Annotated in this window: 109 protein-coding genes (1 of these 109 running past the window's edge); 60 read left to right on the forward strand and 49 right to left on the reverse strand. The window is 60.9% G+C overall.

Going from position 1 to position 113,987, the window contains the following annotated elements; all coding sequences use genetic code 11:
* Window positions 1-231 precede the first annotated feature (231 nt).
* Both TU79_RS00005 and TU79_RS00010 read right to left on the reverse strand, forming a co-directional pair.
* Window positions 232-1,452 carry a CaiB/BaiF CoA transferase family protein gene (locus TU79_RS00005; RefSeq protein WP_057006155.1) on the reverse strand — a complete coding sequence of 407 codons (1,221 nt, stop codon included), beginning with the start codon at window positions 1,450-1,452 and terminating at the stop codon, window positions 232-234.
* Window positions 1,453-1,465: 13 nt separating this feature from the next.
* The gene (locus tag TU79_RS00010; protein WP_057006156.1) at window positions 1,466-2,647 is read right to left on the reverse strand and encodes an acyl-CoA dehydrogenase; all 1,182 of its coding nucleotides are present in this window, start codon (window positions 2,645-2,647) and stop codon (window positions 1,466-1,468) included.
* A 157-nt stretch (window positions 2,648-2,804) separates the two neighbouring features.
* On the opposite strand from TU79_RS00010, the gene TU79_RS00015 reads away from it, so the two are divergent.
* From TU79_RS00015 to TU79_RS00100, 19 genes are all read left to right on the forward strand, one after another.
* The gene (locus tag TU79_RS00015; RefSeq protein WP_057006157.1) at window positions 2,805-3,704 is read left to right on the forward strand and encodes a LysR family transcriptional regulator; all 900 of its coding nucleotides are present in this window, start codon (window positions 2,805-2,807) and stop codon (window positions 3,702-3,704) included.
* 451 nt (window positions 3,705-4,155) lie between these two features.
* On the forward strand, window positions 4,156-5,277 hold the full coding sequence (locus tag TU79_RS00020) for a Re/Si-specific NAD(P)(+) transhydrogenase subunit alpha (RefSeq protein ID WP_057006158.1): 1,122 nt from the start codon (window positions 4,156-4,158) through the stop codon (window positions 5,275-5,277).
* 15 nt (window positions 5,278-5,292) lie between these two features.
* Entirely contained in the window at window positions 5,293-5,613 is a 321-nt protein-coding gene (locus TU79_RS00025) for an NAD(P) transhydrogenase subunit alpha part 2 (RefSeq protein WP_025854291.1), read from the forward strand.
* The gene (locus tag TU79_RS00030) at window positions 5,613-7,049 is read left to right on the forward strand and encodes an NAD(P)(+) transhydrogenase (Re/Si-specific) subunit beta (RefSeq protein ID WP_057006159.1); all 1,437 of its coding nucleotides are present in this window, start codon (window positions 5,613-5,615) and stop codon (window positions 7,047-7,049) included. Before TU79_RS00025 ends, TU79_RS00030 begins: the two co-directional genes overlap by 1 nt.
* Before the next feature lie 178 nt (window positions 7,050-7,227).
* Window positions 7,228-8,721, forward strand: a complete 1,494-nt coding sequence (gene scpC / locus TU79_RS00035) for a succinyl-CoA:acetate CoA-transferase ScpC (protein WP_057006160.1) — start codon at window positions 7,228-7,230, stop codon at window positions 8,719-8,721.
* A 318-nt stretch (window positions 8,722-9,039) separates the two neighbouring features.
* Window positions 9,040-9,255 (forward strand): DUF1127 domain-containing protein, encoded by a 216-nt coding sequence (locus TU79_RS00040; RefSeq protein ID WP_003233780.1) that lies wholly within the window; start codon window positions 9,040-9,042, stop codon window positions 9,253-9,255.
* Between the two features lie 337 nt (window positions 9,256-9,592).
* Window positions 9,593-9,913 (forward strand): DUF2388 domain-containing protein, encoded by a 321-nt coding sequence (locus tag TU79_RS00045; protein WP_057006161.1) that lies wholly within the window; start codon window positions 9,593-9,595, stop codon window positions 9,911-9,913.
* Window positions 9,914-10,022: 109 nt separating this feature from the next.
* Window positions 10,023-10,373 carry a DUF2388 domain-containing protein gene (locus tag TU79_RS24875; RefSeq protein WP_069665335.1) on the forward strand — a complete coding sequence of 117 codons (351 nt, stop codon included), beginning with the start codon at window positions 10,023-10,025 and terminating at the stop codon, window positions 10,371-10,373.
* Complete coding sequence (locus TU79_RS00050; RefSeq protein WP_057006162.1) at window positions 10,358-10,678, forward strand: DUF2388 domain-containing protein; 321 nt, start codon at window positions 10,358-10,360, stop codon at window positions 10,676-10,678. The genes TU79_RS24875 and TU79_RS00050 overlap by 16 nt, the downstream gene beginning before the upstream one ends.
* Window positions 10,675-12,636: a DUF7844 domain-containing protein gene (locus TU79_RS00055; protein WP_057006163.1), complete on the forward strand. Its 1,962-nt coding sequence runs from the start codon at window positions 10,675-10,677 to the stop codon at window positions 12,634-12,636. The genes TU79_RS00050 and TU79_RS00055 overlap by 4 nt, the downstream gene beginning before the upstream one ends.
* 265 nt (window positions 12,637-12,901) lie before the next feature.
* Window positions 12,902-14,209 (forward strand): CitMHS family transporter, encoded by a 1,308-nt coding sequence (locus tag TU79_RS00060; protein WP_003233770.1) that lies wholly within the window; start codon window positions 12,902-12,904, stop codon window positions 14,207-14,209.
* A 64-nt stretch (window positions 14,210-14,273) separates the two neighbouring features.
* Window positions 14,274-15,041, forward strand: coding sequence for a TerC family protein (locus tag TU79_RS00065; RefSeq protein ID WP_057006164.1), 768 nt, complete (start codon window positions 14,274-14,276; stop codon window positions 15,039-15,041).
* Window positions 15,042-15,237: 196 nt separating this feature from the next.
* The gene (locus tag TU79_RS00070; protein WP_057006165.1) at window positions 15,238-16,896 is read left to right on the forward strand and encodes a Na/Pi cotransporter family protein; all 1,659 of its coding nucleotides are present in this window, start codon (window positions 15,238-15,240) and stop codon (window positions 16,894-16,896) included.
* A gap of 57 nt (window positions 16,897-16,953) precedes the next feature.
* A complete protein-coding gene (locus TU79_RS00075; protein WP_057006166.1) occupies window positions 16,954-18,339 on the forward strand; it encodes a M16 family metallopeptidase in 1,386 nt (461 codons plus the stop codon).
* A gap of 70 nt (window positions 18,340-18,409) precedes the next feature.
* Window positions 18,410-19,441, forward strand: coding sequence for a DUF5924 family protein (locus TU79_RS00080; protein WP_057006167.1), 1,032 nt, complete (start codon window positions 18,410-18,412; stop codon window positions 19,439-19,441).
* Window positions 19,442-19,493: 52 nt separating this feature from the next.
* On the forward strand, window positions 19,494-20,642 hold the full coding sequence (locus TU79_RS00085) for an ABC transporter permease (protein ID WP_057006168.1): 1,149 nt from the start codon (window positions 19,494-19,496) through the stop codon (window positions 20,640-20,642).
* Entirely contained in the window at window positions 20,639-21,442 is an 804-nt protein-coding gene (locus tag TU79_RS00090) for an ABC transporter ATP-binding protein (RefSeq protein ID WP_057006169.1), read from the forward strand. The genes TU79_RS00085 and TU79_RS00090 overlap by 4 nt, the downstream gene beginning before the upstream one ends.
* 1 nt (window position 21,443) lies before the next feature.
* On the forward strand, window positions 21,444-22,382 hold the full coding sequence (locus tag TU79_RS00095; protein WP_057006170.1) for an MlaD family protein: 939 nt from the start codon (window positions 21,444-21,446) through the stop codon (window positions 22,380-22,382).
* Window positions 22,379-22,990 carry an ABC-type transport auxiliary lipoprotein family protein gene (locus TU79_RS00100; protein WP_057006171.1) on the forward strand — a complete coding sequence of 204 codons (612 nt, stop codon included), beginning with the start codon at window positions 22,379-22,381 and terminating at the stop codon, window positions 22,988-22,990. Before TU79_RS00095 ends, TU79_RS00100 begins: the two co-directional genes overlap by 4 nt.
* A gap of 93 nt (window positions 22,991-23,083) precedes the next feature.
* Here TU79_RS00100 and TU79_RS00105 read toward each other — a convergent pair whose 3' ends face one another.
* The 5 genes from TU79_RS00105 to TU79_RS00120 form a co-directional block, all read right to left on the reverse strand.
* Window positions 23,084-24,313 carry a nucleoside recognition domain-containing protein gene (locus TU79_RS00105; protein WP_057006172.1) on the reverse strand — a complete coding sequence of 410 codons (1,230 nt, stop codon included), beginning with the start codon at window positions 24,311-24,313 and terminating at the stop codon, window positions 23,084-23,086.
* A gap of 98 nt (window positions 24,314-24,411) precedes the next feature.
* Window positions 24,412-25,743, reverse strand: a complete 1,332-nt coding sequence (gltP, locus tag TU79_RS00110) for a glutamate/aspartate:proton symporter GltP (protein WP_057006173.1) — start codon at window positions 25,741-25,743, stop codon at window positions 24,412-24,414.
* A gap of 729 nt (window positions 25,744-26,472) precedes the next feature.
* Window positions 26,473-26,943 (reverse strand): inhibitor of vertebrate lysozyme family protein, encoded by a 471-nt coding sequence (locus TU79_RS00115; protein WP_057006174.1) that lies wholly within the window; start codon window positions 26,941-26,943, stop codon window positions 26,473-26,475.
* A 2-nt stretch (window positions 26,944-26,945) separates the two neighbouring features.
* On the reverse strand, window positions 26,946-27,110 hold the full coding sequence (locus TU79_RS24880; RefSeq protein ID WP_003187386.1) for a DUF1328 domain-containing protein: 165 nt from the start codon (window positions 27,108-27,110) through the stop codon (window positions 26,946-26,948).
* A 79-nt stretch (window positions 27,111-27,189) separates the two neighbouring features.
* Window positions 27,190-27,474: a hypothetical protein gene (locus TU79_RS00120; protein WP_057006175.1), complete on the reverse strand. Its 285-nt coding sequence runs from the start codon at window positions 27,472-27,474 to the stop codon at window positions 27,190-27,192.
* 393 nt (window positions 27,475-27,867) lie between these two features.
* Here TU79_RS00120 and algB point away from each other — a divergent pair, with 393 nt between their 5' ends.
* Window positions 27,868-29,214, forward strand: a complete 1,347-nt coding sequence (gene algB / locus TU79_RS00125; protein ID WP_003233753.1) for a sigma-54-dependent response regulator transcription factor AlgB — start codon at window positions 27,868-27,870, stop codon at window positions 29,212-29,214.
* A 10-nt stretch (window positions 29,215-29,224) separates the two neighbouring features.
* Window positions 29,225-31,012, forward strand: coding sequence for a KinB sensor domain-containing domain (locus TU79_RS00130; RefSeq protein ID WP_057006176.1), 1,788 nt, complete (start codon window positions 29,225-29,227; stop codon window positions 31,010-31,012).
* A gap of 95 nt (window positions 31,013-31,107) precedes the next feature.
* On the opposite strand, the gene TU79_RS00135 is transcribed toward TU79_RS00130, so the two are convergent.
* The 5 genes from TU79_RS00135 to TU79_RS00155 form a co-directional block, all read right to left on the reverse strand.
* Window positions 31,108-31,884, reverse strand: coding sequence for an N-acetylmuramoyl-L-alanine amidase (locus TU79_RS00135; protein WP_057006177.1), 777 nt, complete (start codon window positions 31,882-31,884; stop codon window positions 31,108-31,110).
* 87 nt (window positions 31,885-31,971) lie between these two features.
* Window positions 31,972-33,975: a GGDEF domain-containing protein gene (locus TU79_RS00140; RefSeq protein ID WP_057006178.1), complete on the reverse strand. Its 2,004-nt coding sequence runs from the start codon at window positions 33,973-33,975 to the stop codon at window positions 31,972-31,974.
* Complete coding sequence (locus TU79_RS00145; protein ID WP_057006179.1) at window positions 33,972-34,850, reverse strand: endonuclease/exonuclease/phosphatase family protein; 879 nt, start codon at window positions 34,848-34,850, stop codon at window positions 33,972-33,974. The genes TU79_RS00140 and TU79_RS00145 overlap by 4 nt, the downstream gene beginning before the upstream one ends.
* A gap of 10 nt (window positions 34,851-34,860) precedes the next feature.
* A complete protein-coding gene (dsbA, locus tag TU79_RS00150) occupies window positions 34,861-35,496 on the reverse strand; it encodes a thiol:disulfide interchange protein DsbA (protein ID WP_057006180.1) in 636 nt (211 codons plus the stop codon).
* A gap of 168 nt (window positions 35,497-35,664) precedes the next feature.
* On the reverse strand, window positions 35,665-36,276 hold the full coding sequence (locus tag TU79_RS00155) for a c-type cytochrome (protein ID WP_057006181.1): 612 nt from the start codon (window positions 36,274-36,276) through the stop codon (window positions 35,665-35,667).
* A 297-nt stretch (window positions 36,277-36,573) separates the two neighbouring features.
* Here TU79_RS00155 and yihA point away from each other — a divergent pair, with 297 nt between their 5' ends.
* Window positions 36,574-37,215 (forward strand): ribosome biogenesis GTP-binding protein YihA/YsxC, encoded by a 642-nt coding sequence (yihA, locus tag TU79_RS00160; protein ID WP_015373414.1) that lies wholly within the window; start codon window positions 36,574-36,576, stop codon window positions 37,213-37,215.
* A 268-nt stretch (window positions 37,216-37,483) separates the two neighbouring features.
* On the opposite strand, the gene polA is transcribed toward yihA, so the two are convergent.
* Window positions 37,484-40,267, reverse strand: a complete 2,784-nt coding sequence (gene polA / locus TU79_RS00165; RefSeq protein WP_057006182.1) for a DNA polymerase I — start codon at window positions 40,265-40,267, stop codon at window positions 37,484-37,486.
* A 74-nt stretch (window positions 40,268-40,341) separates the two neighbouring features.
* Between polA and TU79_RS00170 the strand changes: the two genes are divergently transcribed.
* Window positions 40,342-40,632, forward strand: coding sequence for a DUF2782 domain-containing protein (locus tag TU79_RS00170; protein ID WP_003187366.1), 291 nt, complete (start codon window positions 40,342-40,344; stop codon window positions 40,630-40,632).
* A 55-nt stretch (window positions 40,633-40,687) separates the two neighbouring features.
* Window positions 40,688-41,641, forward strand: coding sequence for a homoserine kinase (locus TU79_RS00175; RefSeq protein WP_057006183.1), 954 nt, complete (start codon window positions 40,688-40,690; stop codon window positions 41,639-41,641).
* Window positions 41,642-41,768: 127 nt separating this feature from the next.
* On the opposite strand, the gene TU79_RS00180 is transcribed toward TU79_RS00175, so the two are convergent.
* Window positions 41,769-42,698 carry a zinc ABC transporter substrate-binding protein gene (locus tag TU79_RS00180; RefSeq protein WP_057006184.1) on the reverse strand — a complete coding sequence of 310 codons (930 nt, stop codon included), beginning with the start codon at window positions 42,696-42,698 and terminating at the stop codon, window positions 41,769-41,771.
* 58 nt (window positions 42,699-42,756) lie between these two features.
* On the opposite strand from TU79_RS00180, the gene zur reads away from it, so the two are divergent.
* Genes zur through TU79_RS00200 form a run of 4 tightly spaced genes read left to right on the forward strand, consistent with a single transcriptional unit; the run spans window position 42,757 to window position 45,562 of the window.
* Entirely contained in the window at window positions 42,757-43,239 is a 483-nt protein-coding gene (zur, locus tag TU79_RS00185) for a zinc uptake transcriptional repressor Zur (protein ID WP_003233728.1), read from the forward strand.
* A complete protein-coding gene (gene znuC / locus TU79_RS00190) occupies window positions 43,239-44,024 on the forward strand; it encodes a zinc ABC transporter ATP-binding protein ZnuC (protein ID WP_003233726.1) in 786 nt (261 codons plus the stop codon). Before zur ends, znuC begins: the two co-directional genes overlap by 1 nt.
* Window positions 44,017-44,805, forward strand: a complete 789-nt coding sequence (gene znuB / locus TU79_RS00195; protein ID WP_057006185.1) for a zinc ABC transporter permease subunit ZnuB — start codon at window positions 44,017-44,019, stop codon at window positions 44,803-44,805. Before znuC ends, znuB begins: the two co-directional genes overlap by 8 nt.
* Window positions 44,806-44,842: 37 nt before the next feature.
* The gene (locus TU79_RS00200; protein WP_057006186.1) at window positions 44,843-45,562 is read left to right on the forward strand and encodes a PA5502 family lipoprotein; all 720 of its coding nucleotides are present in this window, start codon (window positions 44,843-44,845) and stop codon (window positions 45,560-45,562) included.
* A 95-nt stretch (window positions 45,563-45,657) separates the two neighbouring features.
* Here TU79_RS00200 and katE read toward each other — a convergent pair whose 3' ends face one another.
* On the reverse strand, window positions 45,658-47,799 hold the full coding sequence (gene katE, locus TU79_RS00205) for a catalase HPII (RefSeq protein WP_057006187.1): 2,142 nt from the start codon (window positions 47,797-47,799) through the stop codon (window positions 45,658-45,660).
* A gap of 265 nt (window positions 47,800-48,064) precedes the next feature.
* Between katE and TU79_RS00210 the strand changes: the two genes are divergently transcribed.
* The 3 genes from TU79_RS00210 to TU79_RS00220 are packed head-to-tail and all read left to right on the forward strand — an operon-like array spanning window position 48,065 to window position 50,568.
* Window positions 48,065-49,072, forward strand: coding sequence for a methionine ABC transporter ATP-binding protein (locus tag TU79_RS00210; protein WP_057006188.1), 1,008 nt, complete (start codon window positions 48,065-48,067; stop codon window positions 49,070-49,072).
* Window positions 49,072-49,746 (forward strand): methionine ABC transporter permease, encoded by a 675-nt coding sequence (locus TU79_RS00215; RefSeq protein WP_057006189.1) that lies wholly within the window; start codon window positions 49,072-49,074, stop codon window positions 49,744-49,746. Before TU79_RS00210 ends, TU79_RS00215 begins: the two co-directional genes overlap by 1 nt.
* Window positions 49,747-49,797: 51 nt before the next feature.
* Window positions 49,798-50,568 (forward strand): MetQ/NlpA family ABC transporter substrate-binding protein, encoded by a 771-nt coding sequence (locus TU79_RS00220; protein ID WP_057006190.1) that lies wholly within the window; start codon window positions 49,798-49,800, stop codon window positions 50,566-50,568.
* A gap of 148 nt (window positions 50,569-50,716) precedes the next feature.
* Here the strand turns inward: TU79_RS00220 and TU79_RS00225 are convergent, their stop codons facing one another.
* Together TU79_RS00225 and TU79_RS00230 are read right to left on the reverse strand one after the other, a co-directional pair.
* Complete coding sequence (locus TU79_RS00225) at window positions 50,717-51,352, reverse strand: SCO family protein (RefSeq protein WP_057006191.1); 636 nt, start codon at window positions 51,350-51,352, stop codon at window positions 50,717-50,719.
* 164 nt (window positions 51,353-51,516) lie between these two features.
* A complete protein-coding gene (locus TU79_RS00230) occupies window positions 51,517-52,068 on the reverse strand; it encodes a cytochrome c oxidase assembly protein (RefSeq protein WP_057006192.1) in 552 nt (183 codons plus the stop codon).
* 272 nt (window positions 52,069-52,340) lie between these two features.
* Here TU79_RS00230 and TU79_RS00235 point away from each other — a divergent pair, with 272 nt between their 5' ends.
* Window positions 52,341-52,988, forward strand: coding sequence for a hypothetical protein (locus TU79_RS00235; protein ID WP_057006193.1), 648 nt, complete (start codon window positions 52,341-52,343; stop codon window positions 52,986-52,988).
* Window positions 52,989-53,182: 194 nt separating this feature from the next.
* Here TU79_RS00235 and TU79_RS00240 read toward each other — a convergent pair whose 3' ends face one another.
* The 8 genes from TU79_RS00240 to prlC form a co-directional block, all read right to left on the reverse strand.
* Complete coding sequence (locus TU79_RS00240; protein WP_057006194.1) at window positions 53,183-54,724, reverse strand: SulP family inorganic anion transporter; 1,542 nt, start codon at window positions 54,722-54,724, stop codon at window positions 53,183-53,185.
* Window positions 54,725-54,809: 85 nt separating this feature from the next.
* A complete protein-coding gene (locus tag TU79_RS00245; protein WP_003233703.1) occupies window positions 54,810-55,541 on the reverse strand; it encodes a carbonic anhydrase in 732 nt (243 codons plus the stop codon).
* 216 nt (window positions 55,542-55,757) lie between these two features.
* Window positions 55,758-56,816 (reverse strand): PA0069 family radical SAM protein, encoded by a 1,059-nt coding sequence (locus tag TU79_RS00250; RefSeq protein ID WP_057006195.1) that lies wholly within the window; start codon window positions 56,814-56,816, stop codon window positions 55,758-55,760.
* 70 nt (window positions 56,817-56,886) lie between these two features.
* Entirely contained in the window at window positions 56,887-58,185 is a 1,299-nt protein-coding gene (locus TU79_RS00255; protein WP_057006196.1) for a c-type cytochrome, read from the reverse strand.
* Window positions 58,186-58,197: 12 nt separating this feature from the next.
* Window positions 58,198-59,982, reverse strand: coding sequence for a GMC family oxidoreductase (locus tag TU79_RS00260; protein ID WP_057006197.1), 1,785 nt, complete (start codon window positions 59,980-59,982; stop codon window positions 58,198-58,200).
* Window positions 59,983-59,984: 2 nt separating this feature from the next.
* Window positions 59,985-60,737: a gluconate 2-dehydrogenase subunit 3 family protein gene (locus TU79_RS00265; protein WP_057006198.1), complete on the reverse strand. Its 753-nt coding sequence runs from the start codon at window positions 60,735-60,737 to the stop codon at window positions 59,985-59,987.
* A gap of 238 nt (window positions 60,738-60,975) precedes the next feature.
* A complete protein-coding gene (locus TU79_RS00270) occupies window positions 60,976-61,242 on the reverse strand; it encodes a YheV family putative zinc ribbon protein (RefSeq protein ID WP_057006199.1) in 267 nt (88 codons plus the stop codon).
* Complete coding sequence (prlC, locus tag TU79_RS00275; RefSeq protein WP_057006200.1) at window positions 61,239-63,290, reverse strand: oligopeptidase A; 2,052 nt, start codon at window positions 63,288-63,290, stop codon at window positions 61,239-61,241. The genes TU79_RS00270 and prlC overlap by 4 nt, the downstream gene beginning before the upstream one ends.
* A gap of 102 nt (window positions 63,291-63,392) precedes the next feature.
* On the opposite strand from prlC, the gene TU79_RS00280 reads away from it, so the two are divergent.
* Entirely contained in the window at window positions 63,393-63,935 is a 543-nt protein-coding gene (locus TU79_RS00280; protein WP_057006201.1) for a gamma carbonic anhydrase family protein, read from the forward strand.
* The gene (locus tag TU79_RS00285; protein WP_057006202.1) at window positions 63,932-64,591 is read left to right on the forward strand and encodes an HAD family hydrolase; all 660 of its coding nucleotides are present in this window, start codon (window positions 63,932-63,934) and stop codon (window positions 64,589-64,591) included. Before TU79_RS00280 ends, TU79_RS00285 begins: the two co-directional genes overlap by 4 nt.
* A 5-nt stretch (window positions 64,592-64,596) precedes the next feature.
* Here the strand turns inward: TU79_RS00285 and TU79_RS00290 are convergent, their stop codons facing one another.
* Complete coding sequence (locus tag TU79_RS00290) at window positions 64,597-65,721, reverse strand: aminopeptidase (RefSeq protein ID WP_057006203.1); 1,125 nt, start codon at window positions 65,719-65,721, stop codon at window positions 64,597-64,599.
* A gap of 109 nt (window positions 65,722-65,830) precedes the next feature.
* Here TU79_RS00290 and TU79_RS00295 point away from each other — a divergent pair, with 109 nt between their 5' ends.
* On the forward strand, window positions 65,831-66,253 hold the full coding sequence (locus tag TU79_RS00295) for a PA0061/PA0062 family lipoprotein (protein ID WP_057006204.1): 423 nt from the start codon (window positions 65,831-65,833) through the stop codon (window positions 66,251-66,253).
* Here the strand turns inward: TU79_RS00295 and TU79_RS00300 are convergent, their stop codons facing one another.
* Window positions 66,254-66,493 (reverse strand): DUF1161 domain-containing protein, encoded by a 240-nt coding sequence (locus TU79_RS00300; RefSeq protein WP_057006205.1) that lies wholly within the window; start codon window positions 66,491-66,493, stop codon window positions 66,254-66,256.
* Between the two features lie 158 nt (window positions 66,494-66,651).
* Window positions 66,652-67,083 carry an OsmC family protein gene (locus TU79_RS00305; RefSeq protein ID WP_057006206.1) on the reverse strand — a complete coding sequence of 144 codons (432 nt, stop codon included), beginning with the start codon at window positions 67,081-67,083 and terminating at the stop codon, window positions 66,652-66,654.
* Between the two features lie 217 nt (window positions 67,084-67,300).
* Here TU79_RS00305 and TU79_RS00310 point away from each other — a divergent pair, with 217 nt between their 5' ends.
* Window positions 67,301-68,302, forward strand: coding sequence for an LLM class flavin-dependent oxidoreductase (locus TU79_RS00310; RefSeq protein WP_057006207.1), 1,002 nt, complete (start codon window positions 67,301-67,303; stop codon window positions 68,300-68,302).
* A 59-nt stretch (window positions 68,303-68,361) separates the two neighbouring features.
* On the opposite strand, the gene TU79_RS00315 is transcribed toward TU79_RS00310, so the two are convergent.
* Both TU79_RS00315 and TU79_RS00320 read right to left on the reverse strand, forming a co-directional pair.
* Window positions 68,362-68,586 (reverse strand): DUF1161 domain-containing protein, encoded by a 225-nt coding sequence (locus tag TU79_RS00315; protein ID WP_057006208.1) that lies wholly within the window; start codon window positions 68,584-68,586, stop codon window positions 68,362-68,364.
* A gap of 115 nt (window positions 68,587-68,701) precedes the next feature.
* Window positions 68,702-68,914 (reverse strand): dodecin, encoded by a 213-nt coding sequence (locus tag TU79_RS00320; protein ID WP_003233668.1) that lies wholly within the window; start codon window positions 68,912-68,914, stop codon window positions 68,702-68,704.
* A gap of 157 nt (window positions 68,915-69,071) precedes the next feature.
* Here TU79_RS00320 and TU79_RS00325 point away from each other — a divergent pair, with 157 nt between their 5' ends.
* Window positions 69,072-69,398, forward strand: coding sequence for an ElaB/YgaM/YqjD family protein (locus TU79_RS00325; RefSeq protein WP_034101663.1), 327 nt, complete (start codon window positions 69,072-69,074; stop codon window positions 69,396-69,398).
* Here the strand turns inward: TU79_RS00325 and TU79_RS00330 are convergent.
* Window positions 69,395-70,294 (reverse strand): LysR family transcriptional regulator, encoded by a 900-nt coding sequence (locus TU79_RS00330; RefSeq protein WP_057006209.1) that lies wholly within the window; start codon window positions 70,292-70,294, stop codon window positions 69,395-69,397. The two genes, TU79_RS00325 and TU79_RS00330, sit on opposite strands and share 4 nt — an antisense overlap.
* 110 nt (window positions 70,295-70,404) lie before the next feature.
* Between TU79_RS00330 and trpB the strand changes: the two genes are divergently transcribed.
* The 3 genes from trpB (at window position 70,405) to TU79_RS00345 (ending at window position 73,006) form a co-directional block, all read left to right on the forward strand.
* Entirely contained in the window at window positions 70,405-71,631 is a 1,227-nt protein-coding gene (trpB, locus tag TU79_RS00335; protein WP_057006210.1) for a tryptophan synthase subunit beta, read from the forward strand.
* Window positions 71,631-72,440, forward strand: a complete 810-nt coding sequence (gene trpA / locus TU79_RS00340; protein WP_057006211.1) for a tryptophan synthase subunit alpha — start codon at window positions 71,631-71,633, stop codon at window positions 72,438-72,440. The genes trpB and trpA overlap by 1 nt, the downstream gene beginning before the upstream one ends.
* 134 nt (window positions 72,441-72,574) lie before the next feature.
* Entirely contained in the window at window positions 72,575-73,006 is a 432-nt protein-coding gene (locus TU79_RS00345) for an anti-virulence regulator CigR family protein (RefSeq protein WP_057006212.1), read from the forward strand.
* 252 nt (window positions 73,007-73,258) lie between these two features.
* Here the strand turns inward: TU79_RS00345 and TU79_RS00350 are convergent, their stop codons facing one another.
* The 6 genes from TU79_RS00350 to TU79_RS00375 all read right to left on the reverse strand — a co-directional run bounded on the left by TU79_RS00350 (window position 73,259) and on the right by TU79_RS00375 (window position 78,857).
* Window positions 73,259-74,563 (reverse strand): MFS transporter, encoded by a 1,305-nt coding sequence (locus TU79_RS00350; protein ID WP_057006213.1) that lies wholly within the window; start codon window positions 74,561-74,563, stop codon window positions 73,259-73,261.
* 94 nt (window positions 74,564-74,657) lie between these two features.
* Entirely contained in the window at window positions 74,658-75,806 is a 1,149-nt protein-coding gene (gene dgoD, locus TU79_RS00355) for a galactonate dehydratase (protein WP_003233648.1), read from the reverse strand.
* 48 nt (window positions 75,807-75,854) lie between these two features.
* Window positions 75,855-76,475, reverse strand: a complete 621-nt coding sequence (locus TU79_RS00360; RefSeq protein ID WP_057006214.1) for a 2-dehydro-3-deoxy-6-phosphogalactonate aldolase — start codon at window positions 76,473-76,475, stop codon at window positions 75,855-75,857.
* A 1-nt stretch (window position 76,476) separates the two neighbouring features.
* Complete coding sequence (locus TU79_RS00365; protein ID WP_057006215.1) at window positions 76,477-77,442, reverse strand: 2-dehydro-3-deoxygalactonokinase; 966 nt, start codon at window positions 77,440-77,442, stop codon at window positions 76,477-76,479.
* Between the two features lie 103 nt (window positions 77,443-77,545).
* Entirely contained in the window at window positions 77,546-77,875 is a 330-nt protein-coding gene (locus TU79_RS00370) for a DOPA 4,5-dioxygenase family protein (RefSeq protein ID WP_057006216.1), read from the reverse strand.
* A gap of 31 nt (window positions 77,876-77,906) precedes the next feature.
* Complete coding sequence (locus tag TU79_RS00375) at window positions 77,907-78,857, reverse strand: choline sulfate utilization transcriptional regulator (RefSeq protein ID WP_057006217.1); 951 nt, start codon at window positions 78,855-78,857, stop codon at window positions 77,907-77,909.
* Window positions 78,858-78,960: 103 nt separating this feature from the next.
* Here TU79_RS00375 and betC point away from each other — a divergent pair, with 103 nt between their 5' ends.
* The 3 genes from betC to TU79_RS00390 all read left to right on the forward strand — a co-directional run bounded on the left by betC (window position 78,961) and on the right by TU79_RS00390 (window position 83,057).
* A complete protein-coding gene (gene betC / locus TU79_RS00380; protein ID WP_057006218.1) occupies window positions 78,961-80,475 on the forward strand; it encodes a choline-sulfatase in 1,515 nt (504 codons plus the stop codon).
* Between the two features lie 18 nt (window positions 80,476-80,493).
* Window positions 80,494-81,408, forward strand: coding sequence for a choline ABC transporter substrate-binding protein (gene choX, locus TU79_RS00385; RefSeq protein WP_057006219.1), 915 nt, complete (start codon window positions 80,494-80,496; stop codon window positions 81,406-81,408).
* 80 nt (window positions 81,409-81,488) lie between these two features.
* Complete coding sequence (locus TU79_RS00390) at window positions 81,489-83,057, forward strand: SulP family inorganic anion transporter (protein ID WP_057006220.1); 1,569 nt, start codon at window positions 81,489-81,491, stop codon at window positions 83,055-83,057.
* Window positions 83,058-83,081: 24 nt separating this feature from the next.
* On the opposite strand, the gene aroE is transcribed toward TU79_RS00390, so the two are convergent.
* Both aroE and hemF read right to left on the reverse strand, forming a co-directional pair.
* Window positions 83,082-83,900: a shikimate dehydrogenase gene (gene aroE / locus TU79_RS00395; RefSeq protein ID WP_057006221.1), complete on the reverse strand. Its 819-nt coding sequence runs from the start codon at window positions 83,898-83,900 to the stop codon at window positions 83,082-83,084.
* Window positions 83,900-84,832 carry an oxygen-dependent coproporphyrinogen oxidase gene (gene hemF, locus TU79_RS00400; RefSeq protein WP_057006222.1) on the reverse strand — a complete coding sequence of 311 codons (933 nt, stop codon included), beginning with the start codon at window positions 84,830-84,832 and terminating at the stop codon, window positions 83,900-83,902. Before hemF ends, aroE begins: the two co-directional genes overlap by 1 nt.
* 161 nt (window positions 84,833-84,993) lie before the next feature.
* Here hemF and TU79_RS00405 point away from each other — a divergent pair, with 161 nt between their 5' ends.
* Window positions 84,994-85,971, forward strand: coding sequence for an NADPH:quinone reductase (locus TU79_RS00405; protein ID WP_057006223.1), 978 nt, complete (start codon window positions 84,994-84,996; stop codon window positions 85,969-85,971).
* Between the two features lie 42 nt (window positions 85,972-86,013).
* Here TU79_RS00405 and tsaC read toward each other — a convergent pair whose 3' ends face one another.
* Genes tsaC through TU79_RS00420 form a run of 3 tightly spaced genes read right to left on the reverse strand, consistent with a single transcriptional unit; the run spans window position 86,014 to window position 88,573 of the window.
* The gene (tsaC, locus tag TU79_RS00410; RefSeq protein ID WP_057006224.1) at window positions 86,014-86,571 is read right to left on the reverse strand and encodes an L-threonylcarbamoyladenylate synthase type 1 TsaC; all 558 of its coding nucleotides are present in this window, start codon (window positions 86,569-86,571) and stop codon (window positions 86,014-86,016) included.
* Window positions 86,572-86,630: 59 nt separating this feature from the next.
* The gene (dprA, locus tag TU79_RS00415; RefSeq protein WP_057006225.1) at window positions 86,631-87,734 is read right to left on the reverse strand and encodes a DNA-processing protein DprA; all 1,104 of its coding nucleotides are present in this window, start codon (window positions 87,732-87,734) and stop codon (window positions 86,631-86,633) included.
* A 59-nt stretch (window positions 87,735-87,793) separates the two neighbouring features.
* Window positions 87,794-88,573, reverse strand: a complete 780-nt coding sequence (locus TU79_RS00420; RefSeq protein ID WP_057006226.1) for a hypothetical protein — start codon at window positions 88,571-88,573, stop codon at window positions 87,794-87,796.
* Window positions 88,574-88,708: 135 nt separating this feature from the next.
* Here TU79_RS00420 and def point away from each other — a divergent pair, with 135 nt between their 5' ends.
* The 5 genes from def (at window position 88,709) to TU79_RS00445 (ending at window position 93,270) form a co-directional block, all read left to right on the forward strand.
* A complete protein-coding gene (gene def, locus TU79_RS00425; RefSeq protein ID WP_003233625.1) occupies window positions 88,709-89,215 on the forward strand; it encodes a peptide deformylase in 507 nt (168 codons plus the stop codon).
* Between the two features lie 68 nt (window positions 89,216-89,283).
* Complete coding sequence (gene fmt / locus TU79_RS00430) at window positions 89,284-90,237, forward strand: methionyl-tRNA formyltransferase (RefSeq protein ID WP_057006227.1); 954 nt, start codon at window positions 89,284-89,286, stop codon at window positions 90,235-90,237.
* Complete coding sequence (rsmB, locus tag TU79_RS00435) at window positions 90,234-91,544, forward strand: 16S rRNA (cytosine(967)-C(5))-methyltransferase RsmB (RefSeq protein WP_057006228.1); 1,311 nt, start codon at window positions 90,234-90,236, stop codon at window positions 91,542-91,544. The genes fmt and rsmB overlap by 4 nt, the downstream gene beginning before the upstream one ends.
* Window positions 91,545-91,566: 22 nt before the next feature.
* Window positions 91,567-92,940 carry a Trk system potassium transporter TrkA gene (gene trkA, locus TU79_RS00440; RefSeq protein WP_057006229.1) on the forward strand — a complete coding sequence of 458 codons (1,374 nt, stop codon included), beginning with the start codon at window positions 91,567-91,569 and terminating at the stop codon, window positions 92,938-92,940.
* Window positions 92,941-92,958: 18 nt separating this feature from the next.
* Window positions 92,959-93,270, forward strand: coding sequence for a hypothetical protein (locus TU79_RS00445; protein ID WP_057006230.1), 312 nt, complete (start codon window positions 92,959-92,961; stop codon window positions 93,268-93,270).
* A 61-nt stretch (window positions 93,271-93,331) separates the two neighbouring features.
* On the opposite strand, the gene TU79_RS00450 is transcribed toward TU79_RS00445, so the two are convergent.
* Window positions 93,332-94,219 carry a lysophospholipid acyltransferase gene (locus TU79_RS00450; RefSeq protein WP_057006231.1) on the reverse strand — a complete coding sequence of 296 codons (888 nt, stop codon included), beginning with the start codon at window positions 94,217-94,219 and terminating at the stop codon, window positions 93,332-93,334.
* A gap of 40 nt (window positions 94,220-94,259) precedes the next feature.
* Entirely contained in the window at window positions 94,260-94,817 is a 558-nt protein-coding gene (locus TU79_RS00455; RefSeq protein WP_057006232.1) for a DNA-3-methyladenine glycosylase I, read from the reverse strand.
* Window positions 94,818-94,898: 81 nt separating this feature from the next.
* On the opposite strand from TU79_RS00455, the gene glyQ reads away from it, so the two are divergent.
* From glyQ to TU79_RS00475, 4 genes are all read left to right on the forward strand, one after another.
* The gene (gene glyQ, locus TU79_RS00460; RefSeq protein WP_003187265.1) at window positions 94,899-95,852 is read left to right on the forward strand and encodes a glycine--tRNA ligase subunit alpha; all 954 of its coding nucleotides are present in this window, start codon (window positions 94,899-94,901) and stop codon (window positions 95,850-95,852) included.
* Window positions 95,849-97,903 carry a glycine--tRNA ligase subunit beta gene (glyS, locus tag TU79_RS00465; protein WP_057006233.1) on the forward strand — a complete coding sequence of 685 codons (2,055 nt, stop codon included), beginning with the start codon at window positions 95,849-95,851 and terminating at the stop codon, window positions 97,901-97,903. The genes glyQ and glyS overlap by 4 nt, the downstream gene beginning before the upstream one ends.
* Window positions 97,903-98,442, forward strand: a complete 540-nt coding sequence (gene gmhB / locus TU79_RS00470) for a D-glycero-beta-D-manno-heptose 1,7-bisphosphate 7-phosphatase (RefSeq protein ID WP_173670281.1) — start codon at window positions 97,903-97,905, stop codon at window positions 98,440-98,442. Before glyS ends, gmhB begins: the two co-directional genes overlap by 1 nt.
* Before the next feature lie 85 nt (window positions 98,443-98,527).
* Entirely contained in the window at window positions 98,528-99,298 is a 771-nt protein-coding gene (locus TU79_RS00475; protein WP_057006234.1) for a lysophospholipid acyltransferase family protein, read from the forward strand.
* A gap of 178 nt (window positions 99,299-99,476) precedes the next feature.
* On the opposite strand, the gene TU79_RS00480 is transcribed toward TU79_RS00475, so the two are convergent.
* Complete coding sequence (locus tag TU79_RS00480) at window positions 99,477-101,102, reverse strand: sensor histidine kinase (protein WP_057006702.1); 1,626 nt, start codon at window positions 101,100-101,102, stop codon at window positions 99,477-99,479.
* Between the two features lie 398 nt (window positions 101,103-101,500).
* Here TU79_RS00480 and TU79_RS00485 point away from each other — a divergent pair, with 398 nt between their 5' ends.
* Window positions 101,501-102,223, forward strand: coding sequence for a response regulator transcription factor (locus tag TU79_RS00485; protein WP_057006703.1), 723 nt, complete (start codon window positions 101,501-101,503; stop codon window positions 102,221-102,223).
* Between the two features lie 97 nt (window positions 102,224-102,320).
* On the opposite strand, the gene gyrB is transcribed toward TU79_RS00485, so the two are convergent.
* From gyrB to dnaA, 4 genes are read right to left on the reverse strand one after another with little or no spacing between them, the layout of a single operon-like run.
* Window positions 102,321-104,738 (reverse strand): DNA topoisomerase (ATP-hydrolyzing) subunit B, encoded by a 2,418-nt coding sequence (gyrB, locus tag TU79_RS00490; protein ID WP_057006235.1) that lies wholly within the window; start codon window positions 104,736-104,738, stop codon window positions 102,321-102,323.
* 4 nt (window positions 104,739-104,742) lie between these two features.
* Window positions 104,743-105,846, reverse strand: coding sequence for a DNA replication/repair protein RecF (gene recF, locus TU79_RS00495; RefSeq protein ID WP_057006236.1), 1,104 nt, complete (start codon window positions 105,844-105,846; stop codon window positions 104,743-104,745).
* A gap of 20 nt (window positions 105,847-105,866) precedes the next feature.
* Window positions 105,867-106,970: a DNA polymerase III subunit beta gene (gene dnaN, locus TU79_RS00500; RefSeq protein ID WP_057006237.1), complete on the reverse strand. Its 1,104-nt coding sequence runs from the start codon at window positions 106,968-106,970 to the stop codon at window positions 105,867-105,869.
* 38 nt (window positions 106,971-107,008) lie between these two features.
* Entirely contained in the window at window positions 107,009-108,529 is a 1,521-nt protein-coding gene (gene dnaA / locus TU79_RS00505; RefSeq protein ID WP_057006238.1) for a chromosomal replication initiator protein DnaA, read from the reverse strand.
* A 585-nt stretch (window positions 108,530-109,114) separates the two neighbouring features.
* On the opposite strand from dnaA, the gene rpmH reads away from it, so the two are divergent.
* The 6 genes from rpmH to mnmG all read left to right on the forward strand — a co-directional run.
* Entirely contained in the window at window positions 109,115-109,249 is a 135-nt protein-coding gene (gene rpmH / locus TU79_RS24885; protein ID WP_003213577.1) for a 50S ribosomal protein L34, read from the forward strand.
* Between the two features lie 16 nt (window positions 109,250-109,265).
* Complete coding sequence (gene rnpA / locus TU79_RS24890; protein ID WP_197675632.1) at window positions 109,266-109,667, forward strand: ribonuclease P protein component; 402 nt, start codon at window positions 109,266-109,268, stop codon at window positions 109,665-109,667.
* A complete protein-coding gene (yidD, locus tag TU79_RS24895) occupies window positions 109,660-109,905 on the forward strand; it encodes a membrane protein insertion efficiency factor YidD (RefSeq protein ID WP_003233592.1) in 246 nt (81 codons plus the stop codon). Before rnpA ends, yidD begins: the two co-directional genes overlap by 8 nt.
* 2 nt (window positions 109,906-109,907) lie before the next feature.
* Window positions 109,908-111,590, forward strand: coding sequence for a membrane protein insertase YidC (yidC, locus tag TU79_RS00515; RefSeq protein ID WP_057006240.1), 1,683 nt, complete (start codon window positions 109,908-109,910; stop codon window positions 111,588-111,590).
* A gap of 79 nt (window positions 111,591-111,669) precedes the next feature.
* On the forward strand, window positions 111,670-113,040 hold the full coding sequence (mnmE, locus tag TU79_RS00520) for a tRNA uridine-5-carboxymethylaminomethyl(34) synthesis GTPase MnmE (protein ID WP_057006241.1): 1,371 nt from the start codon (window positions 111,670-111,672) through the stop codon (window positions 113,038-113,040).
* A gap of 549 nt (window positions 113,041-113,589) precedes the next feature.
* A protein-coding gene (mnmG, locus tag TU79_RS00525; RefSeq protein WP_057006704.1) for a tRNA uridine-5-carboxymethylaminomethyl(34) synthesis enzyme MnmG crosses the window boundary here: on the forward strand, window positions 113,590-113,987 show its beginning. 1,495 nt of this gene lie beyond the right edge of the window; only the first 398 of its 1,893 coding nucleotides appear in the window; the start codon lies at window positions 113,590-113,592; the stop codon falls past the right edge of the window.

Raw genomic sequence — 113,987 nt, forward strand, 5'->3', positions numbered from 1 at the left:
CACCGCACTATCAACTTCTTCCAGGCTTCGATGAACTGAAGCAACTCGCTGTCGAATCTTGCATAACTACTTGTTTACCAAGGAGTTTTCCGTTTCGACTGCGCCGGAAGTGGGGCGAATTATAGACGTCCAGGATTTGCCGTCAACCCCTAAGTTTGTATTCCCTATGAATTAGTTAGGATTGCTTAAAAAACCATCAACAACCTGCTCCTTCTATATAGAAGAGCTGAATCAAATAACTCCAACCGCCCTCAGAGTCGCGATTTTCTCAGGCGTCAGCCCCAATAACGTCTGCAGCACCTGGGCCGTATGCTCACCTAATAGAGGAGGCGCGCTACGATATTCAACAGGCGTCTTGGACAGCCGCATCGGGCTCGCTACCTGCGGCACCCTCCCCGCCAATACGTGAGGCAGCTCCATCGCCAGGCCACGCGCTTTCACCTGCGGATCGGCAAACACCTGCGCAAGATCATTGATCGGCCCACACGGCACACCGACCCGCTCCAGCAATGACACCCACTCGGCTGTCGTTTTGAAAACAGTGACCTGGCGAATCAGCGGGATCAACAGCGCTCGATTAGCTACCCGCATCTGGTTAGTGGCGAAACGCGCATCATCGGCCCACTCATTCTGCCCTGCTGCTTCAGCAAACTTGCGAAACTGCCCGTCATTACCGACAGTCAGGATGAAATCGCCGTCGGCAGTGGGGAAATCCTGATACGGCACGATGTTCGGATGAGCATTACCCAGGCGTTTAGGCGAAACACCTGTGGTCAGGTAATTCATCGCCTGGTTGGCCAGGCAAGCCACCTGCACATCCAGTAACGCCATATCGATATGTTGCCCCCCACCGTCGTGGTCGCGGTGCGCCAGCGCTGCCAGGATCGCCACGCTTGAGTAAAGGCCCGTCAGAATGTCCGTCAACGCCACCCCAACCTTCACCGGCCCCGCCCCCTCATCATCCTCCGGCCGGCCGGTCAGGCTCATGAGCCCACCCAACCCCTGGATCATGAAGTCATAGCCCGCGCGCGACGCATACGGCCCCGTCTGACCAAACCCCGTAATCGAGCAATAAATCAGCTCCGGGTTGATCGCCTTGAGCGACTCATAGTCCAGCCCATACGCGGCGAGGCCACCCACCTTGAAATTCTCGATCAGAATGTCGGACTTGGCCGCCAGCTCACGCACCAGCTTCTGCCCCTCCGGCCGGGTGAAGTCGATGGTCACCGACTCCTTATTGCGGTTAGCCGACAGGTAATACGCCGCCTCACTCGTATTCTCGCCGTAGGCGTCCTTAAGGAACGGAGGCCCCCATGCGCGAGTGTCGTCACCTTTGCCCGGTCGCTCGACCTTGATCACCTCAGCCCCAAGGTCCGCAAGAATCTGCCCGGCCCAAGGGCCTGCGAGCACCCGCGATAAATCCAGTACCCGTAAATGCGAAAGCGCACCCATGCCCACGCTCCTGTTAATAGAAAGCCTGGAGACCGGTTTGCGCACGCCCCAGAATCAAGGCATGCACATCGTGGGTGCCTTCATAGGTGTTGACCACCTCAAGATTGACAAGGTGACGCGCCACCCCGAACTCATCGGAGATCCCGTTGCCGCCCAACATATCCCGTGCCATGCGCGCGATATCCAGAGACTTGCCGCACGAGTTGCGCTTCATGATCGAAGTAATCTCGACAGCAGCCGTCCCCTCATCTTTCATACGCCCCAGACGCAAGCAGCCTTGCAAGGCCAGAGTGATTTCGGTCTGCATGTCGGCCAGCTTCTTCTGGATCAACTGAGTGGCGGCCAATGGTCGCCCGAACTGCTGACGATCAAGGGTGTATTGGCGAGCGGTGTGCCAGCAGAATTCTGCAGCACCCAGCGCGCCCCAGGAGATTCCGTAGCGCGCCGAATTGAGGCATGTGAAAGGCCCTTTCAAACCGCGCACGTCGGGGAAAATATTCTCTTCCGGTACAAATACGTTTTCCATCACGATCTCACCGGTGATGGACGCACGAAGGCCGACCTTGCCATGAATCGCCGGAGCACTCAGGCCCTTCCAGCCTTTCTCCAATACAAATCCACGGATGTCACCGGCATCGTCCTTGCCCCACACCACGAATACATCCGCGATCGGGCTATTGGTGATCCACATCTTGGCGCCGGTCAGGCTGTAGCCGCCTTCCACTTTGCGTGCACGGGTAATCATCGCGCCTGGGTCGGAACCATGGTCAGGTTCCGTCAGGCCAAAACAGCCGATCCACTCGCCGGACGCCAGCTTCGGCAGGTACTTCTGTTTCTGCGCCTCTGTGCCGAACTCATTGATCGGCACCATGACCAGTGACGATTGCACACTCATCATCGAGCGATAACCCGAATCGACACGCTCCACTTCGCGAGCAATCAACCCGTAGCTGACGTAATTCAAACCACTGCCACCGTACTGTTCGGGAATCATTGCACCGAGCAGTCCGGTTTCGCCCATTTCACGGAAGATGGCAGGGTCGGTCTTTTCATGACGGAAAGCTTCAAGAACCCGCGGCGCCAGCTTGTCCTGCGCGAATTGCTCGGCCGTGTCGCGCACCATGCGCTCCTCTTCGGTGAGCTGTTGATCCAGCAGCAGCGGATCGATCCAGTTGAAGCTTGCCTTGCCAGCCATGAATAAGTCCTCGGTGAGAGATTCAGAAGTCGTGCATGCAGCGTAGGTCGGGCAAGAGGAGACGGCAAACGAGGTTTCCGCATAGCCTTGTGATAATTTGTCACTTCGTAATACTCAAGATCGCCGCAGACGCGCCTTTGACGTGAGAGGACGGTACATGCGCAGAAAAATTCCCAGCACCACCGCCCTCGTGAGTTTCGAAGCCGCGGCCCGTCACGAGAGCTTTACCAAGGCGGCCCACGAGCTTTCCATTACCCAGGGCGCCATTTGTCGACAGATTGCGAGCCTTGAGGAGTTTTTGAGTGTCGAGCTGTTTCGTCGCTCGCGACGTGGCGTCAAACTCACCGAAGCGGGGTTGTCCTACAGCCGCAGAGTGGCCACGCAACTGGATGCCGTGGAACGCGACACTTTGTCGGTGATGGGCCAGCAGGGCACCAATGTCATCGAGCTGGCCGTGGTGCCGACTTTTGGTACGCAATGGCTGATCCCCCGCCTCAAGGACTTTCAGCACCGGCACCCGGAAGTCACCGTCAATCTGACCAACCGCACGCGCCCCTTCCTGTTTGCCGACACTGAATTCGACGCGGCCATCTACTTTGGCGACGCCGACTGGCCCGGTACCGAATCCCACAGGTTGATGGGAGAAAACCCCGTGCCGGTCTGCAGTCCAGGACTGCTCGGCACACGCAGGCATTTCAGCCCGCAGGAGATAGCGGAACTGCCGCTGCTGCAACAGACCACGCGCCCTTATGCCTGGCGCCAGTGGTTCAACGCTCAACAGTTGAACGTACCTCGCGACATGACAGGCCCCCGTTACGAGCTGTTCTCGATGCTGTCCCAGGCAGCCATGCATGACATGGGCATCGCCCTGATTCCACCTTTCCTTATCCAGCGAGAGCTTGAAGAACAGCGATTGGTGATCGCCAACCCTGAAGCGCTGAGCAGCACCAAAGCCTATTTCCTGATGATTCCGGAGAGAAAGGTCGGATCCGCCTCATTACACGCTTTCAGAAACTGGTTGATTGAGCAGTCAAGGCGCTACAGCCCAGGCAATTAAAGAACAGCCATAAATTACTGACCTTGTAGTCAGATAAATTAAAGCCCTACAGATATATTTATATGTCGCAATTAAACCGACTGTAGCTACCTGTCCAAAAAAGCCTGAACGCCATTGTTTCCATGAGTTTCAGCGACTCCCACTGTTCAATGCACGACGTTTCGTGGCAGCGATGAAAAAATACGCTATAAACACTGTTATCACTCTAACTAACTGAAGTTAAACAGGTTAATTCACATAGTTGCGACAATCAGTCACACGGTGACTTGTAGTTAATTATTCGTCACCCGTCATAATCCCTTGAAGGCCGTAAAGTTCGCCTGCAAAATGCCGCGCCCCGCTGTCATTTCTGCGGGATCGTGCTGATCGGCCGCCCCAGTTGCGCCACTCGCGGTGCACTGGCCTTTTTACAAAAAGATCAAAAGCAAAAAGATCATGCAGGAGATTTGACGTGCACATTGGTGTTCCTCTCGAAACCCAGACCGGTGAAACGCGGGTGGCTGCCACCCCGGAAACCATCAAGAAGCTGATCGGCCAGGGCCACAAGGTCACGGTACAAAGCGGAGCAGGCGCCAAGGCCAGCATCGTCGACAGCGCCTATGAAGTGGCGGGCGCAACCATTGGCACTGCCAACGATGCCTTTGGCGCCGAGCTGATTCTCAAGGTGGTGGCGCCCAGCGACAGCGAACTGGCGCTGATCAAAAGCGGCACCGTCCTGGTGGGCATGCTCAACCCGTTCAGCAACGAAACCATCGCCAGGCTCGCCGGGCACGGCATCACTGCCTTCGCTCTCGAAGCGGCGCCGCGTACATCACGCGCCCAAAGCCTCGACGTGCTGTCCTCCCAGGCCAACATCGCCGGTTACAAGGCCGTGTTGCTGGCCGCGCACCACTACCCGCGCTTCATGCCGATGCTGATGACTGCCGCAGGCACCGTGAAAGCGGCGCGCGTGTTGATCCTTGGTGCCGGCGTCGCGGGCCTGCAGGCCATCGCCACGGCGAAACGTCTGGGTGCAGTGATCGAAGCTTCCGACGTGCGCCCGGCAGTAAAGGAACAAATCGAGTCCCTCGGCGCCAAGTTCGTTGACGTGCCCTACGAAACCGATGAAGAACGCGAGTGCGCCGTCGGCGTCGGCGGTTACGCCCGCCCGATGCCCGCCAGCTGGATGCAGCGTCAGGCCCTGGCCGTGCATGAACGCGCCAAACAGGCCGATATCGTCATCACCACCGCTCTGATCCCCGGCCGCAAGGCGCCGACGTTGCTCAGCGCCGAGACCGTCGCGCAGATGAAGCCAGGTTCGGTGGTGATCGACCTTGCCGCCGCTCAGGGCGGCAATTGCCCACTGACCGTCGCCGATCAGGTCGTCGTGGAAAACGGCGTGATCATCTGCGGCCCGACCAACCTCGCCGGCGCCGTGGCCGCCGACGCCTCGGCCCTGTACGCGCGCAACCTGCTGGACTTCCTGAAGCTGGTCTTCACCAAGGAAGGGCAGTTTGAAATCAACCTCGAAGACGACATCGTCGCCGCGTGCCTGATGTGCCGCGACGGCCAAGTCATCCGCAAAAACGCCTAAGCAGGGATTCGGACAATGGAAGAGCTTATCTCCCCGGGTATCTACAACCTGATCATCTTTGTGCTGGCGATTTACGTCGGTTATCACGTGGTCTGGAACGTTACCCCCGCGCTGCACACGCCGTTGATGGCCGTGACCAATGCGATCTCGGCAATCGTGATCGTCGGCGCCATGCTCGCAGCCGCCCTCACGGTTACCCCGCTGGGCAAGACCATGGGCACCCTGGCCGTTGCCCTCGCGGCGGTAAATGTGTTCGGCGGTTTCCTGGTCACCCGCAGGATGCTTGAGATGTTCAAGAAGAAAGCGCCCAAGGTTAAAGAAGAGGTGCAGAAATAATGAGCATGAATCTGGTGACGACGCTCTACCTGATCGCGTCGATCTGTTTCATCCAGGCCCTCAAGGGCCTGTCACACCCCACCACGTCGCGACGTGGCAACCTGTTCGGCATGCTCGGCATGGCGCTGGCGGTGCTGACCACCGTGGGCCTCATTTATAAGCTCGGCGCAGAACTGGCAACGGCCGGCATCGGCTATGTGATCGTCGGCCTGCTGATCGGCGGCACCGCCGGCTCGATCATGGCCAAGCGCGTGGAAATGACCAAGATGCCGGAGCTGGTGGCGTTCATGCACAGCATGATTGGCCTGGCGGCGGTATTTATTGCGATTGCCGCCGTGGTCGAGCCGCAATCGCTGGGTATCGTCAAACAGCTGGGTGACGCGATTCCTGCCGGCAACCGCCTGGAGCTGTTCCTCGGCGCAGCCATCGGCGCCATCACCTTCTCCGGTTCGGTGATCGCCTTCGGCAAGCTGTCGGGCAAGTACAGGTTCCGCCTGTTCCAGGGCGCGCCGGTACAGTTCGCCGGTCAGCATAAGCTGAACCTGGTGCTCGGTCTGACAACACTGGGTCTGGGCCTGCTGTTCATGCTCACCGGCAACCTCACAGCCTTCGCGCTCATGCTGGCCCTGGCGTTTGTACTGGGCGTGCTGATCATTATCCCCATCGGCGGCGCTGACATGCCGGTGGTGGTGTCGATGCTCAACAGCTATTCCGGCTGGGCGGCGGCAGGTATCGGCTTTTCGCTGAACAACTCAATGCTGATCATCGCCGGCTCGCTGGTGGGCTCCAGCGGCGCGATCCTGTCGTACATCATGTGCAAGGCCATGAATCGCTCCTTCTTTAATGTACTGCTCGGCGGTTTCGGCAATGCGCCGGATGCCGGTGCGGCGGCAGGGTCGAAAGAAGCGCGCCCGGTGAAGTCCGGCTCGGCCGACGACGCGACCTTCCTGCTGACCAATGCCGACACCGTGATCATCGTCCCAGGCTACGGCCTGGCCGTGGCACGCGCGCAGCATGCGCTCAAGGAACTGACTGAGAAGCTCACCCACCGCGGCGTCACCGTGAAATACGCGATCCACCCCGTGGCCGGCCGTATGCCAGGGCACATGAACGTACTGCTGGCCGAGGCGGAAGTGCCTTACGACCAGGTGTTCGAGATGGAGGACATCAACTCCGAGTTCGGCCAGGCCGACGTGGTGCTGGTGTTGGGCGCAAACGACGTGGTCAACCCGGCCGCCAAGAACGACCCAAACTCGCCGATTGCCGGCATGCCAATCCTCGAGGCGTTCAAGGCCAAGACCATCATCGTCAACAAGCGCTCGATGGCCAGCGGCTATGCCGGCCTGGACAACGAACTGTTCTACCTCGACAAGACCATGATGGTCTTTGGTGATGCCAAAAAAGTCATTGAAGATATGGTGAAGGCCGTCGAATAACCTGCTCCAGCGCAACACACCAAACCCCGGCCTGTCGTAGGCTGGGGTTTTTTAATGCGCGGGTAAAACCGACCAAAGGCTCTAAATCAAGGCTTGGCATGCGACCATGGTAGCGCGCCGAAACTTTTTGAAATGACTAAACTGCGCACCTTGCCTCCGTAGCCCGAGATAACTATCCATGTACCGTGATCGTATCCGCTTGCCGTCATTGATGAACAAGGTCATGAGCGCGGCCGACGCCGCCGCACTGATCGAGGACGGCATGACCGTCGGCATGAGCGGCTTCACCCGCGCCGGCGAAGCCAAGGCCGTGCCCCACGCCCTGGCCGAACGCGCCAGAATTTCACCGCTGAAAATCACCCTGATGACCGGCGCCAGCCTGGGCAACGACCTGGACAAGCAATTGACCGAAGCCGGTGTGCTGTCCCGCCGAATGCCGTTCCAGGTCGACAGCACCCTGCGCAAGGCGATCAACGCCGGCCAAGTGATGTTCATCGATCAGCACCTGTCGGAAACCGTCGAGCAACTGCGCAACAACCAGCTCAAGTTGCCGGACATTGCCGTGATCGAAGCCATCGCCATCACCGAGCAGGGGCATATCGTGCCCACCACGTCGGTGGGCAACTCGGCCAGCTTTGCGATTTTCGCCAAGCAGGTGATCGTCGAGATCAACCTGGCGCACAACCCGAATCTGGAAGGGTTGCACGACATCTACATCCCGACTTACCGACCGACCCGCACACCAATCCCGCTGGTGAATGTCGACGATCGCATTGGCAGTACCGCGATTCCGATTCCACCGGAAAAGATAGTCGCCATCGTCATCACCAACCAGGCGGATTCGGCTTCGACCGTGACACCACCGGACAGCGACACCCAAGGCATCGCCGATCACCTGATCAACTTCCTCAAGCAGGAAGTCGACGCCGGACGCATGACCAACCGGCTCGGCCCGCTGCAGGCCGGCATCGGCAACATCGCCAACGCGGTGATGTGCGGCCTGATCGAATCGCCGTTCGAAGAACTGACCATGTATTCGGAAGTGTTGCAGGATTCGACATTCGACCTGATCGACGCCGGCAAGCTGAGCTTCGCCTCCGGCAGCTCCATCACCTTGTCGGAACGTCGCAATGCAGACGTATTCGGCAATCTGGAACACTACAAGGACAAGCTGGTACTGCGACCACAGGAGATTTCCAACCACCCTGAAGTGGTGCGGCGCCTGGGCATTATCGGTATCAACACGGCGCTGGAGTTCGACATCTACGGCAACGTCAACTCCACCCACGTTTGCGGCACGCGCATGATGAACGGCATCGGCGGCTCCGGCGACTTCGCGCGCAATGCGCATCTGGCGATCTTCGTCACCAAGTCGATTGCCAAGGATGGCGCGATTTCCAGTGTGGTGCCGATGGTCAGCCATGTGGACCACACCGAGCATGACGTCGATATCCTCGTGACCGAAGTCGGCCTGGCCGACCTGCGCGGCCTGGCGCCACGGGAACGGGCGCGGGTGATCATCGACAACTGCGTGCACCCGGCGTACCGCGATGCCCTCGACCATTACTTTGAAGCTGCCTGCGCTATCGGCGGGCATACGCCGCACATCCTGCGCGAGGCACTGAGCTGGCACATTAACCTGGAAGAAACCGGGCATATGCTCAAGGCGTGATGGATACAGATTCGAGCTGATGCAAACACAGTTTGCTCAGCTCGCGGCCAACGCCCGTACTTATGTAAAAAACTGTACTGCTGTACCGGTCTTTTCCTACCGAAACATCCTACGGCCTACCTCGAAATTACTTATTTCGCACTGTTTCAGTGCGGACAGGTACAGTTGCCCCATTTCCGTACAGTACAGCGCCTTTAAACAGTTAACTGGGCCCTCACAATACAGGTGAACTGTATCTGGAGAGTCTTGCGCCCGAGGAGGATCATTGGCACCAGTTAAACCACTACCTAATCCCGCCATAAGCGGAAGGATGCAATCATGGAACGTACACTCAGTTCCGAACTGTTCTTCGAAGAAAAAGCTGTAAACAACCAGGCTTCCATGCCTTTGCGCGTTCTCGCCAACCTGATGTTGTGGCAGCGCCGCATCTCCAGCCGCCATCAACTGGCTCGCCTGGATTCGCGTCTGCTGGCTGACGCCGGTATCAGCGAAGCTCAACGCTACGAAGAGCTGAGCAAGCCGTTCTGGCGCTGATTGGCGCTCGCTGGCCCTGACCTTCCGGGTCCAACGCCAGCAATCTGATTTGTCAAAACAAAGCCCGCCCCGGGAGACCGGAGGCGGGCTTTGTTGTATTCGGCGTTTGGATTTGAAAGTGATTGACCTCGAAATCAGTACAGTTTTAATAAACCTGTAAAGCACCAGTACAATTCAAGCAGCGATATAAAATTACCCGCACACTCAAGCCGCAGCCTAATATTCCGCTACTACGTGGCGAACCGTGCAGAGCTGACGTCAGATTGTTCAATGGCAACATCGCCCACAGCGCAGATGTCCTGCGCCACCTTGATTGTTCATCCACAGGAGTTACACCATGTCCCGTCTTCGCCTGTTGAGCGCTGCCACGCTTCTCGTTGTGGCCGCCAATGCTCACGCCAGCAGCTTTATCGTCACCACTGACTCCATCGTCGGCGCACTGAAAGCCACGTCCGACGCAACCTCCGATGCCACGTCCTCCCTGCGCGACAACAAGGTCGTACGCGCCGCCCGTGACGACGCCGCCAGTTTTGTGGCCAGTGAAGGCGCCATCCGTGGCGTGAAGCTGGAGAGCGCCCTGGCGCAGATCCGCCAACAGGCGCCGCAGCTCAATACCGCAACCGATGCACAGTTGGCCCAGGCGATCCTGGCCATCTGATAACTGCGGTGTAGGAAAAGGGAGCGCCAGCCGCTCCCAAACGCCGCTGCGCTGGCTCTCGCCGAGGCATTGCGCTAGCCTTGGCGCTCGTTTTCATGCGTCGAGTCCCATGGCTTTTTCTTACCGCCTGTTCACTGTTGCCGCGTTGATGTGCGCTGGCTGGTCACCGTTGGCTTCGGCCTTTGACGTGACCGTGCAGAGCACCGTCGTCAGCGTGTACGCCACCAGCAAGGTGACGTCAGCCCCCTTCGACAGAAAAACAGTACTGGCCGCACGGGATGATGCTGCCGCCTTTATTGCCACTGACGGCCAATGGCGGGGCGCACGCCTGGAGTCTGCGCTGGATTACCTGCGCCGCACCCGGCCAAAACTTCATGCAAGCGACCTTGAACTGGCGCAGGCAATTCTCGTCCAATCATCATCTTTATATTCTGGAGCCATTCCATGCGTAGCCCGCTGATCATCGCCGCCCTCGGCCTGCTGTTCCTGGCGGATGTCGCCCAGGCGCAAACCCTCAAGGCCACCAGTAACATCGTCGTCCGTGCCTCAGCGCGCACCATCGATTTCACCTCGGACACCACCACCTCCATCCGCGACTCCAAAGTCGTGCGTGAAGCCCACGATGATGCCGCCAGTTTCGTCGCCACCAATGGCGAGATCCGCGGCGCACAACTCGAAGCCGCCTTCGACACCCTGCGCACCCGCGTGCCCGAAGCTCGCGACGCCACTGACCAGACCCTCGCCGAAGCTATTCTCGCTCTGTGAGGCGCCTGCTCGCCTGGCTCCTGGCCGGGACGGTGCTGCTGTGTAGCGGCGCTGCCCAGGCCAGCCTGCAACTGCGGCTCAAGACCGAAGGCCTGAGCCCCGCTGAACAGCAGGCCAGCCAGGCGCTGCTTGATGAAGCAATGCGTGCCTTGCCGCCCCGATTTATCGAGCAACTGGACCGCCGCATTGATGTCGGCTGGACCGACGAGATGCCCGAAAACGCTTACGGCCAGGCCTCGCTGGTGTCCGAGCTCGACCTCAACCGCAACCTGCTCGCCAGCCTCACCGACGGCAGCGCCGCCACCCAGAAGACCCATCGCCCCCACGGCACCGTACGCCGGGAAATGCTCGCCACCGTGCTGCATGAACTGACCCACATCTATGACCGTGCGCGCCTGTGGTCCAAAGACGACCGCGCACTGATCAACCGCTGCAGCCGCCAGAACAGCATCACCGGCCTGATCGGCCTGCCCGACCAATGCCGGGGTCAGAACAACCGCCGCTTCACCCTCAGCGATGATCCACGCCTGCTGGACATCGCTGGCTGGCCGCAATATGTGGGCCGTCGCGGCGAACGCGAACAGCACAACCGCCAGATCGCGCGCAGCCCGGACCTCTACGAAACCACCAGCCCGCTGGAGTTCGTGGCGGTCAACATGGAGTACTTCCTCCTCGACCCGAGCTACGCCTGCCGTCGCCCTTCGCTGTTCCGCTATTACAAGGAACACTTCGGCTGGGCGCCCCCCCAGCAGGACGCTTGCGAAAAAACCTACGCCTTCCTCAATGCCGGCAATGACTTTGCCAAAACGCCACTGGGCCATGTCGATCCCGAACGCGTCTACGAAATCGACTACCTGCTCGCCGAAGCCAACCAGAACCTGGTCAGCCGCTGGGGCCACAGCATGTTGCGCCTGGTGATTTGCGCCCCCGGACGCCCTCGCGGCCCGGATTGCCGGCTGGACCTGGACCAGCATCTGGTGTTGTCTTACCGCGCATTCGTCGGTGACGTACAACTGTCGAGCTGGGACGGTCTGGTGGGCAAGTACCCGTCACGCCTGTTCGTGCTGCCGCTGGCCCAGGTGATTGACGAGTACACCAAGACCGAGCTGCGCGGCCTGGCCTCCGTGCCACTGAAGCTGTCGCGCCAGGAGATCAACGACACCGTCGAACACGCCGCCGAGATGCACTGGAGCTACGACGGCAACTATTTCTTCATCTCCAACAACTGCGCCGTCGAAAGCCTCAAGCTGTTGCGCAGCGGCAGTGCCAACCCGCAACTGACCGGGCTGGACAACATCACCCCCAACGGCCTGCTCGAAGTGCTGCAAGCCCGGGGTCTGGCGGACACCAGCGTACTGGACGACAAACGCAAGGCATTGCGCCTGGGTTACCACTTCGACTCGTTCCGTGAGCGCTACCAGGCGATGTTCGATGTGCTGCGCAAATACCTGCCGATCAAGCAGACCGAGGTCGAAGACTGGCTGTCGCTGAGTGCCCAGGAGCGCCGTCAATGGTTCGACCAGGCCGACCTGCGCACCAGCGCCGCGTTGCTGCTGCTGGAGCAGGCCAGCTTTCGCAGGCAGTTGATGCTGGCTCAGGACGAAGTCAAACAACGCTACCTCGGTGCCCGCGAGCTGAAGAACGGCGGCATGGAGAAGGCCAACGCAACGCTGCAACAGATCCTCGCCAACAGCGGCTTTCTCAGCCGACCGGCGGAGCTGCTTGGCAGCAGTGGTTACGGTCTGCCGCAGCCGTCGGAAGCCAAGCGTCTGGAATCGGAGAGCGCCGAACGCCAGAAACAACTGCAATCGCTGACTGGCGAGCTGGATAAAGAGGTGAGGGCGCTGCTGGAGCCGTCCCGCGCCGCCGAGATCGCCGCGTGCGAGGCGAATCTCAAGCAAGTCGGCGAGCATCTGCGCAGTCTCCATAAAGCCGCTGGCGGCCTCGAACTGCCGTAAGGCCACGCTACATAATTCAAGCAGCCTGAAATTTTTACCGTGTGTCCCCTGTTTCCCCGGCGAAAGCTGGCTGAAAGCTTACGCGTCTAGGATCGCCCTCACTGTCGGCAACAGACCGACTGTTAACAACAACAATGGTGATCCTGATGTCCGCTAGTAAACGCCTGCTTGCCCTCACTCCCCCCGTACGCCTCGTGCCTTTCGTTCTGCGCTGAGCCCAAACCGGTTCGCCATTCCCTAGCCGCGCTACGCCTGGAGTATTCCTATGCTGACTTTCCTTGGCTTTGCCATGGTCATCACGTTCATGTTCCTGATCATGACCAAGCGCCTGTCCGCGCTGATCGCCTTGATCATCGTACCGATCCTGTTCGCGCTGTTCGGCGGTTTCGCACCGAAGATCGGCCCGATGATGCTCGAAGGCATCACCAAGCTTGCGCCGACCGGCGTGATGCTGATGTTCGCCATCCTCTACTTTGCCCTGATGATCGACTCCGGCCTGTTCGACCCGGCCGTGCGCAAGATCCTCAAGATGGTCAAGGGCGACCCGCTGAAAGTGTCCGTCGGCACCGCCGTGCTGGCGTTGGTGGTGTCACTCGACGGTGACGGCGCCACCACCTACATGATCTGCGTGGCGGCCATGCTGCCGCTGTACAAGCGCATCGGCATGAGCCCTCGGATCATGGCCGGCCTGATCATCCTCGCCGGGGGCGTGATGAACATGACCCCATGGGGTGGCCCGACCGCCCGTGCCGCCAGTGCGCTGCATGTGGACCCGTCCGACATCTTCGTACCGATGATTCCGGCCATGGCCGCCGGTGTCGTGGCAATCCTGGTGATCGCCTATATGTACGGCAAGCGCGAACGCGCACGCCTGGGTGAGCTGCACCTGCAGGGTGACGACATCGACCACAGCGACATCAGCGTGTCTCAATTCCCCGACGCCCGCCGTCCCAAACTGATCTGGTTCAACGGTGCGTTGACCCTGGGCCTGATGTGCACGCTGATTGCCGGCCTGTTGCCGCTGCCGGTGCTGTTCATGGTGGCGTTCAGTATCGCCATGATCGTCAACTACCCGTGCCTGCAACAACAGAAAGACCGCGTCGCCGCCCATGCCGGCAGCGTATTGGCGGTGGTCGGGCTGATCTTCGCCGCCGGTATCTTCACCGGCATCCTGTCGGGCACCGGCATGGTCGACGCCATGTCCAAGAGCCTGCTGGCGGTCATCCCGGAGGCCTTGGGCCCGTACCTGGCGGTGATCACCGCGCTGGTGAGCATGCCGTTCACGTTCTTCATGTCCAACGACGCGTTCTACTACGGCGTACTGCCCGTACTGGCCGAAGCGGCCAGCCATTACGGCATCACCGCCGTGGAAATGGCCCGCGCCTCGATCGTTGGCCAACCAGTGCACTTGCTCAGCCCGCTGGTGCCGTCGACGTACCTGCTGGTGGCCCTGGCCGGTATCGAATTCGGCGATCACCAGCGCTTTACCCTGAAGTGGGCAGTGCTGGTGTGCCTGTGCATAATGGTTGCCGCATTGCTGATGGGGATTTTTCCGCTGTTCAGCACTCTATAATCTTACAACCCAACTGCGCCGGCCCTACGCTGGCGTGGTCTAACACACGCTCAAAGGAATACACATGGAATGGCTGACCAATCCGGAAATCTGGATTGCCTTCTTCACCCTGACGGCCCTCGAGATCGTCCTGGGCATCGATAACATCATCATGATTTCGATCCTGGTCAGTCGCATGCCCAAGCACATGCAGGCGCGCACCCGGATCTTCGGCCTGGCCCTGGCCATGGTCACGCGCATCCTGTTGCTGCTGTCGATCACCTGGGTCATGCAACTCACGGCCGACCTGTTCGTGGTGTTCGGCCAGGGTATTTCCGGTCGCGACCTGATCCTGTTCTTCGGTGGCCTGTTCCTGTTGTGGAAAAGCTCCCAGGAGATGTACCACGCCCTCGAAGGTGAAGACGAATCCCAGGACGAACCCGGTGGCAAGGGTGGCAAGTTCATCTACACCATCATCCAGATCGCGATCATCGACATCGTGTTCTCCCTGGACTCGGTGATCACCGCCGTCGGCATGGTGTCCCATGTGCCGGTGATGGTCGCGGCGATTGTGGTCGCGGTGCTGGTGATGATGCTGGCAGCCGGCACCATCAGCGCGTTCATCGACAAGCACCCGTCGCTGAAGATGCTGGCGCTGTCGTTCCTGCTGGTGGTGGGTACCGTGCTGATCGCCGAATCCTTCGACGTGCACGTGCCAAAAGGCTACGTCTACTTCGCCATGGCGTTCTCGCTGGCGGTGGAAGCGGTCAACATCAAGATGCGCACCGCCATCGCGAAAAAGAAGAAACAGCAGGACCCGGTGAAACTGCGCAAGGATGTTCCGGGTCAATAATCCCTGAGCCGCCGCTAACGCTCCCACACTGCACGTGGGAGCGTCTTTCATGACAGTTTTGTTTCAATCCTCAATATAGCTATGCGATGCTGGCGCGAAGCCCATTCGCCAACTACAGCTTGAATACAAGACGTAGAACCGCACGCGGCACCTTTCCTTTGCTTCTCATGAAGCATACCCACACGGGGGGCCGAGCATGCTGACCTTGCTCAATCTGCTTTCCGCCGTGACCCTGCTTATCTGGGGCACGCACATCGTCCGTACCGGCATTCTGCGGGTCTACGGTGCCAATTTGCGCCAAGTCATCGGGCAGAACATGTCCAGGCGCTGGCTGGCCTTCGTCGCCGGTATCCTGGTGACGGCCATGGTGCAAAGCAGCAACGCCACCGCGATGCTGGTAACGTCCTTTGTCGGTCAAGGCCTCATGGGGCTGGTGCCCGCACTGGCGACCATGCTCGGCGCCGACGTCGGTACGGCGCTGATGGCGCGGGTGCTGACCTTCGACCTGTCCTGGCTGTCACCGCTGCTGATTTTCCTCGGCGTTATCTTCTTCCTCTCACGCAAACAGACACGCGCCGGCCAGATGGGCCGCGTGAGCATCGGCCTCGGCCTGATCATCCTCGCCCTGCAATTGATCGTCGAAGCCGCCGGCCCGATCACCCATGCCCAGGGCGTCAAGGTGATCTTCGCCTCGCTCACCGGCGACATCCTGCTCGACGCCCTGATCGGCGCGCTGTTCGCGATGATTTCCTACTCCAGCCTGGCCGCCGTGCTGCTCACCGCCACCTTGGCCGGCGCCGGCGTGATCGGCCTGCACGTGGCCATCGGCCTGGTGATCGGCGCGAATATCGGCAGCGGCATACTGGCCTTCCTCAGCACCAGCATGCAGAACGCCGCCGGGCGCCAGGTGGCGCTGGGCAGCCTGCTCTACAAACTGATCGGCCTGCTGCTGATCATCCCGGTGCTCGACCCGCTGGTGCTGTGGATGGACAGCCTGGACTACAGCGCCCAAGGCATGGTCATCACCTTCCACCTGCTCTACAACGTCAGCCGTTGCCTGATCCTGCTGCCCACCATCGGCCCCATGGCGCGGCTGTGCGAGTGGTTGCTGCCGGAGCGCGAAGAGGTCAACGGCAAGGCCAAGCCGCGCCACCTGGACCCTGCCGCCCTCGCCACACCGAGCCTGGCCCTGGCCAACGCCGCGCGGGAGACCCTGCGCCTGGGTGACCTGATCGACAACATGCTCATGGCCATGCAGGAAGTGCTGCGCGGCAAACAAACCGCCATCACTCAGGAAATGCGCAGCCTCAGCGACGATGTCGAGGCGCTGTACAGCGCGATCAAGCTTTACCTGGCGCAGATGCCACGCGAAGACCTGGGTGAACACGACAGCCGCCGCTGGGCCGAAATCATCGAGCTGTCGATCAACCTGAAGCTGGCCGGCGACCTGATCGAGCGCATGCTGCGCAAGGTGCAGCAGCAGAAGACCTCGCAGCGCCGCCAGTTTTCCGAGGTCGGCCTGGAGGAGCTTTCGGGCCTGCACAGCCAGTTGATCGCCAACCTGCGCCTGGGGCTGTCGGTATTCCTGAGTGCCGACCCGGAAAGCGCCCGTCAGTTGCTGCGCGAAAAACGCCGCTTCCGCGCCCAGGAGCGCCGTCTGGCCCACGCCCACGTCAGCCGGCTGCAACACAAAGTTGTACAGAGCCTGGAGACCAGTTCCCTGCACCTGGAGCTGATTGCTGACATGAAGCGCCTCAACTCGCTGTTTTGCAGCAGCGCCTATGTCGTGCTGGAAACGTCTGACACCGGCGCACTCTCCGCCGACGATATTGCCGACATCACGCATTCACCCTGAACGGATGGTGGCCCGTGAAGTCAGTTAAAGCTGACCTCACTCGCCAGGAAGCTTGTTATGCGTCGCCTGTTGTTCGCCTGTCTGCTCATGGGTTCTGCCCATGCCTTTGCTTTTGACCGTTTGCAAGTCGAGGGCTATACCTTGCCCAACGGCCTGCAAGTGCTGCTCAAGCCAGGCACCGAACGCGGGCATGTGGCGATTCGCCTGGTGGTTGGCGTGGGCCTGGATGATTTCAGTTGCGAGCAAAAAGAGCTGCCGCACCTGCTCGAACACCTGCTGTTCAGCGGCATCGACGGCAGCGGCGAAGGTGATCTCGAAGACCGCATGCAAGCCCTGGGCGGCGAGTGGAACGCCTACACCAGCAATGCCGACACCACCTTCGTAATCGAGGCCCCGGCGCAAAACCAGCGCAAGGTGCTGGACCTGCTGCTGGCCATCCTTACCCGCACCGAACTGACCGACGCCAATATCAATGCCGCCAAACGCGTCGTCGAGCGCGAGGACGGCGGGCATTACTCGCACCTGCAGCGCCTGCTCGACCGCCAGGACCTGGGCCACACCGCCAGCAATCAACTGGCGGTCGAGCTGGGCCTCAAGTGCGCCGAACGCGCCGAGGTCGGTCAACTCACGCGCGATCAATTGGAGGCGCTGCGCAAAAACTGGTACGCCCCCAACAACATGACCCTGATCATCGTCGGCGACCTCGACAAACTGCTGCCGGCCTACCTTGAGCGCACCTACGGCGAACTCGACCCGGTCGAGCCGACCGACCACCTGGCCCTGCCCGACATCCAGCACGCCGCCGCTCATCGTCGCGACCTGATGCGCGGCTGGGTCGGCGACGGCGCCAAGCTGCACTGGCTGTTTCCCGAGCCAATGCTGGACGATCAGCATGACGAAACCTACGACCTGCTCAAGGATTACCTCGACTGGGCGCTGTACCGCGAACTGCGCCTCAGGCACGGTTTATCCTACGGCCCCTGGAGTGAGCGCGAAGTACTCGGCGGTGTCGGCTTCCTCAGCCTGAATGCCGATCTTGAACGCGAAGACCTCCCCGAGGCCGAACAGGTGCTGCACGACCTCACAGCCAGGCTGCTCAAGGACGGCCTCGACCCGGCCGCCTTCGCCCGCCTGCAACAGGCCGCCGTCGCCCGCCAGGCCTGGGCCGTGCAGGGCAACAGCGCCCTGGCCGACTATTATTGGAGCGCGTCCGGCGAGTACGCCAACGGGCGCTTCAGCGACCCGGTCAAGCGCATCAAGGCGGTCAGCCTGGAACAGACCAACCAGGCCATGCGCCAGGTGCTCAAGCAACCGGGCTACTGGCGCATCGAAAAACCGCTGCTCAGCTACGAGGCCCTGAACTGGATCGGCGCCGGCGTGCTCGGGCTGATCGCGATTGTGTTGATCGGCGTGCGCGGTTATCGCAAACGGATCGCGCAGTGAGCCACCGCACACGCGTACCGAGACGCTATTCTGTCCGGGATCTTTTCCTACACCTACTGCGAATCGCCGAATGCCAAACCTGAGTCACGTAATCCAGCGCATCCTCGAACTGATGAAGCGCTACCCAGGGGTGATCGCACTCGGCGGCTTCATCTCGGGCGTGGGCAGCTTCATTCTGGTGGACCGCCAGCAGGGCATGGCCAGCTGGATCGCGGTGATCATGCTGGTGAGCTGGCTGTGGCTGATGCTGGAAAACAGTTTTACCCAACTGTTCGCCAAGCTGTTCAAGCGGGAAATCCCCGAACCGCTGTTGCGCTATGCCACCCAGATGATTCACCAGGAAAGCCTGTTTTTCGTGCTGCCGTTTTTCTTCGTCACCACCGCCTGGAACAGCGGCCAATCGGTGTTCACCGGCCTGCTGGGCGCGGCGGCGCTGGTGTCGATCATCGACCCGCTGTACTACAAATGGCTGGCGCCCAAGCGCTCGCTGTTTCTGGCCCTGCACACCCTGACACTGTTTGCCGCGCTGCTCACCGCGCTGCCGATCATCCTGCACCTGACCACCGCCGAGAGTTACAAGCTGGCGCTCGGCGTGGCCATGGCGCTGTCGATCCCAAGCCTGGCGTTGAGCCTGCCGCTGCGCAGCCTCAGGGGCTGGGCGATGCTGCTGGGGGTTACGGCTGCCATCGGCTGCGCCGGCTGGTTCCTGCGCAGCTGGGTGCCGCCCGCCACGCTGTGGATGACCGAAGTGGCCATCAGCACGCAAATGCAGGATCGCACGCCCGGCGACGACCTCAAGGAAGTCAACGCCGCCCAGTTGCGCAGCGGCGGGCTTTACGCCTACACCGCCATCAATGCGCCGCGCGGGCTGGATGAGCGGATCTACCATGTGTGGAAATACAACGGGAAAGAAGTCGACCGCATCGCCCTCGATATCCACGGCGGGCGCAAGGAAGGCTACCGCGCCTGGACCCACAAACAGAACTTCCCCGGCGACGCCGCAGGGCGCTGGCAGGTACAGGTGCTCACCGAAGACGGGCAGGTGATCGGCGTGCTGCGCTTCAAAGTGACGGACACCGCACAAACGGACAACCCAACGTAGACGGTAGTGTGCTATTACGTAGCCATTGCGAAATAGCACAAGCTCGGAGCTTATGACCAGCAGTCCCACGCCCGGCGCAGCCCACCTCGATACGTCCATCTCGCCGCCACAGTTGCGGATTACGGGGGACTGGACGCTGGCCCACTACGCAAGCCTGCGCAAACTGTCAGCCAGGCTCGACGGCCAGTACGACGCCGCCGCGCGCATCGACCTCAACGGCCTCGGCGCGCTGGACACTGCCGGCGCGTCGCTGCTCGTGGAGTTGCTCGGCCCCACCCGCATCGAGCAATCGGCCGAACAGACCGATTGCAGTTTGTCCGCCGCCGACCGCGCGCTGCTCAAGACCGTCTACCGTTCCCTCAACGATTTCTGCGTGCCCGATAAAGGCCCGGAAGAGGCCACCGGCATCCAGTTGCTGGCGCGCATCGGCCGGGCGGTGGACACCGTGTGGCAGGACAGCAAACAGCTGCTGGGCTTTATCGGCCTGATCCTTGAAACCTTCGCCCGCGGCATCCTGCGCCCCAAACGCTGGCGCCTCACGCCGATGGTCGCGCACCTGGAGCAGGTCGGCCTCGACGCGGCGCCCATTGTCGCCCTGCTGACCTTCCTGGTGGGCGCAGTGGTGGCGTTTCTGGGTGCCACGGTGCTCAAGAGCTTCGGCGCGACGATTTTCACCGTGGACCTGGTGGCGTTCTCTTTTCTGCGTGAATTCGGCGTATTGCTCACCGCCATCCTGATCGCCGGCCGCACGGCCAGCGCCTTTACTGCGCAGATCGGCTCGATGAAGGCCAACGAAGAGATCGACGCCATCCGCACCCTGGGCCTGGATCCGATGGAGCTGCTGGTGTTGCCGCGCGTCATGGCGCTGCTGGTGGCGCTGCCGATGCTGACGTTTCTGGCGATGCTGTCGGGCATTGTCGGCGGTGGCGTGGTGTGTGCCGTGGCCCTGGATATTTCGCCGGCGATGTTTCTGTCGCTGCTGCAATCGGACATCGGCGTGCAACATTTTCTGGTGGGCCTGGTGAAGGCGCCGGTGTTCGCGTTTCTGATCGCGGCCATTGGCTGCCTGGAAGGTTTCAAGGTCAGCGGCAGTGCCGAGTCGGTGGGTGCCCACACCACCTCCAGCGTGGTGCAGTCGATTTTCGTGGTGATCGTGCTGGATGCGGTCGCAGCGCTGTTCTTTATGGAGATGGGTTGGTGAGTCGTCCACTGCGTGCACCCGCCGAGGCGGTGATTGAAGTGCGTGGCCTGTGCAATCGTTTTGGCAGCCAACGCGTGCACGAGAACCTCGACCTGGATGTATACAAAGGCGAAATTCTCGCCGTGGTCGGCGGCTCCGGCAGCGGCAAGTCGGTGCTGCTGCGCAGCATCGTCGGCCTGCGCCGGCCCAGCGCCGGCCAGGTGCGTGTGTTCGGCCAGAACCTGCCGAACCTGCCCGAGCACGAACGCTCCCTGGTGGAACGCCGCTTTGGCGTGCTGTTTCAGAAGGGCGCGCTGTTCTCGTCACTCACCGTCACCGAGAACGTCGCCCTGCCGCTGATCGAACACGCCGGCCTCAGCCGCGCCGACGCCGAGCACCTGGCGGCGGTCAAGCTGGCCCTGGCTGGCTTGCCGCTGTCGGCCGCCGACAAATACCCGGCATCGCTGTCCGGCGGCATGATCAAGCGCGCGGCCCTGGCCCGTGCCCTGGCACTGGACCCGGATATCCTGTTTCTCGACGAACCCACCGCCGGCCTTGACCCGATTGGCGCTGCGCAATTCGACCAACTGATCCTGACCCTGCGCGACGCGCTGGGCCTGAGCGTGTTTCTGGTCACACACGACCTGGACACGCTGTACACCATCACCGACCGCGTGGCGGTGCTGGCGCAGAAGAAAGTGCTGGTGGCCGACGCCATCGATGTCGTCTCGGAAACCGACGACCCCTGGATTCACGAGTATTTCCACGGCCCACGGGGCCGCGCGGCATTGGATGCCGCTCAACCGCTCAACGAGGTATGACATGGAAACCCGCGCCCATCATGTGATGATTGGTCTGTTCAGCGTGATCGTGGTGGTCGGCGCAATGCTGTTTGGCCTGTGGCTGGCCAAATCCAGCGTCGACAGCGCCTTCCAGGATTACGAAGTGATCTTCAACGAAGCGGTCAGCGGCCTGTCCCAGGGCAGTTCGGTGCAGTACAGCGGGATCAAGGTGGGCGACGTCACCAGCCTGCGCCTGGACCCCAAAGACCCGCGCCGCGTACTGGCGCGCATCCGCCTGGCCGGGCAGACGCCGATCAAGGAAGACACCCAGGCCAAGCTCGCGCTGACCGGCATCACCGGCACCTCAATCATCCAGCTCAGCGGTGGCACACCCCAAAGCCCCGAACTCCAGGGCAAGGACGGCGAGCTGCCGCAGATCATCGCCTCACCGTCGCCCATCGCGCGACTGCTCAATAACAGCAATGACTTGATGACCGGCATCAACCTGCTGCTGCACAACGCCAACAATATGTTTTCGTCGCAGAACGTCGACCGCCTGAGCAAGACCCTCGACAACCTGCAGCAAACCACTGGCGCCATTGCCGACCAGCGCGGCGATATCAAGGTGGTGATGCAACAACTGATGCAGGTAAGCAAGCAGGCCACCGCTGCACTCGAGCAGACCACCGTGCTGATGCGCAGCGCCAATGGCTTGCTCAACGATCAGGGCAGACAGGCGTTCGGCAGCGCCGAGCAGGCGATGAAATCCCTGCAACAAAGCACCGCCACCATCAATACCTTGCTCACCACTAACAAGGATTCGGTGAACAGCGGCATGCAGGGCCTCAACGAACTGGCGCCAGCCGTGCGCGAGCTGCGCGAAACCCTCGCGTCGCTGCGCGCCATTTCCCGGCGCCTGGAAGCCAACCCCAGCGGCTACCTGCTGGGCAGCGACAAGAACAAGGAGTTCACGCCATGAAGCGTGCTTGCCAACTGATCGTTCCACTGGCCCTGGCACTTCTAAGCGCGTGCTCGATCCTGCCCAAGGCCGACCCGTCGGACGTGTACCGCCTCACGGCGACGCCCGCCGCCACACAAGGCACCCCATTGAGCTGGTCGCTGCGCGTGACCAAGCCCCAGACCAGCGAGTTCCTCGACAGCCCGCGCATTGCCGTGGTGCCCAATGGCAACCTGATCAGCAGCTATGCCCACGCGCGCTGGAGCGACCCGGCGCCGGTGCTGCTGCGCAATCGCCTGCTGGACGGGTTCCAGCGCGACGCCCGGGTGACGCTACTGAGCACCGACGAGACCAACCTGCAGGCCGACTATGAACTGGGCGGACAGTTGCAGGCGTTCCAGAGCGAATACCAGGGCAGTGCGGTGCAGGTGGTGATTCGGTTGGATGCGCGGTTGGTGCGGGGCAGTGATCAGCGGATTATTGCCAGCCGCCGGTTTGAGGTAAGGCAGCCGGTGGCAGATACCAAGGTGCCGGCGGTGGTGGCAGCGTTTGGATTGGCGGCGGATCAGTTGAATAAGCAGGTGGTGGATTGGGTGGTTGAGCAGGGCAGTAGAGCAACGAATCGCTGAGGGCCTCATCGGGAGCAAGCCCCCTCCCACATTTTGACCTGTGAACACTTTCAAAATGTGGGAGGGGGCTTGCTCCCGATGGCGATTTCAGCCTCAGCCAAAGAACCAGTAGCACACCGCAATCGCCGCAACCACACCGGCAAACTCCGCCAGCAAGGCACACCCCACGGCATGCCTTGCCCGCTGAATCCCCACCGACCCAAAGTACACCGCCAACACATAAAACGTGGTCTCGGTACTGCCCTGAATCGTCGCTGCCACCAACGCGGGGAAGCTGTCCACGCCCTGGGTCTGCATGGTCTCGATCAGCATCGCCCGCGCCGCGCTGCCGGAGAACGGCTTGACCATCGCGGTCGGCAGGGCGTCGACAAAGCGCGTGTCCATGCCGGTCCACGCCACCAGATGCCGGATGCCTTCGAGGCCAAAGTCCAGCGCCCCGGAAGCACGCAGCACGCCCACCGCGCAGAGCATCGCCACCAGATAGGGCAGCAGGTTTTTCGCCACATCGAAGCCTTCCTTGGCCCCTTCGACAAACGCCTCGTACACCTTGACCTTGCGCAGCGCGCCGATCAGCAGAAACAGCATGATCAACCCAAACAGCGTCAGGTTGCCAAGAATCGACGACAGCCCGGCCAGCGCCGTGGCGGACAGGGTGGCCAGCAACGCCATGAAACCACCCAGCACCAGCGCACCGGGAATCAGGTAGGCCAGCACCACCGGGTCCCACAACCGCAGGCGCTGCATCACTGCCACCGACAGCAGGCCCACCAGCGTCGAGGCGCTGGTGGCCAGCAGGATCGGCAGGAAGACCAGCGTCGGGTCGGCGGCGCCTTGCTGGGCGCGGTACATGAAGATGGTCACCGGCAACAGCGTCAGCGACGAGGCGTTAAGCACCAGGAACAGGATCTGCGCGTTACTGGCGGTGTTGGGGATGGGGTTGAGTTCCTGCAGCGCCTTCATGGCCTTCAGGCCGATGGGCGTCGCAGCGTTGTCCAGGCCCAGGCCATTGGCGGCGAAGTTGAGGGTGATCAGGCCGATGGCCGGGTGGCCGGCCGGCACTTCGGGCATCAGCCGGCGAAACAGCGGCCCGAGGGCCTTGGCCAGCCAGTCGACGATCCCGGCTTTTTCGGCGATGCGCAAAAAGCCCAGCCATAAGGTCAGGGTGCCGAACAGCAGCACCATGACTTCCACCGACAATTTGGCCATGGCGAAAATGCTTTCGACCATCGCCGCGAAAATCCCGGCGTTACCGCCCACCAGCCATTGCGCCAGTGCTGACACCATTGCCACGACAAAGAAGCCAAGCCACAGGCCATTGAGCATCAGTTAAATCCCCCGAAAGATGGGGCGAATGATAACGGGGCTGGCAGAAACGACAAACCCCGGAATTTTCCGGGGTTTGTTTCAGCGCCTGAAGGTGATCAGCCGCGAGTGGCCTGGGCGGTCGGCACGGCTGTCCGGGTGCGCCAGTGCGGCAGCGAGTTCCAGTAGCGCTCGCCCTTGGCATCGTCGTACATGCCTTCCCAGCGAGAGATCACCAGCACGGCCAGGGCATTGCCGATCACGTTGAGGGCGGTACGCGCCATGTCCATGATGCGGTCGACGCCGGCGATGAAAGCCAGGCCTTCCAGCGGAATGCCCACGCTGCCCAAGGTGGCCAGCAGCACCACGAAGGAAACGCCCGGCACGCCGGCGATCCCTTTGGAAGTGACCATCAGGGTCAACACCAGCATCAACTGCTGGCCGACCGACAGGTCGATGCCATACAACTGGGCGATAAAGAGGGCGGCGATGCTTTGGTACAGGGTCGAACCGTCGAGGTTGAACGAGTAACCGGTCGGCACCACGAAGCTGCAGATCGCCTTCGGCGCACCATAGGCTTCCATCTTCTCGATCACGCGCGGCAGCACAGTCTCGGAACTGGCGGTGGAGTAGGCCAGCACCAGCTCATCCTTGAAGATGCGCATCAGCTTGATCACCGAGAAACCGAACAGACGGGCAATCAGGCCCAACACCACAAAGGCGAAGAACAGGATGGCGACGTAAACCAGGATCACCAGTTTGGCCAGCGGCAGCAGTGAAGCGAAGCCGAAGTTGGCGACGGTCACCGCGATCAGCGCGAAGACACCGATGGGGGCGTACTTCATGATCATGTGGGTGACTTTGAACATGCTTTCGGACACGCCCTGGAACATGGTCACCAGCGGCTCGCGCAGCTCGGGCTTGAGGCTCGACAAGCCGAGGCCGAACAGCACCGAGAAGAAAATGATCGGCAGCATCTCGCCACGGGCGACGGCAGCGAAGATGTTCGAGGGGATCAGGTTGAGGATGGTCTCGATGAACGCATGTTCATGCTGCACCTCGGCGGCAGTCGCCTGGTACTTGGAGATATCGACGGTGCCCAGGGTGCTCATGTCGATGCCTGCGCCCGGATGGAACAGGTTGGCCAGCAACAGGCCGACCACGATGGCAATGGTGGTGACGATTTCGAAGTAAAGAATGGTTTTGACACCGATCCGCCCCAGCTTTTTCGCGTCACCGACCCCGGCAATGCCGACGATCAGCGAGGAAATCACAATCGGGATCACGATCATCTTGATCAGGCGGATAAAGATATCGCCTGCCGGCTGCAAGATGTTGCTGATCCACCAGGCCTTTTCAGCACTGAAATGGTTGAGCACCGCACCGATTGCAATCCCCAGGACCAGACCGATGAGGATCTGCCAGGCGAGGCTTAGTTTTGCCTTCTTCATGTCATTACCCTTACTTCACGTGAACTTAAGGCGAATGCGCCAGCCGCAACGCTCGAGAGCGAAAAAGTGTGTGCACAAGCCTCCGTCGAAAGTGACCGCCGCGTGGCCGAAATGGCTTACTGGCAGGCGAAAAAAGCCGCAACTATTCCCATGCAACGGAACAACGTCTAATGCCGTAAACGCCTACCCCATGCCGAATCGGCATGGATTTTTTGGAAAATAACTGTCCGAACGGTCAGTTCGATTACGCCAATCTGACGGGCAAACAGGCCGTGAACCTGCCAATACAGGCTTGCTCAGAGAGACAGAGGCACGCCGAAGGGCTGGCACAAACGCCCGTAAATCAACGAGATTCGCGTCAGAAATATCTTATGGCGGGGGCAAAACTTTCTCGATAGATGGTCGAGTCGACACAACCAGTAATGGTTGGTGAAGAGCGAAAACGAAATATTCGGCTAAGGCCGGTATGGGAAGCGGCCCATCAGAGCAACGAGCCCGCCGCAAGTTCAGCAAGCTTGAGGACTTGCGAACTTGCGTCGCAGCTTTTCACCTGACCCGGCCCTTGCGCAGGCACTCCCTGTACCCGTAGGTCACGCCGATCTCGATTGATCAGAGCAACCCGGCCCCTTGGTCATGCATCGCCCTTGACGAGCGATGCAGACAGAAAAAAGCGATGGGCTTTTTTCTATGGACGCCGGCCCCGCAGACGCTGAGTGCGTCAAACGGAACCTAGTACCAATTCGGATCTTTCTTGAGCTGTTCCATCAACAGCTTTTGCATGCCTTCGTCCGGCTTACCGATAAACCGGTAATCGGCGTGCCGCGTCGGCGATTTGTCCTTCGGCAAACCGGCCGGGACTTCCACCAACAAGGCGTAGGCATCTTCCTTGTCAAAGCTGACGGCCACGATCAAACGCTTGTTCAGGCAGGTGTCCGCAGTCTCGCAGAGCGGCCCGACCAGGTACTTGTCGCCATCTTCTTCAACGGCGGTCATCTGTTGTTCGGCCGAGCCGGACAGGTTCATCACCCATTCCGGCAGGCGCTCTTCTTTCTTCACCACGTCTCGCCAGGTTTCACGGTACTGCGGGTCCGCACTGAGCAATTCGTTGGCTCGGGTCTGACCGTCATTGGCGGCCATCGCCAAACCGCTGCCGCCCAACAACAGGGCGACAGTAATGGCTTTAAAAGAAAGAGTGGTCATCTTCAGCCTCGGCCTTTACGACCAAAGAAGAACGAAGCGATGAACATCACCAGGAAGACAACGAACAGGATCTTGGCGATACCTGTGGCGGTGCCGGCGATGCCACCGAAGCCGAGGACTGCAGCCACAATGGCGATGATCAGAAACGTGATTGCCCAACTCAACATGGTGATTCTCCTTACGCTTTCATAGGGGGTAACAGCTGTGGTGCAGTGCGGTCGCTCAGTATGGCGCCCGGTTTATTGCCTAGAACACCCAACGTTCTTGCGCCGGGAGCTCGTCCAGGGTGGAGTCCTGGTCGACCACGCGCAGTTGCGGGGCAGTCACATCAGCAGCCGCGCTGGCGATGGAACGAAAATGGTTTTGCGTCATGGCCGGACGGTCGAATTGCGGGATTTGCTGCTGACTCTGCTGCCAGTGCTGCAACTGCTGGCCGCCAATCAACGTGACCATCAGGGCCAGGCTGGCGAACAAACCCTGTTGCAGGCGCAGTGGCGATACACGCAGTTGGCTGAGGCTTTGGCGAGTCATGCTGCATTTCTCCCGCTTTCTGATTATTGGTTCATGACACTCTTGGGAGATGTATTGCAGAGCGCATGCCAGCTTTTTTTCAAAATAAATATCAATAAAATCAATATCTTATGATTGAACCCAATACAAACGGCCCAGCATCCTGCACGATGCCCGTCTGCAGGCCGTGCGAAATGCACGATAGCCAGTGGTCGGATCAAGGGATAGAACCCGCCGCAGCGCTTGCCGAAGTCGCACGAAGGGCTAAAAACGCCACTAGCCCTGGTGCTGTAGGAAGGCGCGCAGATAGCTGCGCGAAGTAGCTTTTTTATCGATCAGAACAAACCATGCAACTTGCCCGATTATTCCGGGACTAATCACCATCATCATTTAAAGTTAAGGAGCGCGGGACAGATGGAATCAGCCAAGGAACTTCAAGGCCGCATTCTTTTAGTGGATGACGAATCCGCGATCCTCCGCACCTTCCGTTACTGCCTGGAAGACGAAGGCTACACCGTAGCTACCGCCAACAGCGCCGCGCAGGCCGATGCCTTGATGCAGCGTCAAGTGTTCGACCTGTGCTTCCTCGACCTGCGCCTGGGCGAAGACAATGGCCTGGACGTGCTGGCGCAGATGCGCATCCAGGCCCCGTGGATGCGTGTGGTAATCGTCACCGCGCATTCGGCCGTCGATACCGCCGTGGATGCGATCCAGGCGGGCGCGGCCGATTATCTGGTCAAGCCGTGCAGCCCGGACCAATTGCGTCTGGCCACCGCCAAGCAACTGGAAGTGCGCCAGCTCTCCGCGCGCCTGGAGGCGCTGGAGGGCGAAGTCCGCAAACCCAAGGATGGCCTCGACTCCCATAGCCCGGCAATGATGGTGGTGCTCGAAACCGCACGCCAGGTGGCCGGCACCGACGCCAACATCCTGATCCTGGGCGAATCCGGCACCGGTAAGGGTGAGCTGGCGCGGGCCATTCATGGCTGGAGCAAGCGCACCAAGAAATCCTGCGTCACCATCAACTGCCCGTCTCTCACGGCGGAACTGATGGAGAGCGAGCTGTTCGGCCACAGCCGCGGCGCCTTCACCGGAGCCAGCGAAAGCACGCTGGGTCGGGTCAACCAGGCGGACGGCGGCACACTGTTTCTCGATGAGATTGGCGACTTTCCGCTGACCCTTCAGCCCAAGTTGCTGCGCTTTATCCAGGACAAGGAATACGAACGCGTCGGCGATCCGGTGACTCGTCGCGCCGATGTGCGCATCCTCGCGGCCACCAACCTGAACCTGGAAGACATGGTGCGTGACGGCCGCTTCCGCGAAGACCTGCTGTACCGTCTCAACGTCATCACCTTGCACCTGCCACCGCTGCGCGAACGCAGTGAAGACATCCTGACCCTGGCAGACCGTTTCCTGGCGCGCTTCGTCAAGGACTATGCTCGACCGGCGCGAGGTTTCAGCGACCAGGCCCGCGAGGCGCTGCTCAACTACCGCTGGCCAGGCAATATCCGCGAACTGCGCAACGTTGTGGAGCGCGCGAGCATCATTTGCCCCCAGGAAAAAGTCGAAATCAGCCACCTGGGGATGGCGGAACAGCCGACCAACAATGCGCCGCGCATCGGTGCGGCGTTGAGCCTGGATGAGCTGGAAAAAGCCCACATCGGCGCCGTACTGGCCACCAGCGATACCCTGGATCAGGCGGCCCGCACACTGGGTATCGACGCGTCGACGCTGTACCGCAAACGCAAACAGTACAACCTGTGAGCTTTACCTTATGAAGCTTGCGATGAAACTGCGCACTCGGTTATTCCTGAGCATCTCCGCACTGATCACCGTTGCCCTGCTGGGCCTGGTGCTGGGGCTGGTCAGCGTGATGCAAATGGCAAAGAGCCAGGAATCGCTGATCCGCAGCAACTTCATCACCCTGGACCTGGGGCTCAAGCTGCGTCAGAGCCTGGGGGACCAGTTGATCCTGATGCTGGAAGAGCAACCCGACGCCAAGGCTCTGGAGACATCCAAGCAGCAGTATTTTGCATTGCTGGACGAAGGTATCGCCCATGAAAAGCGTGATGGGCGAATCAACGGTTTCAGCCAGGCGCGCATTGACTACCTGGACTTTTTGAAAGCGTTCGACGAAGCCCAGCGATCGCCACTGGCGAACAAAAAAAATCAGAAACTGACCGAAAGCTTCAATGCCTTGCGCAATGGCCTGATCGCCGAACACAAACAAGCCCTGGAAAACATCAACGCCAGCGAACACAAGTCGCGCAACCGAGCGTTATTGATCGCTGCGGCGCTGGGGGTGGTGGGGCTAGCCGTGCTGATTATCGGCTTCATCACCGCCCATGGCATCGCACGACGCTTTGGCGGGCCGATCGAAGCCCTGGCCAAGGCAGCCGACAAGATTGGGCAAGGTGATTTCGAGGTGACGCTGCCGATCTCGTCGGCGGCGGAAATGAACCAACTGACGCGGCGCTTCGGCATCATGGCCGAGGCGCTGCGCCAGCATCAGGCAACCAATGTCGACGAACTTCTGGCCGGCCAGCAGCGCTTGCAGGCAGTGCTAGACAGCATCGACGACGGCCTGCTGATGATTGATCGCCAAGGCCGCCTCGAGCACCTCAACCCCGTGGCGCAGCGTCAGTTGGGTTGGGACGAGGAGCGTCTGGGGCAAGGTTTGGGTGAAGCGCTGGTGCGTCCGGAACTGGATGAACAATTGCAGCTGGTGCTGCGCGGCGGCAACCTGGAGCGGGCACCGGAAGATCTGGAAGTGGAAGTCGAAGGCGAATTGCGCTTGCTGACCTACAGCCTGACGCCGGTGAGCCATACCCAGGGGCATATCCTCGGCGCGGTGATGGTGCTGCATGACGTCACCGAGCAACGCGCCTTCGAGCGGGTGCGCAGCGAGTTCGTATTGCGCGCCTCACACGAGTTGCGCACGCCGGTGACCGGCATGCACATGGCGTTTGGTCTTTTTCGCGAGCGCGCGAAATTTCCGTCGGAGTCGCGTGAGGCGGACTTGCTGGATACGGTCAACGAAGAAATGCAGCGCCTGATGCAGCTGATCAACGACTTGCTCAACTTCTCGCGCTACCAGAACGGCCTGCAGAAACTCACGCTGGGGCCATGCGACGTAACGGACCTGCTCGAGCATGCGCGCGCCCGCTTTGCCGAGACGGCAAATGCGCAACATATTGAATTATTGGTGGAGGCCCAAGCCGACGTGCCACGGCTGTATGCCGATCAGGCGCAACTGGAGCGGGTGCTCGACAACCTGTTGGCCAACGCGCTGCGTCATACCGCCGAAGGCGGGCAAATCCACCTGCAGGCGCGACGCCATGGCGAACGGGTGATTGTCAGCGTCGAGGACAATGGCGAGGGCATTGCCTACGGCCAGCAAGGACGTATCTTCGAACCATTTGTGCAGGTGGGCCGCAAGAAAGGCGGCGCCGGCCTGGGGCTGGCGCTGTGCAAGGAAATTGTGCAATTGCACGGCGGACGCATGGGCGTGTACTCCCGACCGGGGCAGGGCACCCAGTTCTATATGGCGTTGCCTCTGTAGTCCGCAGGCTTCGTCGGCAGCGAACCCTGTGGCGAGCGGGCTTGCCACAGAGGCCGCTCACCATAAAGGTCGCGCGCCACAGGCCTGCCTGGGGTTTAGCGTTGGTTCAGAGCACTCAGGATCGCGGCGCTTTCGGCGTCTGGCGTGCCGTCGAACAGCGATGCACGGAAGTGCATCTGAAACGCCGCGATCACATGCCGCGTGGCCACGTCCAGCTCCCCAGTCTGTGGCGTCGTGTAGCCCAGCTTCGCCAACTCCTCCTGGAACCACGTGATGCTCGGCAGCTGCGTTACGTACTGCTGCTGGAACCGGGCAACCGTCTGGGCGTCGGGCCACTGGCCCAGGCCTTCGTCGGCCAGACGCTTCCAGGGGAACAATGGACCAGGGTCGAGTTTGCGCAGCGGCGCAATGTCGCTGTGACCGATGATGTTCTTGGGGGCGATACCGTTGCGTTTGCTGATGTCCTTGAGCAACACCACCAGGGATTTCACCTGGGCCTCTGAATAGGGGTACCACAGGCGACCGGTCGGGGAGTCCGTGTAACCTGGGTTGACGATTTCGATGCCGATGGAGCTGGAGTTGAGCCACGTGCGGCCCGCCCATTCGCTTTCCCCGGCATGCCAGGCGCGCTGGCTCTCGTCCACCAGCTTGTAGATGGTGGCGCTGGCGTCGTCGCCGATCAGGTAATGGCTGCTGACCTGGCCGTGGGTGAGCAAGGCCAGGGAGCGTTCAAGGTTGGTCGAGGTGTAATGAACGACCACGAACTGCACGCGATTGTCGTGGTTGACCGAGGGGTGGTTGGTGTCGATGCGCGGACCGCTGGAGCAGCCGGCGAGCAGAATGAACAGGGAGGCGAAGAAAAGGGTTTTCATGGCAGAAAGCGTCACGCTGAAGACAGTAATGCAACAGTGTAACGTAACGTGTGTGACACAGCGCTCAAATTACAAAATGGAACATTTTTACGCCGCCTGCACCTGATTACGGCCGGCAGCCTTGGCCCGGTACAACGCCTCGTCGGCGCGTTTGAGCGCCAGGTCGCTGCGCTCGCCCGGCTGGAACTGCGCCACGCCCATGGACAGCGTGATCGTCACCGGCTCACCCTTGAAATGGAAGGGGCAGGCCTCGATGGCCGCCCGCAGCACTTCACCCACAGCCAGCGCCTGGGTGAGTGAGGTGTCGGGCATGAGCAACACAAACTCTTCGCCGCCAAAGCGCGCAATAAAGTCACTGCCATGCAGGTGCTTGCGCAGCACGTTGGCGATGATCTTCAGCACCTTGTCGCCGGCCAGATGGCCGTAGCCGTCGTTGACGCGCTTGAAGTGATCCAGGTCGAGCATCGCCAGCGACAGGCTGTTTCCCTGCTGATGCCAGGCATTGACCTCGTGGTCCAGGCGTTCGCCCCACGCCGCGCGGTTGGGCAGACGGGTCAGCGGGTCAATCAGGGCCTTCTGGCGCTGCACTTCCATGTGCTCGCGATAGCCCAGCGCTTCCTGCTCCATGTTGGCGACGCGTTCGGCCAGCCCCTGGAGCCGCGCCGCCACTTCCTGCTCGCGCTGGTCCCGTTGCTCGCGGTGTTCGTCCATGGTGCCGAGCAAGCCCTCGATATGGCTTTCCAGCACCTGCTTGAGGCTGTCCAGGTCAGCCGCTTCCTGCACGCTGCTTTGCAGGCCGTCGACCTGTTCACGTATCTGCGTGTCCAGTTGGCGGGCGGCGGAGCGGCTGTCGAGATGATCATCGCTGGTCACCTGCAGATGGCTCTGGAATGCTTCAAGACGCTCGTTGAGGTGCTTGAGATAAGCCTCGAACTCATGCTGACCGCTGTCGGTGACTGCCAGCATCAGCACCGCCAGGTCGTCGAGGATGGGCAGCAGCTCGTACCAATTCAAGCCATTGGCCAGGCGCTCGCGCATGGCCTCGGCCTGGGGCCGGTGGCGCTCGGGCAGGCTCAGGTCTTCCAGCAGGCCGAGCAGGGTGCCTTCGATGTGCCGGGCCACGGAGCTGTAGGAAGGCTCTGGCGGGTCAGGCAGGGCGTAGCCGCTTTCACCGGGCGGCTCGTCGACTTCCTCAACTTCAAGAACAGGTGGCAGCGACAGGCTGCCGATGCTGGTCTCATCAGGTGTTTCAACCAGCAGGTCGGGTGTTTCGATAAAGGCCGCGAGCGCGCTTTCGTTGGGCGGATCTTCGGTTTGAGGTTCGGGTTCAGCGGTGGCGACGGCGGTTTCTGCAACCGCAGCTTCGACCTTGGGTTGCGCGGTGACTTCCGTCACAGGCGCTGCCGTCAGTGTTGGCGGCAATGGCGCACTAGTCGGCAAGACTTTGGCTGGCGGTTCGGATGGCGTAGTGGCCAGCTCTTCAGTCACAGGCTCGGGAGCAACCGGTTTTGGCGCGGGCGTTATCGCAGGCTCAACGGCCAGCGTCTCGGGCGCAGCCTCCTTGCCCCCCCCGAACAAACGTTGCAACAAACCCGGACCAGGCCGTGGGGTTTCGCCGTCAGCCTCCAGATTATTCAACGCCTGCCCCTGCAAGCTGCTCAATTCGCTGAGCAGCAGCGGAATTTCACGCGCCTGGCCCACGCGACTGTCCAGTTGCTTGGCAAAGGCTTTGAGCGGGCGCGCCACCTCGCGCGGCAGTGGCAATTGCTGCAGCTGGGCGACCAGAGCGGTGAGCGCGGTGCTGATCTGATCGACCCGGGTTTCGCGGCGCTGCTCTGAATCGAGCACGGCTTTTTCCAGACGCGGCAGCAAGGCGGCGAGGGCGGCGTCCATGTCGTCGGTGCGCACCACATCGCGCATTTCCTTCATGCATTGGTCGACGGCGCGGTCGGTGCCTTCCGCGGCCAGCGTGCTGCGTACCAGGCCTCGGCGCAGCAGGTCGAGGCGGGCGGCCCACCGGCGCTCGAGCTTGTCTTGCTGCTCAATGCTTAACAGGTATTTTTCTTTCCAGCGCTCGGCATCGTCGCTCATGCAAGGGGTCCGCGAGGGCTGGTGCTCAACGCGGGCAATGCATCAACCGTGAGCGAACCCGGCAGACGAATCTCTACCGCGACGGGCAGGTGATCGGAAATGGGCTGCGCCAGTACCTGCACACTTTCCAGCGTGAGGGTCGGGCTGAGCAGGATATGGTCCAGGCAGCGTTGCGGGCGCCAGCTGGGAAACGTCGCTTCGACCTGCGGCGCCAACAGCCCGAGGTCGCGTAACGGTGAATTCAGCAGCAGGTCGTTGGCGTGGGTGTTCATGTCCCCCATCAACACCTGGTGCTTGTAGTTGCCGATCAGCTCACGCACGTAGGCCAGTTGCAGGTTGCGCGTCCTGCCGCCAAGGGCGAGGTGCATCATCACGACTACCAGCGCTTCCGGGCCTTCGCCGAACCGTACGAGGATCGCGCCGCGCCCCTTCGGGCCTGGCAACGGATGATCCTCGATGGCCGTCGGCTTCAGGCGGCTGAGCACACCGTTGCTGTGCTGCGCCAGACGCCCGAGGTTGCGATTGAGTTGCTGGTACCAGTAGGGGAAGCCGCCGAGCTGGGCCAGATGTTCCACCTGATTGATATAGCCCGAGCGCAGGCTGCCGCCGTCGGCCTCCTGCAATGCGACCAGATCAAAGTCGTTGAGCAGGGTGCCGATCTTCTGCAGGTTGCCGGTACGTCCCTTGTGGGGCAGCAGGTGCTGCCAGCCACGGGTCAGGTAGTGCCGATACTTCTCGGTACTGTTGCCCACCTGGATATTGAAGCTGAGCAGGCGTAGACGGCTGTCCGCCGGCAGGCCCGTTGATTCCAGGTGATGTTCATTGATCTGCGGTTCGTGCAGGCCAATGCCACGTTCGGTTCCCCAGCGGCGCATGACGAGCCCCTTACTTGGCTGCACGCTCTTTGGCGATCAACTGGTCAGCGACATTGAGGGTCGCTTCGGGACCACCGGTGGTGCCCAGGTCGAAACGGTATTTACCGTTGACGATCATGGTAGGCACGCCTTGCACGCCGTACTTCTGCGCGAGTTCCTTGGCCTGCTTGATCTGGCCCTGGATGGCGAAGGAGTTGAAGGTGGCGAGGAACTTGTCCTTGTCGACACCCTGGGTGGCCACGAAGTCAGCCATTTCGTCCGGCTTGGTCAGGCGCTTGCCTTCTTTCTGGATCGCGTTGAATACGGCGTTGTGCACTTTGTGCTCGACACCCATGGCTTCCAGGGTCAGGAACAGCTGGCCGTGGGCGTCCCAAGGGCCGCCGAACATGGCCGGGATGCGCTTGAAGTTCACGTCTTTGGGCAGTTTCTCGACCCAGGGATTGATGGTCGGTTCAAACGCGTAGCAATGCGGGCAGCCATACCAGAACAGCTCCACCACCTCAATCTTGCCTGGCACCGAAACCGGCACCGGGTTAGCCAGCTCTACGTAGGTTTTACCGGCTTCAAGCGGCACATCGGCGGCCTGGGCGGTCATGCCGAAAAGACTGGCAGTGACGAGAGCGGCGCTGAGGATCAGATTACGCATGCTTTACTCCTGGACAAATAAAGTCGCCTCACGCGACCCTTTGTTGTGACAGGTCTACGCGGGCATGAGTTCGTTAGTGTAACGGCAGCAGCCACAAAAAAGGGCGGCCAGGGCCACCCTTTTTATGCTTGCATCGCGGGATTAATCGAGTGTTAACGTCGCGGCCCGTCAGTGCAGACCCTCGATGTAGCTGGAGAGGGCCGCAATGTCCTCATCGCTGAGCTTGCGGGCGATGGTGCGCATGGTCATCGCATCGCCATCGTTGGCCCGGCCTGCGTCTTCCCTGCGAAAATCAGTCAGTTGTTTGGCGGTGTACTGCGCGTACTGACCGCTCAGGTGCGGGAAGCCGGCGGCGGCATTGCCTGTGCCATTGGGCGCGTGGCAACCGGCGCAGGCCGGCAGGCCCTTGCTCAGGTCACCGCCACGGAACAGCTTTTCGCCACGGGCGACCAGCTTGGGATCGGCGGCGCCCACACTGCCTTTCTGGCCGGCAAAGTACGCCGCCAGGTCGGCGATGTCCTGGTCGCTGGAGTTGGCCAGCAAGCCGGTCATTTCCAGCACCGTGCGCTTGCCGTCCTTGATATCGTGCATCTGCTTGGCCAGGTAACGCTCGCCCTGACCTGCCAGCTTGGGAAAGTTCGGCACCGGGCTGTTGCCATCGGCCCCGTGGCAGGCCCCACATACGGCAATTTTGGTCTGGCCCGCCCTGGCGTCACCCGCGGCGTGGGCAACACCGGTGATGCCCAGGGTCAACAGCAGACTCACGATCAGTTTGTTCATCAGCTAATCCAACTACTCATCCAACTGCGACCAGAGGTTTTAAACGTTATCTACCGGATTTACTCATCATCAACGGATCGATGACGTGTTGATCTCCAGCCTTGCGGTCCCTGCACAAAACCACGCGCGGCATTGCCTTTGAACACAAACTCGGTTGTACAGCGCCTGGGGTTCCTGTGTAGCCTGAGCGCCATGAAAGCACACACAAAATCTGCGGCATCATATACTCGCGCTACTTAAACGGAAACGACACCGCTTGCCGCACTCTTTTTCGGCACCGCTCACATCGGAAATCTCATGCAACTCAAGAATCCCATCCTCGGTCTGTGCCAACAGTCCACCTTCATGCTTAGCGCCGCCAAAGTGGACCAATGCCCCGATGACGAAGGCTTTGAAGTCGCCTTTGCCGGCCGCTCCAACGCTGGCAAGTCCAGCGCACTGAACACCCTGACCCACGCCAGCCTGGCGCGCACCTCGAAAACCCCGGGCCGCACGCAGTTGCTCAACTTCTTCAAGCTGGACGACGAACGTCGTCTGGTCGACTTGCCGGGCTACGGTTACGCAAAAGTGCCTATCCCGCTGAAGCTGCACTGGCAGCGTCACCTGGAAGCTTACCTGGGTGGCCGCGAAAGTTTGAAAGGGTTGATCCTGATGATGGACATCCGTCATCCAATGACCGACTTCGACCTGCTGATGCTCGACTGGGCTGTCGCCAGCGGCATGCCGATGCATATCCTGCTGACCAAGGCCGACAAGCTCACCTACGGCGCTGCCAAGAATACCTTGCTCAAAGTGCAGGCCGAAATCCGCAAGGGCTGGGGTGACACGATCACCATCCAGCTGTTCTCGGCGCCAAAGCGCATGGGCCTGGAAGACGCCTATACCGTGCTGGCCGGCTGGATGGAGTTGGCGGACAAGGGCGCAGAGATCGCCGAATAGCTTTTCTGCAGGCAAAAAAAACCCCGGACTTCGTATGGGGAGGGGAAGTTCGGGGTTCAAGTTCCGGACCGCTAGGGCGAGGTCCGGATATCTGCCAACACTTAACACAACATAGGAGCTTTGAAGGGCTTCACCACCCATTCAGAGACTCTGAGTGACAATTCACAGGTTAAGTTCCGACCCGCTCGAAAAACTGTGAAATAACCGTAGGCCTTTTCCCACACAAGACGCTTTGCCACCGCACTTTGTCGGTGGCAAACGCCCGCCGTCAGTGCGCCTCGTCCCAGTTGTTGCCCACGCCCACTTCCACCAGCAGTGGCACGTCCAGTTGTGCGGCAGCGCTCATGTGCTCACGAATCTTCTCGCTGACTTCGGCGACCAGATCCTCACGCACCTCCAGCACCAATTCATCGTGTACCTGCAGAATCACTTTGGCATCCAGACCCGAGTCGGTCAGCCAGTTATCCACGCGCACCATGGCTTTCTTGATGATATCGGCTGCGGTGCCCTGCATCGGCGCGTTGATCGCCGTGCGCTCGGCGGCGGCCCGTTCCTGGGGTCTGTTGGAATTGATGTCCGGCACATACAGGCGGCGACCGAAGAAGGTTTCCACGTAACCCTGATCGGCAGCTTGGGCACGAGTGCGCTCCATGTACTCACGCACCCCGGGGTAGCGGGCGAAATACACGTCGATATAGGCTTTGGCGGTCTTGGTATCGACGCCAATGTCCTTGCCCAGCTTCTGCGCGCCCATGCCATAGATCAGGCCGAAGTTGATCGCCTTGGCACTGCGGCGCTGATCGGAGGTGACTTCGCCCAGCTCCACCTTGAACACCTCGGCCGCGGTGGCGGTGTGCACATCCAGATTGTGGCGGAAAGCATTCATCAAGCCTTCATCCCTGGACAGGTGCGCCATGATGCGCAGCTCGATCTGCGAATAGTCCGCTGCCAGCAGCTTGTAGCCCTTGGGCGCAACAAACGCCTGGCGGATGCGCCGCCCTTCAGCGGTGCGCACCGGGATGTTCTGCAGGTTCGGGTCGCTGGAGGACAGGCGCCCGGTCGCGGTCACCGCCTGGTGATAAGACGTGTGGATACGCCCGGTGCGCGGGTTGATCTGTTCGGGCAAGCGGTCGGTGTAGGTGCTTTTGAGCTTGCTCATGCTGCGGTACTGCATCAACACCTTGGGCAGCGGATAGTTATCTTCGGCCAGTTTGGCCAGCACTTCTTCCGCCGTCGAAGCCTGCCCCTTGCCGGTCTTTTTCAGCACCGGCATGCCGAGCTTGTCGTAAAGAATCGAGCCGAGCTGTTTGGGAGAACCCAGGTTGAATTCCTCACCGGCGATCTCGAATGCCTGGCGCTCCAGTTCGACCATCTTGTGGCCCAACTCGATGCTCTGGATACCCAGCAATTCCTTGTCCACCAGCGCGCCCTGACGCTCGATGCGCGCCAGCACCGGCACCAACGGAATTTCGATATCCGACAGCACGCTGGCCAGGCGCGGGATCGCGGCCAATTGCGCGTGCAGCGCCTGGTGCAGACGCAAGGTCACGTCGGCATCTTCGGCTGCGTAAGGGCCGGCCTGTTCCAGTGCGATCTGGTCAAAGGTCAGTTGCTTGGCGCCCTTGCCGGCGATGTCCTGGAAACTGACGGTGTCGTAGTCCAGGTACTTCTTGGCCAGGCTGTCCATGTCGTGCCGGGTGACGGTGGCATTGAGCACATAGGATTCAAGCATGGTGTCGAAGGCGATGCCGCGCACGGTGATGCCTTGCGCCGGGTCGCCGCCGATGGCGCAGTTGGCCAGGATGTTCATGTCGAACTTGGCGTGCTGGCCGACCTTGAGTTTGGCCGGGTCTTCCAGCAGCGGTTTCAAGGCCAGCAGCACGGTGTCACGGTCCAATTGGTCCGGCACGCCGATGTAGGAGTGGGTCAGCGGGATGTAGGCCGCTTCATGGGGCTGCACGGCGAAGGACACCCCGACCAACTGCGCTTTTTGCGCGTCGATGCCGGTGGTTTCGGTGTCGAACGCGAACAGCGGCGCATCCTGAAGCTTCTTCAACCACCGCTCGAAGGTCGCTTGGTCGAGGATGGTGGTGTAAACCGTTTCCAGCGGCGCTGTCGGTACAGTCTCGACGATCTCGGCCGCTACCGGCGCTACGCTCAGCTCGACGCGCCTGGCATCGCGCTGAATCTCGTCGTACCAGCTCTTGAACTCAAGCAGGGTGTACAACTCCAGCAGCTTTTCGCGGTCCGGCTCGATCAGGTGCAGGTCGTCCAGGCCGATATCCAGCGGCACATCGATCTTGATCGTGGCCAGCCGGTACGACAGGAACGCCATCTCGCGGTGCTCTTCCAACTTGGCGCGCAGGGTCTTGGCGCCGCGAATCGGCAGGCTCGGCACCATGTCCAACTGCTCATAAAGCTCTTTGAGGCCGCCATTGACGCCCATCAGCAAGCCGGAGGCGGTCTTCGGACCAATGCCCGGCACGCCCGGGATGTTGTCGGACGAATCGCCCATCAATGCCAGATAGTCGATGATCTGCTCCGGAGCGACGCCAAATTTCTCCTTCACGCCCTCTACGTCCATCGCGCTACCGGTCATGGTGTTGACTAGGGTAATGTGCCCGTCGACCAACTGCGCCATGTCCTTGTCACCAGTGGAGATCACCACCGGCCGGCTGGCAGCCGCGCTGCTGCGCGCCAGGGTGCCGATCACGTCATCGGCTTCGACGCCTTCGACGCACAGCAACGGAAAGCCCAGGGCGATCACGCTCTGGTGCAGCGGCTCGATCTGCAGGCGCATGTCATCGGGCATGCTCGGGCGGTTGGCCTTGTAGTCGGCGTACATGTCATCGCGAAAGGTCCCACCCTTGGCATCGAACACCACCGCGAACGGGCTGTCCGGGTATTGCCGGCGCAGGCTCTTGAGCATGTTCAGCACGCCCTTGACCGCGCCGGTCGGCAGGCCTTTGGAGGTGGTCAGCGGTGGCAGTGCATGGAAGGCGCGGTACAGATAAGAAGAACCGTCCACCAGGACGAGGGGCGCTTGGCTCATGAGCAGGATCAACCTTTTCGGCGGGTCAGGCGCTAGAATAGCCGGACCAATGAAAACAAAGGGACAAGGTTATCATGCGTACATTCAATCGCCTGCTGTTGACTGGCTTGATTGCACTCGCTCCGATGGCTGCCATGGCGGCAGACGATGCGCCGTCGGCCGACCCGGAAGTAACCATTCGCACGGAGGGCGACAAGACCATCCAGGAGTACCGCCAGAATGGCTTTCTGTATGCGATCAAGGTCACGCCCAAAGGTGCACCGCCGTATTTCCTGGTGCGCGCGGACGGAACCGACGCGAACTTCATCCGCTCTGACCAGCCGGATATGCTGATTCCGTCATGGAAGATCTTCGAATGGAAATGATTTCCCCACTTTAATCGACGCTGCAATTCGCAGCGTCCGTAACGGCAGTTTACCCATGTCTGTGTTTACCCCCCTGGCTCGGCCCGAGCTGGAAACCTTTCTCGCGCCCTACGGGCTCGGCCGCCTGCTTGACTTCCAGGGGATTGCCGCTGGTAGCGAAAACACCAATTTCTTTATCAGCCTGGAACAGGGCGAGTTCGTGCTGACCCTGGTTGAGCGCGGCCCTGTGGCCGAAATGCCGTTTTTCATCGAGCTGCTCGACATACTGCACGACGCCGACCTGCCGGTGCCCTACGCGCTGCGCACCACCGACGGCGTGGCCCTGCGCGAGCTGGTCGGCAAACCGGCGCTACTGCAACCGCGCCTGGCTGGCAAGCACATCACACACGCCAACGCGCAGCATTGCGCCCAGGTCGGCGAACTGCTCGGCCATCTGCACCAGGCCACCCAGGGCGACAAGGTGCTGGAACGCAAGACCGACCGCGGGCTGGACTGGATGCTCAGTGAAGGCGCGCAGATTGTTTCGCACTTGAACGCCGCGCAGCAAAGCCTGCTGCAGGACGCGCTGGCCGAGATCCAGGCGCACAAGGCCGACATCCTGGCCCTGCCGCGCGCCAACCTCCATGGTGACCTGTTCCGCGACAACGCGATGTTCGAAGGCACCCACCTGACCGGCCTGATCGACTTCTACAACGCCTGCTCCGGGCCGATGCTGTATGACATCGCGATTGCGCTGAATGACTGGTGCTCGAACGCAGAAGGCGCAATCGATGGGCCGCGGGCCCGTGCGTTGCTGGGCGCCTACGCGGGGCTACGACCGTTTACCGCGAAGGAAGCCGAACTGTGGCCGACGATGCTGCGGGTGGCGTGCGTACGGTTCTGGCTGTCGCGCCTGATTGCTGCTGAGTCGTTTGCCGGGCAGGATGTGCTGATTCACAATCCAGCGGAGTTCGAGCACCGCCTGGCGCTACGCCAGCAGGTCAGCGTCCACCTGCCGTTCGCCCTCTGAAGCCTTACCGGATCAAAAAATGTGGGAGGGGGCTTGCTCCCGATAGCGGCGTATCAGGCAACTTATGCATGCCTGACACACGGTCATCGGGAGCAAGCCCCCTCTCACACTTGATCTTCGCTTGGCCTTAGAGCGATTCCAGGCAGCCCGCCAGGTCGTTACCCAGCTTGTCCAGCACTTGCTCGTAGCCATTCGCCGTGGCCGGTGTATAACCGCCCAGCGCATCCAGCTCCGCCAGTTTTACCGGCAGACCCGCCACCAGGGTTTCAGCCAGACGCGGGCGCAGCGGCGGCTCGCTGAACACACAGGTCTTGCCCACTTCCTGCAGACGCGTGCGCATCGCCGCTACATGCTGGGCGCCGGGTTGCACTTCGGCGGCAACGCTGAACACGCCGGCATGCTTGAGCCCGTAAGCCTCTTCGAAGTAATCGAAGGCTTCGTGGAACACGAAATAAGGTTGACCGGCGATCCCTGCCACGCGCTTTTTCAGACGCGCATCCAGTGCGTCCAGACGCTCGTCGAAAGCCTTCACGTTGCTCTCATAACGGCCGGCGTTCTGCGGGTCAGCGGCACTCAGGTCCGCCGCCATGCGCGCTGCGATCACCCGCGCATTAACCGTGGACAGCCACACGTGCGCATCCAGGCTGCCGGGACGGTGATCGTGGTCATGCTCGCCAGCATCGTCGGCGTGAGAGTGGCTATCTTCGGCGAAACGACGCAGTTTCATGCCAGGCAGGTCCTGCACCGCCACCGTTGGCGCGCTGCGGCCCTTGAGCACGCGGGGCAGGAAGCTTTCCATGTCCGGACCGATCCAATACAGCAGGTCCACCGACTGCACGCGCCGTACGTCGGATGGACGCAACGCGAAGTTATGCGGCGACGCACCCGGCGGCAACAACACCTCGGGGACCGCCACGCCGTCCTGCACAGCGGCGGCAATCAGCTGCAACGGCTTGATGCTGGTCAGCACCTTGACCTCGGCCTGAGCGGCCCCCGCAACGAAAAAACTGGCGATAAATATGACAAAAACTGGAAAAAGTCGGGACACGATGACCACTCAATGGCGTAGGAACGGGTAACATAATAACGTCTCTATCAAATGTCTGTCGCCGCTCATGCCTAAAACACCGCTTGCCAGCCGTCCCCACGACCATTCTCACTGCGTGCACACCGCACTGGCGGAAGCCGACACACTGTGTGCGCAAAAGGGTTTGCGCCTGACCGCCCTGCGTCGCCGCGTGCTGGAACTGGTGTGGCAAAGCCACAAACCGCTGGGCGCCTACGACATCCTCGGCGTGCTCAGCGAACAGGACGGCCGTCGCGCCGCGCCGCCTACCGTGTATCGCGCGCTGGATTTCCTGCTGGAAAACGGTCTGGTGCACCGCATCGCCTCGCTCAACGCCTTCGTCGGCTGCAACCACCCCGAACACGCGCACCAGGGTCAGTTCCTGATCTGCCGCGAGTGCCACGCCGCCATCGAGCTTGAGCAAAAAAGCATCAGCGACGCAATCATCAAGAGTTCCGCCGAGGTGGGCTTCCAGGTCGAAGGGCAAACGGTCGAAGTGGTCGGCCTGTGCTCGGGCTGCCAGGGGGCTTGATGAGCAACGCGTTAATCCGCCTGGAGCAGGTTGGGGTCACATTCGCCGGGCAAACCGTGCTGGATAACATCGCCCTGAGTGTCCAGCCACGGCAGATCGTCACCCTGATCGGCCCCAACGGCGCCGGCAAGACCACCCTGGTGCGCGCCGTGCTCGGCCTGCTCAAGCCCGACACCGGCAGCGTGTGGCGCAAGCCCAAACTGCGCGTGGGCTACATGCCGCAAAAATTGCACGTCGATCCGACCTTGCCTTTATCCGTGCTGCGCTTCTTGCGCCTGGTACCCGGTGTCGACCGCGCCCGCGCCCAGGCCGCGCTCAAGGAAGTCGGCGCCGAGCAGGTGATCGACAGCCCGGTGCAAAGCATCTCCGGCGGCGAAATGCAGCGCGTGCTGCTGGCCCGCGCCCTGCTGCGCGAGCCGGAGCTGTTGGTGCTCGATGAGCCGGTGCAAGGTGTCGACGTGGCCGGTCAGGCCGAGCTGTACAGCCTGATCACCCGCCTGCGCGACCGCCATGGCTGCGGCGTGCTGATGGTGTCCCACGACCTGCACCTGGTGATGAGCACCACCGACCAGGTGGTGTGCCTCAACCGCCACGTGTGCTGCTCCGGCCACCCGGAACAGGTCAGCGGCGACCCGGCCTTCGTCGAGCTGTTCGGCAAGAACGCGCAGAGCCTGGCGATTTATCACCACCATCATGACCACGCCCACGACCTGCATGGCGCCGTGGTCGACGACCCTTCTGCACCCCACGTGCATGTTCACGGAGATAGCTGCAAGCATGGCTGATTTTCTGCTCTACGCCCTGCTGGCAGGCTTGGCTCTGGCATTAGTGGCGGGCCCTCTGGGTTCGTTCGTGGTGTGGCGGCGCATGGCGTATTTTGGCGACACCCTGTCCCACGCCGCGCTACTGGGCGTGGCCATGGGCTTTTTGCTGGATGTGAGCCCGACCATCGCCGTCACCGTGGGCTGCCTGTTGCTGGCGGTGCTGCTGGTGACCCTGCAACAGCGCCAGCCGCTGGCCTCCGACACTCTGCTGGGCATCCTGGCGCCGAGCACCTTGTCTCTGGGCCTGGTGGTGCTGAGCTTCATGCATGAAGTGCGCATCGACCTGATGGCCTACCTGTTTGGCGACCTGCTGGCGATCAGCCCGACCGACCTTGCGTGGATCCTCGGCGGCAGCGCCGCCGTGCTGGTGCTCCTGGTGACGCTGTGGCGCCCGCTGCTGGCGATTACCGTGCACGAGGAACTGGCCACGGTCGAAGGCTTGCCGGTGCCGGCCCTGCGCATGGCCCTGATGTTGTTGATCGCGGTGGTGATTGCTGTCGCGATGAAGATTGTCGGCGTATTGTTGATCACGTCGCTGCTGATCATTCCCGCCGCCGCCGCCCAGCGCCACGCCCGCTCTCCGGAGCAGATGGCAATCGGCGCCAGCCTGTTGGGGATGCTCGCGGTCTGTGGGGGCCTGGCGTTGTCCTGGTTCAAGGACACGCCGGCCGGGCCATCGATTGTGGTCACGGCCGCCGCCCTGTTTCTGCTGAGTTTTGTCCTGCCCCGTCGAGGGGTGTAGACTTGCTCGCTTTTTGCGCAATTAGAGAGTCGCAGGAATGAAGCCGTTCACCTCCCGTTATCTGCTCCTTGCCGCATTTTCCCTGCTGCTGGGCGCCTGTCAAAGCACACCGCCCGCCGCCCTCGCGACGCCGGACGCTCGCGCTGCGGCCATCGCGCAGCTGGAGCAAAACCTGGCCAGCAGCGAGCTGGCCACCGCCGAGGACCAACTGGCGGCCTTGCAGGCACAAACACCCAATGACCCGGCGCTGGAGGCTTACCAACGCCAGTTGGCCGAAGCCTACCTGCAGCGCAGCCAGATCGTCCTGCAAAAGGGCGACGTCAACGCTGCCGCCACCGCCCTGAGCCGTGCCCGTGCGCTGATGCCCAAGGCGCCGGCCCTCACCGGCGGCGTCAACAGTGCGATCAGCCATGCGCGCAAAGCCGAGCTGGACAAAGCCGAGGCTGCCCTGAAAGCCGCCGAAGCCAAGCCGCCCGCCAAGGTCATCGACCCGGCGGCGCCCAGCACTACGGTGGCGTTGAACCTCACCGATATCGAAGCCCTGCGCCATCAGCTGGATGCGATTGCCACCGATGTGGTGAATTACCAGTGCGACGTGAGCATCCAGGCGCCGCGCACCGAGGATTACCCGTGGCTGGCCACATTACTGACCAAACGGGTGAAGCGGATTGATTCGGGGTACGAGCTGAAGATCCACCGGCAGATCCTGAAACACATTCCGGCGCAAGTTGTGCTGATTCCGCGCAAGGCGGAATAACGCAAATCGGGAGCAAGCCCCCTCCCACCCCTGGAACGCATTCCAAAGGTGGGAGGGGGCTTGCTCCCGATTGCGGTTTAAGAAACAACCAATAGTTAAGCCGGAATCGCCTTGGCCTTCACCTCACGATCCCACACCCTGTGTTCGGCAATCGCCGCAAAGAACGCCTTGAACGCCTTCGCATCCGCACCCACGATCAGCCCCTCGTCCGCCTCCAGTTTCAGCAGATCCAACAGCGGCTTCACGTCACTGGCGACCGCAATCGCCTTCAGGTGCTTGTACGCCTCCAACACATAGTGCAGCGCCACACCGTCACCGCTCAGCGCGTCCACCGAGGCTTTACCGCCCGGGATAAACACCGCGTCAAAGGCAATCGACGGCATGCCTTCCATCGACGCATCCACCGGCAGCGCTTTGCCATCCGCCGTGGTCACAGGCGCCGAAGTCGGCCCCAGCAACTTGGCGTGGGCACCTTCTGCCTCCAGCGCTTTTTTCATCGCGTCAATCGCTGCGCCGTCCACGCCGTTGGCGGCCAGAATCGCCACCTTGCGCGTTTTGATATCACCCGACAGCAGGTTCACCTGACTCAAGGCCGGCGATTTTTTTACCGAGGTCTCACGCGCAGGCACGGTGCCTTTGGTCGGTGCTGGCAGGCCCAGGTTCTGCGCAACGCGCTTGGCCAGTTCCAGGTCGATGTTGGCGAGGATTTCGTTGACCTGACGGGCACGGATGTACTCGCGCTCGACCTTGCCCAACTCGAAGCTGTAAGCCGCGATGATGTGCTCTTTCTCGTGGTGGCTCATGCTGTTGAAAAACAGCGTGGCCTGGGAAAAGTGATCGCCGAACGACTCGCTGCGCTCACGCACCTTGTTGGCGTCAACACGCTCGTAATAGGTTTCGAAACCGCCGTCAGTCGGGCCTGCCGGTGTTTCTTTCGGCCAGCCGCCGTCGATGGAGTTCGGCTCGTAGGCGGCGCGGCCCTTGTCGATCACGGTGCGGTGCTGCGCGTCGCGCTGGCCATTATGGAACGGCGCAACCGGACGGTTGATCGGGATCTCGTGAAAGTTCGGCCCGCCCAGTCGGCTGATCTGCGTATCCGTATAGGAAAACAGACGGCCTTGCAGCAGCGGGTCATTGGTGAAATCGATACCCGGCACGATGTGGCCTGGGCAAAAGGCAACCTGCTCGACCTCGGCGAAGAAGTTATCCGGGTTGCGGTTAAGCACCATCTTGCCCAGCGGGGTGATCGGCACCAGCTCTTCGGGGATGATCTTGGTCGGGTCGAGCAGGTCAAAGTCGAAGTTATGCTCGTCTTCTTCTGCAACGATCTGAACACCCAGCTCCCATTCAGGGTAGTCGCCGCTCTCAATCGCTTCCCACAGGTCGCGACGGTGGTAGTCGGTGTCTTTACCGGCCAGCTTCTGCGCTTCGTCCCACACCAGGGAGCAGGTGCCGACCTTTGGCCGCCAGTGAAACTTGACGAAGCTTGACTTGCCTTCGGTGTTGATCAAACGGAAGGTGTGCACGCCAAAACCCTGCATGGCACGCAGGCTTTTTGGAATGGCACGGTCGGACATGGCCCAGATCACCATGTGCGCCGATTCCGGCTGCAGTGACACGAAGTCCCAGAAGGTATCGTGGGCCGAACCGCCGGTAGGAATCTCGTTGTGCGGCTCCGGCTTTACGGCGTGCACAAAGTCAGGAAACTTGATTGCGTCCTGAATGAAAAACACCGGCATGTTGTTGCCCACCAAGTCGAAGTTGCCTTCCTCGGTGAAGAACTTCACGGCAAAACCACGCACGTCACGCACTGTGTCGCCAGAGCCACGTGGGCCCTGCACGGTGGAGAAGCGCGCGAACACCGGAGTTTTATGCTCCGGCATACGCAGGAAACCAGCCTTGCTCAGCGCAGAGTGGTCTTCGTAAGTCTGGAAGTAACCATGGGCGCCGGTGCCACGGGCATGCACGATGCGCTCTGGGATGCGTTCATGGTCAAAGTGCGTGATCTTTTCACGCATGATGAAATCTTCGAGCAGCGAGGGGCCGCGAGCGCCCACCTTCAAGCTGTTCTGGTTGTCGGAAATCTTCACGCCCTGATTGGTGCGCAGCGCCTGTCCGGTTGCGTCGGAGCGGAATTCTTCCAAAGCCTGCAATTTGGCGTTGGTGTTGCCACGGTCAAGGGTATCGGTGCCCGCGAGTTCACTCTTCGGCGGGGTGGCTGGCTTCTTGGTACTCATCAGTCAAAACTCCTTATTCAAAGTGGCCAGAGCGTTCCCCGGCTCTTTTGAGCAAAACCCCAGGCACGGTACCTGGGAAATCGAGTTGCTTAAGTAGTGACTGATGAGGTTTTGGGCCGTTCCTTTTTTATGACCTTTGATCGCGTTATTGCCAAATCGCTGGTTGAATACGAAATAAATGCTAAGAAAGACTATACGGACAGGCTAAAATGCGCGCCCGGCTAACCGCTGATCCCTTTTCCATGCGCCCCACAAGGTTCGCTACGTGATCGAGTTTCAAAACGTCCATAAAACCTACCGCGTCGCCGGTAGGGATATCCCCGCCCTGCACCCCACCAGCCTGCGCGTCGAAAACGGCCAGGTGTTCGGCCTCATCGGCCACTCGGGTGCGGGTAAAAGTACGCTGCTGCGCCTGATCAACCGCCTCGAAGAACCGAGTGGCGGGCAGATCACGGTCGACGGCGAAGAAGTCACCGCACTGGACGCCAACGGCCTGCGCCGCTTCCGTCAGCAGGTCGGGATGATTTTCCAGCACTTCAACCTGCTGGCGTCCAAGACCGTCGCCGACAACGTGGCACTGCCGCTGACCCTGGCCGGCGAGTTGTCGCGCAAGGCCATCGACCTGCGCGTGGCCGAGTTGCTTGCCCGCGTGGGCCTGTCGGACCACGCCAAAAAATACCCGGCGCAGCTGTCCGGCGGCCAGAAACAGCGCGTCGGCATCGCCCGCGCCCTGGCGACCAAGCCGAAAATCCTGCTGTGTGATGAAGCCACCAGCGCCCTTGACCCGCAAACCACGGCGTCGGTTTTGCAGTTGCTGGCCGAGATCAACCGCGAGCTGAAGCTGACCATCGTGCTGATCACCCATGAAATGGACGTGATCCGCCGCGTGTGCGACCAGGTGGCCGTGATGGACGCCGGCGTTATAGTCGAACAAGGCTCGGTAGCCGAAGTGTTCCTGCACCCCAAGCACCCGACCACCAAGCGTTTCGTGCAGGAAGCCGACCAGATCGACGAAAGCGAGCAGCGCGATGATTTCGCCCACGTGCCAGGCCGCATCGTGCGCCTGACATTCCAGGGCGAAGCGACCTACGCGCCACTGCTGGGTACCGTCGCCCGTGAAACGGGGGTGGACTACAGCATCCTCGCCGGTCGGATTGACCGCATCAAGGATATTCCCTACGGGCAACTGACCCTGGCCGTCACCGGCGGTGACATGGACGCGGCGTTTGCGCGATTTACCGCTGCCGATGTCCATATGGAGGTGCTGCGCTGATGGACGTATTACTGCACTACTTCGATAAGGTTGACTGGGCTGACATATGGGTTGCCACTGGCGACACCATGCTGATGCTCAGCACCTCGCTGCTGTTCACCATACTGGTGGGCCTGCCACTGGGCATTCTGCTGTTTCTGTTCAGCCCACGGCAGCTGCTTGAGCAAAAAGCCACCTATGGCGTACTGGCATTTATCGTCAACGCTATACGCTCTCTGCCGTTTATCATTCTGCTGATTGTGATGATACCGACGACGGTCTTCATCACTGGCACTTCGCTTGGCGTGGCCGGCGCGATTCCACCGCTGGTGGTAGGTGCTTCGACGTTCTTCGCGCGGCTGGTGGAAACCGCATTGCGTGAGGTGGATCGCGGCATCATCGAGGCGACCCAAGCCATGGGCGCCACCACTCGGCAGATCATCGTCAAGGCGCTTCTGCCGGAGGCAAAACCCGGCATCATTGCGGCAATCACCGTCACCGCTATCGCTCTGGTGGGTTACACCGCCATGGCAGGCGTGGTGGGCGCCGGTGGTTTGGGTGACCTGGCGATCCGTTATGGATACCAGCGTTTCCAAAACGATGTCATGGTCGTTACCGTCATCATGCTGATTGTGCTGGTACAAATTCTGCAGACCATCGGCGACAAGCTGGTGACACACTATTCTCGAAAATAACGGCCATTGCCCGCCAGAAGCCGGCAATTAACCGAACAAGGAGCTTGCTGCATGAAAAAACTACTGGTCGCTTTTGCCGCCGTTGCGGCGTTTTCCGCCCACGCCGAGACCCTCACCGTTGCAGCCTCGCCGGTACCGCACGCGGAAATCCTCGAGTTCGTGAAGCCTGCCCTGGCCAAAGAAGGCGTGGACCTGCAGGTCAAAGTCTTTACCGACTACGTGCAGCCCAACGTGCAGGTGGCGGAAAAACGCCTGGACGCCAACTTTTTCCAGCACCAGCCGTACCTGGATGAGTTCAACAAGGCCAAGGGCACTCACCTGGTGAGCGTTGGCGGCGTACACCTGGAACCTTTGGGCGCGTATTCCAGCAAGTACAAGAAGCTCGACGAGCTGCCGGACGGCGCCAACGTGGTCATCCCCAACGACGCCACCAACGGCGGCCGCGCCCTGTTGCTGCTGGCCAAAAACGGCCTGATCACCCTGAAGGACCCGACCAACATCCTGTCGACCATCAAGGACATCACCGGCAACCCGAAAAACCTGAAATTCCGCGAACTCGAAGCCGCCACCCTGCCGCGCGTGCTGACCCAGGTTGACCTGGCACTGATCAACACCAACTACGCCCTGGAAGCCAAGCTGGACCCTTCCAAGGACGCGCTGGTGATCGAAGGCAGCGACTCGCCTTACGTGAACATCCTGGTGACCCGCGAAGACAACAAGGACTCGGACGCCGTGAAGAAACTGGTAGCCGCCTTGCACACCCCTGAAGTGAAGCAATTCATCGAAGAGAAATACAAGGGCGCGATCAAGCCGGCGTTTTGATTCGGCCCTGAATACCCGACCTCCAGCCTGATGGAGGTCAAAAATGTGGGAGGGGGCTTGCTCCCGATGGCAGTGTTTCAGTCAACTGATATGTCGACTGACTCACCGCTATCGGGAGCAAGCCCCCTCCCATTTTTTTGTGCCGGCCTTACTTGCGCAGCAACAACCCCGGCAACTGTGCCACCAGCTTCTGGTTGTTCAACGGCGCGCGGATAAACCCGCGCTGGGTACCGTCCGGCCCGATAATCGCCAGGTTGCCACTATGGTCGACGGTGTAGTTTGGCTTGCTGGTATCAGCCGGAATAAACGGGATGCTCACGGCATTGGACACCTTCTGCACATCATCCACTGTCGCACCGGTCAGGCCGCGGAACTGCGGATCGAAGTAACCCAAATACTGCTTGAGCTGCGTCGGGGTGTCGCGATGCGGGTCGACGCTCACCAGGATCACCTGCAATTTATCCACAGCCTCCTTGGGCAACTCACTCTTGATTTGGCGCAACTGGGCGAGGGTGGTGGGGCAGATGTCCGGGCAGAAGGTGTAGCCGAAGAACAGCAGGCTCCACTTGCCTTTCAACTCGTTGACGACCACTGGCTGGCCGTTCTGGTCTTGCAGGGTTACCGGTGGCAGTTGGCGACTTTGCGGCAGCAGGATAATGCCGGCGTCGATCAATGCCACAGAATCAACCTGGCCCCTTCCCGAAAGGGCCTTGTTAATGATCAGGCCCAGGATCAACGCCACCAGGGCAATCAGGATGAAGACAGTTTTTTGAGTTCGAGTCATAGGGTCAACAGGAGTAGTGGTTTACGAGCAGGGCGATAAATGGCAGCAACAGATGCGGGAGTGTAAAGCAGGAGAAGCAGCTGGGTGTAACGATGCTTCAGGCTATGTAGTACGTATCATGATTCAGCATGTATTTTTTTCGTCATGGAGAGGGCAAACAGTAGCTAGCCCTCGCCGCGCACGGCTACGGGCGATGAGTGCGCAGTGATATCGAACAACGTGTAAGCCAGCGTTATATGCGTCACATCACTGGGCATGTCGCGGTCGACGAGGAACCGTACTGGCATTTCAATGCGCTCGCCGGGTTGCAGCACTTGCTGGGTGAAGCAGAAGCACTCGGTCTTGTGAAAGTACGGCGCGGCTTGCGCCGGGGAAATGCTCGGCACCGCCTGGGCGGTCATGGGTTTATCGGTGGGGTTGTAGGCCACGAACAGCATCTCGCTGACGGCGCCAGGGTGGACCACGACCTCACGGGCCTTGGCATGAAAATCCCACACCATATTGGCCGCATTCGTGGACTGAAACTGCACCCGCACCTGGCGCATCGAGTTCACCGCCTGCGATCCTTCGTATTGTCCGGCACCGCTGTCGTTGAGGCCGAACGCAGTGGACAGTGCGTCGTAGATGGGCACCAGAGCGAAGCTGAAACCGAACATCACCACCGCGAGGATCAGCACGCGCGTAATAAACCGTTTGAGCGGAACAGATTCAGCCATAACACCCACCCAGTATCAGCAAGAGCAACACGACCCTGAACATCGTCGAGTATAGACAGCGTTCGTAACCTCGCGATGTACCCGGGAAAATCAGTGAAAACGATCAATCCCACCCAATAAAGTCACGAGCAGAAACGTTTTTGCGACTAAAATTTGTAGGCGGTTATAGCGCCTGCGCATAACCATGAATTAATTATGACAAATGCATCTTAGGCGCCCGGATAAACGGGCTAACTTCTCCTCTTTCCTACACCTGCTTGACTGGAGCCACCATGAACACCGCCGCATTGCGCGAGCAGATTTCCCGTGCCCATCACCACGAAGCCAGCACGGGCCTACTGGCCCTGCAACTGGAAAAACAATTGCCGCACCTGCATTCGGCCATTTCCCTGGCTGAACGTGATCGCAACGGGGTCATGACCCGCTTCGTCACGGCCTACATCGACCTCGTCCCGGACCTGCTGGACGCTGCCAATGACGTCGCCCGCGCAGCCGGTATCGAAAGCCAGATCAAACCGGTACTGAAGATCGCCGAGCATTTTTTCCTGCAGCCACCGTCAATCATGGCCGGGCACGAGGGCCTGGAAAGTTTGCTCGATGAGGCCTACCTGGCACATCGCCTGGTGGAAGAAGTCAACGATCTGTATATCAAGCATTTCGGTCAGCCATTGATTCCGGCGGATACCACCGTGGCCAACCTGATTGCTCACCAGTTGATCGGCGAAGCCTTTGCCAACCAGTTGGACGAGGCCGTGCACCTGGCGGTGGATGAAATGCTCAACGAAGAGAGCTTTGCGCTGGAGTCGGTAGAGCGCTACCGGGAAAAGCTGAGAAGCCCGAACACCGAAGCTGCATGGAAGCGCTGGCCGTGCCTTTCACGGCAGTTGGGCGTTGAACTGGCACTGGATCAGCCTGCCTGATCTGCACAGCCAAAAGATCAAATGTGGGCGAGCGCAAACGCCTTCTTAGCAAACAAAAATAACCTGTTGATGTTAAAGCCTGAAATTTCACACTGCGCATGAGCAGGCAACCATACCCTTGTGGCGAGCGGGCTCGCCACAGAGGCTCCAACTTGCTGCGCGACAGTGCCACGTCGAAGGAGCCTCTCAGGTGTTCAAGCCGGGGCGGATCCAATCCCCGTTGTGGTCCTTATCCGCCCTTCCAGGCGACGCTTCAACCCCCGCGCCTCAATCACCAGCTTCGAGCCTTTCGCCGCATTTGCGCGACCCCATTCCTCCAGCAACTCCAGGCATGAATGGTCGATGTAGCTCAGGTTATTGAGCGGCACATGGACAGTGGTCCCCGCCGGCACCGTCGACAGCACCTGGGTCAGCGCCGGTACCTTCAGGAAGGTCGCCGCACCGGTCAGGCGCAGTTCCATCTCGGCGTCCTGCGGCAGGTCGATCAGGCTGACTTTCAAGCGTGAGGCCTTGAACGCGAGCTTGAGCAATGTCAAACCGAAGCCCACCAGCACGCCCGTCAGCAAGTCGGTGAAAATGATCGCCAGGGCCGTGGCTGCGTAGGTGAACATCGGCATCCGCCCATAACGTCCAAGCGCCTTGAACGCCTTGATATCCACCAGCTTGATCCCGGTGTACACCAGCACGCCGGCCAGGCTCGCCACGGGAATGCTTTGCAGCACACTCGACAGCAGCAGCACGAAGCCCAGCAGCCACAGGCCGTGGAACATCGCCGACAAGCGCGTGGTCGCGCCAGCCTGAACGTTGGCCGAACTGCGCACGATCACGCCAGTCATCGGCAGCGCGCCGACCAGACCGCAGAGCATGTTGCCTACACCTTGAGCAGACAATTCCTTGTCGAAGTCCGAGCGCTGCCCACTGTGCATACGGTCAACGGCGGCGGCGGACAGCAGGGTCTCAGCGCTGGCGATGAACGCCACGGCGAACGCCGCGATCAAGAGCTGCGGATCGGCCAGGTTGAGCAGGTCGCTGGGACGCAGCCAATCGATGGCGTCGGCCAGGTTTTCCGGTACTTCCACGCGCTTGACCTGCAACGCCAGCACCAGGCTGGTCACGGTCGCCAGGCCCACACCGAGCAGAGCGCCGGGCACAAAGCGCAGTTTCTGCGGGCGCAATTTGTCCCACAGGTACATCACCAGCATGGTCGTCAGACCCAGCAGACCGGCCTGCCAGCCAAGACCGCCGCCCAGGGTCGGGATCGCTTCGACCAGCGCCGCCGGGAAGCCCGTGAGGTTGTCCAGCCCGGAAGGCTTGGGTGCACCGTCGAGCATCACATGCACCTGCGACAGCACAATCAATACGCCGATACCCGCGAGCATGCCGTACACCACTGCAGGCGCCGTCACACGGAACCAGCAGCCCAGGCGCAAACGTCCGGCCACCAATTGCAGGAAGCCCGCCAGCAGCAGAATTGGCCCGAGCATCAGCATGCCGTGCTGACGCACCAGCTCGAACACCAACACCGCAAGGCCCGCCGCCGGGCCGCTGACCTGCAGCGGAGACCCCGCCAGCCAGCCCACCACCAGCCCGCCGATGATCCCCGTGATCAGACCCTTGGCCGGCGGCATGCCGGACGCGATCGCGATCCCCATGCACAGGGGCAGGGCGACCAGAAACACAACCACGGAGGCAAGCAGCTCCCGTGGCAACACAGCTTTCAATTGAGCAGCACGCATGATGACTCTCCCGAGGCATTCGCCGGGCGCGGTAAAGCCCGGCTGCATCCATGGCAGCCACCGCTTTACCCGGCAGGGAAATGTGTTAGAAGCGCGCTTTAGGCGTCGCGGACGGAATCGGACCTTCACCGCCCAACGGTCGGAACGCCGACTGATCCGCGTCGTAGGCGCGGATTTCGCTGGTCTCGATGTTGTAGATCCAGCCGTGGATAAACAATTGGCCGTTGGCCATGCGCGAAGCCACGGAAGGGTGGGTGCGCAAATGCTGCAACTGGGCGATGACGTTTTCTTCGGTCAGCACCTGCATGCTTTCGCCTTCATTGGCGCAGTCGCAGTTGTCATGGACCATGGTCTTGGCGACTTCGGCATGACGCAGCCAGGCCTTGACCGTCGGCATCTTCTCCAGGCTCTGGGGGTTGAGCACCGCGCGCATGGCGCCGCAGTCGGAGTGGCCGCACACGATGATGTGCTGCACGCCCAGGGCGAGTACCGCGTACTCGATGGCGGTGGATACGCCGCCGTTCATCTGGCCATAGGGCGGAACCACGTTGCCGACGTTACGGGTCACGAACAGGTCGCCAGGGGAGCTTTGGGTAATCAGCTCGGGCACGATGCGCGAGTCAGCGCAGGTAATGAACATCGCACGTGGGCTCTGGGCCGTGGCGAGTTTCTTGAACAGTTCTTCCTGCTGGGGGAAGACGTCGTGATGGAAATGCAAAAAACCGTCAACGATGTGCTGCAGCGCTGCATCGGCGGACTCCGCCACTTGAGGGGCTGAAGCCGACGCAGCCAACGGCTGTTTATCATTATCACTCATGATTCATCCTCATATTAAACGCGGGGCAGGGTTCAGCTCAGTTCGACGTCCGGGCAGTGAAATAGTTGTGCAACTGCCACAGACCAGATCGCCGACTCAGTGGTCACTCGCTGAACAAGGTAACCATCGAAACTTAACTCAAACTGAATGAACCGCTCTAGATCGCGGGTTTCAGTGATGTCAAAACGCGACCATTCCTACAGTAACGACCTAAGCTTATAACAATGCCATCTGCCTGCCCGGTGGACAGAACGCTGTGCAATCGAGGTTATACCCCTCCCGTCGGTCCATGCCCAGGCGCCTGATCGCCTTGCTGAACCGCTGCGCCAACAGGTCGGCAAAGGGCCCCTCACCGCGCATCCGCACGCCGAATCGGCTGTCGTACACCTCACCCCCACGTACCTGGCGCACCAGGCTCATCACGTGGGCCGCGCGCTGCGGGTAATGGGCCGCCAGCCACTCCTCGAACAGCGGCGCCACTTCCAGCGGCAGGCGCAGCATCATGTAGGCCGCACTTTGCGCCCCGGCAGCGTGGGCTTCGGTGAGCAGGTTTTCCAGCTCGCTGTCGTTGATCATCGGAATCATCGGCGAGCACAGCACACCCACCGCAATGCCTGCCTCGCGCATCACGCGAATGGCCCGCAAACGCGCCTTGGGCGCCGCCGCGCGCGGTTCGAGGATGCGCTTGAGTTCGTCGTCCAGACTGGTGAGGCTGATCATCACCGCCACCAGCCGTTGCCGGGCCAATTCGGTGAGCAGGTCGAGGTCGCGCAGTATCAGCGAGCCTTTGGTGATGATGGTCACCGGGTGCCGATAGCGCAGCAGCACTTCGAGGGTTTGCCGGGTGATTGTGTACTCGCGTTCGATGGGCTGGTACGGGTCGGTATTGGAACCCAGGTTGATCGGCGCGCACACATAGCCGGGCCTGGATAGCTGCTGCTCAAGCACCTCGGCGGCATTGCTCTTGGCGATCAAGCGGGTTTCGAAATCCAGCCCCGGCGACATGTCCCAATAGGCATGGCTGGGCCGCGCATAGCAGTAGATGCAGCCATGCTCGCAGCCGCGATACGGGTTGATCGAACGATCAAACGGCAGATCCGGCGAGTTGTTGCGCGTGATGATGGTCTTGGCCGTTTCGATGCGCACTTCGGTGCCCTGGGTCTGCGGCACTTCCTGATGCCAGCCGTCGTCTTCAGCCACGCTGACGGTGGGCGCAAAGCGGTTGTGCAGATTGGCGGCCGTGCCCCGGCCACGGGGCGGCAGCGCAGTCGTCATGAAAATGCCTCGATACTGTTTTTATGTACAGTATCGAGACACAAGCGTTATGACCAGTGCCGTCCGGCGGTCAGTGCTTTTGCGTGACTTGCCCCAGGTCATCGCCCGAGGTGCTGCGCATATCGTTCTTGCGCAGGTCGGCCACCTCGCTGGCGCTGATCGGCGTGCCTTTATTGCCCCAGCTGCCCCGAATGAAACTGACAACGTCCGCCACTTCCTGATCCGACAAACGCCAGGCAAACGCCGGCATGGTGAAGGTCGATGGCGCCGTGTGGGTAGCCGGCAGGGTGCCGCCGTTCAACACGATGTTGATCAACGACGTGGCATCCGCCGTCTGCAGCACCGGGTTGCCTGCCAGCGCAGGGAACACACGCGTGTAGCCATGGCCATCGGTACGGTGGCAAGCCGCGCAATTGTCGATGTACACCGACGCGCCCGGCTGACTGTCATCGCCCTTCCACAGCGCCTCGGCCACCTGTTTATCGTACTGATGCGGCGCGTCCCTGGGATCGACCGCCGGCAGGCTCTTGAGGTAACGGGCGATAGCGGTCAGGTCGTCTTGCGACATGTACTGCATGCTGTGGACGACGACGTCACTCATGCCGCCAAACACCGCGCTGCGGTCACTGCGACCGGTCTTGAGAAACTGCACCAGTTGCTCTTCGCTCCAACTGCCGAGGCCGTCCTTGTGATCGCCGCGCAGGCTCTTGGCGATCCAGCCTTCCAGCGGCGCGCTGCCGGACAGGAATGCGTTGCCATCGGCTGCGCTCAGGGCTTTTTCCTGCATGGTCAGCGCACGCGGCGTATGGCATGCGCCGCAGTGACCGAGGCCTTCCACCAGATAGGCGCCACGGCTGATCACCGGATCGGCACCCGCCGGCGCCTGGTAATCCGCCACCTCGGGCGCAAACATCCAGCGCCACGCCGCCAATGGCCAGCGCATGCTCAGCGGCCAGGGTATGTCGCTGTCCCGGTTTTCCTGGGCAACCGGCTGCACGCCTTTCATGAAATACGCGTACAACGCCTGCATGTCGCTTTCGCTGACACGCGCGTAAGACGGATAGGGCATCGCCGGGTACAGCGTACTACCGCTCTTGGCGACGCCATGGCGTACGGCCTTGTCGAAGTCTTCGAAGCTGTAGTCGCCCAGGCCTGTTTTATCCGGGGTGATGTTGGTGGAATAGATCACGCCGATGGGGGTTTCCATCGGCAGGCCGCCGGCGAACGGCTTGCCGTCCCTGGCGGTGTGGCAGGCCACGCAGTCACCCGCACGGGCCAGGTATTCGCCCTGCTTGATCAGATCGGTTTCGGCAGCGCTCACCGAGCAACTGCTGAACAGCGCCAGGGTCGCGATAACAAATGCTTTCATGGTCATCGCTCCTTATGCCTGAACCAGCGGGCCGGGGTTTTTCAGGTACTGCTCGCGGATCGCCCGGGCCGACCAGTAGGTCAACGCCGCCACCAGGCCGGTAGGGTTGTAGCCCAGACCTTGTGGGAAAGCGGAAGCGCCGGGGACAAACACATTGTGTACATCCCAGCTCTGCAGATAGCGGTTCAACGCGCTGGTCTTCGGGTCGGTGCCCATGATCGCGCCGCCGTTGAGGTGGGTGGTCTGGTAGGACGCCGTATTGAAATGCTCGCCGACTTTCTTGCCGAGCAGGGCAATCGACTTGGGGTTCATCGCTTCGGCGACCTTGCTCATTTTCTCGACCATGAAGCGGTTCATCTTGATGTCGTTTTCCTGCCAGTCGAACGTCATCCGCAGTAAGGGCAGGCCGTAGGCATCGCGGTATACCGGGTCCAGATCGAGGTAGTTGCCCCGGTAGGATTGATGGGCGCCGTGAGCATCCATCGACACCTGATGGGTGTAGTAATCGGCGGTAGCGCGCTTCCACGCACTGCCCCACGCCGGAGTGCCGGGTGGGTTGGAGGTGCCGGCAATCGGCCGGCTGCCCGCCTGGTTGACCCACATCGGCGAGCCGCCGACAAAACCATGGGGCCCATGGTCGAAGTTGTCCGCGTTGAAATCATCGATGGCCACGCCGTTGCCACCCGCACCGATAAAGTTATTGGTGTGGGTGTCCTTGTCGAAAAACGCCTTGATGGTGGCCATGTTCTGGTAGGCGAAGTTGCGGCCCACCACGCCCTCGTTAGTGATCGGGTCGTAGGGCTTGCCGATGCCCGACAGCAGCATCAGCCGCACGTTGTGGAACTGGAAGGCACCGAGGATCACCAGGTCCGCCGGCTGCTCGCATTCGCGGCCCTGGGCGTCGATGTAGGTCACGCCGGTGGCTTTGCTTTTGGTGCTGTCGAGATTGACCTTGAGCACGTGGGAATTGGGGCGCAACTCAAAGTTGGGCACCTGGCGCAACGCCGGCAGGATGTTCACGTTCGGCGATGCCTTGGAATACATGTAGCAGACATAGCCGCTGCAGAATCCGCAGAAATTGCAAGGCCCCATCTGCGCGCCATAGGGGTTGGTGTAAGGCCCCGAGGTATTGGCCGACGGCAGGTTGTAGGGCTTGTAACCGACCTCGGCAGCCGCTTTCTGAAACAGCTGTGCGGAGACGGTGTTTTTCTGCGATTGCAACGGGAACGGATTGGAGCGATCCGGCGCATACGGGTTGCCGCCGCGCCCTTCGCCCACCAACTGACCGTTGACGGTCCAGGCCTGGCCGGAGGTGCCGAAGACTTTCTCCGCGTAATCGAAAAACGGCTCCAGCTCTTCGTAGCTGACGCCGAAATCCTGAATGGTCATGTCCTTGGGAATGAAGTGTTTGCCGTAACGCTCTTCGTAATGGCTGCGCATGCGCAACTCGATGGGGTCGACGCGAAAATGCACGCCCGACCAGTGCAGGCCCGCACCGCCGACGCCGTTGCCTGGCAGGAAGGCGCCAAGCTGGCGGTTGGGCAGGGCGACGTCATTCACGCTGTGGCGAATGGTCACCGTCTCCTTGGAAATGTCCTGGAAGAGTTTTTTACGCACGCTGTAGGTCAGTTCGTCGATGACCTGGGGATAGTTGCCGTCCGGGTAAGTGTCCTGCATCGGGCCGCGCTCCAGCGCTACCACGTTCAGGCCCGCTTCCGTCAGCTCCTTGGCCATGATTGCACCGGTCCAGCCGAAGCCGACGATCACTGCATCGACTTTCTTCATAATGGTCGCCACGTTTATGCCCTCTCGCCGCGCATGGAAACAGCAGGGAAGGGGTATTGCTCGTTGCGTTCCACCCAATCCATGAAGTCGGCGCGGGCGCCGGGGAAGCCGATCATGGTCCAGCCGACCATGCCTTTGTTGCCGCCGTGGATCGGGTCGCAGAAGAACCCTTCCTTGGTGTTTTGCAGCAGCAGGTTGAAGAACATCTTTGGCGGCACCGCCTCAAAATGCGCAGACACTTCACCGCCGCCTGCTTCGAGGCGCCGGAGCATATCGTCTCGGGTAGCGCTGTCTTGCGCGGCAAAAGCTTTACCGTTGAACGCCTTCGACCAGGCATCCGTAGCGGCAATGCCCAAGCGATAGATCTCCCGGGGCACCAACTTGCTCTGCCAGCCCATTTCCGGCGCGGCGTCAGCATTGAACGGGCCCTGCATGAACCACAGCGCTCCGCTGGCGTAAGGCGTGTTCATCTGGCGGTCGATGTATTCCGGCGCACCGGCTTCCAAAGCACCTGGCCCCTGCGCATCGGCGGGAATCAGGCGCTCGACGGCGGCGTTGATAAACGCCCATTCTTCGGCCGTGAAATAACTCGGTTCGTAGGCCTTTTCGCTGGATGCCGATTTGGCAGACGCGGCCTGCACGGGCTCGGGCGTAGCCATCAGCATCGAGCCGCCAAGGCCGGTACTGGCAACCGTGACCACCGGGATCAAGGTCAAGGATTTGCGCAAAAAATCACGCCGGGGGTTGTCTTGATCTTGATCAGACATGGGTGCACCTCATCATGTGGTCACGGGTTTGGCCGCCGCTTCTGGGGAGCGGCTCGGGCAATCATTGGTTACAAATGATAGCAGGCTAAGCATCCGTAGACCTCGTTAAGCGCCGAACAAAAAAATGGGGGAGGGGGCGTGCTCCCGATAGCGTCGTGTCAGTCAGCCTGTCTTTCAGCTGATCCACCGCCATCGGGGGCAAGCCCCCTCCCACATGTTGAATCGCGTACGAGGGGTTTTAGTCTTTCTTCAACTTGGGATTGGGAAAGAACTGCACCGCCTGCACCTTGGGGTCGGCCGGCGGTTTGAGCGCCGAGGTATTGACCCGCGTGCCCAATTCCCTGGGCACCGACAAGCCCTGTTCATTCAACGTGTCCGTATACCCGCAGGCCACGCATTCGCGGTGCGGCACGTCGTCTTCGGTCCACATTTTCAGCTTGTCCGGCTCGCTGCACGCGGGGCAGACGGCGCCGGCGATGAATTGCTTCTTGGTGATCACCGTCATGCTGCGGCGTCCTCACTCAGGCCGCTGTGGCGCAGCAGCGCATCGATGGTCGGCGCGCGCCCACGGAAGTCGACGAACAGCACCATCGGTGCCTGGGAACCACCGCGCGCCAGGATCGCCTCGCGGAAGGCGCGTCCGGTGTCGGCGTTGAGCACGCCGTCTTCTTCGAATTTGGAGAACGCATCCGCCGACAGCACTTCAGCCCACTTGTAGCTGTAGTAGCCCGCCGCGTAACCGCCGGCGAAGATGTGCGCAAAGCTGTTGGGGAAGCGGTTGTAGGCCGGCGGACGCATCACCGAGACCTCGTCACGCACACCTTCGAGCACCTGCGCGACGCTGCGGCCATCGCCGTGGGTGGCGTGCATTTCGAAGTCGAACAGCGAGAACTCCAGCTGACGCACCATCATCAGGCCGGATTGGAAGTTCTTCGCCGCCAGCATTTTTTCCAGCAGGTCCTGAGGCAGCGGCTCGCCGGTCTCGTAATGACCGGAGATCAGCGCCAGGCCTTCGGGCTCCCAGCACCAGTTCTCCATGAATTGGCTCGGCAACTCCACCGCATCCCAGGCCACGCCGTTGATGCCGGACACGCCGGCATGCTCGACACGGGTCAGCAAGTGGTGCAGGCCATGGCCGAATTCGTGGAACAGGGTGGTGACTTCATCGTGGGTCAGCAGCGCAGGCTTGCCGCTGTCGGCCGGGGTGAAGTTGCACACCAGGTTGGCCACCGGGCTTTGCAGCACGCCGTCGATTGTGCGGCGACGGTCGCGCGCGCCGTCCATCCAGGCGCCGCCACGCTTGTTGGCGCGGGCGTACAGGTCGAAGAAGAAACGCCCGACGTGCTGGCCGTTTTCCTTGATTTCGAACAGGCGCACGTCCGGGTGCCAGGTGTCGAAGCCTTTCTGCTCGGCGATCTCGATGCCATACAGGCGCTGCACAATGGCAAACAGGCCGCTCAGCACCTTGTCGATCGGGAAGTAGGCGCGCAGGGCTTCCTGGGACACGCTGTAGCGCTGCTCGCGCAGTTTTTCGCCGTAGAAACCGCTGTCCCAGCTTTGCAGGTCGGCGCAGCCCTGTTCGGCGGCGTAAGCCTTGAGCTGTTGCAGGTCCTGGGCGGCAAACGGTTTGCTGCGCTTGGCCAGGTCCCGCAGGAAGCTCAGCACCTGGTCGCTGGACTCGGCCATCTTGGTGGCCAGGCTCAGCTCGGCGAACGACGCAAAACCCAACAGCTGGGCCAGTTCCTGACGCAGATCGAGGATCTGTTCCATCACCGGGCCGTTATCATTCTGACCGGCATTCGGGCCCTGGTCCGACGCCCGCGTGCAGTAGGCGGCGTAGACTTCTTCGCGCAGGGCGCGGTCGTGGGCGTAGGTCATTACCGCGTAATAACTGGGGAATTCCAGGGTGATCAACCAGCCGTCAAGGCCTTTGGCCTGGGCAGCGGCGGCCATTTGCGCCTTGGCCGAGTCGGTCAGGCCGGCGAGGGTGGCTTCATCGGTAACGTGTTTGGTCCAGGCCTGGGTAGCGTCCAACAGCTGGTTGGAAAACTTGCTGCCCAGCTCCGAGAGCTTGCTTTGCACTTCGGCGTAGCGCTTCTGCTGTTCAGGCGGCAGGTCGATACCCGACAGGCGGAAATCGCGCAGGGCATGCTCCAGGATGGTTTTTTGTGCCACGTCGAAACCGGCGGCTTCCGGGCTGTTGGCCAGGGCCTCAAACGCCTGGAACAACGCGCGGTTCTGACCCATCTCGGTGGAGTAGGCACTCAACGCCGGCAGGCAGCTTTCGTACGCTTCGCGCAGCTCGGCGCTGTTGCACACGGCGTTCAGGTGGCTGACCGGGCTCCAGGCGGCGCCCAGGCGGTCATTCAATTCGTCCATCGCCAGGACCAGACCGGCCCAGGTAGGGTTTTTACCCTGGCTTTGCAGGATGCCTTCGATGGCAACGCGGTTGTCGGCGAGGATCTGTTCGATGGCCGGTTGCACGTGCTCGGCACGGATCGCTGAGAACGGCGGCAGGTCATAGGACTGCAGAAGCGGGTTGTTCGCGCTCACGGTGGGCACCTTGGCTGAAGAAAACGGATAAGACAAAGATGGGGCCATCTTAATTACAATCAACACCCACCGCAGCTATCAGCACACAAGAGAGAGGCTATCGTGACCCTTCGCACCTATCAGAACCACACGCCAACCCTCGGCGCCGGGGCTTTTGTCGATATTTCGGCGGTGGTGATCGGCGATGTCGAAATCGGCGCCGACAGCTCGGTCTGGCCGCTGACCGTGATTCGCGGCGACATGCACCGCATCCGCATCGGCGCGCGCACCAGCGTGCAGGACGGCTGTGTGCTGCACATCACTCACGCCGGGCCGTTCAACCCGGATGGCTTTCCGTTGCTGATCGGCGACGATGTGACCGTCGCCCACAAAGTCATGCTGCATGGCTGCCGCGTCGGCAACCGGGTGTTGATCGGCATGGGCAGCATCGTGATGGATGGCGCGGTGGTGGAGGATGACGTGATCATCGGCGCCGGCAGCCTGGTGCCGCCGGGCAAGACCCTCGACAGTGGCTTTTTGTACGTGGGCAGCCCGGTCAAGCAGGTCCGCGCGTTGACGGACAAAGAGCGCGCGTTTTTCACCTACAGCGCCGCCAACTACGTGAAGCTCAAGGACCTGCACCTGGCAGAGGGGTTCGACCAGTGAGCCTGCGTTACTCCACCGTGCTGTTCGACCTCGACGGCACCCTCACCGACCCGCGTGAAGGCATCACGCGCTCGATCCAATACGCGCTGGCCAAGCTCGGGATCGACGAGCCGGACCTGACCAAACTTGAACACTTCATCGGCCCGCCGTTGCTGCAGGCGTTCATGCAGTTCTACGGCTTCGACGAAGCCAAGGCCTGGCAGGCGGTAAATGCCTACCGCGAGCGCTTCAAGGTCACCGGGCTGTATGAAAATCGCGTATTTGACGGCGTGATGCCGTTGCTGGAAGCGCTGAACCAGCAGGGGCGCCAGCTTTACGTGGCCACCTCCAAACCGTGGGAATTTGCCCGGGAAATTGCGCGACACTTCGACTTTGCCAGGCACTTCAAGGTGATCTACGGCAGTGAGCTGGACGGCACGCGCACCGACAAGGTCGAGCTGATTGCGCACCTGATGCGCGAAGAACGCCTGGACCCGGCGGCGACCCTGATGATCGGTGATCGCAAACATGACCTGATTGGCGCGCGCCGCAACGGGCTGGATTCGGCGGCGGTGGGGTATGGGTTCGGCAGTTTTGAAGAGCTGAATGCCGAGGCGCCGACCTGGCATTTCGAGACGCTGGATGAGATGCATCAGGGGTTTTTGCAGCGCTTTTGAGACCGCTATCGGGAGCAAGCCCCCTGCCACATTTTGACCTGTGAACACCCGGCCAATGTGGGAGGGGGCTTGCTCCCGATGAGGCCAGCACTGGCAAAACCCTCCAACTGCCTGAGCGCCGCCTTGCGCTGCGCCACCGGCAAACCACCCAGCCTCTCGACCGCCGCATAAAACTTCACCCAGTCCCCACCTTGCTGCCTGAACAACCCGGCAAACGCCGGCACCCATTGGTCATACAGCCCGAACGGCAGCAACCGCGCGTTGTTCAGCGGCTGGTCGATCCAGGCGTCATAGCGCTTGTCACCGGCCCATTGGCTGTCGCGCATCTGCCGATACTGGCTGCGCAAACGCTCGAACTCCGCCGCCTTGGCCTGGCGCATCGCATCGGCGGCCAGGGGCTGTGCGTAGAGCGTTTCCAGGCGCGTGCGGGTGTCGAGGATCAGCCGGATAAACTGGTCGCGCTGCTGCGACGCCGCCTGGCTGAGCGGCGCCAGCCCTCTGGCGGCACGCCATTGGCGGGTGCCTTCCTGCTCGACGAAGGTGGCAAATGACTCGTTGAATTCGGTGTCGTCCTTCACATAGAAGCGCTGGTGCGCCAGTTCATGAAAGATCAACGTGGCCAAACGCTCATCGCCCCAGCTCATCATCGAACTCATGATCGGGTCATTGAACCAGCCCAGGGTGGAATAGGCCTCGACGCCACCGATGGCGACATCCAGGCCCTGTTGCCGCAACAGCGCCGCCTCGCCACGCGCCGCGCCCTGGTTGTAATAGCCGCGATAGGCCACGCACCCGGCGATGGGGAAGCAATGGTTCTGCGGCGACAGGGAAAATTCCTGCGTGGCGAAGACATTCCACACCACATACGGTCGGTGGATGTCGGCGTACAGCCGGTAACTCTGATTGTCCGGCAGGTGCAGGTGCTCGCTGGCAAATGTGCGGGCTTTCTGGGATTGGGCGAGGTGGTCACGCAAGACCTGGGGCCGGGACGGGTCGGCAATCACGGCGGCCACCGGCTCTCGTGCGCGCAGCAATTGCCACTGGCCGTCGGCCAGTTGGCGGTAATAACCGACGCTGGAGCAACCGCCGAGCAACACGAGCAGCACTGCGGGAAATAAACGCCTGACCATGCGGTGGCTGCTCCTGGAAGTGGGGCCGCCAGACTATCGCGCTTGACGGTGATTTTTCCACGCGATGACGTGTTTATACTCACACCTCGTCCCGCGTTGAGTCCCCGCCATGCGCCAGCTTCTGATTCCCGCCGCCGCCCTGTTGCTCAGCGCCTGCGCGTTGACGCCCTTGCCGGCCGTCGACCCGCAGCAGGCCTGGGTCGACTTCACCACGCCCACACCCGGCGCCAAGCTGGTAATGGCGGAGCGTCTGGACGGGGAGAAACTCAATGACGGTCGCTTCTTCCAAATGCCCCCCGGCCCTCACGAGCTGATGGTGCGCTTTGATTTTGAAGTGCCCGCCGGCGGCGGATTGGGCGGCCTGAGCCAGATGATGTACCGCACCTGTTTCATGACGCTGCAGTACGACCACTTTCAGGCGGGCCAGCGCTATGTGCTGGAAGGGCGCTCGCTGGCGTTCACGCCCAACATCCGTTTGTATGACCCGGCGCGACAGCTGCTGGCCGAAGAGCGCAGCGTGAACTGCCTCTGATCAATCGTTATTTTTCTGATAGATGATGCGCTTGGTGCCGTTTTCACACGAACCGACAATCATGGCGCTGTCGTGATTCGTGGCTTCTTCGGCAGTGATGATTTCCAGGGTGTAGGACGGAATCGCCTTGGCCTGGATATTCACTTCGATCTCTTTTCTAAGCTCTTCACAATCTTTTGGTGCGGCCACAGCCGACGTGGCCAACGCACCGCAGATGATTGCCAAGGCAAAACGTTTCATGTGTGTAGCTCCCTGAATGCATGCGCACGGGTGTGCGCCTAGGCTGCATATGGCTATAGGACCACATTTGCGAAACGGGAGTTCTGATTTAACGCACAACGGAACGTGGGGAAAAACTGTGGAAGGGGGCTTGCCCCTCCCACATTGGAACTGCTGCGTCAGTTGACGAGCGTGCCGTCCAGGGTGATGGTGGCGTTCAACAGCTTCGACACCGGGCACCCTTCCTTGGCCTTCTTGCTCAGCTCATCGAATTGCGCCTGGCTGGCGCCCGGGATTTTGGCCTTCAGCACCAGGTGCACCGCAGTAATGGCAAAGCCGCCTTCAACCTGATCCAGGGTCACTTCTGCCTGGGTGTCAATGCTGTCAGCCTTGAGGCCGGCGTCGCCAAGAATCATGGAAAACGCCATGGAGAAACAGCCGGCGTGGGCGGCACCGATCAGCTCTTCAGGGTTGGTGCCCTTGCCGCCTTCGAAACGGGCCTTGAAGCCGTAGGGCGCTTCGCGAAGTACGCCGGTTTCCGTGGAGATGGAACCCAGGCCAGTCTTCAGATCACCTTCCCAATGCGCGGATGCTTTTTTAACGATACTCATAGCGGTCTCCTCGAACGGTGGTTTTACGTAGTCAAGGATTCTGAGGTTAGCCGGCGCGGCAAAGTTCATCTTGTCGGAAAAACCTAGCGAATTAGTAGGAAATTTCCTAGCCTGCTATTGAATCTCGGGTATATGCCCTCATTTCACAGAGCATGCACATGAAGCGGCAGGTTTGGTTCGTCTTGAAAGCCTGCGCCCCTATTGGAGAAGCAGGCTTATGAAATCGCTGTCCGACGTAAAGTTCTCGACCCTGGACCTGGTGCCCGTGCGCGCCGATGGCAGCCCGGCGCAGTCGCTGCGCAATTCGCTGGACCTGGCCCGGCACGTGGAAAAATTCGGCTACAACCGTTTCTGGGTGGCCGAGCACCACAACATGGACGGCATCGCCAGCTCGGCCACCTCGGTATTGCTCGGCTACCTGGCCGGTGGCACCTCGACCATCCGCGTCGGCTCCGGCGGCGTGATGCTGCCCAACCACGCACCGCTGGTGATCGCCGAACAGTTCGGCACCCTCGAAAGCCTCTACCCCGGCCGCATCGACCTGGGCCTGGGCCGCGCGCCCGGCTCCGACCAGATGACCGCCCGTGCCCTGCGCCGTGAGCGCTCCGGCAGTGCGGATGACTTCCCGCAGGACGTGGCCGAACTGATGGCCTACCTCGGCCCACGCACCCCCGATCAGCGCGTGATCGCCGTGCCCGGCACCGGCACCCATGTGCCGGTATGGCTGCTCGGCTCAAGCCTGTTCAGCGCACAACTGGCCGGTGAGCGCGGTTTGCCCTACGCCTTCGCCTCCCATTTCGCACCGCGCCTGATGCACGAGGCGGTGCGCGTCTACCGCAATCACTTCCAGCCTTCAGCCGTGCTGGACAAGCCCTACGTGATGCTCGGCATTCCGCTGGTGGCCGCCGACACCGACGAACAGGCCGAGTACCTGGCCACCTCGATGTACCAGCGCATCCTTGCGTTGATGCGCGGGCAGAGCCTGGTGCAGCGTGCGCCGGTGAACACCATGGACGGCCTGTGGCTGCCCCACGAAAAAGACGCGGTGGGCAGCTTCCTCGGCCTGGCCATGGTCGGCGGCCCGGCGAAAATCCGCGCCAGGCTGGAGGTGCTGATCGATCAGACCGGCGCCGACGAGTTGATCTTCACCAGCGACCTGTACGAGCATGCCGACCGGATTCATTCCTACGAGCTGCTGGCACAAGTGATGAAAGGCTGAACCCCAAGCGTAAAAAAACCGACGCACCTGCGTCGGTTTTTTATGTCTGGAGCACGAGACTAACCGCGCTTGTAGACGATTTCCTTGGTGCCGCCTTCACAGCTGCCAACCACTTGGGCGTCAGCCGCAGAGCCTTTCTCGACGACATCCAGCGAATAATGCTGAACACCTTTAGCGTCAAGCTTCGCCGCGAGTTCGCTTTTCAGCTCATCACAAGGCTTGCCCGCCGCCAGAGCTGTGCCCGCAATGCTCAACAAACCTACTGCCAACAGAAACTTTTTCATCCGTTACTTCCTTGCGCTGATCAAATTGAGCGTGCCGACGCGTGGGGCGTCGGCACCCAATGTGTGTAGCGCAGGTTATGGCAATCGGCCAGCGAGCAAAGTTCAACTCACCCGATTAACTACTGGCAATACGGAATCCCACTTTGAGGGTGACCTGGTAATGGGCGACCTTGCCGTTCTCGATATGTCCACGGGTTTCAGTCACCTCGAACCACTCCAGATGCGTCAGGCTTTTGCTGGCTTCAGCCAATGCGTTGTTGATCGCATCTTCAATGCTGGTGGTGGACGAACCCACCAGTTCGACTTTCTTGTAGGTGTGATTACTCATGGCGTTTCTCCTAAAGGTCGTCAATCAAGACTAGCAGTGAATGTTCTTACTGCTTCAGGCGACCATTCGCAGGAGAAAGTTCAGAATTACTGCACTTTCTGAAACGGGCGCAGTCGGTATCTACACACGCCACTCAATCACTTTCAGGAGAGTTCACATGGCCAACACTTCTTTACGCAAAGCGTCGCTGGAAAGCATGGAAGCCGAGATTTCGAGCCTGCTCAAGTCCCTTGAGAGCCTCAAGGATGATGCGTCCGATGAGTCGCGCAAAACACTGAAGGCCCTGAAAAGCAATGCCGAGAACGCCCTCAAGCACTCTCGCCACCTGATCACCGATGCCTACGAAGAAAGCAAAGTCAAACTGCGCGAAACCGGTGTTGCTACCCGTGACTACGCACAAGAGCACCCATGGACTACCGCCGGTGTTGCGGTAGGTGCACTGGGTCTGCTGGCAGCCTACCTGCTGTGCAAACGCGGTGACTAATACGTGGTCTGCCGTGCCAGCTCAGCTTTGAGCCACTGCGCCAACTGCCCTGCGCGCCCGTCTGCGGCGCGCTTGGGCAGCCACAACGCCAGGTGCGCCGGGGTTTCACTGAAACCCCATGGCGCCACCAGCCGACCCGCACGCAGGTCCTCTGCCACCAGTGGCTGTGGTGCAATTGCCACCCCAAGTCCCGCCACTGCCGCTTCCAGCAAATAATACAAATGTTCAAACCCCTGGCCGAGTTTCAATGTGCCGGGTTCGATGCCGTGTGGCTGCGCCCAGCTGGGCCAGGCTTGCGGGCGCGAAGTGGTGTGCAGGAGCGGTTCGCCACACAAGGCTGACGCCGGGGCCTGGCGCAGCTTTTCGTAACCGGCAAAACGCGGGCTCATGACCGGCCCGATGCGTTCGCTGGCCAGCTCGAACACCTGCATGTCGGCCGGCCATGGCGGCTCGGCAAACACCAGCAGAGCGTCCAGACCCGGACGACGTGGATCGAGATCACCATCACCGGCCGAGAGGTGCAGGCGCAGGTCCGGCAGGTCGGCATTCAAACGGCCCAGACGCGGGATCAGCCAGCGCGCCAGCAAGCTGCCCGAGCAACCCAGCACGAACGGTGCGTCGGCGCTGTGACGGGTCAATTCGTTGCACACATCCCTGAGCCGTTCGAAGGCCTCGGCACTCACATCACGCAGCCGTACGCCTGCATCTGTGAGTTTAAGGCCACGACCCTCCTTGACGAACAGGCTGACGCCCAAGTGTTCTTCGAGCACTTTGAGCTGGCGACTCACCGCACCGTGGGTCACGTGCAGCTGCTCGGCCGCCTGACTGACGCTGTTTAGCCGCGCTGCGGCTTCAAACGCGCGCAGGGCATTGAGCGGTGGGAGGTCTCGGCTCATCTGTGAGTTTTCCTGACAGGTTTCGGCGATCTTATCGGTTTTCAGCCGGGAGCGTGAGGGGTAGAGTGGACCTCATTGCATCTCTCAACCCCTTTTTCCTGGAGCGTCCCATGATTGAGTCCCAGACCGACCTGCGCAACGGCCCAGACCTTAACGGCCTGTTTGGCGGCTTCGGCGGCCGCTACGTTGCAGAAACCCTGATGCCGTTGATCCTCGACCTGGCCCGCGAATACGAAGCGGCCAAGATCGATCCGGCTTTCAATAAGGAACTGGCCTACTTCCAGCGCGACTACGTCGGACGCCCGAGCCCGCTGTACTTCGCCGAACGCCTGACCGAATTCTGCGGCGGCGCCAAGATCTACCTCAAGCGCGAAGAGCTCAACCACACTGGCGCGCACAAGATCAACAACTGCATCGGCCAGATTCTGCTGGCACGGCGCATGGGCAAAAAACGCATCATCGCCGAGACCGGCGCCGGCATGCACGGCGTGGCCACCGCCACCGTGGCTGCGCGCTTTGGCCTGCAATGCGTGATCTACATGGGCACCACCGACATCGAGCGCCAACAGGCCAACGTGTTCCGCATGAAATTGCTGGGCGCTGAAGTCATCCCGGTGGTGGCTGGCACCGGCACGCTGAAGGACGCGATGAACGAAGCCCTGCGCGACTGGGTGACCAACGTCGACGACACCTTCTACCTGATCGGCACCGTGGCCGGCCCGCACCCTTACCCCGCCATGGTGCGTGACTTCCAGGCCGTGATCGGCAAGGAAACCCGCGACCAGATGCAAGCCCAGGAAGGCCGCCTGCCAGACAGCCTGGTGGCGTGCATCGGCGGTGGTTCGAACGCGATGGGCCTGTTCCACCCGTTCCTGGATGACAAGAGCGTGGACATCATCGGCGTCGAAGCGGCCGGCCACGGCATCGAGACCGGCAAGCACGCCGCCAGTCTCAACGGCGGCGTACCGGGTGTGCTGCACGGCAACCGCACCTTCCTGCTGCAGGACGACGATGGCCAGATTATCGACGCCCACTCGATTTCCGCAGGCCTGGATTACCCCGGCATCGGCCCGGAACACGCGTGGTTGCATGACATCGGCCGCGTCCAGTACACCTCGGTGACCGACGACGAAGCCCTCGAAGCGTTCCACAAATGCTGCCGCCTGGAAGGGATTATCCCTGCACTGGAAAGCGCCCATGCCCTCGCCGAAGTGTTCAAGCGCGCACCGAACCTGCCCAAGGATCACCTGATGGTCATCAACCTCTCGGGCCGTGGCGACAAAGACATGCAGACCGTGATGCATCACATGGAACAGTCCAAGCAGGAGAAACACTGATGAGCCGCCTGCAAACCCGCTTTGCGCAGCTGAAAGAACAGAACCGCGCCGCCCTGGTGACCTTCGTCACCGCCGGCGACCCGGGGTATGACGCTTCGCTGGCCATCCTCAAAGGCCTGCCTGCGGCGGGCGCCGATGTGATCGAGCTGGGCATGCCCTTCACCGATCCGATGGCCGACGGCCCGGCGATCCAGCTGGCGAATATCCGTGCGCTGGAAGCCAAACAGAACCTGGCGAAAACCCTGCAGATGGTGCGCGAGTTCCGCAAGGACAATAACGACACCCCGCTGGTGTTGATGGGCTACTTCAACCCGATCCACAAATACGGTGTGCCGACGTTCATCAGCGACGCCAAGGACGCCGGGGTCGATGGCCTGATCGTGGTCGACATGCCGCCCGAGCATAACGCTGAGCTGTGCGACCCGGCCCAGGCTGCCGGCATCGATTTTATCCGCCTGACCACGCCGACCACCGACGATGTGCGTCTGCCTACCGTGCTCAACGGCAGTTCCGGCTTTGTGTACTACGTGTCGGTGGCCGGTGTGACCGGTGCCGGCGCCGCCACCCTGGAACACGTCGAAGAAGCCGTGACCCGCCTGCGCCGCCATACCGACCTGCCGATCAGCATTGGTTTTGGTATCCGCACGCCGGAACAGGCCGCTGCCATCGCCCGCCTGGCGGACGGTGTGGTGGTGGGCTCGGCATTGATCGACCACATCGCCAACGCCAGCAGCCATGAGCACGCCATCGACGGAGTGTTGAGCCACTGCGCGGCGCTGGCCGAAGGCGTGCGGAACGCGCGCAAGTAAGCGTCCCGTCAGCGGTAGGTAAAGTTCCTGATACAGAGGAATCAACCCGCGCGGGCACGGCCTAAACAGCAAGACCCAGGGATTTCGAACCTCGTTCGAAATCCCTTTTTTGTGTGTGCCCTGAGGAATCCCCGATGAAAATGCCCAAATCCGTGATTGCAGGTCTCGGCGTGCTGGTACTCGGCGCCAGCGCCTTGGTGCACGCCGCGCCGCCCGACCCTCGCGGTGAAGGCCCCGGCCGTGACGGCCCGCCGGGCCCCCATGAGCAACGTGGCCCGCAGGACGACCGCCGAGGCGGCCCACCCCGGGATTTCGGCCCGGTGCGCCAGATCATCCACGACAACCACGACCAGTTCGCACGCGGCGCGCCACCGCCACCGGACGTGCGCCTGGAACGCGGCCGACCATTGCCCCCCGGCTACTACGGCGAGCGCCTCGGCCCCCGCGAACTGGAGCGCCTGCCGCGCTACGACGGTTACGAATGGCGCCGCTCCGGCCCGGACGTGGTGTTGATCGCCGTGGGCACCGGCATCGTCTACGAGATCCTTGCCAACGTACTCAACTAAGCAGGCTTTTTGTGGCGAGCGGGCTTGCCCTAATGCTGTTCAGTTAAGTGCAGATTCTCTTTGGCGAGCAGGCTTGTCCTGCGTTGGGCTGCGCAGCAGCCCCAAAACCAGGCGCTTAGCCGTATCAGGTACACCGCGTTTTGCTGGATTGGGGCCGCTTCGCACCCCAACGCGGGGCAAGCCCGCTCGCCACAACACAAAAAAAGCCTGCTAGCCACTGAAGCCCGCCCGCCACCGCTGGCGGGTCAGGGTTTACAACTCGATCCGCTCGACCTTGCCCACCAGCAGCACGTAGGACAACGCGCCAAGCAGCGCCAGCACGGCGATGTAGGTTATTGCCGGCGCAAACGAGTCGCCGCTGGCCAGAAAGCCGATCACGATTGGCGTGGCAATCGCCGACAGGTTGCCGATGAAGTTGAACACTCCGCCCGTCAGCCCCAGCAAACGCGCAGGGGCCAGGGTCGACACCAGCGACCAGGTGATCGACGCCAGGCCATTGCCGAAGAACGCCAGCGCCAGGAACGCAATCACCCACGCCGTCGAGTCCACGTAGTTGGCGCCGATGATCGCGGTGGAAATCAGCAGCCCGCTGATGATCGGCAACTTGCGTGCAAAGCCCACCGACGCTCCCCGGCGGATCAGCCAGTCGGAAAAGATCCCGGAACACAGCACACCGACAAACGCCGCGAGAAAGGGCAGCGAGGCCAGCAGGCCGGACTTGATGAAATCCATGCCACGGTATTTCACCAGGTAAGTGGGGAACCACGTCAGGAAAAACCACAGCGTGGAGTTCAGGCAGAACTGGCCCAGGTAGATGCCCCAGAGTTTGCGCTTGCTCAGCACAATGCCCAAATCGACCCAACTGAAGGGCGCCTTTTTGGTCTGCGCCTGCATGTCCACCAGGCCGCCGCCGTCGCGGATCAGTTGGATTTCCGCCGCGTTGGCGCCGTTGAAATCCTTCGGCTCGCGGTACACCGCGTACCAGATCAGCGCCCACAGGATGCCCACGCCGCCGGTGGCAACAAACACCATGTGCCAGCCGAACCGGTGTTGCAGCCAGGCCAGCAACGGCGTCAGAAACGCCAGCCCGACGAACTGCCCCGAGGTATAAAAGCCAATCGCCGTGGCGCGTTCGCGCTCGGGAAACCAGGTGGTCACCACACGGCTGTTGATCGGATAGGCCGGGGCCTCCAGCGCGCCGACCGCCATGCGCAACACAAACAGCGCGATAAAGCTGGCGGCAAAGCCCAGCATCACTGTGGCAATCGACCACAACAGCAAGGCGGCGGTGTAGAGGATACGCGGCGGCACCCGGTCGACCAGCCAGCCGCCGGGAATCTGCATGGCGGCGTAGGTCCAGCCGAACGCGGAGAAGATCAGCCCGACATGCACCGGGTCGATGCCCAGGTCGCTGGTCAGCGCCGGCGCGGCAATCGACAGGTTGCTACGGTCGAGGTAATTGATCACCACGGTGATGAACAGCAGCAAACCGATGAAGTAACGCTTTTTGCTGGGCGTGACGAGAGAGGCCTGTCCGGTGAGGGATTCAGGTTGCATGAGGAGTGCCTCTTTTTATGTTTATTGAGGACTGGGTGGGAGGGAGCAAGCCCCCTCCCACCTGTTTAACCGCATTCTTTCAGTCAGAGCGTGCTCACCACTCGGCAAAACTGCCGTCGGCATGGCGCCAGATCGGGTTGCGCCAGCGGTGGCCGATGGCCGCGCGTTCGATCACGTATTCCTCGTTGATCTCGATGCCCAGGCCCGGACCGTTGGGGATCTTCACGAAGCCCTGGTCATAGTCGAACACGCCCGGGTCGCGAACGTAGTCGAGCAGGTCGTTGCTCTCGTTGTAGTGAATGCCCAGGCTTTGTTCCTGGATAAACGCGTTGTAGCAGACCGCGTCCAGTTGCAGGCAGGCCGCCAGGGCAATCGGGCCCAGCGGACAATGCAGAGCCAGCGCCACGTCGTAGGCTTCGGCCATGTTGGCGATCTTGCGCGTCTCGGTGATGCCGCCCGCGTGGGAGGCATCCGGCTGAATGATGTCGACGTAGCCTTCGCTGAGCACGCGCTTGAAGTCCCAGCGCGAGAACAGGCGCTCGCCCAGGGCAATCGGGGTGCTGGTCAGCGGCGCCAGCTCCTTGAGGGCTTCGTAGTTTTCGCTGAGCACCGGTTCTTCGATGAACATCAGCTTGTACGGGTCCAGCTCCTTCATCAGCACCTTGGCCATGGGCTTGTGCACGCGGCCATGGAAGTCGACGCCGATGCCCACGTTGGGGCCGACCGCATCACGCACGGCCGCCACGTTGGCCAGGGCCAGGTCGACCTTGTCGAAGCTGTCGACGAACTGCAGTTCTTCGGTGCCGTTCATTTTCACGGCGGTAAAGCCACGGGCCACGGCCTCTTTGGCGGCACGCGCGGTGTCGGCCGGGCGGTCACCGCCGATCCACGAATACACGCGAATCTTGTCGCGTACCTGGCCGCCGAGCAGGTCGCTCACGGACACGCCGAGGGCTTTGCCCTTGATGTCCCACAACGCCTGGTCGATACCGGCCAGGGCGCTCATGTGCACGGCACCGCCACGGTAGAAGCCGCCGCGATAGAGCACGGTCCAGATGTCTTCGATATTGCGGGGGTCTTTGCCGATCAGGTAGTCGGAGAGTTCTTCAACGGCAGCGGCCACGGTGTGGGCGCGGCCTTCAACCACGGGCTCGCCCCAGCCGGTCACGCCCTGGTCGGTCTCGACCTTGAGGAAGCACCAGCGCGGCGGGACGATAAAGGTCGTCAGTTTGGTGATTTTCATCTGTTATCTCTCTTATCGATGCGGCGCCTGCGGGCGCGGAACTTGCTATCAGCTCAGGGCTTTCCAGGCGGCGACATACGCCTGGGCGCGGCTCGCGACCTGATCCACTGTCATACCCGGTTTGAACAACCCGGAACCCAATCCGAAACCCTTGGCGCCGGCGTCGCTGAACACCTGCATGTTGTCCGGGGAAATACCGCCCACCGGTAGCAGCAAGGTGCCGGCCGGCAGAACCGCGAGCCATGCCTTGATCACTGCGGGGCCCATTTGCTCGGCCGGGAACAGCTTCAGCACATCGGCGCCTTCGGCCAATGCCGCGAACGCTTCGGTGGGCGTCGCCACACCCGGCGACAGGTACAGGCCGGCCGCTTTTGCCGCACGCAATACCTTGGCATCGCTGTGGGGCATGACGATCACCTGGCCGCCGGCCGCCTTGACCTGCTCGACCTGCTCCGGCGTCAACACCGTGCCGGCACCGATCAGGCAATCGGCGGGCAGGCTGTCGCGCAGGGTGCGAATGCTGGTGTACGGGTCCGGCGAATTGAGCGGCACTTCGATCACGCGAAAACCGGCGTCGTACAGCGCCTGGCCGATGGCTTGCGCTTCGTCCGGACGTACGCCGCGCAGGATCGCGATCAAACCGTTTTGTGCCAGTGCTTGCTTGAGCATGTCAGGCCTCCGTTGCTGGTTGAGTAAGCCCGGCCTCCACGGCCAATTGCCACAGGCCGCGCTCGGTGGCTTCCTGCGCCAGGCTGACGTGGGCGAAGCCGCAGAGGGCGAGGGCGCGTTGATAGCGGGTGCAAAGGGCCACGGCGCCGACCAGGATGATCGGCTGGTGTTTTGCGCTGCCTGGCAGGCCGGCGAGTTCATGGCCGATCATCAGGCCGGAAAGATAATCCGCTTGTTGCTCGGCCGAGAGTTCGGCGGTGAGGCCCAGGGTACGCGCGCTGAACAGGGTGGACAGCAAGCCGCGCTCGCCATCGGCCGACAGCGCCACGTGTACGCCTCGGTCAAAGGCTTGGGCCTGAAACTGCTCACAGGGCTTTTGGGTACGCCCCAGAATGCTGTGTTTGCTCAATATCGCGAACAGCTCACCGGTCATGAAGGTGTCGAAATGGGTAATGCGACCCTCGACCACCTTGACCCATTTGCAATGGCTGCCGGGCAGGCCGATCAATACGTCAGCGCCCGCCGGCAGGCTTTGCAGCACGCCCAGCACCTGGGTTTCTTCCCCGCGCATCACATTGGGCAAGCCGTCCGGCTCGATCACACCAGGCACGATGTGCACCTCCACACCGCGCAGGCTGCGCACCCGGTGCAAGGCCTGGCCCAGGCTGGAGACGTCGACGGGTGTAGCGCGATAGGCCGCTTCGCTCCAGCCCTGAGCGCTGCCGACCATGCCGCAGGCGATCACCGGCAGATGGGGCGCAACGTCGAGCCAGTCGCCACAGGCCGCGTCAAAGGCCAGCTCGAAGCCATCGGTGCAGCGCACACCGGCAATATCGCGGGCCTCGGTGGGCAAATGCATGATGCCCGACGCCAGCGCGCGCTGTTCCAGCACTACGCCTGCGGGGCCGAGTTTGTAAGCACGAAGGGAGCTGGTCCCCCAATCGAGCGCGATCAATTGCGCCTGCATCGCTTCACCTGAGTGTTCTGAGCGGATGGGCGAATATAAACCCAAGGCGGCGAGAATCTCAATATATAAATATCTGTCCCATATATAGGGAATGGCCGGCTATTTATTCAAATGCGCTCAGGTTCAGCTCACGCATCGCCCCCATCCAGATCGCGTAGTCGGTGTGGTCCTTGAGGTCGTTACCGGTATCAGGATGCAGGAACACCACCAGGCCATTGCGATGGATCACCAGCCAGGGCAACACCACGCCGATGTATTCGACGTCGAACGCCAGCTGACAGCTCCAGTCCGGGTGCGGGCCCACCGGCCTTTGGTGCATGCGCCCCATGCGTAACGGGAACAGCGCGGCGGCGTCTTCGCACAATGTGCGGGCCTGATCGAGAGTGTCGGCGTCGAAGTAGATATGGGCGTGATAGCCCTTGATGCGTTGCATGGCGGCCTCCGCGGCGGATGTGCGCCAAATGCTAGACGGCAATCGAGGGCAGGGCCAGTCCGGTCAGCGATTGCGCGCTGCTGGCCTGCTCCGCCAGCAACCAGTCGACAAATCGCTCGACCAGTTGCCCGCGTCGTTTACGCTGGGGCTGCACCACGTAGTAGCCGAAACGCGAGATCACCGTGTCGCTGATCGGCCGGCACAGCCAGTTCTGCTCGAGCAGGTTATCCACCAGATGCCGCCAGCCGATGGCCACGCCCTGGCCGGCAATCGCCGCCTGGATCAGCAAGGTGTAGTTGTCGAAACGCAACTGGCCGGGCGTGGGCGCTGCGGTAATCCCCAGCTCGCGGAACACGCCAGCCCAATTGAACCATTGGCTGTTGGTCTCCTGACGCAGGTGCAGCAGCGGGTACTCGGGCAAGGTCTGCACGCTCAGTGGCCGGGCCTGATCCTTGAGCCACTGGGGGCTGCACACCGGGAATACTTCCTCGTTGAACAGCCACAGGCTGTCGCCCTGCTTGAAGCGGCCGTCGCCAAACAGCACCGCCACGTCGATGTCGCTGCGCAGGCTGGCGTGGTTGCGTTCGCTGGTCACCAGGCTTACGTCCACCTGCGGGTAGGCCTCATGAAAACGGTGCAGGCGCGGCATCAGCCAGTAGGCGGCGAAGGCAAAGTCGGTGGCCACCTGCAGCACTTCGTGCTGGTCCTGCTGGGTGATCGCGCTGAGGCCCTGATTGATGCCCTGCAAGCCGCCCTGCACATGCTCGAACAGCAGCGCGCCGGCGTCGGTCAGTTCAATGCCGCGATAGATGCGATCAAACAGGCGGATGGCCAGTTGTTCTTCAAGACGCTTGATCTGCTGGCTGATCGCCGGTTGGGTGGCGCCCAGCTCCATCGCCGCCGCCGTAAAACTGCGGTGGCGCGCGGCGGCTTCGAAGGCGCGCAGCAAATCGAGGGACAGGTCGCCGAGGGCTTCATACATAAGCTGTGCTTATCCTAGACATTGCTTTTCATGGGCTTTACCCCGATTTTCATGGGCTGCATGCTCACTGGCATAAACACCGCCTATGGAATGCCGATAGATCATGAAGCGCAAGAACATTCTTTTCATCATGGTCGATCAAATGGCCGCGCCGATGCTGCCGTTCTACGGGCCTTCCCCAATCAAGCTGCCCAACCTGAGCCGTCTTGCCGCCCAGGGCGTAGTGTTCGACGCCGCCTATTGCAACAGCCCGCTGTGCGCACCGTCGCGCTTCACGCTGGTCAGCGGCCAGTTGCCGAGCAAGATCGGCGCCTACGACAACGCGGCGGACTTTCCCGCCGATGTGCCGACCTACGCCCACTACCTGCGCCGCCTGGGCTACCGCACCGCGCTGTCGGGCAAGATGCACTTTTGCGGCCCCGACCAGTTGCACGGTTTTGAAGAGCGCCTGACCAGCGATATCTACCCCGCCGACTACGGCTGGGCGGTGAACTGGGACGAACCGGATGTGCGCCCCAGCTGGTTTCACAACATGTCATCGGTGCTGCAGGCCGGCCCCTGCGTACGCACCAACCAGCTGGATTTCGACGAGGAGGTGGTGTTCAAGGCCCAGCAGTACCTGTTCGACCACATCCGCGAAGACGGTGACCGGCCGTTCTGCCTCACCGTGTCGATGACCCACCCTCACGACCCGTACACCATTCCCAAGCCGTTCTGGGACCTCTACGACGACAGCGATATCCCGCTGCCCGAAACGCCCGAACAAAGCGATCTCGATCCGCATTCCCAGCGTTTGCTCAAGGTGTATGACCTGTGGGACAAGCCGCTGCCGGTCGACAAGATCCGCGACGCGCGACGCGCCTATTTCGGCGCCTGCAGCTACATTGACAGCAACGTCGGCAAGCTCCTGCAAACCCTGGAAGACACCGGCCTGGCCGGTGACACCATCATCATTTTCTCCGGCGATCACGGCGACATGCTCGGCGAGCGCGGCCTCTGGTACAAAATGCACTGGTTTGAAATGGCCGCCCGCGTGCCGTTGCTGGTGAGTGCGCCAGGGCAGTTCGCCGCCGGCCGCGTCACGTCGGCCGTGTCCACCGCCGACCTGCTGCCGACCCTGGTGGAACTGGCGGGCGGCGCACTCGACCCGCGCCTGCCGCTGGACGGCCGCTCGCTGGTGTCGCACTTGCAAGGGCAGGGCGGGCACGACGAAGTGTTTGGCGAATACATGGCCGAAGGCACCATCAGCCCCCTGATGATGATTCGCCGGGGCGCCTGGAAATTCATCTACAGCGAAGACGATCCGTGCCTGCTGTTCGATGTGCACAACGACCCGCGCGAGCGGGAAGACCTCAGCCAGTCACCGGAACACCGGCCGCTGTTCGAGGCGTTTTTGACAGAGGCGCGGGCCAAATGGGACATCCCGGCGATCCACCAGCAGGTGCTCGCCAGCCAACGCCGTCGTCGCCTGGTGTTCGAGGCACTGACCCAGGGCAAGCTCAAGAGCTGGGACCACCAGCCGCTGGTGGACGCCAGCCAGCAATACATGCGCAACCACATCGACCTCGACGACCTGGAGCGCAAGGCACGTTATCCACAACCCTGCCAGAACCAATAAACAGACAGAGGGAAGGTCATGCAAAAGTTGACGGTGATACTGAGCATTCTGGCGCTGGCCAGCGCCAATGCGTACGCGGACACAAGTTGCGAAACGGTAAAAATGGCTGACCCGGGCTGGAGCGACATTGCCGCAACCAACGCCATTACCGGTTTTTTGCTGACGGGCATGGGCTACAAACCCAAGGTCGACACCCTGGCGGTGCCGATTACCTTTGGCGGGCTCAAGGACGGCAAAGTGGATGTGTTCCTCGGCAACTGGATGCCGGCGCAGCAAGGCTTTTACGACAAGTTCGTGGCCAATGGCGATGTGGTGCAACTGGCGAAGAACCTCGACGGCACCGAGTTCACCCTGGCCGTGCCGGATTATGTCTGGGATGCGGGGGTGCATGATTTTGCCGACCTGAACACATTCGCCGACAAATTCGACAAGAAGATTTACGGCATCGGCTCCGGCGCGCCGGCCAATATCTCGCTGCAGGAGATCATCAAGAAGAACGACTTCAACCTGGGCCAGTGGAAGCTGATCGAGTCGAGTGAACAGGCGATGCTCGCCGAAGTGTCGCGGGCGGTGAAAAAGCAGCGCTTCGTCACCTTCCTTGGCTGGACGCCGCACCCGATGAACGTGCAGTTGAAGATGCGTTACCTCAAGGGCGGCGAGCAGTACTTCGGCGATACCGGCAGCGTGTACACCCTGACCCGCAAGGGTTATGCGCAAGCCTGCCCGAACGTGGGGAAACTGCTGACCAACCTGAGTTTTACCCAGGACATGGAGAACAGCATCATGGCGCAGGTGGCCAACGACAAGGTCAGCAACGCCGAGGCCGCGAAGACGTGGATCAAGGCCAACCCGGCGGTGCTGGACAAGTGGCTTGATGGGGTGAAGACCGTGGATGGCAAGGACGCATTGGCGGCAGTCAAAGCCCAGCTCTAAAGCCCCACCGCTGCCCCTTTGTGGGAATGGGCCTGTGGGTGCTGATAATCTTGAGTCGAACCTTTCAAGCCGAGTTACAGATGCCCCGGCCCACTCGCTACACACTCTTTCCCTTCCTCGCCTGGCTGGCGAAGCAAACGCGCGCGAGCGTCGGACGGGACGCCCTGGTCGGTCTCAGCGGCGCCGTACTTGCTTTGCCACAGTCGATTGCCTACGCACTGATCGCCGGCCTGCCACCCGAATACGGCCTGTACGCAGCAATCATCCCGGTGCTGATCGCCTGCCTGTGGGGTTCGTCCTGGCACCTGATCTGCGGGCCCACGGCGGCGATTTCCATCGTGCTCTACGCCAGCGTCAGCCCATTGGCCGTACCCGGCTCGCGTGACTACATCGGCCTGATCCTGCTGCTGACGTTCCTGGCTGGCGTGTTCCAGTGGCTGCTCGGCCTGCTGCGCTTCGGTGCGCTGGTGAATTTCGTCTCGCACTCCGTGGTGCTCGGTTTCACCCTCGGCGCCGCCGTGGTCATCGCATTGGGGCAACTGCCCAACCTGCTGGGGCTTGAGTTGCCGAGCCAGACCACCGCCCTCAACAGCCTGCTGGCGCTGATCGAACATCGCGGCGAGTGGGACCACGCCTCGCTCATCCTGGGCCTCGGCACCTTGCTGCTGGGCGCGTTGCTCAAGTACCGGGTGCCGCGCTGGCCGACGCTGTTGATCGCGCTGACCCTGAGCAGCCTGGCCGCGTGGCTGTGGCCGGCGATGTTCGGGCACGTAGCGCGGGTAAGCGGGTTTATCGGCAAGCTGCCACCGTTCAGCCCGCTGCCGATGGACCTGGACGTGATTCTGCGCCTGCTGCCCGGCGCCGTGGCGGTGGGCATGCTGGGGCTGGTGACCAGCCTGTCGATTGCGCGCGCCTTGTCGGCGCGCTCGCAGCAATTGCTCGATGCCAACCAGGAAGTTCGTGCGCAGGGTTTATCCAATATGGTCGGCGGATTTTTCTCCGGCTATTTGTCGGCCGGTTCCTTCACGCGCTCGGGCCTCAACCTTGAGGCGGGCGCCTGCTCACCACTGGCCGGGGTATTTTCGGCGCTGTGGGTGGCGTTGTTCGCGTTGTTTGGCGCGGCGTTGATCGCCCGGATCCCGATCCCGAGCATGGCGGCGAGCATTCTGCTGATTTGCTGGGGCCTGGTGGACCGTCGCGCCATTGGCGCGTTGTTCCGGGTCAGTCGCGCGGAATTCGTGGTGATGAGCCTGACACTGCTGGCGACTTTGCTGCTGGAGTTGCAGACGGCCATTTACGCGGGGGTGCTGGCCTCGCTGTTTTTTTACCTCAAGCGCACGTCACAACCCAGCGTCCAGCACTGGCGCGACGGTGAAGATGATGTGCTGCGGGTGGGCGGCTCGATCTTCTTTGGCGCCAGCCATTACCTGCAAGTGCGCCTGCAACGACTCGCGGGGAAGCGGGTGGTGATCGAGGCGCAACAGATCAATTTCATCGACTATTCGGGGGTGGAGATGCTGCACCAGGAAGCACGGCGGTTGCAGGGGTTGGGACGCAGCCTGACCTTGCGCCGGGCTCGGCCCCAGGTGGTAGAGGAGCTGAGAAAGCTGGAAGGCGCCGAGCGTTGCCCCCTCCATTTCGAAGACTGAGCCCCTCCCATAACTGGAGGGGTGTCAGGCCAACTGTCGGCGCAGTTCAGCCAGCACCGGCGCCGAATCCGGGCGCACACCGCGCCACAGGAAGAATGCTTCGGCCGCTTGCTCAACCAGCATGCCCAGGCCATCCATCGCGATCGCCGCATCGTGTTCGCTGGCCCAGCGACAGAACGCAGTAGGCTGCTGGGCATACATCATGTCGTAGCAGAACGTCCTGCCCGGGTCGATCAGGCTGCCCGCAATCGGCGGTACATCGCCTGACAGGCTGGCCGAGGTGGCGTTGATGATCACGTCCACCGGCTCACGCAGCCAATCGAAACCGCTGGCCGACACCGGGCCCAGGTCGTCGAACAGCTCGGCGAGGGATTCGGCTTTTTCCACGGTGCGGTTGGCGATGATCAACGAGGCGGGTCGCTCGGCCAGCAACGGCTCCAGCGCACCACGCACCGCGCCACCGGCACCCAGCAACAGGATGCGCTTGCCTTGCAGCGCCAGCCCGGCGTTGACCGTGAGGTCGCGCACCAGGCCGGCGCCATCGGTGTTGTCGCCCAGCAAGGTGCCATCGCCCAGTTGGCTCAGGGTGTTGACCGCACCGGCGCGCCGCGCTCGTTCGGTCAGGCTGTTGGCCAGGCGAAACGCCTCTTCCTTGAACGGCACGGTGACATTGGCGCCCCGCCCCTGCAGGAAAAACTCACGGGCACAGCCGGCAAAATCTTCCAGCGGCGCAAGCAGGGTGCTGTAGTCCAACTGCTCGCCGGTCTGCTCGGCGAACATCCGGTGAATCAACGGCGACTTGCTGTGGCCGATGGGGTTGCCGAACACCACATAACGGTCCATCACAGTGCTGCCTTGGGCGGCGCAATGCCCAGCCAGTCGCGGTCCTGCAGGAAGTAGTCGGTGAGGCGCGCTTCTTCGCTGCCGGCCTCGGCTTTCCAGTCATAGCTCCAGCGCACTTGCGGCGGCAACGACATCAGGATCGACTCGGTGCGCCCACCCGATTGCAGGCCGAACAGGGTGCCACGGTCGTAGACCAGGTTGAACTCGACATAACGGCCCCGGCGGAATTCCTGGAATTGGCGCTGCTGCTCCGTGTACGCCATGGCTTTGCGGCGCTGCAGGATCGGCAGGTAGGCGTCGATGTAGGCATTGCCGATGGCCTGCATGAACGCAAAGCAGGTGTCGAAATCCCACTCGTTCAAGTCATCGAAGAACAGCCCGCCGATGCCGCGCGGCTCGTTGCGGTGCTTGATGTGGAAGTAGGTGTCGCACCAGGCCTTGTAACGCGGGTACACGTCCGCGCCGAACCGCGCGCAGGCTTCTTCGGCCACGCGGTGCCAGTGGATGCAGTCTTCCTCAACGCCGTAGTAGGGCGTGAGGTCGAAGCCGCCACCGAACCACCACACCGGCTCTTCGCCTTCTTTTTCCGCGATGAAAAAGCGCACGTTGGCGTGGGACGTCGGCACATGCGGGTTGTGCGGGTGGATCACCAGCGACACCCCCAGCGCCTCGAAGCCACGACCGGCAAGCTCCGGACGGTGTGCACTGGCGGAGGGCGGCAAACCGCTGCCGAATACGTGGGAAAAGTTGACGCCGCCTTTTTCGATCACCGTACCGTTCTCGATCACACGGGTGCGCCCGCCGCCGCCGGCAGGCCGGGTCCAGGCGTCTTCGATAAAGCGAGTGTCCGTCTCGAAAGCTTCCAGAGCGCTGCAGATGCGGTCTTGCAGATCGAGCAGGTAGGCTTTGACAGCCTCGGTGCGGGTAGTCATGAGGTCACCTTGAATCGGGCAAAGCAGCGCGAAGCCATGGGGCGTCGGCGGCAAATGGGCGCACAGGATAACACTGCACCTGCCGCCGCCGCAGTTGACGAAGGTCACGCTTAGGAGTCCGATAGGAGGCTACGCGAATTCGAACCTGAGGAGATGTGCAGATGGCCAAACGTATCCAGTTCAGCGCCCATGGCGGCCCCGACGTGCTCGAGTACGTGGACTACACGCCCGCAGAGCCCGGCCCACAACAGGTACGGGTGCGCAATGAGGCCATCGGCCTGAACTTCATCGACACCTATTTCCGCAGCGGCCTCTACGCACCGCCGGCCTTGCCATCGGGCCTGGGTGCAGAAGGCGCGGGCGTGGTCGACGCGGTGGGCAGCGAAGTCAGCCAATTCAAGGTGGGCGACCGCGTGGCCTACGGCAGCGGGCCGCTCGGCGCCTACAGCGAACTGCATGTGCTGCCGGCCGCCAACCTGGTGCACCTGCCGGACGACATCAGCTTCGAACAGGCGGCCGGCGCGATGCTCAAGGGCCTCACCGTGCAATACCTGTTGCGCCAGACCTATGAGGTGAAGGCGGGCGACACCATTCTGTTCCACGCAGCCGCCGGTGGCGTGGGCTCCCTGGCCTGTCAGTGGGCCAAGGCTCTGGGCGCGAAGCTGATCGGCACCGTGAGCTCGCCGGAAAAGGCCGCGCTGGCCAAATCCCTCGGCGCCTGGGCAACCATCGATTACAGCAAGGAAAACGTCGCACAGCGTGTGCTGGAGCTGACCGACGGCAAAAAGGTGCCGGTGGTGTACGACGGCGTGGGCAAGGATACCTGGCTGACATCCTTGGACAGCGTGGCGCCACGGGGTCTGGTGGTGAGCTTCGGCAATGCGTCGGGTGCCGTGGACGGGGTGAACCTGGGGATTCTGTCGGCGAAGGGCTCGCTGTATGTCACCCGGCCGACGCTGGCGACTTACGCCGGCAACGCGAAGGACTTGCAGGTGATGGCCGATGACCTGTTTTCGATGATCAAGAGCGGCAAGGTGCGCATTGATATCAACCAGCGCTATTCGCTGGCGGAGGCGGCGAAGGCGCAGACAGCGCTGTCGGGGCGGCGCACTACAGGGTCGACTATTTTGTTGCCTTGAGGGCCTCATCGCGGGCTTGCCCGCGATAGGCGCGACGCGGTCTCAGGAAGGCCGCACCACCTCGCCCGTCACCAGGTTGCGAATCAGGCTCGGGTTCTTGCGCCCACCCAACGCGCCCCCCAACACCCGATCCACCTGCCCGCGGAAATACTGCTCCACGCGAATCCGCGAGCGGGCGGCCGGGCGGCCCTGGGGGTTGGCCGAGGTGGAGATCAACGGGCCCACCAGCGAGCACAGGTCCCGCACCAGCGGGTGATCGGTGACCCGCAGCGCGACGGTGTCATGAACACCGGTCACCCATTCGGGCAACAAATCCTGATGAGGCACCAGCCAGGTGTTCGGCCCTGGCCAGGTGCTGGCCATGCGGTCGATCCAATCCTGCGGGAAGTCTTCGAACAGAAAGTCGAACTGGCGAATCGTGTCCGCCACCAGAATCAGGCCTTTGTCCACCGAGCGGTTCTTGATCGCCAGCAGGCGGTCCACCGCTTCTTCGTTCCACGGGTCACAGCCCAGGCCCCAGACGGCTTCGGTTGGATAGGCAATCACTGCGCCTGCGCGAATTTCCCGTGCGGTTTCCAGCACACGCCACCTGTTGACCATTTGCTCACTCTCCAGACAAAAGCTCTGCGCAGTTTACCGATCTTCCTTACAAAACCCAGCTACAAAGCCTGGCAGCGCGCAAGCCAACGCCCACTTTCGCAGGTCACCTGACCTTCGAGCTCCAGTTCCGTGAGGGTGGCGAGTACCTGGGACAACGGCCGTCCGCTGGCAATCGCCAAGGCCTCGCTGGTGTGCGGCGCGGCGTGCAGCAGCGCCACCAGCGGATGGGTGACCGGCAGTGGCGCGGGGCGTGACAAGGCCTGCCAGCCGCGTAGTCCTTCGAGGATATGCTCAATGGTTTCCACCAGCACCGCGCCATCGCGGATCAATTGATGACAGCCCTTGGCCCCGGGATGATGGATGGACCCCGGAATCGCATACACCTCGCGCCCTTGCTCGGCCGCCAGTTTCGCCGTGATCAGCGAACCGCTGGCCATGCTCGCTTCCACCACCAGCACCCCCAGGGACAGACCGCTGATGATGCGATTGCGCCGCGGGAAGTTGCCGGCCTGGGGCCCGGCGTCCAGCGGGAACTCGGAAACCACGGCGCTGCCCTGGTCGATCATCGCGGCGGCGAGCCGTCGGTGGCGCTGTGGATAAAGATTTTCCAGGCCGGTGCCGAGCACGCCGATTGTCTGGCCTCCCACGTCCAGTGCGGCCTGATGCGCAGCGCCATCAATGCCCAGGGCCAGGCCGCTGGTGATGACAAAACCGGCGCTTGCCAGGCTGCGGGAAAACGCGGCAGCAGTGTCCATGCCGGGACGCGAAGCACGACGGCTGCCGACCATCGCCAGTTGTGGTTTTTCCAGGATCAGCGGGTCGCCGGCGACGAATAACAGCGGTGGCGCGTTATCGATCTCGGCCAGCAAGGCGGGGTACTCGGGTTGGTCCCACATCAGTAAATGCTGGCCCGCACGTTCAAGCCAGGCCAATGCCACAGCGGCGCCCTCACGGATTTCGGGACTGCGCCGAGCGTCGGCGCTGCTGGCCGGCAACCCGAGTGAACGCCAGGCACTGGCCGGTGCACTGATGGCACTGGAGGCCGAGCCGAACGCTTCGATCAGCAGGTGAAAACGCTTCGGCCCCAGTTCCGGCAGCCGATGCAGACGCAGCCTTGCTTCCAGTTCTGACGGGGATATTTCATGGCGATTTATTGCGAGCATAGGATCATCCTTGACCTGAACAACATGTGGATAACTCTGTTGGTAACTTATTTAGCAACCTACTCATTGTGTTTGGCAGCAGTCTCAAAACGGTCCTGTACCGCCAGCGGTTGAGAGGCCTTGAGCACCAAGCCATAGCTGAGTTTTTCGTAAGTGCGAAACACCAGCAGGGTGCCGGCGCGTGCATCAGGAAGCTTCACTAACGCGCCGGTAAGAACGTCGCGCACGCTGGCACCGGTTTTGATCACGCTGAGCACCTGGCCTTCGACCAGGCCGTCCCGGCGCCCCTTGTTCAGGGTCACGGCGTCGAGTACGCCGATCTGCGTCACACCCTTGGGAATATCGATGATCGTGCCTTCGATGAAAGGCCCAGGCTGCGCAGCGTCCAGGCGTTCCAGCGCAATCGCCGACGGTGCGCGGAGCAGGCGGTCGCCGGGACGTATCTCCTGAGTGATCCGCTGAACGGCAAGCGTGCTGAGGTCGCCAGCGGTTATAAAACGCGCAGTGCCGATGTCGTCGGCGTTGACGCCCAACAACTCCTGGGTTCGAGGATCGGTGTAGGCCTTGCCGCGTCGGAATATTCCGTAAATGGGCTGGGAAGGGTCCAGATTGCCCCTGGCATGCACGCGTTCATCGTTGGCGCCCAACACACGGCCGGCGCCCGCCGCGATGATGTAGGGTGCGTTGTCCAGGTCCTGGGGTGAGTCAAAAATGCGGTTGTGCAACAAAAAACGCTGGATGGCCTGTTGCGTGGTGTGATCCAGGCGTGGGCCTGGTGGGGGAATCAGGGCCGTGGCAAATGGGGCCCAGAGCAGCAAGACGAGTAGCGATTTCCTCATGGGGTGAATCTCCTTTATTATGTGCGTTCGCGTGAAACGTCAGCGCCTTCGCGGCTTTCGAACGTTTCACACCGGCTGCCTGGGTCCATCCCACCGCCGATTTGCCTCTACCTCACATGTGCAGCAATTACGCTTATGGCTATTTTGAACATCCTCGAATTTCCCGACTCGCGCCTGCGCACGATCGCCAAGCCGGTGGCCGTAGTGGACGACAAGGTTCGTCAGTTGGTCGATGACATGTTTGAAACAATGTATGAAGCGCCGGGCATCGGTCTCGCCGCGACCCAGGTCAATGTTCACCTGCGCGTGGTGGTCATGGACCTGTCCGAAGACCGCAGCGAACCGAAGGTGTACATCAACCCCGAGTTCGAGCCGCTGACCGACGAGATGGGCGAGTACCAGGAAGGCTGCCTGTCGGTGCCGGAGTTCTACGAGAGCGTCGAGCGCCCGCTGCGCGTGAAGATCAAGGCCCTGGACCGCGATGGCAAGCCCTTCGAGCTGATTGCCGAAGGCCTGCTGGCGGTGTGCATCCAGCACGAATGCGACCACCTCAACGGCAAGCTGTTTGTCGATTATCTGTCCACGCTCAAGCGTGACCGGATCAAGAAGAAGCTGGAAAAAAAGCATCGCCAGCAAGCTTGATGCCTCCTTCCAAAGGCTTGCTGCGGCAAGCCTTTTTCTTTTGTGACTGTTTTTAACCGAGACCTCCCATGACCGAGCCACTGCGCATTGTTTTTGCCGGTACACCCGAATTTGCCGCCGAACACTTGAAGGCGCTGCTTGCCAGCCCTCACGCGATTGTCGCGGTGTACACCCAGCCGGATCGCCCGGCCGGTCGCGGGCAAAAACTGATGCCGAGCCCGGTCAAGCAACTGGCGCTTGAGCACAATATTCCCGTGCTGCAGCCGCCGACGTTGCGCAACGCCGAGGCCCAGGCCGAACTGGCCGCGCTCAAGCCCGACCTGCTGGTGGTCGTGGCCTACGGCCTGATCCTGCCGCAGGCAGTGCTGGATATCCCACGCCTGGGCTGCATCAACAGCCACGCGTCGCTGCTGCCACGCTGGCGCGGTGCGGCGCCGATCCAGCGCGCCGTAGAAGCCGGTGACAGCGAAAGCGGCATCACCGTGATGCGCATGGAGGCAGGCCTGGACACCGGCCCGATGCTGCTCAAAGTCACTACCCCCATCACCGGCGAAGACACCGGTGGCAGCCTGCACGACCGCCTGGCCGAACTGGGCCCGCCCGCCGTGATCCAGGCCATCGCCGGCCTCGCAGACGGCAGCCTGCAAGGCGACGTGCAGGACGACAGCCTGGCTACCTACGCCCACAAGCTGAACAAAGACGAAGCGCGCATCGACTGGAGCCGCCCGGCCGTGGAACTGGAGCGCTTGGTGCGTGCATTCAACCCGTGGCCGATCTGCCACAGCACGTTAAACGGCGAAGCCTTGAAAGTGCTGGCCGCTACCCTGGCCGAAGGCGAGGGCGCGCCGGGTGAAATCATCGGCGCCAGCAAGGACGGTCTGGTGGTCGCGTGCGGTGAACAGGCGCTGTGCCTGAACCGTCTGCAATTGCCGGGGGGCAAGGCGCTGAACTTCAGTGACTTGTTCAACAGCCGCCGTGAGAAATTTTCCCTGGGCACCCTCCTTGGGGCGGTCGCGCGATGAACCCTCGTCTGGCTGCCGCCAAGGCCTTGGCCGCCGTCCTCAACGGCAAGGCGTCGCTGAACAGTTCTCTGCCGCCCCAGTTGGACAAGGTGGAAGACCGCGACCGCAGCTTCACCCAGGACCTGGCTTTTGGCACCGCCCGCTGGCAGCCGCGTTTGTCGGCGTTGGCGGCCAAGTTGCTGCAGAAGCCGTTCAAGGCTGCCGATGCTGATGTGGAGGCGCTGCTGTTGGTGGGCCTTTATCAACTGCTGTATACACGCGTACCGGCCCATGCCGCCATCGGCGAAACCGTCGGTTGCGCCGACAAGCTGAAAAAACCCTGGGCCAAGGCGCTGCTCAACGCCGTGCTGCGCCGCGCCCAGCGTGAAAGCGAAACGCTGCTGGCCGAGCTTGAGCACGACCCGGTGGTGCGCACCGCCCACCCGCGCTGGCTGCAAAAATCCCTGAAGGCGTTCTGGCCCGCGCACTGGGAAGCCATTTGCGCGGCCAACAATGCACACCCGCCGATGATCCTGCGGGTTAACCGTCGCCATCACAGCCGTGACGCCTATTTGCAGTTGCTGACCGCTGCCGGCATTGCAGCCGCCGCCTGTGTGTACAGCATCGATGGCATCGTGCTCGAAGCGGCTGCCGATGTACGCAGCCTGCCGGGCTTCGCCGAAGGCTGGATCAGCGTGCAGGACGAAGCCGCGCAACTGGCCGCCGACCTGCTCGACCTCGCCCCCGGCCAACGCGTGCTCGACGCCTGTTGCGCCCCCGGCGGCAAGACCTGTCACATCCTGGAAGTTGAAAAAGACCTGGCCGGTGTCGTCGCGGTGGACCTCGAAGCCAAGCGCCTGGTGCGCGTGCGGGAAAACCTCGCGCGTCTGGGCCTGAGCGCCGAGCTGATCGCCGCCGATGGCCGTGACACCGCCACCTGGTGGGACGGCAAGCCGTTCCAGCGCATCCTGCTCGACGCGCCATGCTCGGCGACTGGTGTGATCCGCCGTCACCCGGATATCAAGCTCACCCGACAAGCCGACGACATCGCTGCGCTGGCCGTGCTGCAAGGGCAATTGCTCGACGCGCTGTGGCCGACCCTGGAAGTGGGCGGCATTCTGCTCTACGCCACATGCTCCACGTTACCGACCGAAAACACCGAGGTCATCCAGGCCTTTCTTGCGCGCACCAGCGGCGCGCGCGAGCTGGACCTGGCCACCACGGCCGGCATCAAGCAGCCCCACGGACGTCAACTGCTCGCGCAGGAAGGCGGACACGATGGCTTCTACTACGCCAAACTGATCAAGATCGCCGCCGCGCGCGGCTGAACGGTTTTAAGGGAGTGACCGGATGAAAATCATCATCCTCGGGGCAGGGCAGGTGGGTGGCAGCCTGGCCGAACATCTGGCCAGCGAAGCCAACGACATCACCGTGGTCGACACCGATGCCGAGCGCCTGCGCAACCTCGGCGACCGCCTGGACATTCGCACGGTGCAAGGGCGTGCGTCGTTCCCGACGGTGCTGCGTCAGGCCGGTGCCGACGATGCCGACATGCTGGTGGCCGTGACCAACAGCGACGAAACCAACATGGTCGCCTGCCAGGTCGCCCACACCCTGTTCCACACGCCAACCAAGATCGCCCGCGTGCGCGAAGCGGCCTACCTGACCCGCGCCGGCCTGTTCGACAATGACGCGATTCCGGTAGACGTGCTGATCAGTCCAGAACAGGTGGTCACCCACTACATCAAGCGTCTGATCGAAATTCCCGGCGCCCTGCAGGTGATCGACTTCGCCGGCGGCAAGGCGCAGCTGGTAGCCGTGAAGGCCTACTACGGCGGGCCGCTGGTAGGCCATCAACTGCGCCAGTTACGCGAGCACATGCCCAATGTGGAAACCCGCGTGGCCGCGATCTTCCGCCGTGACCGACCGATCCTGCCCCAGGGCGACACGGTGATCGAGGCCGACGACGAGGTGTTTTTCATCGCGGCCAAGGCGAATATTCGTGCCGTGATGAGCGAAATGCGGCGGCTGGATGAGACCTACAAGCGCATCGTGATTGCCGGTGGTGGGCAGATCGGTGAGCGCCTGGCCGAGGCCATCGAGAGCCGCTACCAGGTCAAGATCATCGAGATGAGCCCCTCGCGTTGCCGGCATCTGTCCGACACCCTCGACAGCACCGTCGTGCTGCAAGGCAGCGCCTCGGACCGCGACCTGCTGATGGAGGAAAACATCGCCGACGCCGATATCTTCCTGGCACTGACCAACGATGACGAAGCCAACATCATGTCTTCGCTGCTGGCCAAGCGGCTGGGCGCCAAGAAGGTCATGACCATCATCAACAACCCGGCGTATGTCGACCTCATTCAGGGCGGCGATATCGACATCGCGATCAGCCCGCAACTGGCAACCATTGGCACCTTGCTGGCCCATGTGCGCCGTGGCGATATCGTCAGCGTGCACTCCCTGCGCCGTGGGGCGGCGGAGGCCATTGAGGCGATTGCCCACGGTGACTCGAAGTCCAGCAAGGTGATCGGCAAGGCCATCCGCGATATCGGCCTGCCGCCAGGCACCACCATTGGCGCGATCATTCGCGACGAGGAAGTGCTGATTGCCCACGACGACACGGTGATTGCCAGCGGCGACCACGTCATCCTTTTCCTTGTGGATAAAAAACATATCCGTGACGTGGAGAAGTTGTTCCACGTGGGCTTGAGTTTTTTCTGATCGAACGGAGTGACTGCGATGCTCGAATCCCTGGAAAAAATGCTGGCCAAGGGTGTGGATAATTCACTGCTGCGCTTTGGCTTGGGCAAGGGTTATCTGGACTTGAAGGACAACGCCAGAGCGGCGGAGCATTTGCGGAAGTGCGTTGAGTTTGATCCGAAGTATTCGGCGGCCTGGAAATTGTTGGGCAAGGCCCATGCAGGCTTGGGCGATAGCGCTGCAGCGCGGCTGGCGTGGGAAAAGGGCATCGAAGCGGCCCAGGCCCATGGCGACAAACAGGCCGAAAAAGAGATGACGGTGTTCCTGAAGAAACTCGACCGCCAGATTTAACCTGAACCCAATGTGGGCGGGAGCAAGCCCCCTCCCACACTGGTTTTGTACCTACCTTGTGTCAATACCAGCGCGCTTCACCCGGCGGGCGTTTCTTGAAGCGCTTCATGCTCCACATGTACTGGCTCGGGTAGGCGCCGACGTAGCGCTCCACCACTTTGCTCATCGCCGCGCAGGAGGTGGCGGTGTCGGTGCTGTACATGTCTTCGGGCGCCGCTTCCAGGATCACTTTATAGCCCGAGCCATCCGGCAGGCGCAGGGCGTGCAGGAAAACGCCCACCGCTTTGTGGCCTGCCAGCATGTTCGGCACGAACTTGCTGGTCAGCGCCTGGGTGGCGAAGAACGGCACGAAAATCCCGGCCGATTCCGCCGGCTCAGGGTCCGCAGGGATGCCCACCTGGCCGCCTTTGCGCACTTCCTTGATCACGCTGAGAATGCCTTCCTTGGTCGACGCAGCCACGCGGTTGCCCAGCTGTACGCGCTGTTTGCGCAGCAGTTCATCCACCGCCTTGAGCTTGGGCGGGCGATAGAAAATGATCGGTTTGCACTGGCTGCAATAGAAGTGATTGAGCACTTCCCAGTTGCCCAGGTGGCTGGTGATGCCGACCACGCCTTTGCCCGAAGCCAGCGCCTGGTGCAGCACCTCCAGGCCCTCGACTTCACGCACCAGGTCGATGGAGCGCCGCGCCGGCCAGATCCAGGCGCAGGCGCTTTCGGTGAGGGACTTGCCGATGTCCATGAGGCTGCGGCCCACCAGTTGCTCACGCTCGGCGGGGTCCATGGCCGGGAAGCACTTGGCGAGGTTGATCCGCACCGTGTCGCGCGAGCGGTTGGGGGTTTTCCACATGATCCAGCCGATGGCCGTGCCGACAGCCTGAACAGCGCGCCAGGGCAGCAGGGCAAACAATCGCAGAGCGCCTACCAGCAAGGCGCCTTTAAACTTTTCCACAGGTCACTCCTGATCGTGTGTGGTGCGCAAAGCCGGCATTCTAACCGGCGTTGGTCAGGTCCGCGTAACGGTCGCAGTCCACGGTGTGGTCCATGACCATGCCGCTGGCCTGCATGAAGGCGTAGCAGATGGTCGGGCCGACAAAGGTGAAACCCGCTTTCTTCAAGGCTTTGCTCATGGCTTCGGCCTCTGGCGTAATCGCCGGGACCTCACTGCGGTCCTTGAAATGATTGACCTTGGGCACGCCGCCGACAAACGACCACAGCCACTGCACTGGGTCTTCCAGCGCCAGCCAGGCGGCGGCATTGCGGCGGGTGGCGTTGAGCTTGAGACGGTTGCGCACAATGCCCGGGTCGAGCATCAGCGCGTCGATTTCAGCATCGCTCAACTGCGCCAGGCGCTGCGCGTCAAAGCCGAACAACACCTTTCGGTAGTGCTCGCGCTTGCGTAGAACCGTGATCCAGGACAGGCCCGCCTGGAACCCTTCGAGCAAAAGCAACTCGAACAAGCCCTGCGCATCGCGCAGCGGCGTTCCCCACTCCTGATCGTGATAAGCCATGTACAGCGGATCTTCAGAACACCAAAAGCAGCGTGGCATAAGGCTCCAGGGGATGGTGGCGCGACCGAATCGGGTATACTCCCGCTCTTTAAATCGCAGCCCAAGTAACAGGTGAATTTCGTGAGCCAGCCTACGCCAGCCGTGCGTACCTTCCAAGACTTGATCCTCGCCCTCCAGCAATACTGGGCCGAGCAAGGTTGTGTGGTACTTCAGCCCTACGATATGGAAGTAGGCGCCGGCACTTTCCACACCGCTACCTTCCTGCGGGCCATCGGCCCGGAAACCTGGAACGCCGCTTATGTGCAGCCCAGTCGTCGCCCGACTGACGGCCGCTACGGCGAAAACCCGAACCGTCTGCAGCACTACTACCAGTTCCAGGTGGTGCTGAAGCCCAACCCGGACAACTTCCAGGAACTGTACCTGGGCTCGCTCAAGCATGTGGGCCTGGACCCACTGGTGCACGACATCCGTTTCGTCGAGGACAACTGGGAGTCGCCGACGCTGGGCGCCTGGGGCCTGGGCTGGGAAGTGTGGCTCAACGGCATGGAAGTGACGCAGTTCACCTACTTCCAGCAGGCCGGCGGCATCGAGTGCTACCCGGTGACCGGCGAAATCACTTACGGCCTCGAGCGCTTGGCCATGTACCTGCAGGGCGTGGATTCGGTCTACGACCTGGTGTGGGCTGACGGCCCGTTCGGCAAGGTCACCTACGGCGACGTGTTCCACCAGAACGAAGTGGAGCAGTCCACCTACAACTTCGAACACGCCAACGTCGACAAACTGTTCGAACTGTTCGACTTCTATGAGAGCGAAGCCAAGCGCCTGATCGAGCTCGACCAGCCGCTGCCGTTGCCGAGCTATGAAATGGTGTTGAAGGCGTCCCACACCTTCAACCTGCTGGACGCCCGCCGCGCCATCTCGGTGACCGCGCGCCAGCAATACATCCTGCGTGTGCGCACCCTGGCGCGTTCCGTCGCCCAAGCCTACCTGCTGGCTCGCGCCAAGCTGGGCTTCCCGATGGCTACCCCGGACCTGCGTGATGAAGTGTTGGCTAAGCTGGAGGCTGCACAATGAGTGCTCAAGATTTTTTGGTTGAACTGGGCACCGAAGAGCTGCCACCCAAGGCACTCAACACCCTGGCCGATGCATTCCTGGCCGGTATCGAGAAAGGCCTGCAAAGCGCCGGCCTGAAGTTTGAAGCGAAGAAGGTCTACGCCGCGCCGCGCCGTCTGGCCGTGTTGCTGACCGCACTGGAAACCCAGCAGCCCGACCGTAGCATCAACCTCGACGGCCCACCGCGTCAGGCGGCTTTCGATGCTGAAGGCAATCCGACTCAAGCAGCCCTCGGGTTTGCCAAGAAGTGTGGCGTCGAGCTGAGCGAGATCGACCAGAGCGGCCCGAAACTGCGGTTCAGCCAGGTGATCACCGGCAAGCCGACCGCCAGCCTGTTGCCGACCATCGTTGAAGATTCCCTGAATGACCTGCCGATTCCCAAGCGCATGCGCTGGGGGGCGCGCAAGGAAGAGTTCGTGCGCCCAACCCAGTGGCTGGTGATGCTGCTCGGTGACCAGGTCATCGACTGCACTATCCTCGCCCAGAAGGCCGGCCGCGATTCCCGTGGTCACCGTTTCCATCATCCGCAAAGCGTACGCATCACCGCGCCGGCCAACTACGCCGCCGACCTGCGTGCCGCGTACGTGCTGGCCGATGCCAATGAGCGTCGCGAGCTGATCAGCAAGCGCACCGAAGAGCTGGCACGCCTGCAGGAAGGCACTGCTATCGTGCCGTCGAGCCTGCTTGACGAAGTGACCGCATTGGTGGAGTGGCCGGTGCCGCTGGTGTGCTCGTTCGAGGAACGTTTCCTCGATGTGCCGCAGGAAGCGCTGATCACCACCATGCAGGACAACCAGAAGTACTTTTGCCTGCTGGATGCGGACGGCAAATTGCTGCCGCGCTTTATCACCGTGGCCAACATCGAAAGCACGGACCCGCAGCAGATCATCGCCGGCAACGAGAAAGTCGTTCGTCCGCGCCTGACCGACGCCGAGTTCTTCTTCAAGCAAGACAAGAAGCAGAAGCTCGAAGATTTCAACCTGCGCCTGCAAAACGTGGTGTTCCAGGAAAAACTCGGCAGCGTCTACGACAAGGCCGTGCGCGTTTCCAAGCTGGCGGCCTACATTGCCCAGCGCATTGGTGGCGATGCAGCCAGGGCGACACGTGCCGGCCTGCTGTCCAAGTGCGATCTGGCCACCGAGATGGTCGGCGAGTTCCCGGAGATGCAAGGCGTGGCCGGTTACTACTATGCCCTCAACGACGGCGAGCCTGACGATGTGGCGCTGGCGCTGAACGAGCAGTACATGCCGCGCGGTGCGGGCGCTGAGCTGCCGACCACCCTCACCGGTGCAGCCGTGGCCATCGCCGACAAGCTGGACACCCTGGTGGGTATCTTCGGCATCGGCATGCTGCCCACCGGCAGCAAAGACCCGTATGCCCTGCGCCGTGCTGCCCTGGGCGTGCTGCGTATCCTGATCGACAAGAAGCTGGACCTCGACCTGACTCAGGCCGTGGTGTTTGCCGTCGGCCAGTTCGGCGCCAGGGTCAAGCAGGCTGGCCTGGCCGAGCAAGTGCTGGAGTTCGTGTTCGACCGCCTGCGTGCGCGTTACGAAGACGAAGGCGTGGACGTGTCCGTGTACCTGTCGGTGCGTGCCCTTCAACCAGGTTCGGCACTGGACTTCGATCAGCGTGTGCAAGCCGTACAGGCCTTCCGCAAGCTGCCCGAAGCCAATGCCCTGGCCGCCGTGAACAAGCGTGTGTCCAACCTGTTGGGCAAGGCCGACACCCTCGGCACCGCCGAAGTCGACCCGGGCCTGTTTGCCGATGCCAAGGAGTTCTCGCTGAACTCGGCCATCGCCAAGGCAGAAAACGCGGTGAAGCCGCTGATCGCTGAACGCAACTACGCCGAAGCGCTCGCGCGTCTGGCTACCCTGCGTGAGCCGGTGGATGCGTTCTTCGAAGCGGTGATGATCAATGCCGAAGATGCCGGCGTGCGGAAAAACCGCTACGCCATGCTGGCGCGTCTGCGTGGCCTGTTTATCAACATCGCTGACATTTCTGTACTGGGCTGATCATGTTGAAACTGCTGATTCTCGATCGGGACGGGGTGATCAATTACGACTCCGACGCGTACATCAAGTCGGTGGCGGAATGGATACCACTGCCCGGCTCGATTGAGGCCATCGCGCAGTTGAGCAAGGCCGGCTGGACGGTGGCAATCGCCACCAACCAGTCCGGCATCGCCCGCGGCTACTACGACATTGCCACCCTAGACGCCATGCACGCGCGCTTGCGCACGTTGGTGGCCGAGCAGGGCGGTGAGGTGGGGCTGGTGGTGTACTGCCCCCACGGGCCGGATGAGGGCTGCGATTGCCGCAAACCCAAGCCTGGCATGTTGAAAATCATTGCAGAACATTACAAGGTACCGTTGGCTGGGATATGGTTCGTCGGGGACAGCCTCGGTGACTTGGAGGCGGCCAAGGCCGTCGACTCTCAGCCAGTTTTGGTGAAGACTGGGAAAGGCGAAAAGACCCAGGCGAAAAACCTGCCGGTAGGCACCTTGATTTTTGACGATCTGGCGGCGGTTGCCGCAGAACTTATCAACAACTAGCAGCAGCCCTCGACTTCCTGGCCAAGGACTGTTCGGGAGTGCGCTTTAAACAGGCGGGCCGTGTCCCGCAACGGTAAATGCCGCCATGTCGATTTTGCAGGCCATCAGAACCTTTTTCTTTTACCTGCTGTTGGGCACCAGTTCCTTTCTCTGGTGCACCCTGAGCTTTTTTATCGCGCCTTTCCTGCCATTCAAGGCGCGCTACCGCTTCATCAACGTCTATTGGTGCCGCTGCGCGTTGTGGCTGTCCAAGGTGTTCCTGAACATCCGTTTCGAGGTCAAGGGCGCAGAGAATGTGCCGGATCAGCCTTGCGTGATTCTGTCGAACCACCAGAGCACCTGGGAGACGTTCTTCCTGTCGGCGTACTTCTCGCCGTTGAGTCAGGTGCTCAAGCGTGAGTTGCTCTACGTACCGTTCTTTGGGTGGGCGATGGCAATGCTGCGTCCGATCGCCATCGACCGCGACAACCCCAAGGCCGCGCTCAAGCATGTGGCCAAAAAAGGTGATGAGCTGCTCAAGGATGGTGTGTGGGTGCTGATCTTCCCCGAAGGCACGCGCGTGCCCTACGGCACCGTGGGCAAATTTTCGCGGGGTGGTACCGCGCTGGCGGTCAACGCCAGCCTGCCGGTGTTGCCGATTGCGCATAACGCCGGCAAGTTCTGGCCGAAGACCGGCTGGGCCAAACGCCCAGGCACCATCACCGTAGTGATCGGTGAACCGATGTATGCCGAAGGCGAGGGCCCGCGTGCCATTGCGGCGCTGAATGAGCGTGCGCAGGCGTGGAACCAGGCACAACAGAGGGCAATGGGTTCGTTGCCACCCGAGCCCATCGTGGTGGACACACCGGTGATATGAGGTTCTGTGGATAACCTGTGTACGGTTTGTTGGCTAATCGGCTTTTTATGCTTATAAGTAGCTGATTTATATTTATATTTCATTAGCCAATAAAAAAGCGAAAAACGTGCATAAGTTTTTTCGACATTAAAAAACCGGTCCTCGTGACCGGTTTTTTATGCACAGGCCAAAAGCTGTCTCAGCAGTCATCCAGCAGGGGAAGTCGCACACTGAAGGTAGTGCCTTTGCCAAGGGTACTTTCGCAACCGATATGCCCATGATGTCGTTCAACAACGGCCCTGACCATGGTCAGGCCCAAGCCCAGCCCCTCGCTGCCCTGAGCGGACTCAAAGCGCCGATACTGGCTGAACAGCTCAGGCAGATCTTCGGCCGCGATACCTGCACCCTGATCGCTGATATGGCATTCCAGCCAGCCCCGGGCGCTGCTGTGGCGCAATCTTACGGTGGTGCCGGATGGAGAATATTTGATCGCGTTCTCCAGCACATTGAATAGCGCACGGGTGAGCAGCGATTGATCGGCCGACACCATGCCTTCGTCGGCCTCATCCAGGTCATGCACCAGATGGATACCTTTGAGGTGAGCGATCACCGCCACTTGATCGAACGCATCCATCACCAGCATGGCGAACAGGGTCGGCTGGAAGTGATAACCATCGGCCTCGGCTTTGGCTAACTGAACAAATGACTCAGTGAGGTTCAGGGCCCGTCGCACCTGTTGCTCGATTTGGGCGAATACCGGGGAATCGCCGCTGTGTATATCCAGCAGCGCAAGAATCGCCGAATGGGGCGCACGCAGGTCATGGGAGAGGAAACGCAGCATGGTTTCCCGGTGCTGCTGGGCATCGCGCTCTTTGCTCAGGTCGGTCAGGCTCAGCAACCAGCCCAGGGCGACATCACCTTCTGCAGGTAGCAAAGGCGCAATCTCCATGCGCAAGCTGCGTTGGTGGATATCGCGAAACTCAACGAGCTCCAGCGCTGAGAGGGCAGGGCGCACGCCATTGTGCAGGGGCGGGTAACCCAGGTCCGCCAGTTGCTCCAGCAAGTTGTGACTGACCAGCTCATTGCCGAATACCTCTCGGGCAATGCGGTTGGCCAGCAGGATGTTGCCGCGCGGATCAGTAATCAGCGTCGCGACTGGAAGACACTCCAGGCCATCGGCCATGAAGCGGCGCGTGTCACGCGTACGGCTGACGGCCTGCTCGAGCGCAAAGATCCGTCCCTGCAACACATCCCCTTTACTGGCCGGCGCGCGGCGGCGTTCCGGCAGCACTTTGGGCTCGTCATCCAGGCGCGCCAGCTCCCAGCCGAAATAGGCGAGCACCGCACTCAAGCGGCGCCAATTCCAGATCAGGTAGCTGAGCAGCAATCCAATCAGGCAGGAGGCAGGCGACCACCAATGGCCCATGCGCAACAGGGCCAATGAGCCAAGCACTGCAGCGGCCATGCAACCCAGTGTCATCCACGATGCGTAGCGCGGCCGGTAAAGCAATAGACCGAGCAGCAAGGCCACCAGCGAGGTCGACATCAACGCTGCCAGCCAACCGGGAACCTGCGCGATATTGCGTCCACGCAGCAGACTATCCAGTACGTCAGCCTGGATCTCCATGTCTACAGAAGACAGCGCGGTGAGTCTGCGAAGGCCGTCATACAACGGATTGTCGAGGGCGAGGAATGGATTAAGGGATAAATAGGCTGTGAGAGGCAATAACAGCAGGCCGATCCAAAGCCATTCGCGAACCAGCCCGTTGAACAAGCGTTGGGCGTGGGTAGGTTGGCGCTTTTCCGGCTGGCCCCATAGCTTCATCGGTTGGCCACCGCAGGCCCAAACATAGTTGGCAGGCGTGTGATCAGGGCTGTCATAGACCTCGGTTTCTCCTTCCAGGCCATGCTCGTCGCAAGCCAATAAATAGGCGTAATTTGAATCCAGTGAAGCTTATTTCGAAGCCGGTGAATAGCTATTCCTGCGGGCTTGGAAAACCCTACCGATAATGTGTCGGCCTGGCCTTTTACTTGCCAGCGGTAGCCGGTATCTTTCCTACATACGCTCAAGGATGTAGTCCTTTGAATCAGCGTATCGCCAGAAATGAAGAGCCGGCGAATCTGACCACAATTATTCAGATTCAACGGCCGACATCTGTGCAGTATGTGCCCCTGTTTGAATGGGCCATCGGTTGCCGTATTTCTCGTGAAGGGACCCACACCATGCGTGTCGCGATATTGGATGACGAACCCGCTGAATTGCGCCGGGTGGAACAGACACTGCGACAGATTCCCGGTACAGCAGACCATCCATGGTCTGTGCATTGTTTCGAGCGGGGAGAAGACTTGCTGCGCCAACTGCGTCGGGAAAACTTCGATCTGTTAATACTCGACTGGCAATTGCCCGATATCAGCGGTATCGCACTGCTGCGCTGGACCCGTGAACACATGGAATCACCGCCTGCGGTCATCATGCTTACCAGCCGCGATGCCGAGAGCGATATCGTCGCCGCGCTAAACAGCGGTGCCGATGATTACCTGAGCAAGCCCTTTCGCCCCAATGAACTTAAAGCGCGAGTCACCGCCGTGCTGCGCCGCCATGGCCTGCAAAAATCAGCAACGCCTGAGGTGCAAAGTTTTAACGACCTCACCTTCGACGACGCCGAACTCACCGTGACCCGCGGGGGTAAGCCTATCAACCTGACAGAGCGTGAGTACCGACTGGCCAGTTGTCTGTTCGCTAATCTGGCCCGACCGTTATCCCGCGAATATCTGTATGAGCGGTTTTGGACCCATGAAGAGATGGTGTCGTCACGGCCACTGGACACACACATCTATCGCCTGAGAAACAAGCTGGGGCTGACGGCGGATCGCGGGTGGCAGCTGTTGACGATCTACGGGTATGGGTATCGGTTGGAAAGTGTGGGCATGGCGTCTGATGGGTAAAAAATCGGGATGTTCCACGTGGAGCATTTTGGTAAAGACGAGGTAATAAAAAAGGCCAACGCTGAGCGTTGGCCTTTTTTTGTACGGGTTTGCCTGATCAGAAGTCCAGGTTGGAAACCGCAAGAGCATTGCTCTCGATGAAGTCACGACGAGGCTCAACTGCGTCACCCATCAGGGTGTTGAAGATCTGATCCGCGCCAATGGCGTCTTCGATGGTCACGCGCAGCATGCGACGCTGCGCCGGGTCCATGGTGGTTTCCCACAATTGGTCAGGGTTCATTTCGCCCAGACCTTTGTAGCGCTGGATGGTATGACGCTTGGTACTTTCAGCCATCAACCAGTCCAGGGCTTCCTTGAACTCCTTGACGGCTTTCTTGCGCTCGCCACGCTGAATGTAGGCACCGTCATCGAGCAGAGTGCTCAGTTGCGCGCCGAGGGTAACCACAGTTTTGTAGTCGTTGCTGCCGAAGAAGTCGCGGTTGAAGGTGACATAGTTCGAGAGGCCGTGGGAGATCAGTTCGACCTCTGGCAGCCACACGTTGCGTTCACGGTCTTCGCGCAGGCTGGCCTTGTACACCAGGCCAGACTTCTCGACGGTGCGCAGGCGAACCTCGTACTGTGCCAACCACGCTTGCATGTGCGCGTGATCGCCCAGCTGTTCCAGGCTGACCGATGGAAGGTAGATGAAGTGCTCGGTCAGTTCCTGAGGGTACAGGCGCGACAAACGCTTGAGCGTCTTCATCACCATGCGGAAGTCGTTAACCAGACGCTCCAGTGACTCACCAGAGATGCCTGGCGCTTCATCATTCAGGTGCAGGCTCGCATCTTCCAGAGCCGATTGCGTCATGTACTCTTCCATGGCGTCGTCGTCTTTGATGTATTGCTCTTGCTTGCCCTTCTTGACCTTGTACAGCGGCGGCTGCGCGATGTAGATATAGCCGCGCTCGATCAGCTCCGGCAACTGACGGAAGAAGAAGGTCAGCAGCAGGGTACGGATGTGCGAACCGTCGACGTCAGCATCGGTCATGATGATGATGTTGTGGTAGCGCAGCTTGTCGATGTTGTATTCGTCGCGCCCGATACCGCAACCCAGCGCCGTGATCAAGGTGCCGACTTCCTGGGAGGAAATCATCTTGTCGAAGCGCGCCTTCTCAACGTTGAGAATCTTGCCCTTCAACGGCAGGATGGCTTGAGTACGACGGTTACGACCCTGCTTGGCGGAACCGCCAGCAGAGTCACCTTCCACCAAGTACAGCTCGGAGAGGGCAGGGTCCTTCTCCTGGCAGTCAGCCAGTTTGCCGGGCAGACCAGCGATATCCAGTGCGCCTTTGCGACGGGTCATCTCACGGGCTTTACGCGCCGCTTCACGGGCACGCGCAGCATCGATCATTTTGCCGACAACCAGCTTGGCTTCGTTCGGGTTTTCCAGCAGGAAGTCGGAGAAGTACTTGCCCATCTCCTGTTCAACAGCGGTCTTCACTTCGGAAGACACGAGCTTGTCTTTGGTCTGAGAACTGAATTTCGGGTCGGGCACTTTCACCGAAATAATTGCAGTCAGGCCTTCGCGCGCATCATCACCGGTGGTGGCAACTTTGTGCTTTTTGGCGAGACCTTCAGCTTCGATGTAGTTGTTCAGGTTACGCGTCAGTGCGGAACGGAAACCCACCAGGTGAGTGCCGCCATCGCGCTGTGGAATGTTGTTGGTGAAGCACAACAGATTCTCATTGAAGCTGTCGTTCCACTGCAGGGCGATTTCCACGCCGATGCCGTCTTCACGCTGAATGTTGAAGTGGAACACCTGGTTGACTGCAGTCTTGTTGGTGTTCAGGTATTCAACGAAAGCACGCAAACCGCCTTCATACTTGAAAAGTTCTTCCTTGCCGCTGCGCTCATCTTTAAGAACGATACCAACACCGGAGTTGAGGAAGGACAGCTCACGAATCCGCTTGGCCAGGATGTCCCAGCTGAAGTGGATATTTTTGAAGGTTTCATCAGACGGCTTGAAATGAATCTGTGTACCAGTGGTTTCACTGTCGCCCACGATTTTCATCGGCTCTTGTGGAACGCCATGGACATAGGTCTGTTCCCAGATTTTGCCGGCACGGCGTACGGTCAGGATCAGCTCTTCGGACAGGGCATTAACTACCGATACACCCACACCGTGCAAACCACCGGAAACCTTATAGGAGTTATCGTCGAACTTACCGCCGGCGTGGAGTACGGTCATGATGACCTCTGCCGCCGAAACGCCTTCTTCTTTGTGCACGTCTACCGGAATGCCGCGCCCGTTGTCGCGTACAGTGATCGATTCATCCGGGTGGATGATGATGCTGATGTCGTCGCAGTGACCAGCCAAGGCTTCGTCGATGGAGTTGTCGACCACCTCGAATACCATGTGGTGCAAACCGCTGCCATCATCGGTGTCGCCAATGTACATACCGGGACGTTTGCGTACGGCATCCAAACCTTTCAGCACTTTAATGCTGGTCGAGTCGTACGTTCTTTCTTCGCTCATGCCTTCACTCCCGATGGTCGTGGGTCTGGGTGATACGGCCTTGTTCCACGTGGAACAAAGCAACTGGCGTTTCCGTCTGCCAGCCTTCCCTCAATAATTCGTGGTCTACACAGGTGATAAACACCTGGCAGCGTAAGTCTTCCAACAAGCGACATAGCGCGCGGCGGTGTTGCTCATCGAGTTCAGACGGCAAGTCATCCACCAGATAAATACACTGACCGCGTCGGGATTGGCTGACCAAGTGCCCCTGAGCGATACGCAGTGCGCAAACCACTAACTTCTGCTGGCCTCGCGACAGTATGTCTGCGGCATTGTGCGCACCTAGTCTAAGGCGCAAGTCAGCGCGTTGCGGGCCGGCCTGAGTGTGGCCCATTTGCTGATCACGTTGCAGGGAGGTTGCGAGCACTGCACTCAGCTCACGCTCCTTGTCCCAGCCACGGTAGTAGCTCAGCGTCAGTCCCTCGAGGTCCAGCAACTCACTCAAGGTCTGCTCAAAGACTGGTTTCAAGGCTTTGATATAGGCGCGGCGGTATTCATCGATTTCGTCGCTGGCCAAGCACAGTTCCCGGTCCCAGGCCGCTTGCGAAGCGGCGTCAAGTGTACCATGCCGCAGCCATGAGTTCCGCTGCCGCAGGGCCTTCTGCAGGCGCTGCCACGTGGCCAAAAAACGTGGTTCCACGTGGAACACGCCCCAGTCGAGGAACTGTCGGCGGATTTTTGGTGCTCCTTCCAATAGGCGGAAGCTGTCGGGGTTGATCAGTTGCAATGGCAGAATTTCGGCTAATTGCGCGGCACTGCGTGCATTCTGTCCATCGATGCGAATCTGAAAATCACCGCCGCGATCGCGGGAGATTCCCAAGGCGCTGTGTCCACCTTCCGCCAGCTCGACTTGACCAAACACGGTGCACGCCAATTGCTCGTATTGGATTACCGGCAACAGGCGCGCACTGCGAAAGGAACGAGCAAGCCCCAGCAGGTGAATGGCTTCCAGCACGCTGGTTTTGCCACTGCCGTTGGCGCCATGAAGGATATTGATGCGAGGGGAGGGAGAGAAAGTCACCGGGTGCAGATTGCGCACCGCGGTGACCGAGACGCGACTGAGGGACATCTAACTTGCGCTGAGCATGATTACAGACGCATCGGCATAACAACGTAAGCCGAGTCGTCGTTATCGGATTCTTGTACCAGGGCGCTGCTGTTGGAGTCCGACAGAATGAGGCGAACCTGTTCGGTGGTCATCACACCCAGCACGTCCAGCAAGTAGCTCACGTTAAACCCAATCTCGAGCGAGCCGCCGTTGTAATCAACACCGACTTCTTCCTCCGCCTCTTCCTGCTCCGGGTTGTTCGCCTGGATCTTCAATTGACCGTTGGCCAATTGCAAACGGATACCGCGATACTTCTCGTTCGACAGAATCGCCGTGCGGCTGAATGCTTCACGCAGGGCCTGACGGTCACCGAGTACCAGCTTGTCACCACCTTTAGGCAGTACCCGTTCGTAGTCCGGGAACTTGCCGTCGACCAGCTTGGAGGTAAAGGTGAACTCGCCAGTGGTGGCACGAATGTGGTGCTGGCCAAGGACAATGCTGACGTTACCGTCCGGCTCGGTCAGCAAGCGTGCCAACTCGAGGATACCCTTACGCGGCACGATTACCTGGTGGCGATCGGGCTGACCGATATCGGCGCGCATTGAGCACATTGCCAGGCGATGGCCGTCAGTGGCCACAGCGCGGATGATGCCTTCCGATACTTCCAGCAGCATACCGTTGAGGTAGTAACGCACGTCCTGTTGAGCCATGGCGAAGCTGGTGCGCTCAATCAGGCGACGCAGCTTGCTCTGCTCCAGGCTGCAGGTCAGCGAGCCGGGGCCTTCTTCGACGGTCGGGAAGTCACTGGCTGGCAGCGTCGACAGGGTGAAGCGGCTGCGGCCGGCCTTGACCACCAGCTTCTGCTCATCAACCTTGATGTCGATCAGCGCATCGTTCGGCAGGCTTTTGCAGATGTCCATCAGCTTGCGTGCCGGCACAGTGATCTCGCCAGGCTCGGCAGGCTCTTCAAGCTGCACGCGCCCCACCAGTTCGACTTCCAGGTCGGTACCTGTCAGGGACAATTGCTGGCCTTCGACCACCAGCAATACGTTGGAGAGCACCGGCAAGGTCTGTCGGCGCTCGACGACGCCTGCGACCAGTTGCAGGGGTTTCAACAGGGCTTCGCGTTGAATGGTGAAATGCATGGTCTAGTCCCTTGCCTTAATAAGCTGCGCTGGTGAGATCACGTCGTGAGCGTACGCAGCAGGTTCTTGTAGTCCTCGCGAATATCCGCGTCGGATTCCTTAAGTTCATTGATCTTTCGGCACGCGTGCAGGACGGTCGTGTGGTCGCGACCTCCAAATACATCACCGATTTCCGGCAAACTGTGGTTGGTCAACTCCTTGGAGAGGGCCATCGCTACCTGACGCGGGCGTGCCACGGAGCGCGAACGACGCTTGGACAGCAGGTCGGAAATCTTGATCTTGTAGTACTCGGCCACAGTGCGCTGGATGTTATCCACACTTACCAGTTTGTCCTGCAGGGCCAGCAAGTCTTTCAGGGATTCGCGGATCAACTCGATGGTGATATCGCGTCCCATGAAGTGTGAGTGCGCAATAACCCGCTTGAGCGCGCCTTCGAGCTCGCGCACGTTGGAGCGTATACGCTGGGCGATGAAGAACGCCGCATCGTGGGGCAAATCAACTTTGGCCTGATCGGCCTTTTTCATCAGGATCGCGACGCGGGTTTCCAGCTCCGGCGGTTCAACCGCAACGGTCAGGCCCCAGCCGAATCGCGACTTCAAGCGTTCTTCCAGACCTTCGATTTCCTTCGGATAACGGTCGCTGGTCAGGATGACCTGCTGACCGCCTTCGAGCAGGGCATTAAAGGTATGGAAAAACTCTTCCTGTGAACGTTCCTTGCGCGCGAAGAATTGAATGTCATCGATCAGCAAAGCGTCAACGGAGCGATAAAAGCGCTTGAACTCGTTGATTGCGTTGAGCTGCAAAGCCTTGACCATGTCGGCCACGAACCGCTCCGAGTGCAGGTACACGACCTTCGCATTCGGATTCTTCTTTAACAGGTGGTTGCCTACAGCGTGCATCAAGTGGGTTTTACCCAAGCCAACGCCGCCGTACAGGAAGAGCGGGTTGTAGCCATGCTTGGGATTATCCGCGACCTGCCAGGCGGCCGCGCGGGCCAGCTGGTTGGACTTGCCTTCGACGAAGTTCTCGAAGGTAAAGGTACGGTTGAGGTAGCTGGTGTGCTTGAGCGCACCCTCGACCTGCACGGTGCGCTGTTCGGCGCGTACCGGGGCTTGCTGGGACGCAGCGCCGGCCATCGGGTCGAAGCTGTCGCGAGAGGGCTCTTCATTTACAGGTGCGTTTTTCGGCGACGCTGGTTTTGAAGAGGCCTGAGCAACCGGTGCCTGCGAGTTATTAACAGGTGCTGCAGCGGCCTGGGCCTGCGAGGCACTTGCAGCCAGCGGAGCATTCGGTGCAGCGCGCGCCACGGAGCTGCGTTTACTGCCTATTAATAAGGAAAGTACGGGCGCGATACCGTTGCCGTGTTCGTCGAGCAATTCGAGCACTCGGCTCAGGTATTTTTCGTTGACCCAGTCGAGAACAAAACGATTAGGCGCATAGACACGCAATTCGTCGCCTTCGGCTTCGACTTGTAGTGGACGGATCCAGGTGTTGAATTGCTGGGCAGGCAGCTCTTCGCGCAAAAGCTCTACGCACTGCTGCCAAAGTTCCACTGACACGGATATCCCCTAAGTTGAAAGCCGGTGAGGCAAAAACAGCCGCCATTGTAGCGGCCAGCCGTCCACTTATCCACATGAAGGTTGCTAACAGACAACCCAAAATCAACGCCTTATCCGTAAAAAAGACGACAGATGGTCTGTGCATAAGCTCTGTGGATAAGCCCCCCTGAGCCCGTTGCACAAGTGGGGGCAAAAGTCTGTGGGTAACTGGCCTGTGGATAAAACCTCTTTTCACACACAGCTTATTCGCCCCTGCAGCACAGGAAAGGCACCGTTTTCCCTTGTAGTTGTCATCCTCTGTACATCAGGTGAAATATGGCCTCAGAGCAGTTATCCACAGATAGATGCCTGCCTAGCTTTTATAAGCTTTACAGAAAAGCTTTAAATAACTTCCTTCTTTATTTTTATATCTATGCCACTGCTCGTCGACGCCGTTCACGCAGAAAAGCCCAAAAGGGCCGGCGAGATCTAATTAAAGGAAAAGCTGGTTGGAAATTGACCTAGAGCCTTGCTTTCTCTAGAATCGCCGGTCTCTTAAAACGGGGGCCATTCCGGCCCGTTGTGGACGAACCAGGTAACAACGCCATGAAACGTACTTTCCAACCAAGCACCATCAAACGCGCCCGCACTCACGGTTTCCGTGCTCGCATGGCTACCAAGAACGGCCGTGCTGTCCTGTCGCGTCGCCGCGCCAAAGGTCGTGCGCGTCTGGCAGTTTGATAATCCGGTACGGGTGGTGAGTCAGGACTTCAGTCGGGAAAAGCGTCTGCTTACCCCCCGGCACTTCAAGGCAGTCTTTGACTCCCCCACCGGCAAGGTTCCGGGGAAAAATCTCCTGCTCCTTGCGCGTAACAACGATCTTGATCACCCCCGTCTCGGGTTGGTGATCGGCAAGAAGAGCGTAAAGCTCTCCGTTGAGCGCAATCGCCTCAAGCGTCTGATGCGCGAATCGTTTCGCCTCCACCAGGACACTCTGGTTGGTTGGGATATTGTTATCGTCGCGCGCAAAGGCTTGGGGGATGTAGAAAACCCCGAATTGATTCAGCATTTCGGCAAGCTATGGAAGCGTCTGGCGCGTACCCACAAACCAGCACCAGCAGTCGTCGAAACTGTAGGGGTAGACAGCCTTGATGCGTAAACTGGCCATCGTTCCGATCCAGTTTTACCGCTATGCCATTAGTCCTCTGATGGCCAGCCACTGTCGTTTCTACCCCAGCTGTTCCTGCTACGCGTTAGAGGCCATAGAAAATCATGGTCTTCTGCGCGGTGGCTGGCTGACCTTTCGTCGTTTAGGTCGCTGTCATCCGTGGAATGCCGGTGGTTATGACCCGGTTCCACCTATCCCTACCTCCCGTTCTTCTTCGATGGCCGAGTAATCATGGATATTAAACGCACGATCCTGATCGTCGCCCTGGCAATCGTGTCCTACGTCATGGTCCTTAAATGGAACCAGGACTATGGCCAGGCTGCCCTGCCGACTCAGAATGTTGCTACCAATCAGGCTGCGCCGGCTATTCCGGACACCCCGCTGGGTAACAATGCGTCCGCGAGTGCCGATGTTCCCAGCGCGAATGGCGAGACCGCCGCACCTCTAGAAACGCCAGTGGTCACCAACAAAGACCTCATCCACGTGAAAACGGATGTGCTCGACCTGGCTATCGATCCACAAGGTGGTGATATCGCGCAGTTGAAACTGCCGCGGTATCCACGTCGCCAGGATCATCCGGAAGTGCCGTTCCAACTGTTCGATAACGGTGGTGAACGCACGTATCTGGCACAAAGCGGCTTGACCGGTACCAATGGTCCGGATGCACGTGCTACCGGTCGTCCGGTTTATTCGACCGAACAGAAGAACTACCAGCTGGATAAAGACCAGAATCACTTGAATGTCGACCTGAAATTCACTCAGGACGGCGTCAACTACATAAAACGCTTCAGCTTCACCCGCGGTTTGTACGATTTGAAGGTCACCTACCTGATCGACAACCAAAGCGACAAGCCCTGGACCGGCAACCTGTTTGCCCAGCTCAAGCGTGATGGCAGCTCCGATCCTTCTTCCAGCACCGCCACTGGCACCGCGACTTACTTGGGCGCAGCCCTGTGGACAAGTGGCGAGCCGTACAAAAAAGTGTCGATGAAAGATATCGACAAGGGCGCGCTGAAAGAAAATGTTCAGGGTGGCTGGGTAGCCTGGCTGCAACACTACTTCGTGACCGCCTGGATTCCGAACAAGGCTGAAGCCAATCTGGTTCAGACGCGCAAGGACAGCCAGGGCAATTACATCATCGGCTTTACCGGCCCGGCATTGACCGTGGCGCCAGGTGCCAAGGCCGAAACCAGCGCTACCCTGTACGCCGGCCCAAAAAGCCAGGCCGTGCTGAAAGAGTTGTCCCCAGGTCTGGAACTGACCGTGGACTACGGCATCCTCTGGTTCATTGCTCAGCCGATTTTCTGGCTGCTGCAACATATCCACAGCATTGTGGGTAACTGGGGCTTCTCGATCATTTTCCTGACCATGCTGATCAAAGGGATCTTCTTCCCTCTGTCGGCCGCCAGCTACAAGTCGATGGCGCGCATGCGTGCCGTAGCGCCGAAGTTGGCCGCTCTGAAAGAGCAACATGGTGATGACCGGCAGAAAATGTCGCAGGCCATGATGGAGCTGTACAAGAAAGAGAAGATCAACCCGCTGGGTGGATGCTTGCCGATTCTGGTGCAGATGCCGGTATTCCTGTCGCTGTACTGGGTGCTCCTGGAAAGCGTCGAAATGCGCCAGGCGCCGTTCATGCTGTGGATAACTGACCTGTCGATCAAGGACCCGTTCTTTATCCTGCCGATCATCATGGGCGCGACCATGTTTATCCAGCAGCGCTTGAACCCGACTCCGCCGGACCCGATGCAGGCGAAGGTAATGAAAATGATGCCAATCATCTTCACCTTCTTCTTCCTCTGGTTCCCGGCTGGCCTGGTGCTGTACTGGGTAGTCAACAACGTGTTGTCGATCTCTCAACAGTGGTACATCACGCGTAAAATCGAAGCGGCTACCAAAAAAGCCGAAGCGTAATTTACTCTGTGGGTAACCACTCAAGACGCCCCCTAGTGGGGCGTTTTGCTTTCCGTCATTTTTGTTCTGGAACCTGCTGATGAGCGCACCTCGTGAAACCATCGCTGCCGTTGCGACCGCTCAAGGTCGCGGGGGTGTCGGTATCGTTCGAATTTCCGGGCCGCTCGCCGGCAGGGCGGCACAGGCAATCAGCGGCCGCGAGCTGAAGCCGCGCTATGCCCATTACGGTCCGTTCCTGGACGCCGACAACAGCGTGCTGGATGAAGGCCTTGCCCTCTATTTCCCGGGGCCCAACTCATTCACCGGTGAAGATGTCCTGGAACTGCAGGGACACGGCGGTCCGGTGGTACTGGATATGCTGCTGCAACGTTGCCTGCAACTGGGTTGCCGTCTGGCTCGCCCCGGCGAGTTCAGCGAACGTGCCTTTCTCAACGACAAGCTCGACCTGGCCCAGGCTGAAGCGATTGCCGACCTGATCGAGGCCAGTTCTGCACAAGCTGCGCGGAACGCCTTGCGCTCGTTGCAGGGGGCTTTCTCGTTGCGCGTGCATAACTTGACTGAGCAACTGATCAGTCTGCGTATCTACGTTGAAGCAGCGATTGATTTCCCGGAAGAAGAAATCGACTTCCTTGCCGACGGCCATGTTCTGGCGATGCTGGATAAGGTTCGTGACGAGTTATCCACAGTCCTGCGCGAAGCCGGGCAGGGCGCCTTGCTGCGCGATGGCATGACGGTGGTAATTGCCGGGCGTCCGAATGCCGGCAAGTCGAGCCTACTCAATGCGCTTGCAGGGCGTGAAGCTGCCATCGTTACCGAGATTGCCGGTACTACGCGGGATATTCTGCGCGAACATATCCACATCGATGGCATGCCATTACACGTGGTTGATACTGCCGGGCTGCGTGACACCGACGACCAGGTAGAAAAAATTGGCGTGGAACGGGCGCTCAAGGCAATCGGCGAAGCGGACCGCGTGCTGCTGGTCGTGGACGCCACGGCGCCGGAAGCTGTGGACCCTTTTGCCTTGTGGCCCGAGTTCCTCGAACAACGGCCGGACCCGGCAAAGGTCACCTTGATCCGTAACAAGGCAGACCTCACGGGCGAAACCATCGCAATGGAAACCAGCGAGGATGGCCACGTCACGATCAGCCTGAGTGCAAAATCAGCGGGTGAGGGGCTGGAACTGCTACGTGACCACCTTAAAGCCTGCATGGGCTACGAACAGACCTCGGAAAGCAGCTTCAGCGCTCGCCGCAGGCACCTGGAGGCGCTGCGCCATGCCAGCGCGGCGTTGGAGCACGGCCGGGCACAGCTGACCCTGGCGGGTGCCGGTGAGCTATTGGCGGAGGATTTGCGTCAAGCGCAGCACCTGTTGGGTGAGATCACCGGCGCGTTCAGCTCCGATGACTTACTCGGACGGATCTTCTCCAGCTTCTGCATCGGTAAATAAACCTTACGCCGACTCCAGACAGGCCATTCGTGCCTGTCTGCTGCGCTCGTTTCAGAGCACCTCACCTCAAAACCTGAATTTTTATCGATAGGCACGGCATTTTCGTGGGCGCTATTGGCGCTTTGCGCCGCTTTTCTGTGGATTAAGCCCTGTGAATAACCGTCCCTGTGCCCAGTTGATAACAGGGCTCAAAAACTGCGCATAAACCCATCTGTGGATAACCAACTGTTTAATCCACAGGCTTAGCGCAGTTATCCAAGGGCCTCACTGGCACATGACCACAGACTTTTGAATCGCTGTACACAACGTAAATAGTGGGCTGTAGAGATCTATCCACAGAAAACATGCTCAGTAGAAATAAACATAAAAACAAAGATTTAATAAATTTCTCTCTTTTAATTTCTATTGTCCGACATTCATCCACAGCTGGTTAAATTTTGTGCAAAGGGTTCTTTAGGGAAGGCTAAGTCCCTATACTTGCCGTCAAGCTCAAAAACTCTTTCAACCAACAATTCCTGATTACCTACATAAGCAGGCACGAGGTGCGTGGTGGATTTCCCTTCCCGTTTTGAAGTGATCGTCATCGGCGGCGGTCATGCCGGTACCGAGGCAGCACTGGCGTCAGCACGCATGGGTGTTAAAACCCTGCTGCTCACGCACAACGTGGAAACCCTCGGTGCCATGAGTTGCAACCCTGCCATTGGCGGGATTGGCAAAAGCCATCTGGTCAAGGAAATCGATGCCCTGGGTGGCGTGATGGCCATGGCGACCGACAAGGGGGGTATTCAATTTCGCGTGCTCAACAGCCGCAAGGGCCCGGCCGTGCGTGCCACTCGAGCACAAGCTGACCGCATCCTGTACAAGGCGGCAGTGCGTGAAACCCTGGAAAACCAGCCGAACCTGTGGATATTTCAACAGGCCGCCGACGACCTGATCGTCGAGCAGGA

This window comes from Pseudomonas trivialis, from assembly GCF_001439805.1.
Lineage (GTDB): Bacteria > Pseudomonadota > Gammaproteobacteria > Pseudomonadales > Pseudomonadaceae > Aquipseudomonas > Aquipseudomonas trivialis.

Excerpts from the sequence above, each read along its gene's own strand:
- TU79_RS00370 (WP_057006216.1), bottom strand. The coding sequence starts at position 77,875 with ATGCAACGCATCAAGGGCTATCACGCCCATATCTACTTCGACGCCGAC.
- yidC (WP_057006240.1), top strand. The coding sequence starts at position 109,908 with ATGGATATTAAACGCACGATCCTGATCGTCGCCCTGGCAATCGTGTCC.
- TU79_RS00095 (WP_057006170.1), top strand. The coding sequence starts at position 21,444 with ATGGAAACCCGCGCCCATCATGTGATGATTGGTCTGTTCAGCGTGATC.
- dnaN (WP_057006237.1), bottom strand. The coding sequence starts at position 106,970 with ATGCATTTCACCATTCAACGCGAAGCCCTGTTGAAACCCCTGCAACTG.
- TU79_RS00120 (WP_057006175.1), bottom strand. The coding sequence starts at position 27,474 with ATGACTCGCCAAAGCCTCAGCCAACTGCGTGTATCGCCACTGCGCCTG.
- TU79_RS00265 (WP_057006198.1), bottom strand. The coding sequence starts at position 60,737 with ATGTCTGATCAAGATCAAGACAACCCCCGGCGTGATTTTTTGCGCAAA.
- yidD (WP_003233592.1), top strand. The coding sequence starts at position 109,660 with ATGCGTAAACTGGCCATCGTTCCGATCCAGTTTTACCGCTATGCCATT.
- TU79_RS00375 (WP_057006217.1), bottom strand. The coding sequence starts at position 78,857 with ATGTATGAAGCCCTCGGCGACCTGTCCCTCGATTTGCTGCGCGCCTTC.
- scpC (WP_057006160.1), top strand. The coding sequence starts at position 7,228 with ATGTACCGTGATCGTATCCGCTTGCCGTCATTGATGAACAAGGTCATG.
- trkA (WP_057006229.1), top strand. The coding sequence starts at position 91,567 with ATGAAAATCATCATCCTCGGGGCAGGGCAGGTGGGTGGCAGCCTGGCC.
- TU79_RS00135 (WP_057006177.1), bottom strand. The coding sequence starts at position 31,884 with ATGAAAACCCTTTTCTTCGCCTCCCTGTTCATTCTGCTCGCCGGCTGC.
- TU79_RS00350 (WP_057006213.1), bottom strand. The coding sequence starts at position 74,563 with ATGCAACCTGAATCCCTCACCGGACAGGCCTCTCTCGTCACGCCCAGC.
- katE (WP_057006187.1), bottom strand. The coding sequence starts at position 47,799 with ATGAGTACCAAGAAGCCAGCCACCCCGCCGAAGAGTGAACTCGCGGGC.
- aroE (WP_057006221.1), bottom strand. The coding sequence starts at position 83,900 with ATGGACCGTTATGTGGTGTTCGGCAACCCCATCGGCCACAGCAAGTCG.
- TU79_RS00130 (WP_057006176.1), top strand. The coding sequence starts at position 29,225 with ATGAAGCTTGCGATGAAACTGCGCACTCGGTTATTCCTGAGCATCTCC.
- TU79_RS00140 (WP_057006178.1), bottom strand. The coding sequence starts at position 33,975 with ATGAGCGACGATGCCGAGCGCTGGAAAGAAAAATACCTGTTAAGCATT.
- fmt (WP_057006227.1), top strand. The coding sequence starts at position 89,284 with ATGACCGAGCCACTGCGCATTGTTTTTGCCGGTACACCCGAATTTGCC.
- TU79_RS00220 (WP_057006190.1), top strand. The coding sequence starts at position 49,798 with ATGAAAAAACTACTGGTCGCTTTTGCCGCCGTTGCGGCGTTTTCCGCC.
- TU79_RS00360 (WP_057006214.1), bottom strand. The coding sequence starts at position 76,475 with ATGCTCAAGCAAGCACTGGCACAAAACGGTTTGATCGCGATCCTGCGC.
- recF (WP_057006236.1), bottom strand. The coding sequence starts at position 105,846 with ATGTCCCTCAGTCGCGTCTCGGTCACCGCGGTGCGCAATCTGCACCCG.
- TU79_RS00115 (WP_057006174.1), bottom strand. The coding sequence starts at position 26,943 with ATGACCACTCTTTCTTTTAAAGCCATTACTGTCGCCCTGTTGTTGGGC.
- TU79_RS00295 (WP_057006204.1), top strand. The coding sequence starts at position 65,831 with ATGCGCCAGCTTCTGATTCCCGCCGCCGCCCTGTTGCTCAGCGCCTGC.
- TU79_RS00310 (WP_057006207.1), top strand. The coding sequence starts at position 67,301 with ATGAAATCGCTGTCCGACGTAAAGTTCTCGACCCTGGACCTGGTGCCC.
- dsbA (WP_057006180.1), bottom strand. The coding sequence starts at position 35,496 with ATGCGTAATCTGATCCTCAGCGCCGCTCTCGTCACTGCCAGTCTTTTC.
- def (WP_003233625.1), top strand. The coding sequence starts at position 88,709 with ATGGCTATTTTGAACATCCTCGAATTTCCCGACTCGCGCCTGCGCACG.
- dgoD (WP_003233648.1), bottom strand. The coding sequence starts at position 75,806 with ATGAAAATCACCAAACTGACGACCTTTATCGTCCCGCCGCGCTGGTGC.
- TU79_RS00015 (WP_057006157.1), top strand. The coding sequence starts at position 2,805 with ATGCGCAGAAAAATTCCCAGCACCACCGCCCTCGTGAGTTTCGAAGCC.
- TU79_RS00390 (WP_057006220.1), top strand. The coding sequence starts at position 81,489 with ATGCCCCGGCCCACTCGCTACACACTCTTTCCCTTCCTCGCCTGGCTG.
- TU79_RS00245 (WP_003233703.1), bottom strand. The coding sequence starts at position 55,541 with ATGAGTGATAATGATAAACAGCCGTTGGCTGCGTCGGCTTCAGCCCCT.
- znuC (WP_003233726.1), top strand. The coding sequence starts at position 43,239 with ATGAGCAACGCGTTAATCCGCCTGGAGCAGGTTGGGGTCACATTCGCC.
- TU79_RS00345 (WP_057006212.1), top strand. The coding sequence starts at position 72,575 with ATGAAAATGCCCAAATCCGTGATTGCAGGTCTCGGCGTGCTGGTACTC.
- gltP (WP_057006173.1), bottom strand. The coding sequence starts at position 25,743 with ATGAAGAAGGCAAAACTAAGCCTCGCCTGGCAGATCCTCATCGGTCTG.
- TU79_RS00075 (WP_057006166.1), top strand. The coding sequence starts at position 16,954 with ATGCGTCGCCTGTTGTTCGCCTGTCTGCTCATGGGTTCTGCCCATGCC.
- TU79_RS00330 (WP_057006209.1), bottom strand. The coding sequence starts at position 70,294 with ATGAGCCGAGACCTCCCACCGCTCAATGCCCTGCGCGCGTTTGAAGCC.
- rsmB (WP_057006228.1), top strand. The coding sequence starts at position 90,234 with ATGAACCCTCGTCTGGCTGCCGCCAAGGCCTTGGCCGCCGTCCTCAAC.
- TU79_RS00420 (WP_057006226.1), bottom strand. The coding sequence starts at position 88,573 with ATGAGGAAATCGCTACTCGTCTTGCTGCTCTGGGCCCCATTTGCCACG.
- TU79_RS00060 (WP_003233770.1), top strand. The coding sequence starts at position 12,902 with ATGCTGACTTTCCTTGGCTTTGCCATGGTCATCACGTTCATGTTCCTG.
- algB (WP_003233753.1), top strand. The coding sequence starts at position 27,868 with ATGGAATCAGCCAAGGAACTTCAAGGCCGCATTCTTTTAGTGGATGAC.
- TU79_RS00030 (WP_057006159.1), top strand. The coding sequence starts at position 5,613 with ATGAGCATGAATCTGGTGACGACGCTCTACCTGATCGCGTCGATCTGT.
- TU79_RS00325 (WP_034101663.1), top strand. The coding sequence starts at position 69,072 with ATGGCCAACACTTCTTTACGCAAAGCGTCGCTGGAAAGCATGGAAGCC.
- TU79_RS00200 (WP_057006186.1), top strand. The coding sequence starts at position 44,843 with ATGAAGCCGTTCACCTCCCGTTATCTGCTCCTTGCCGCATTTTCCCTG.
- TU79_RS00235 (WP_057006193.1), top strand. The coding sequence starts at position 52,341 with ATGAACACCGCCGCATTGCGCGAGCAGATTTCCCGTGCCCATCACCAC.
- trpB (WP_057006210.1), top strand. The coding sequence starts at position 70,405 with ATGATTGAGTCCCAGACCGACCTGCGCAACGGCCCAGACCTTAACGGC.
- TU79_RS00255 (WP_057006196.1), bottom strand. The coding sequence starts at position 58,185 with ATGAAAGCATTTGTTATCGCGACCCTGGCGCTGTTCAGCAGTTGCTCG.
- TU79_RS00270 (WP_057006199.1), bottom strand. The coding sequence starts at position 61,242 with ATGACGGTGATCACCAAGAAGCAATTCATCGCCGGCGCCGTCTGCCCC.
- TU79_RS00455 (WP_057006232.1), bottom strand. The coding sequence starts at position 94,817 with ATGCCACGCTGCTTTTGGTGTTCTGAAGATCCGCTGTACATGGCTTAT.
- TU79_RS00485 (WP_057006703.1), top strand. The coding sequence starts at position 101,501 with ATGCGTGTCGCGATATTGGATGACGAACCCGCTGAATTGCGCCGGGTG.
- TU79_RS00040 (WP_003233780.1), top strand. The coding sequence starts at position 9,040 with ATGGAACGTACACTCAGTTCCGAACTGTTCTTCGAAGAAAAAGCTGTA.
- polA (WP_057006182.1), bottom strand. The coding sequence starts at position 40,267 with ATGAGCCAAGCGCCCCTCGTCCTGGTGGACGGTTCTTCTTATCTGTAC.
- znuB (WP_057006185.1), top strand. The coding sequence starts at position 44,017 with ATGGCTGATTTTCTGCTCTACGCCCTGCTGGCAGGCTTGGCTCTGGCA.
- TU79_RS00085 (WP_057006168.1), top strand. The coding sequence starts at position 19,494 with ATGACCAGCAGTCCCACGCCCGGCGCAGCCCACCTCGATACGTCCATC.
- TU79_RS00480 (WP_057006702.1), bottom strand. The coding sequence starts at position 101,102 with ATGAAGCTATGGGGCCAGCCGGAAAAGCGCCAACCTACCCACGCCCAA.
- TU79_RS00305 (WP_057006206.1), bottom strand. The coding sequence starts at position 67,083 with ATGAGTATCGTTAAAAAAGCATCCGCGCATTGGGAAGGTGATCTGAAG.
- betC (WP_057006218.1), top strand. The coding sequence starts at position 78,961 with ATGAAGCGCAAGAACATTCTTTTCATCATGGTCGATCAAATGGCCGCG.
- TU79_RS00155 (WP_057006181.1), bottom strand. The coding sequence starts at position 36,276 with ATGAACAAACTGATCGTGAGTCTGCTGTTGACCCTGGGCATCACCGGT.
- TU79_RS00105 (WP_057006172.1), bottom strand. The coding sequence starts at position 24,313 with ATGCTCAATGGCCTGTGGCTTGGCTTCTTTGTCGTGGCAATGGTGTCA.
- TU79_RS00070 (WP_057006165.1), top strand. The coding sequence starts at position 15,238 with ATGCTGACCTTGCTCAATCTGCTTTCCGCCGTGACCCTGCTTATCTGG.
- TU79_RS00405 (WP_057006223.1), top strand. The coding sequence starts at position 84,994 with ATGGCCAAACGTATCCAGTTCAGCGCCCATGGCGGCCCCGACGTGCTC.
- TU79_RS00100 (WP_057006171.1), top strand. The coding sequence starts at position 22,379 with ATGAAGCGTGCTTGCCAACTGATCGTTCCACTGGCCCTGGCACTTCTA.
- TU79_RS00475 (WP_057006234.1), top strand. The coding sequence starts at position 98,528 with ATGTCGATTTTGCAGGCCATCAGAACCTTTTTCTTTTACCTGCTGTTG.
- TU79_RS00290 (WP_057006203.1), bottom strand. The coding sequence starts at position 65,721 with ATGGTCAGGCGTTTATTTCCCGCAGTGCTGCTCGTGTTGCTCGGCGGT.
- TU79_RS00080 (WP_057006167.1), top strand. The coding sequence starts at position 18,410 with ATGCCAAACCTGAGTCACGTAATCCAGCGCATCCTCGAACTGATGAAG.
- TU79_RS00050 (WP_057006162.1), top strand. The coding sequence starts at position 10,358 with ATGCGTAGCCCGCTGATCATCGCCGCCCTCGGCCTGCTGTTCCTGGCG.
- TU79_RS00250 (WP_057006195.1), bottom strand. The coding sequence starts at position 56,816 with ATGACGACTGCGCTGCCGCCCCGTGGCCGGGGCACGGCCGCCAATCTG.
- TU79_RS00320 (WP_003233668.1), bottom strand. The coding sequence starts at position 68,914 with ATGAGTAATCACACCTACAAGAAAGTCGAACTGGTGGGTTCGTCCACC.
- rpmH (WP_003213577.1), top strand. The coding sequence starts at position 109,115 with ATGAAACGTACTTTCCAACCAAGCACCATCAAACGCGCCCGCACTCAC.
- yihA (WP_015373414.1), top strand. The coding sequence starts at position 36,574 with ATGCAACTCAAGAATCCCATCCTCGGTCTGTGCCAACAGTCCACCTTC.
- TU79_RS00010 (WP_057006156.1), bottom strand. The coding sequence starts at position 2,647 with ATGGCTGGCAAGGCAAGCTTCAACTGGATCGATCCGCTGCTGCTGGAT.
- TU79_RS00240 (WP_057006194.1), bottom strand. The coding sequence starts at position 54,724 with ATGCGTGCTGCTCAATTGAAAGCTGTGTTGCCACGGGAGCTGCTTGCC.
- TU79_RS00025 (WP_025854291.1), top strand. The coding sequence starts at position 5,293 with ATGGAAGAGCTTATCTCCCCGGGTATCTACAACCTGATCATCTTTGTG.
- TU79_RS00445 (WP_057006230.1), top strand. The coding sequence starts at position 92,959 with ATGCTCGAATCCCTGGAAAAAATGCTGGCCAAGGGTGTGGATAATTCA.
- TU79_RS00315 (WP_057006208.1), bottom strand. The coding sequence starts at position 68,586 with ATGAAAAAGTTTCTGTTGGCAGTAGGTTTGTTGAGCATTGCGGGCACA.
- TU79_RS00170 (WP_003187366.1), top strand. The coding sequence starts at position 40,342 with ATGCGTACATTCAATCGCCTGCTGTTGACTGGCTTGATTGCACTCGCT.
- TU79_RS24875 (WP_069665335.1), top strand. The coding sequence starts at position 10,023 with ATGGCTTTTTCTTACCGCCTGTTCACTGTTGCCGCGTTGATGTGCGCT.
- TU79_RS00225 (WP_057006191.1), bottom strand. The coding sequence starts at position 51,352 with ATGACTCGAACTCAAAAAACTGTCTTCATCCTGATTGCCCTGGTGGCG.
- TU79_RS00230 (WP_057006192.1), bottom strand. The coding sequence starts at position 52,068 with ATGGCTGAATCTGTTCCGCTCAAACGGTTTATTACGCGCGTGCTGATC.
- TU79_RS00365 (WP_057006215.1), bottom strand. The coding sequence starts at position 77,442 with ATGCAGGCGCAATTGATCGCGCTCGATTGGGGGACCAGCTCCCTTCGT.
- dprA (WP_057006225.1), bottom strand. The coding sequence starts at position 87,734 with ATGCTCGCAATAAATCGCCATGAAATATCCCCGTCAGAACTGGAAGCA.
- choX (WP_057006219.1), top strand. The coding sequence starts at position 80,494 with ATGCAAAAGTTGACGGTGATACTGAGCATTCTGGCGCTGGCCAGCGCC.
- TU79_RS00065 (WP_057006164.1), top strand. The coding sequence starts at position 14,274 with ATGGAATGGCTGACCAATCCGGAAATCTGGATTGCCTTCTTCACCCTG.
- TU79_RS00215 (WP_057006189.1), top strand. The coding sequence starts at position 49,072 with ATGGACGTATTACTGCACTACTTCGATAAGGTTGACTGGGCTGACATA.
- tsaC (WP_057006224.1), bottom strand. The coding sequence starts at position 86,571 with ATGGTCAACAGGTGGCGTGTGCTGGAAACCGCACGGGAAATTCGCGCA.
- zur (WP_003233728.1), top strand. The coding sequence starts at position 42,757 with ATGCCTAAAACACCGCTTGCCAGCCGTCCCCACGACCATTCTCACTGC.
- TU79_RS24880 (WP_003187386.1), bottom strand. The coding sequence starts at position 27,110 with ATGTTGAGTTGGGCAATCACGTTTCTGATCATCGCCATTGTGGCTGCA.
- hemF (WP_057006222.1), bottom strand. The coding sequence starts at position 84,832 with ATGACTACCCGCACCGAGGCTGTCAAAGCCTACCTGCTCGATCTGCAA.
- glyS (WP_057006233.1), top strand. The coding sequence starts at position 95,849 with ATGAGTGCTCAAGATTTTTTGGTTGAACTGGGCACCGAAGAGCTGCCA.
- TU79_RS00175 (WP_057006183.1), top strand. The coding sequence starts at position 40,688 with ATGTCTGTGTTTACCCCCCTGGCTCGGCCCGAGCTGGAAACCTTTCTC.
- TU79_RS00045 (WP_057006161.1), top strand. The coding sequence starts at position 9,593 with ATGTCCCGTCTTCGCCTGTTGAGCGCTGCCACGCTTCTCGTTGTGGCC.
- mnmE (WP_057006241.1), top strand. The coding sequence starts at position 111,670 with ATGAGCGCACCTCGTGAAACCATCGCTGCCGTTGCGACCGCTCAAGGT.
- TU79_RS00145 (WP_057006179.1), bottom strand. The coding sequence starts at position 34,850 with ATGCGCCGCTGGGGAACCGAACGTGGCATTGGCCTGCACGAACCGCAG.
- TU79_RS00005 (WP_057006155.1), bottom strand. The coding sequence starts at position 1,452 with ATGGGTGCGCTTTCGCATTTACGGGTACTGGATTTATCGCGGGTGCTC.
- gyrB (WP_057006235.1), bottom strand. The coding sequence starts at position 104,738 with ATGAGCGAAGAAAGAACGTACGACTCGACCAGCATTAAAGTGCTGAAA.
- TU79_RS00300 (WP_057006205.1), bottom strand. The coding sequence starts at position 66,493 with ATGAAACGTTTTGCCTTGGCAATCATCTGCGGTGCGTTGGCCACGTCG.
- trpA (WP_057006211.1), top strand. The coding sequence starts at position 71,631 with ATGAGCCGCCTGCAAACCCGCTTTGCGCAGCTGAAAGAACAGAACCGC.